Origin of the sequence: Deinococcus sp. Arct2-2 (assembly GCF_004801315.1) — a bacterium.
Taxonomy (GTDB): Bacteria; Deinococcota; Deinococci; order Deinococcales; family Deinococcaceae; genus Deinococcus.
Genome location: NZ_SSNW01000006.1, coordinates 1 through 108961, shown reverse-complemented (window position 1 = coordinate 108961; position 108961 = coordinate 1). Strand labels below are relative to the sequence as shown.

The window sequence follows — 108961 nt, the reverse complement described above, 5'->3', positions numbered from 1 at the left end:
CCGTAGATCAGAGCTGGAACGAATGGTTTGAACGGCTGAGGGAAAAGACCCGGAGAGGGTGCTGTGCTAACTGCCCGATTGGTCTTCTAAGAGCGAGATTAAGCAGGAGGGTGTCACAATCCTCTGACTACCGGGTTATTAATTTGTATAAATGTTGGGAAACTGGCGGCTTCAGCCAAGGGCGCGGGCCGGGATGACCGCAGTGAGCAGGCAAGCAAAAGTTCAGCACGCGGTCAGCCAGCAGCCAATTTGAAAGCCGTTCATGTTAGGTTTCTCTCCGATTAGGGCGAGCAGAAAAGAGAGGGAATCCGCCTTACTGCTGGCCATCCGGCACCAGCATCAGCACCGTTCCAGCTTTGACGGGTAGGGCTTCCCAGTCGTCTGCGGGTGTCAGGCGGTGGGCTTCACTGGCCCGCAAGCGTACAAAATCGCCCTCGGGTAAGTCGATCAGGACTTCTCCAGTCAGGCAGACCAGCCAGCCCGACGCACGGGGGCCAGCCTGCTTGGCGTCCAGCGCCAGCACGCGCACTTCAGCTCCCGGCAGCAACACCCAAGCACCGGGCACACCTGCCGCGAGGCGGGCCAGATTCAGCGGCGGCGGCGCTTCGGGGCGGGCGCGGGACGGCATCTAAGCTCCGGTTACTCGGCCCGCGCCGCCTGATTCAGTTTCTTGCTGGCCTGCAATGCCATGCCTTTGGCCTTCTTCACGTCCAGCCCCAGCGTGGGCGCAACGTCTTCTACCTTCTGACCGCGCTCACGGGTGGCGGTCACCAGTTGGCGCTCTTGCTCGCTCAGCACAGCCAAATGCGGTTTAAGTTCGGCCCAAGTCAGCGGAGTTTTGGCGGGGGCTTTAGCGGCAGCAGCTTTGGAAGCAGTCTTCTTGGCGGGCGCTTTCTTGGTGGCCGTTGCCTTGGCGGCAGTAGCCTTGGCCGGAGCCTTCTTACTGGCCGAAGCTGTTTTCTTCGCTCCTGTTTTGGCTGCACCAGCCGCCTTCTTGGCCGGTTTGGCGGGCTTGCCTTTCGGCTCTTTGCCCCGTTCTTCGAGGATTTCTAGGGCGCGTTCGGCGGTCAGGGTGTCTTCTTCTTCGCCCTTACGCAGCGTGGCGTTGCGCTCGCCATCGGTCAGGTACGGCCCAAAGCGGCCCGACTTGAGCAAGATGGGAGCGCGGCCCTCGAACTCGAAGGTTTGCAGCGGCGCGGCGGCCACCCCACGCGCCCGGAAACGTGGCTGCATAAACAGGGCCTCGGCTTCCATGATGCCCACGCTGAACAGTTGCTCGTGGTTGGTGAGGCTGCGGCTGTCGTTGTCGCGCTTCAGGTACGGGCCGTATTTGCCGTTGAAGGCCCAGACTTCCTCGCCCTCGGACGTGCCCACCAAGCGGGGCAGACTGAGCAGCCTCAGCGCACGCTCCAGCGTCAATTCGTTCAGGTCGTCGCCGGGAAACAGGCTGGCCGTGCGAATAGGCGGGTTGCCCTCGCCCAGCGTGACATACGGGCCGTAGCGCCCAGCGCGGGCCACCACCGGATGCCCGCTGGCCTCGTCGGTGCCGATCACGCGGTCTCCGCTGGGGCGGCTCAGAATGTCGGCGGCCAGTTCCGCCGTCAGTTCGTCGGGGGCCATGCCTTCGGGCAAATTGGCTTTTTGCTCGCCCAGTTGCATGTACGCGCCGTAGCGCCCCACGCGCACCTCTATGCCCGTGCCTTCCAGCTTGGGAATCCGGATGGTGGCAATCCCGCGTGCGTCGATCTCACCCATCTGCTGCTCGATCAGGGGCCGCAGCGCCATGCCCTCGCCGTTTTCACCGAGGAAGAAGCGGCGCAGATACGGCACGCGCTGTGCCCGCCCACCCGCGATATCGTCCAAATCCTCTTCCATGCGGGCCGTGAAGTCGTAATCCACCAGCTTGCCGAAGTGATGTTCCAGCAGCGCAGAGGTGGCAAACGCCGTCCAAGACGGAACCAGCGCCTGCCCTTTTTTGGCCGCGTAGCCCCGGTCTTGAATGGTGCCCAGAATGCTGGCATACGTACTGGGCCGCCCGATGCCCGCGCCTTCCAGCGACTGCACGAGGCTGGCTTCGGTGTAGCGGGCGGGGGGCTGGGTGTCGTGGCCTTCGGGCTTGGCGGCCTGTCCGGTCACGGTTTGCCCAGCTTTCAGCGGGGGCAGGGGCGTTTCGCGGTCTTCGAGGGCGGCGGCGGGATCATCGCTGCCTTCCACGTAGGCCCGCAAGAATCCGGGGAAATCGATGGTGCGGCCCGAGGCGCTCAGGGTTACGTCATCGCCTAAAGCCTGCCCGGTCAGGCGGACGCGCAGGCCCCGGCCCCGTGCATCGGCCATCTGGCAGGCCACCGTGCGCTTCCAGATCAGGTCGTACAAGCGCCATTCGTCGCCGCTCAGTTCGGTTCTCAGTTGGTCAGGTGTGCGGAAGGTGCTTCCGGCGGGCCGCACCGCCTCGTGCGCTTCCTGTGCATTCTTGGCCTTCTTGGAATACACGCGGGGCTGAGGACTCAGGTAGTCCGGGCCGTACATCTCCTGCACCTGTGCGCGGGCCGCCGATACCGCCTCACCCGACAGGTTGGTGGAATCAGTCCGCATATAGGTGATGTAGCCGCCCTCGTACAGGCGTTGCGCGGCCCGCATGGTACGCGTGGCGGCAAAGCCCAATTTGCGGCTGCCTTCCTGCTGCAAGGTAGACGTAATAAACGGAGCGTAAGGCTTTTGCGTAAACGGTTTTTCTTCGGCGGAAGCGATGATAAGGGTCTGGCCCCTCAATGCATCGGCCAACGCCACAGCGCGGGCTTCGTTCATTTGCAGCACGCCGGAATCGGGTTTCAGCTTGCCAGTGAGGGGGTCAAAATCTTTGCCGGTGGCGAGGCGCACTCCGCCCACATCGGTCAGGCGGGCGGGAAAAGTCGCGCCTTCCGCGGTTTGGGCTGTGACCAACAAATCCCACCACGAGGCGCTGAGAAACCGCATCCGCTCGCGCTCGCGCTCCACCAACATCCGGGTCGCCACCGACTGCACGCGGCCCGCGCTGAGTTTGGGGGCCACCTTCTTCCAGAGCACAGGCGAAACCTCGTAGCCGTACAGACGGTCTAGGGCGCGGCGGGTTTCCTGTGCCTCTACCAAATTGGTGTCTATAGAGCGCGGGTTGGCGATGGCCGCTAGAATCGCCTCTTTGGTGATTTCGTGAAACACCATGCGCTTGACCGGCACTTTGGGCTTCAGTTCCTGAAACAGGTGCCACGCGATGCTTTCGCCCTCGCGGTCATCGTCGGTGGCCAGAATGATCTCGTCGGCCTCGCTCGCCATTTTCCGCAGCTTCGCCACATGCGCCCGCTTGTCCGGCGACACCACGTACAGGGGCCGGAAGTCGTCTTCTATGTCCAGCCCCAGTCTGGCCCACGCCTTGCCCTTGTACTTTTCGGGAATATCGGCGGCACTTTTGGGCAGATCACGAATATGGCCGATGCTCGATTCCACCGAGTATCCCTTTCCGAGATACTTTTCGATGGTGCGGGCTTTGGCGGGCGATTCGACGATCACCAGAGTGTTGGTTGGGGAGCCTGTGGACTTGGTGGGTAGAGTGGGCATGTTGGTGTGGGGGTACTCCCTGAGAAAAAGATGGGAACTTGCGGGCGAGCGTAGCACAGCGGCGAGGCGTGTAAAGGGGCCGCACTCAGTTTGTCAAGCCCCACCCCACTGCCTTTTGACCGTTTGACCCGCGCCCTATGTGGATTCCGATTGACTGCCTCCAGAGTGCGGGTTCTTAATTTGGGCGATGCTGTCTTGAGTTGGCAGGCGCTTCACTTAGGTTAAGCCCTAACAAAGCGGAATCCGGATGACCTTGTGTTTTTCTTCATGCTAGGCTGAATTTCTATGCGTTCGCGTGGCTCTACCCTGACCCTCTTGCCGCTGGCTGTGGTGGGCCTGCTGGCGCTGGGGTTTTTGCTGTTGCCGGGGCCGCGTGTGCCGCATCCGCAGCAGCCTTACGGGGCGGTGGTGGTGTTGGGGGCCGCGCAGTACGCGGGCAAACCCAGCCCCGCCTTTCAGCGCAGGCTCGATCACGCCCTGCAACTGTACCGGGCGGGCGGTGTGCAAACCATCGTAGTTACAGGCGGCAGGCGTCCGGGCGACCCGCACACCGAGGGCGAAGTGGGGCGCAGCTACCTGACGCGCTTGGGCATTCCGGCAGCGCGGGTGTTGGCCGAAACCCGCAGCCGCACCACTATAGAAAACCTCCGCAATGCCCGCGTGTATTTGCCGCCCCACACACCCATTACCCTTGTCACCGATGAAGCCCACGCGCCCCGCGCTTTGGCCCTCGCCCGTGCGCTGGGGTTTGAGGCCAATGCCAGTGCCAGCCCCCTGAGCGCCAACGTGAGTGCCAGCTACCTCTTGCGCGAAAAAGTGGCGCTGGCGGCCTATGCACTGATTGGGATTCGGGGCTAAGCCGAGCCGCGACAGTTCACCCTCAGGCTTTAGCTCCGGCCTCCCGGTTGGGCCTGTGCTGCCTTTTCGCCACCGTCGTTGGCTTGCCCACCCGACTCCCCGCCCCCATCTGGGGCCAAAGGGTCTAGCGTGGCAGGCGTCCAACCTTTGCTTTGGGCGCTGTCTTGCTGGCTGCGGCTCTGAGCTGGCGCGTGGTTGCCATCCGAACAGGCCGGACACATAGGCAACAGTCCAGCCACTTCCAGCGTATGCCCGCAGTGCAGGCAGGCCACAAGCCCGCTGTGGGGCGAACCGACATCCAGCGTCAGGGGCCACTGCAAGTCCCAAGGCGGCACCACCTGTAGGCCGGGGGGCGGGGCGTCTTTGTGCGTAAACACGGTCAGGTTGCCATCTTGCTCGAAGTAAGCCCGCTGCACTTCTCCCAGTTGCCGCACGCCCTGACCCCGCAGGCGTTCGAACAAGTCTTCGCGGCTCAGGTTGGCGCGGCTCAGCGAACCGAGGCGAATCACGCCGTCCCGCACGACTTCTACGGGGATGCCTTCTATAAAAGTCTCGACGCGCTCGCTGCGAATGACCAGATACGACAGGCCGCGCTGCAAGCCCACCACCAACGCCAGCACCAACATGGCGTGGATCAAGGGCACTTCGGGGTAAAACATGGGATCGCCCGCCGCCGACCCCAGCCCGATGACGATGGCGAGTTCCAGCGGGCTGAGTTGCGCGAGGCCGCGCTTGCCCGTAATGCGGAGCAGCACCACCAGCCACAAAAACATCAGCGTGGTGCGGAAGACGATTTCGAGGAGAAACAGGGGGGGCACGTCGCCCATCAACATCCGGCCCCAATCGAAGGGCACGATTTCGGCGCTCATGGTGTGGGGCCAGTCTCGGTTTCAGGCAAGCCCAGATCAACCAAGCCCAGTCCAGCCAAAATGCGGGCACGGTTCCAGCCGATCAGGGCCGACAGTTCGGAAAGCGTCCCCTCAAATCCCGCCGCCCCCGGCTCTAGCCCGCGCAAGGTTGCCCACAGCGCATTGCGCCGCACCAAAAATTCACGGCCCACAAGCTCCCGGCCTTCTGCAGATTGACCCGACATGATGCCCAGAGTGTAGCCAGTTGGCGGCGCTGCGGCGCTATCAGACACACCCGTTCCCCCTAAACGCTGAGCAGAATCTCAAGCCGTGTGATCAAGCAGGGCCGCGCATTCCAAGTTTTAAACAAGAAGAAGTCAACTCTGGGTGAGAAGACACAGTCGGGAATGTGGGTAGAGTGGCCTAGATTGGGTCTGTACAGTTCCCCCAATGCCCCCGACGGGCGTTGCAGACCGCAGAGCTATTTGCACGAATGCCGTAAGAACTGCCGTGAGAAGATGAATTCACCAAAGTCGCCTTGCTTGCCGGGTTCTTTTGGCTGGCCGCCCACCTGATCGGTCTGGTGATTCCACTCAATTCCTGCTCTCTTGCTTGTCCACCGCTATTTTCTCCGTGCTGCTTTCCCGTGCTGCCTTCTCAGTGCCGCCCCGTGATGTGCTGATCCTGCTCCGCCCTTTTCTCCAGAGGTATTGCCCAACGTGACTCTTCCGACTTCTGCCCTCCATACCGCCCTGCGTGACCTGCTGCGTGTGCATGCGCCCGAAGCGACGCTGCTTGCCTCTGTGGGCAAACAGGTGCTCAACGTGCGTGCCGACGCCGCGCCCTTCGAGACACCCAGCGGCGAACTGATTCCGCCCGACGCTTGGTTAGACCGGGGCCAGTTGTCTTGGCTGACGCGGGACGGAGCGCTGCTGGGCCTGCTGTGGAGCGAAGAAACGGCGGTGCCTGAAGGGGCCGTAGAAGTGCTGACGCTGCTGCTGTCGGCGGCCAGTGCCGAAGGAGCCAACCGCGAGGCCGACATGCTGATTACTCAGCTTCCCGCGCCTACCGCGTGGCTGAATGCCGATCTGGTGTTCCGTCAGGTCAGCCGTACCTTTTTGGAACTGTTCGGCCTAAGTGGGCCAGACGTGGTAGGACAGCCGCTTCAGACGGTATTTCCGGGCCGCGAAGACTTGGTGCAGAGCCTGACTCTTGCCGCGTCGGGACGGGCCAGCCATTTGGCCGACGAATACGCCCTAGTCCCTGACCGCGATAGTGCTGACCGGAACAGCGGCGCGGCAGGAAGCAGCACGGGGAGCGCAGGCAGCACAGCGACAGGCGTGGCAAGCACAGGTGTGTGGCTGCGTGGCGAGGCCCGGCCCTACTTCGGCGGCGCGTCGGCAGGCGTGCTGTGGACGGTACAGGACGTGAGCGGCGAGCGCCAAGAAGCGGCCCGGCTCACGGCCTTGCTGGACGGCCTAGAAACACCTCTGGCCCTCCTGACCGACACGGGAACGGTGTTGGCGGCCAGCACAGGTTTGTCTGATTTGGCCCCGGCCACCGCGCCCGCCATTCTAGGAACGCCGCTGTGGACTTGGCCCTGTTTTGCCGACCTGCCCTCGGAACTGGTGCGCGATCTGGTGCGCGTGGCGGCCAGTGGCGGCGCAGCCAACGGCGATGTGCCCCTCGTATCGGGCGGCACGCTGCCCCTTGCCCTGCGGCGCAGTACGGCACCGGGGTTGTTGGTGGCGGCGGGCCTCAGCGGGCGCGGGGCAGGCCTGCAAGCGTCTTCTAGCGTGGTGGCGCAGGTGCTAGCGCTCAGCGACGCGGCCACTATTTTGCTCGATCATGCGGGCCGCGCCCAACTGGTCAGCGAGCAGGCCGCCCAATTGGTGGGCCTAGACGCCGCCAAGCTGCTGAACCTGAGCCTCTCGCGGGTGCTGGGAGAACTGGGAGTGCGCCTGCACACGCCCGAAGGCGATCCGGTGTCTATTCCTGACCTGCGCACCCTGAATCTGCCCCTGATCCGGGAACTGTTGGTGGTGCGCCCAGACGGAGTAGCCCGCCATATGGAAGTCCGGGCCACGCGGGTAGAAGAAGGAAACAAACCCGGCACGCTGCTGGTGCTGCGCGACCTGACCGCCCTGCGCCGCGCACAGGCCAAAATGAAGCACGACGCCCGCCACGACGCCCTGACCGGACTGCCCAACCGTCCCGGCCTGCGTGAACACTTGGCGGCGGCGGCCACTCCCAAAACGGGTGCAGTGGTGTGCCTAGACGCCGATGGATTCGGCGCACTGAACGCCGCGCTGGGCCGCACCGCCTGCGATCATCTGCTGATTCAGTTGGCCGCCCGCCTCAACGACCTCGCGGGGCTACATGGTGGCCTCGCCGCACGCTTGGCCGACGATACCTTTGCCGCCCACTTGCCCGACCTGAGTGCCGACGACGCGGTGCAGGCGATTCAGGCGGCGTTGCAAGTGCCGCTGCGTTCGGGCCGCCGCGACGTATCGCTGACCTTTGCGCTGGGCGTAGCACACCTGCCCGCCGACATTACTGCCGACGCGGCCTTAGCTGACGCCGAAATTGCCATGCAGCACGCCAAACGGCAAGGCCGCGCCCAAACCAGCGCCTTTCATCCGGGCCTTAGAGCCAGCGTGGCCGAGGCCTTTGAGCTGGAAGACGCCCTGCGCGGCGCGATTGCGGGCGAGCAGTTTACGCTGCTGTATCAGCCCGCCGTGCGCCTCCTAGACGGCCAGCCGTTTAGTGCCGAAGCCTTGCTGCGCTGGAACCATCCCACACTGGGCACGCTGGCCCCCAGCCGCTTTTTGCCGCTGGCGAGCCGCAGCGACCTGATCATGCAGGTGGGCGACTGGGTGGTGCAGGAAGCCTTGCGGGGCCGCGCAAAGGTGCGGGCCAGCGTGCCCAAGTACACCGACTGGCGCGTGAGTGTAAACCTGAGCCTAGAAGAACTGCGGCGCAGCGCGGGCCTAGAACACCTGATGCCCCTGCTGGCCCAGCAAGGCGCACCCGACATAGAAGTATCGGCGGGCAGCTTGTTGGATCATAGTCAGGATACGTTGGGCCTGCTGGAGCAACTGCGGATACACGGCGCACGCCTGATCGTAGACGACTTTGGCGACGGGGCCAGCAGCCTCACCGCCCTGACCCGCTTTCCCCTCAGCGGCCTAAAACTGCACCCTACCCTCACTGCCCGCCTGCCCAGCGACGAACGCAGCCTGACGCTGGTACAAGCCACCATTGATCTGGCCCACCGCCTGAATCTGCACGTTACGGCAGTGGGGGTAGAAACGCAGGAGCAACTGAGCGTGCTGCGCGACCTCGGCTGCGACGCCGCGCAGGGCTACGCGATCACTCCGCCCCTGTCGGCTGAGGCTTTGGGCGTGTGGCTGGCCGAACGGTAGGTTGTTGGGGAGTGGGCTGTGGGATGGAGGAAAGGCGTGCTGGCCGCACTGGCTCCACTAGCCACCGCCCTTCCTCAGACCCTGCGACCCTAGACCCTTAGACTGCCCTCTACCCTCCCCCATTCAAGCCAAATTGCGATGATTCGCGAGAATCATCTGAGTAGAGCGAGCAGCAACAAGTACGAGCTGGCGGCGATGGACGAACATCCGGTGGGGTTGCGGATGTTCGGGAATCAGAGCAAGTTTGTGTCAGACAACAACCACACAAGCAGAGAGCAACGTCAAGCCTGACGACGTTGCTCTCCAGCAAAAGTAGCTGTATGAAGGGGCGTTCAGGGGTACAGGTCAAACCCGCCGTCGTTGAGCAGTTGCTCTAGCTTTTTCTTGGCGTCCTGAATCTGAGACATCTCTTCTGCCTCGAAATACACCTTGGTAGGCCGTCCGGGTCGGCTGCGGGCCAAATCCCACGTGACGCCGGACAAATCGGCCTCTAGGTCAAACTGTTTGAGGGCAGCCTTGATGGCCTTTTCTGGCACCCCGGCATGAATGGCCATGTCGTCTTTGATCACCCTAACAACGTAGCAGAGACTTTGGCCCTTATTGCAAAGACGACATTACACCCATGCGGTCAGCACACGCCCACTTTGGCCCTTTTCTTCATTCCAGACACCAAAAAACTGATGTCTGCACCTATTGGGGGCGGGCGGGAGGTGAATCCAGCCTTGCTTTGTGCCCCGTCCCATACATTTGTCATCCCACCGTAAAGCCGAGTTCTTACACTAAGGGCATGTCCTTGACCACTGGCGACCTCGTGCCCGACTTCAGCGCCCAAACCGACCAAGAGCGGCTCTATCAGTTTGCCCAAAACAACGGCGGCTGGCGCGTTATTTTCTTTTTTCCCCGCGCCAACACCACCCATTGCCAGATGCAGGCGCGGCGCTACCAGTCGCTCAGCGGCGAGTTTGCGGCGCACGGCGTATCGCTGCTAGGCGTCAGCAGCGATACCCGAAAACAGCAGTTGATGTTCCGTGATATCTGCAAAGTCGCCTTTCCGCTGATTTCGGATACCGACCACGCCGTAAGCCGCCGATTTGGTGTGCTGGACGACTTGTTGCCGGGTGAAGAAGTTCAAATGGCCCGCCGCGAAACCTTTCTGATCGACCCACAAGGCCGAATTGCCCACCACTGGCAAGGCGTCGATCCGGCCACAGATGCGGCAGAAGTGCTGGAAGAAGTGAAGCGCACGGTGGTTTAAACCCTAGAGCTTCAACATTGGGAACATTGGGCAGGCGTGAACCAAAACAGAGAGGCAGCCATTTCGCGCCGCCTCTCTGTTTTTAGCCTGATTCGGTTACGCCGCTAGAAGTGCCGACGCTTACTTTTCTATAGAAAGCGAAAGGAGAACGCTGTCGTCAACGCCGTTGCCCGTAAAATTCAGCTTGGCAAGCTCGAAACCCAATGCGGCGTCCGGTTCTGCCGTCACCTTCAGCACCACCCGGACAACCTCGGCGTAACTGACTTCCACGCTGGCGGTTTTGTCTTTGGTGCGGCGAATATCTTTAAGCAGGCCCGCTTGCACCAGTTCCACCTTCACGCCTTTGGGCAAGTCCGAGGGCGTCATTTTGAGCCAATCGGCGCGGTTTTCGGGGGAGGCCACATCGCCGACACCCGCCCGCTGAGAAAAATCGATAATGACTGCATCAAACAGATTCTCGCTGACACCCAGCAGGCCGCGCGGGTACTTGAACTGCGCAAACACAGTCTGGCCCGGCGCGATTCGCACTGCCGAAAGAGGCGTTTCTAGGACGACCGGGCTGTAAGACTGAGCGCCCATGACGGTAGGAGCGCAGGAGGCGAGCAGGGCAGGGAGGGCCAGAGCCAACAAAAACTTTTTCACGCCCAACATGTTAAGCGGAAATGAGTATTCGGTGGGGAAGAAATGAGGACGCCTAGCCAGAGCGCCTAGACCGGTAAGCCTTCCGGGGCATCGGGCAGGAACGGCGCGGCGGCCTCGAAGCCCTCCAGTGCGCCGGGAATCAGCGCCCAGTCGTCGTCTTCCTTGCGGGTCAGGCTTTGCAGCACCATGCGGTTCAGTTCGGCTTCCACCCTCTGGCCTACCCGTCGTAGGGGCATGTCTGCCACGCCCTCTACGCCGCGCCAAGCCAAAAACGCCCGGTGGAAGTCGGGCAAAGCGTCCAGACCTACGCGAGTTTCTAAGGTGCGCCAGCGGAGTTCGGGGGCCGTCATGCCGTCTGTTGTAGCTTACCCGCGCCCCGGCTGCAATGGGGCGGCAGTACTGGGTTCGTGGTACTGGGTTAGTGATACTGGGGCGGCAGCTTGTGCGGCTCATGTCAGTTCGGGCGCTTTACAATGAACCCATGACGGACGCGCCTGACCCGCCCATTCCCGCAGACCTCACCCGGCATTTGGAATCGCTGGGCGGGCAACTGGTGTGGCGCATGGGCAAGGATGACGTGAGCGACGAGATCGTGGTGCGCCTCGGGTTCGCCTCGGCCACGCCACGCTTTGCCCACCTGCCGCGCCTGAGAAGTGCCAACGACACAGAACTGCAAGACGCCATGCAAGCGGGCCGCGTGGTGATCGAGTGGGTGGATTGAAGCTTCTGCCCATTCAATCTAGGCCACTCGCATGATTCTGGAAGCCCAATGATCTTAGAAGCACAGCAGAGCTTTAGCCTGAGCCACCCGCACGGGCAGGCGGCGGCCTTGGCCTTTGTGCGCGATCCGGCGCTGGCGTTGTCGAGGGTGCGCTTTCTGCGCGGGTTGGCGGGCAACGCCGAGGGAGTACGCGGAGAACTGATCGTGCCTGTGCCTGTGCTAGGCGAAGTGGATTTGCCGTTTTATAGCCTGCTGCAAGTCCTGCCAGACGGCGCGGCCCTGACGCCACAGCCCATCTCAGGCCAGCGGGCATGGGTGGAGGTGAGCGGCACGGCCTCGGCAGATAGCGCGGGCCTGATTCAGTTTGCCTTCCGCTTCGTGGCCCACCTTGCCACCCCCGAAGCCGAGGGCTGGGGCGGCGTAGCCTTCGAGAAAATGGTGCGGGCAGCGGCGGGGCGCACACTGGAACGTGTAGCGCGGGAATTGCCGCAAGGGATTGGGGCAGCGGTGGCGGCGGAAACGGGAGCAGGGTAGGGAGTGAGGAAGTGTTGATTCTTCTTTAGCTTGGCAACGTCTTGGAACGCAACATCTTGGAACATGGAGCTGGAAGGTGAACCCCCCCGTTGCTCCCCAACGCCCCCCCTTAGAAGGGAGGATTAAAGATTTTGCGCTCCCCTTTGAGGGGGGCTGGCTGCGAAGCAGACTGGGGGGGTTGCCCGGAATCGTCAACGCTGAATGCTGGCCTAAGCGCGGCACCCCAAACCCGTCCCGCATCCCTGACCCCCAGCGCCCCAAACCGCCCCCCTGAAATTCGTCCCTGTTCTGACCCCTGACCTTGCGTTACCCTGCAAGTCGTCTGGGCTGCCACCGTGCAGACCGGGCCGGGCGGGGCCGCAGGCGACATCCTCTCCAGGTAGTTTCCCTAGTTCTGTGAGACAGAGTTCTGTGAGACGCACCCCCGCCCCGTCAGGAGAACGTATGCGGAAGTTTTACACATCGGAGTCGGTATCGGAAGGACACCCGGACAAGTTGGCAGACTTTATTTCAGATTCGATTCTGGATGAGTTTTTGCGGATGGAGCCGGAAAGTCGCGTGGCTGTGGAAACGCTGGTGACCACAGGCATGGCCGTCGTTGCGGGCGAAGTGCGGGCCACCACTGCCCACGTCGACATTCAAAAAACGGTGCGTGAGGCCGTGAAGCAGGTGGGCTACACCCGCGCCAACTACGGCTTCGATGCCGAGTACAGCGCTGTGCTGGTGGCGATTCATGAGCAGTCGCCCGAAATTGCGGAGGGTGTAGATACTTCCGAGGAATGGCGGGCCATGACGCCAGCCGAGCGCGACTTGCCCCAAAACGCCTTTTCTAAGGTGGGGGCCGGGGATCAGGGCCTGATGTTCGGGTACGCCACCGACGAAACGCCGGAGCTGATGCCGCTGCCGATTTCCTTGGCTCACAAGCTGACGCGCCGTTTGGCCGAGTTGCGAAAGGCGGCGATTGCGGCCCAAACGCGGCAGGCCGAGTTGAAAGAGGGTGAAAGCCTGACGGATGCCGAGACCGCCGCGCTGCACTTTGCCTACCTGCGCCCCGACGCCAAAGCACAGGTAACGGTGGTGCGCGACGGCGAGCCGCACGACGCCACCGAAACGCTGGTGGACACGGTGGTCATCAGCACGCAGCACGATGAACACGTGACGCAGGAGCAGATTCGTACCGACATGATCGAACAGGTCATTCGTGCCGTGATTCCCGCCGAGTTGCTGAACGCCGACACCAAGTTTTTCATCAATCCCAGCGGGCGTTTTGTGATCGGTGGGCCACACGGCGACACCGGACTCACAGGCCGCAAAATCATCGTGGATACCTACGGCGGAGCAGTTCCTCACGGCGGCGGCGCATTTAGCGGCAAAGACCCCACCAAAGTAGACCGGAGTGCGGCCTACTACGCCCGCTACATCGCCAAAAACATCGTGGCAGCAGGGCTCGCACGGCGGGCACTGGTAGAGGTGGCCTACGCGATTGGCCGCGCCCACCCGGTCAGCCTGCGTGTGGATACCTACGGCACAGGCACAGTCAGCGATGAGGCTTTGGCCGCACTGGTGGCCGCCCACTTCGACGCCCGCCCGCAGGCCATCATTGACGAACTGGATTTGCGCCGCCCCATTTACGCCCAAACCGCCGCCTACGGTCACTTTGGCCGCGATGGATTTCCGTGGGAGGCCACCGACAAAGCCGGGAAGCTGAAAGCTGCGGCTGCGGCTGAAGTCGTGCTGGGCTAATCACCGACAAAAAGGGGGCCAGACGCTGGGGAATGCCCGGTGTGCTGGCCCTTTTTTGGCTTGCGAAGATTGCTGCGCTTCTCCCCTACCCCCGCTCCCCCATTCCCCCGTCTACCCGCAACTGGGTCTCTACCTTTTCGGCCTCGCGTTCGGCGTACACGTCGGCGTGAATGCGGCGCAGGGCGTTGGCGCTGGCACGCGGCACCATTTCGCTGATGTCTGCCCCGTAGCTGGCAATTTCGCGCACCATGCTGCTGCTCACAAAGCTCCAGCGGGTGGCGGCCATGATGAACACGGTTTCTACCTCACCAATCTGACGGTTCAGGTGCGCGATCTGCAGTTCGTATTCGTAGTCGGACACCGCCCGCAGCCCGCGAATGATGATGCTTTTTTGCTGCTGGCGCATGTAATCCACCAGTAGGCCGCCAAAACTGTCCACACTGACGTTGCCAAAGTGGGCGGTGGCCTCACGCAAAATCTCCAGCCTTTCCTCCAGCGTAAACAGGTGACGGCCCGTTTTGCGGGCATTGTGCATCACGGTCACGGTCACGTGGTCAAAAATCTTGGCGGCCCGCGTCAGCACGTCCATATGGCCGCTGGTGATGGGGTCGAATGATCCGGGGAAAACGGCGTTCATGTGGGTTGGATGCTAGCGGGTTCTGAAGCTTCAGTGTTCTCTTCTTCCGCGTCTGCTGCTTGTTCGTTTGCTGTTTGTTCGTCTGCCGCTTCTTCCAGTTCCCGCCGCTCGTAGATGGTCAGCGAATTGCTGCCGTACTCGCGCAGTTCCCGCTCGAAGTCGGCGTGTTCGGGCAGGTTCAGGGCCACGCGCTCCCAGCGGTCTGGGTGCTGGCAGATCAGCAGGCCGCCGGGAGCCACGATCTGGCCTTTCAGCAGCGAGGCGGCGAGGCGTGAGATGTCTTGGGCATAGGGCGGATCGCTGAACACCACATCGAAGCTCCCCAGCGCGGGCAGGAGGCTTTCGGCGTCACCTTTCAGGATTCGCACCTTCAGTTGTGCGGCGCGGGCGTTCTCGTCCAGTGTACGCACGCCACGCGGGTTCATTTCGATCAGGGTGACGGAATAGCCCCGGCTGGCCGCCTCTAGCCCAATCGCGCCGCTGCCGCCGTGCATGTCCAGAAAGCGGCGTCCGGGGAGCGGGCCAGCCGGCAAACGCGACGCGAGCATATCGAACAGGCTTTTGCGAATGCGGACATTGGAGGGCCGCGCTCCTTCTGGCACCTGTAACTCACGGCCTTTGGCGCTGCCGCCCAAGATACGCAGGCTCATAAGAGTGACCCGGTAGACAGGGCGGGGGCTGAAAACTTGCAGTTCATCCGTGCAGGGTAACGCAGCGCGGGCAACGACACAGGACAGACCAAAAATCAGGCGGCCCCCACTTGGAAGGCCGCCCGAAATTGGAGAAAGAAAAGCTTAGAGGCGAACGCCCGTGCAGGCCACGCCCGCGTCGGCTGGTGTACCGGCGGCGTCGGCTGCGGTGTGGACGTTGAAGTAGGTGGCTGCCGTGACGACGCTGGTAGCCACTTCGCCGTTGAGGGCCAAGTAACCGCTGCTGTCGCTCTTGCCTACGATTTTGCTGGCCATGATCGGTGCGCCGCCGCTCTTGCAAGGATCGGCGCTGGCCGTGCCCTGCACGTGGTAGTGGGCCACGTAGAAAGTATCGGCCTTCAGGCCAGTCACGCGGGCAGAGGTCATGACCATATCGCCGCGCCGCACGTTGACGCCGCCCACAACGGTCAGGTCACCAGCAGCGGGCTGCTTGCCCAGCGTGTAGTTGGTCCCGACATTGCGGTCGATCAGGCTGCAAGAAGACAGGGCGACGGCGGCAACGGCAGAAAGCATCAGGATTCGTTTCATGGGTAAAACCTCCAGACTGAACCACAACGCGGGGCGTTATTCGGGTCGTCTTTAGAATGTGACCTCATGCTGCACCTATGCAGCCCGAGTCAAGAGTAGCCGCGCCCGCAAATTCAAGGGCAAACCAAGTTGTCCTAAAGATTGGGCCAACACGCGTACAAAAAGCGCCGCCTCCAGAGACGAGGGCGGCGCAATAGAAAGTGCTTGTCTAAACTGATTTACTTCAGGGCAGATCGGCCTCGAAGGCTTCGACGTCATCCAAGTACTCGGTCATCCACGCTTTGAGGGCCGTTTTGGTGTAGCCGCCCGCCACGATCATGGTGGCGTCGAGGTAATAACTGCCTTCGTACACGTAAGACTGGGTGTAGTAGTTGCTGTTCCACTCGTTGGCGACTTCGACATCAAGGCTGTCTTCGTCATCGCTGTAATCCCAATAAAAGCTGGCGGTGACGCGGGTGCACACGTTGCTCTTGCAGTTGCTGAACCACATATCGATGTCGTAATCGCCCGCCGTGACGCTGAGGCTGGGGTCTTCATCGGGGTTGGCGGGGTTCACGGTGACCTTGTAACCCGCTTCGCGCAGAGTCGCGGCCACACTGTTGGGCGTGGCGGCCTGAATTTGACCAGTGCTGCCGCCAACGGTGGGTGCAGCCGCTCCCCCGGCAGAGGCGACGCCAAGTGCAGAGGTGAGGAGAAGGGCGGCAGAAAGAAGCACCTTATTCACTGGTTTTGTCTTCATAACTTCACATTACGTCATTTTTGCTGCCGAGTTGCCGCGAACATTGGGGGAGTTGGGGGCGTGCCCTTCGGCTTTCCTTGCCCCTCAGCTCATGCCGCTCACGATTCACACGATTTAGTCTGTGCATTGTGAGCAATGACCTCGCCGCTTTCCGAGCCGCCCGCTGCTATAGGCCGAGATATCGCTGCTCCGACACGCACCCGCAAGCGCACGTTTGGCGTGTACATCGGGCGGTTCGAGCCGCCGCACTTGGCGCACTTGTCGGTGATGCAAGAAGCGCTGGACAGTGTGCAGAAGCTGATCGTGGTGATTGGCAGCGCCGATGCCGCCCGCAACACCAAAAACCCTTTTACGGCCTCGGAACGGGAAGCAGTGCTGACGGCCATGCTGGAAGGCGTGGGCATCAAGCGTTCGCGCCTACTGTTCGTGCATGTGCGCGACTATTTTTATAATGAGGGACTGTGGCTGGGAGCCGTGCAGCGCGGCGTGCAGGCCCATACGCACGGCAGCAGCGATGTGGCCCTGATCGGCCATGTCAAGGATGAAAGCAGTTACTACCTGCGTTCCTTTCCGGCTTGGGAATTTATTCCGACGCATGTGGTCAGCCCGCTGAGTGCCACCGATGTTCGCAAGGCTTACTTTGAAGACCGCCTAGACGATGTGCGGGGCATGGTTCCGCCCGCCGTGCACGCCTTCTTGGATGCCTTCCGCGCCCTGCCCGAATACGCCGAGTTGCGCGAGGAATACCAGTATTTGCAGACCTACCGCGCCGCATGGAAGGACGCGCCGTTCGCGCCCGTCTTCGTGACCACCGACGCCGTGATCACGCGCAGCGGGCATGTGCTGGTGGTGCGGCGGGCGGGGTTGCCGGGCCGGGGCCGCCTCGCCATGCCGGGAGGCTTTCTGGAACCCGGAGAAACCCTGCTGCACTGCGCTGTACGCGAGGCCCACGAAGAAACCGGCCTCAGCGAGAGCGTGAATCTGGCCGGAGCCTTACGCGCTCAGGCCGTGTTCGATTACCCCGACCGGAGCCAGCGCGGGCGCACCATTACGCACGCCTACCACTTCGATTTGGGCATAGGCCAGTTGCCCCTGCTGCGGGCGGCCAGCGACGCCGCCGAAGCCTTTTGGCTGCCGATGAGCGAGGCGTTGGCCCACCCGGAACTGTTTTTCGAAGACCACCACGCGATCATCGAACACTTTTTGATGCGGGGATAACACAAGAATTCTAGCTAAGAACGGCGCTGCTTGAGAGGCGAAATGACCAATCCTATGATCTGGCGGCTCAGTCTGGACTGCATCAGCATCAGCGAGATTCGGCGCTGGCCTGAGCGGTCTGGGCCGGAGTACCCGCACCGAGTGTCTCTGAACACCAGAGGTCACGCTGATGCCGTTCATGTCCTCAACGAGTTTGTAAATGGCAGTTGGCTGCAAGATGCTGACCTTCAGTTTTTGCCCGAACTGCTGAATCTGGCCCCAGACGGAGGCGGTGTGAATCTCCGCGAGGAGGGCACGGCTGTACGGCAAGGCGGGCGAGTACACATTTATCCCTCGTCTACGTTTACGCCCGGCGCAAACGTCAGTTACGCTGAATTTTGCGAAGTGGTGCGGCTGAATTTGATCTATCTGGAGCTGCGGCGCTTTTGGATAGAGAGGCCGCAAGCCAAAGTTCTGCCGGTGGCGGGCCTGCCCTACTACGACACCAAGCGGGGCTTCCGTGTTCGACAGATAAAGTGAGTGTTTGCACCATGCTTACTCACTGTTCTAATAATTATGATTGTACATTATGAGACAAGAGGGCAGCCTCTCCCCCTCGTAAGGAGCTTGACCATGACGATGTCTCTGCACCTCCTCGCTGACGATAATTTGATCCTCGACACCGACAGCTACAAAAGCAGCCATTTTCTTCAGTACCCGGCGGGCACGACAAGGCTGTTTTCTTACCTCGAATCTCGCGGTGGGCGGTATCCGGTCACGCGTTTTTTTGGGTTGCAATACCTGCTCGACCGCTACCTGACGCGCCCCGTGACTGCCCCGATGGTGCAAGAAGCCCGCGACCTGATCGAAGCGCACGGCGAACCTTTTCCCTATGACGGCTGGATGCGCGTGGTGAACGTACACGGCGGGCGGTTGCCGCTAGAAATCCGCGCCGTACCCGAAGGAACGCTGGTGCCGATTCACAACGTGCTGATGAGTGTGACCAACACCGACCCCGAATTGCCTTGGCTGGTGGGTTGGTTCGAAACAATGTTGATGCGGGTTTGGTAAATGGTTGCCCTGCACGGCAGCAATGCCGTGTCTGTAGCTCTTTAATTGCTGGAAGCCTAAACCTTGTGGGCCTTGACCCTAACGGCATGGTAATCAGCAGCGAAGCCCTCTGAAGCTAGAAGTCTCTCTGATGGGAAAAGCGGAACCAGTAGGGGAGTGACATGAACAGGCACGTTGCACAGATGTTGGGAAGGCGTTTTGGCAAGCTGGTGGTGATCTCGCACCACTCACGTGAACAGGGTTACCTGTGCCAGTGCGATTGCGGCGGCCAAACGATTGCCAAGACGCACGCCCTCAAAACCGGAAAGCACACCTCATGCAGATGCGGTCTTAAGGCTCCTAGATTTAGTGCGCGTCAACCTGAAAGCCAAGCGGTGAAGAATTACCTTTACCGTAACCACCGAAAAGCAGCAGCACGCCGGGGCTATGAGTTTGGCCTTGATATGGAGACGTTTTGCCTGCTGATCGGAAGCAACTGTCACTACTGCGGCGCAGCGCCTCACATGACTATTCGCTCGATCAAGGCGCACCAAGAGTTCAGGTACAACGGTGTAGACCGGGTAGATAATCGTGAAGGCTATAGCCTAAGCAACTGCGTGTCCTCCTACGATATCTGCAACACCTCGAAAGCTGAACTGACCGTAGAACACTGGACAGCTTGGATAGAACAGGTGCATCACCATCAGCAGCTTCAGAAGGAACGTTCAACGACTATCCCTTCGGGGAGTACGCCCAAGCGGGCGGAAATGGGAGCCACCCCACGCGGGTGAAGATATAGTCTGACCTCGTCGGAAACGGCGAGCAGCTTGGATAAAGCGGGCAGAGAAGTCGCGCACTCTGCTGAACAACGTGACCCCACCACCGTCGCCACCCAGAGCTACCACATCCGCGAAATTATCCGCGCCGTGCTGGAACAGACCAGTGACCGCGCCGCCGAGGAACTGCCCTTCAAGCTGCACGATTTTGGCAGCCGGGGCGTCAGCAGCCGCGAAAGCGCCGGGCTGGGCGGCCTTGCGCACCTGATCAACTTTCAGGGCAGCGATACGCTAGAAGCCTTGCGCGTGGCCCGCAACCACTACGGCGCAGACATGGCAGGCTTCAGCATTCCCGCCGCCGAGCACAGCACCATTACCAGTTGGGGCAAAGAGCATGAGGTAGACGCCTACCGCAACATGATTCGGCAGTTCGGCAAACCCGGCGGCCTGTACGCAGTGGTCAGCGACTCGTATGACCTGAAATACGCCATCAATGTGCACTGGGGCGAAACGCTACGCCAAGAGGTCATCGACTGCGGCGCAACCCTCGTGGTACGCCCCGACAGCGGCGAACCGCCTGCGATGGTGCGCCTCGCCGTGAACGCACTGGCCGCCAAATTCGGCACCAGCACGAACTCCAAGGGCTTTAAGGTGCTGAACCATGTGCGGGTGCTTCAGGGCGACGGCATAGACGAAACCACCATTCGCCAGATTCTGCAAAACCTAGTCGTAGACGGCTACAGCGCCGAGAACGTGGCCTTTGGCATGGGCGGCGCACTCCTGCAAAAGGTAGACCGCGACACCCAACGCTTCGCCTACAAAGCCAGCGCGGGCCTGATTGACGGCGAATACCGGGGCATCTACAAAGACCCCGTGACCGATCCCGGCAAACGCAGCAAAGACGGCGTGCTGGACTTGGTGCAGGAAAACGGGCGTATGGTCACGAAGGCCTATAAAACCTTCGATACCGACTTCCCCGGTAGCCTGATGCGGACGGTATATAGGGATGGGGAGATGTTGGTACGGGACACGCTGGATGAGGTTCGGGGGCGGGCGTAGAGGTATGCGAACAAAAATAGCCGAAGCCCTACGCAGCTTGGATATTCCAGAAAGTGAGTTTTTTCCGCTCAGACAGCACCAATATGCTCCAATTCTTGACCATATTCTTGAAACGTTTACCCGCTTTGGCTCTCACGGCGAAAATCAGATGTGGCTTTGGGAAGGGTTGAAGGGGCGAGCAGAAGTCTTACAAGTTGAACACAACAATGGGCCTGATTACCTTGCCCAGATTTTGTCAGCAGAAGAGAGGGTGTGGTTCATTGCTGAGGATTGGGAAGGCAATAAAAAGAGTGGAAATTTTTGGATTTTTGAAGGGCGCGTTGCCGCCATCATATCCGTCCCAAATGAAATACATGCTTTTGAATACTACTTGGTAGCAAAAGACTTCAGTTGGCTCATCTGCGAAAATCACCACAATCAGATGCTTGGAATTGGCAAGCCTATTGAAGAGAGAATTCATAAGCTGTGCGAGGAGATGGCCTAATGACCCTCTTTACCCTCCCCATTCCCTCCCTTTACCTAGACCTCGCGGGCGGCCTGTGCGTCCTCATCAGTCTGTCTTACCTCTGGAGCAAGTCCAGCACGTACTGGCATTGGTCTAATGCATCGCTGCTGCCCTATTTCCTGCTGTTCGTAGGCGGTGGGCAATGGCTGCTGGCGGGCTTGCAGGTCACGTACCTGATTTTCGGCATTCACGGCCTGTACCTGTGGCACCTAGAGGCGCGGCGCAACCAGGGCGAAGTCCGGTTCAACGAGCCGCTCTGGTACGGCGTGACGTGGGTGGCTAGCCTGCTGATTTTTGCCTACACCATCGCCGTCACCGATTTTTCGGCGGCGTGGAACTGGGTGCAGTTCGCGGCGGTGTCGCTGGCCCTGATCGCCAATTTTGCCACCACGCGGCGCTGGGCTTGGTCTTGGCCCGTATGGATCGCCGTGAATGCGGTGCAGGCCGTGTATTTTTGGCACACCGAATACTGGGTGCTGTTTGGGCTGCAATTCGTGCTGGCGGCCATGAGCGTGTACGGCTGGCAAGCATGGCGCAAGGATGATACCCGGACGGTAGCCCTTGCCTAAGCCGGGGCAGAGACGCTACTCGCACGGCCTGATCATCGGCAAATTTGCCCCCTTTCATCTGGGCCACCGCCTCCTTATTCAGCGGGCGCTGGAGCAGTGCGAGCGGGTCAGCGTGTGGGTGTATTCCCGGCCCGACTTTGCCCAGATGCCTTCGCCCCTGCGCCGCAACTGGATTCGGGAAGCCTTTCCGGCGCGGCTGTTTCCGGGGTTACACCTGCTGCCCGACGCCCCGTCTCCCCCACTCAATACCAAACCCGACGCCACCCACCGCGCCTATGTGCGGGCCGTGCTGGACGGCTGGCAGGTCAGGCCGGACGCGGTGTTCACCTCTGAAGCCTACGGCGACGCGCTGGCTGCCGAACTGGGCGCGGTGCATGTGTGCGTAGACGCAGCGCGGGCGACGGTTCCTATTTCGGGTACGCAGCTTCGGGCCGATGTACATGGGCAGCGGGCCTACTTGGAAGCCCACGTGTACGCCCATTTTGTACAGCGTGTGGCCGTGCTGGGCGCAGAAAGCACCGGCAAAAGCACTCTCACGCGGGCACTGGGCGAAAGCCTAGGCACAAGTTGGGTGCGCGAGTACGGGCGCGACGTGTACGAACGGGAAAACGGGGTGCTGACGCCGGAGCATTTCTTGGAAATCGCACTCGGCCACCGCGCTCTGGAGGACGAGGCCGCCCGCGCTCCCGGTGTTCACCGCTGGGTGTTTTGCGATACGCACGCCGCCACCACACTAATGTGGTCATATTTGCTGACGGGCACGGCCTTGCCCGAACTGCACGCCCTAGCCGACGCTTGCCGCACCCGCTACGCCCACACGTTGCTGTGCGCCCCCGCTCTGCCCCACGAGCAAGACGGCTGGCGGGCCAACACCGAGGTGCGTACCGTGCAGCAGGGCTTCATTCGGCAAGATCTGGGCACGCGGCGCGTAGCGTTCAGTGAGGTGACAGGCAACGTAGAGTCGCGGGTGAAACAGGTTTGCGCTGTGTTGGCACGGTAGATGAAGGCCAGAGCTTGCAAGCCGCCGGGTCATGATTCAAGGTAGCCACAGGAGGCCCAATTGTGACGAATGATCCGAACAACCTCGGCCCGAAACCCGACGCTCCCGCTCCTTCATCCAGCCCTTCGTCTAGCTCATCATCTGGCAACGCGCCGCACTGGGCCGACACGTTCGATACTAAAACTGCTGACACCAAAGCTGCCGATGCCAACGCTGCGCCCACTGGCCCAACCCCCGTAGACCTCGGCAAGCACGCGGAAGCTGCGCCCAGTCATACACCCAGTCACATCCCCACCCATACACCCAGCCACACGCCCTACCGCAGCGACGATCCGTTTGGACAGGTCACGGGGGGCAAAAGTACGCCCGCGCCGACCGCTTATGCGCCTGCGCCCATGCACCCGCCTCAGCCTGCGCCGATGCCGATGGGCCAGCAACCCGCCCCGCAGCCCACGTCCTCGCAACTCTGGAGCGAGGCTCAGGCTTCGGTGCAGTCGTCGGTACAGGGCGGCCTGAACCAAATCGCTTCAGCAGATACCAGCACCAAAAAACTGATCGCGGGGCTGCTGGCGATCTTCTTGGGCAGCCTCGGCATCCACAAGTTCTATTTGGGCATGACCAAACCGGGCATCGTCATGCTGGCCGTCACGCTCGGCGGCTACCTGATGTTTACGCTGCTGTGGTGGCTCGGCATCGGCTTTTTGTTCCTGTTCCTGCCCTTCGCCGCTGGCCTTCTGGGCCTGATCGAAGGCATCTTGTACCTCACCAAATCAGACGCTGAATTCGACGCCAAGTATGTGCGCGGCAAGCAAGAATGGCTATAAAGGGCTGAGTTAGATAGATCGTAAAAGGACGCTTGGGCAACTGCTCCAGCGTCCTTTTTTGGGTTGGAATTGATTGGGGAGTTGGCCGCTCGGACGCCCCCTCTGCTTCGCAGCTCTGCGAGCCACCCCGCTGCGGTGCAGCGCCCCTCTCTGCGGCGCAGCTCTGCGAGTCCCGCAAGGGGCGAGGGCTAACGGCAAAAACTGAATCTAGGGCTGTTCGCTCCTCACCCTTGAGGGGGGAGGTTGGGAGGGGGTGAATGAGCAACGCGATTGCCCTTGCCCTTTCTTAGACCCTTAGACGCCCGCCCACACAGCACCAAGAGTCCCATAACCCCAACCCCTCACCGCAACTGCTCCAAAATCGTCGGGTCTTGAATCTCGCGGTCACGGGCAAACAGCAGCACCTTCGAGACCACTTCGGCGGTGCGCGGGTCAGGATCGGCAAATGGCAGGAAGATTCGGCCCTGCTGCTGGTTATGCACGGGCACCACGCACAGCGCCCCACCCGGCAGCAGATGCACGTTGCCCGATCCCAGATGCACGCTGTACTGGGCAAACGCGCCGTCAATCAGGGCGTGTTGATCTTTCAGGCGCACGTTCTCCAGCTTCAGCAGGCGCACGGTTTCGCCCACCAGCGCCGCCCGCATTTCGGTGGTGCTCTGGCTGGCTTCGGGGTCTACGCCGCCCACATGCGCCACGCTGACCACCAGATCGAGGTCGCGCATGGTTTCGCTGAACAGGCGCGGAGGAATAGTCGCCAGCGGCATGACTTCGCCCGTGTCGCGCGACGTGAAATAGGCTCCGTCCAGCGGCGTGCCCTCCACCTCACTGGGCGTGGAGTACGCCAAAGACGTATCCAGCCACACGTTGATGCCCTCAGCGTGGAAGGTTTTGCGGATGCCTTCTTCATGCACCGCCACCCAACCGCGAGCCTTCAGGAGCGCCAGCGCTTTGGCGGGCTGCACATGGTGTCCGGTGTAGCGGGCCGAGCGTTTGGCACCGCTTTCGGCAGGCGTCAGGGGGTAATACTCGCGGAACACCTGCTTGAAGGGCTGCTGAACCTCGTGTTCGATCACCTGCGCTTGCCACTCTCGCCACTGCCCGGAAACAAACAGGTCGTGTGGGTGGGCAATTCTGAGGGCGAGGTCGGCGGTGGGAACGGGGCCAGCCAAAGTGTGTAGCTCCTGACCCTGCCACCACCCCAACGCCGCTTCGTTTTGCACCCACACCAGCGCCCGCAAGAGGGGCGCAATGACTGGATGCAGCGCCAGTTGCGTCAATTCCTGCGGCGTAAACAGGTCGCCGCGCACCATCGCTTCCTCTAGCGCGGCCCGCATTCGGCCCCGTGTGGCCCCCAGTTCGGTCAGGGTGTCGCGGATCGCCACAATTTCGGGGTGCTTTTTGAGGGCGGCGGGCAGGTTCTTCAGCGGTTTTTCGCCGCGCCGCACCCACAGGCTGGCTTCTCCCTGCGCAGTCAGGGTCAGGCCCACCTGCACGCCTTCTACATCGGCCTGCCGTGTCCAGTCAGGGGCCAGCCGCGCTTCCATCGCCCAGCGCAGGCGTTGCGGGTCGGCGTATCCGGCAGTGCGGGCCAGATTCTGCATCCCGATGTCTGCCGCGAGGCGTTCGCTGACTTGCCGCTGCGCCCCGAATTGCCGCGCCGAGTGCCGGAAGTCCGACAGCACGCGGTAACGCCCTTCCAGTTGCGCCGCGCCCTTCTGCTTGCCCCGGCTGAGCGGCAGCAGCCCGAGCGCCCGCACGCTGTCCTGCTGGCGTTTGGCGGCAATGGCCCCGATCAGTTCTTCTTCAGGCAACTCGCCCAGCAGCGCACGCGCAAAGCGTTCGGCGCGTTTGTGGCCGCCGCTGCTGGACGCGTATTTGGCGGCGTCCAGCAAGCGGGCAAAGTGCGCCGCGCCCAGTTCGGCATACATCTGCCGGAACCAGCCCACGTCCACCGCACCGTCCAGCAACTCCTGCGGCGTCAGCGGGGTGCGCTCGCTGATCTCGGCTTCCCACGCCTCCCGCACGTCCTGCGCCACAGACCAACTGGTGTCGCGGGTGTGGGCGTGCAGCCAGTACACGCCGCTTTCCAGCCCCTTCCAGCCCAACGTGGCCGCTACCAATTTGGCCCACTGGGGCGCGAACATGGCGAGGTCAAGCAGTCGGCCTTCTGGGATGCCGTGCATTTTCACGGCTTCCGCAAAGGTTTCGGGCGTATCGGTCACCGCAGGAAAAGACACCCGGATCAGGTGACTCAGCACATTGGGGCGGCTCTCGTTGCTGCCCGTGTAGCCGCGCCGCAGGGGTTCTTTGCCCAGCGCCGCCAGCGCCCTCAATGCATATGCCGCCCCGTCTACCCAAGCCAGTGCCAATGCAGGCGTGCTGGCCGCCGTTTCGAGGTCACCGCGTTCCAGTTCTACGGCCAGCACCCGCTCCCGCACCGTATTCACGGCGGCCACCCAATCGGGATGGGTGGGCAGGCGGTCATCCGGTTTGCGGCCCGAGTAACGGCGCAGTTCTGAGAAGTTGTCGTAGCTGGAGTAGCCGTCGCGTTCGCCGGGAGCGCCGATCAGCGCGTCCAGCAAGTCGGTACGGTTGGCCCAGCCCTGTGCGTAGGCTTCCAGCAACAGCGCCGTGTCGGGCCGTCGCCGCGCCAGCTTGGGGAAGGCTTGGTTCTGATACAGACTCAGCCACCACAGCCGCTCGCGCTGAGGCAATGTCCAGCGGTCAGCAGGCAGAAAATTGGGCGAATGCAGGCCGTCGCGGGGATCGTCGCCCCTGCCCCAGCTGTAGCGGCTAGGTTGCACTTCGCAGTCTTGGGGCAGGGCGGCCAACTGCGTCTCCCACACGTCCAGCGCCAAGTCCACGTCGGCGGGGGTGGCCTGCCGCGCCAGCAGCGGCAACACGCGGAAAATCAGCGAGGCATACTGCAGGGGCGCGGGCAACATCACGGGCGGCCCGAACATGTTTTCCAGAATCTGATCGGTCAGCGCCAGCTTTTCAGTTTCGCCGTCTTCAAACTCGTTTTCCTCTTCGTCCCCGTCTTCGTCGTCCACATCATCCGTGTCAACGTCTTCGGCCTCGTCCAGCAATGCGTCCAGATCAATGTCGTCTTCCTCATCCGGCGCGGCGGCCCCGGCGGGGGTCTTATGGCGGCGCGTGGCCCACATGAGGGCCGTGAAATCATCGTCTTGCGCGTTCTCGCGAGTCTGCCAGAAGGTGAGCCACAGGTCAGGCAGCGGAAACTGTTCGCCGTGCCAGTAGCCCAAATTGCCCAGCAGCCGCACTTCCTCGCCGTCCCAGCCCTCACCCGTCACCGGGGTTTCGCGGTGGGTGTGGACAAGTTCATCAAGGGCGGTGAGCAAGACCGCGCCGCGTGCCAACACAGCCGTATAGGGGCGGGGGTGAGCGGCGACTGGGCGTGGCGGGGTCAGTTCAGCCGGGTCAAACAGGCCGAGGCCATCTGTCAGCGTCAGCGCCGCATCGGGCGTGATCAGGGCGGCGTGCAGCGATTCTTCGGCCTGCCCACGCGGCACGAAGTCGGCGGGCAGATCGGCGGCCTGCCCGTGCAGCAGCAGGAGTTGGAGGCCCGCCTGCCGCTGCTCTCCGGTACGCGAGGCCAACAGGCGCAGCGCACTGGCTTTGGCGTGCGCAGGGTCGCGGCCCAGCAGTTTCAGCACGCCCCGGCGCAGGTCGGCCCCTTTGCGCTTCAGCAGGGCGTCCAGTTCCAGCGTTTCGCCCTCCTCCAGCGTCAGTCCGTGCGTCAGCAAGCGGTCGATCAGGTTCACAGCCTGCTGAGACAGCGTCGAAGACCGGTCTTGCAGCAGCGTAAAAATGGCAGCGCGGCTCTGGTCATCCAGCGTGACAGGCGTCGTCGCCACAATTTTCCCGTCGACTTCCCGCCCATCCAGCGCCCGCTCCTGTATGGCCCCCAGCACCGCCGCCCGCCCAGACCCGCTCATGGCAGGCAGATGGGCCAGCAGCACCCCGATAGGCCGCGTGCCCAGATGACGCGGCAAGCCGTCCAGCACGTCGACTCGGCTGGGCAGATGGCCCAACCATGGAAACAGCAGTGGCGTATGCGGAGCGTCCCCGCTAGCAGCTTTGGGGGCGGCAGACAGGCGCAGCGCATAGGCTTCGATTCGCTCAAATTTGCTGTCTACGGGGTCAGTGTTGTAGCCATGTTGGTTCAGGTACAGCGCCCCGATTCGCAGTTCCGGGTCGTCCAGCAAAAACAGCAGATCGGCGGACTGGTACAGATCGCTGTCCAGCAGGAAACGGGCGGCGGCCATGCGGCGTTCCGGGTCGGCGTCGGGCGTGGGCTGAAGCAGGCCGAGGGCCAGGGCGGCAGCTTCCGGCGCATCCCGCATGGCGAGCGTGTAGAACGCCAGAAACGCTTCTTGCCCGGTTCCAGTTTGTACGGCGGCCCGCGCCTGTACCGGGTCGTTCAAAAAGCCGTCTGCCCGTGTCAGCAGCGGGCGCAGACGTTTCAGGTCGGTCACGTCGTAATTTAGGCCGAACCACACGTCGGCGGCCCGCACGGTGGCGGCAAAGCGGAGCAGGTCTTCCTTCAAGATCAGGCGTAACATGCGGGCGAAAGCGTCTGGGTGGGCCTCGTCGATGCTTTCTAAAATGACCTGCCTCAGCCCTTCCTGACGTTGGGCGGCCAACAGCAAGCCTTCGGCCAGCGCCCAAGCATCGGGCCGCGCCGACACCAACCAAGCCCGCGTGACATGCCGCCCCATGCGGGCCACCGGATGCTGGGTGGCGGCGGTCTGTGCCAGCACATCAAAGACAGCCTCGTTGCCGTCGTCTATGGCCTGCGCCAACAGCCAGCCCAAATCGTCGGAACGCCAGCCCAACAGCCCCGCGTGAACGGCGAACCATTCCACATCCTGCGGGTACTCGCGGGTCAGTTCCCACAAGGCCCACACCCACGCGGCGGCCCTCTCTGCTTGCTGCGGCTGTCCGGGCGCACGAAACGCCCGCCGCGAGTAGCCCTGCGGATAGGTATGGCGCGTGAGGAAGGTGTCTACGGCGCGTTCTACGGTATCTGAAATCTGGGGGAACAATACCCCTAGCAAGGCCGTGCGCTCCGGGCTGAGGGCGGCCAGAGTCTGTTGCAGGTAGGTCAGGCGCTCGGCCATGTGGTTGGGGTTGTAGCCCGTGCCCGTATCGGCCCGCAGGAAGGCCAGTTTCTCGGCTTGCGGGGCAGGCAGGGCAGAGGCGCGGCGGTCATAGGCGGGCTTCCACGCCTTGCGAAAGGTGCCGAGGTAGACATCCAACGTTTGGCCGTTCAGGGCAGGGCTGGTCATGCTTAACCCCCCGCCAGAGGGGTGAGGCGCAGTAGCATCAGCATGCTGTCGGGACGCAGAGTCAGGGGGTCATCCAGCGTCATGATCTGCACATCGTCCACGAACACGAAATACATGCCGTCGTTGTAGGCCAGTAGCGCCACCTTCACGGCTTCATCTGGCTCGGCCAGCCGCGCACTTTCTTGCGGCCCCACGCTAACCTTGCCCGCTGCCGCGCCCGCCTCTAACTCGCGCTCGGTCAGCACCCGCAGCAGGCCCGCGCCCGCTTGCCGCCCGTTGTAGCCGTCTACTTCGGCCCTGACCAGTTGCTCTAGCAGCCCCCTGAGGGTCGCCACCTCGCCCACAAGTTCCAGCGGACGGCGTTCTAGGGGGGTGCGGCGGCCAACAATCTTGGTTTCGACAATCATGGGAACCTCGGTAGGCGAATTGGATTATGATGCTCAATTACGTTTATAGCAGAATATAGACGGCAGGGCAAACCTAATTCAGCGTTTGCCCAAACTTCATTTATGCTTTTCTGCAACTGGCGGCCACCGAACTCCTCCGCCCTTTCTGCCTCTGCCTTACCTCAACGCCTGCGCGATATCCGCCTGCAAATCGGCCAATGCCTCTACGCCCACGCTCATGCGGATGGTCAGGGGCGTGACCCCGGCGGCGTGGCGGGCAGGCTCGGCAATGCGGCCATGCGTGGTCGTCCACGGGTGTACCACCAGCGTCCGGGTATCGCCCAGATTGGGGGCAATTCGCAGCACTTTCAGGCGGGGCAAGAAGGCCGAGGGGTCAGGCACTTCAAAGGTCAGAACTGCGCCGAAGCCGTGCCGCAAGACCCGCACGGCGTTGGCGTGCGAGGGGTGTTCGGGCAGGCCCACGTAACTGACGCGGCCCACAGCAGGATGGGCCTCCAGCCAGTGCGCCAGAGCCAAAGCTGTGGCCGATTCGCGCTCCAGCCGCAGCGCCAGCGTCTCCAAGCCCTGCGCGATTTGGTGGGCGTTCTGGGGGGCCAGATTCATGCCCAACTGGTGCGCCCCGAACCAGCGTTGCCGCCAAGCGAGGGCCGCGTCGCCGCGCACGTTCAGCACGCTATTGGCCCCGCCCTCGGTGTAGATGGGATTGCGCGTGAGGTCGTGCTGTGTACCTACGGTGACGCTGCCGCCCAGCACCCCGCCGTGCCCGCCCGCCCACTTGGTCAACGACTGAGACACGATATCTGCGCCGTGTTCCAACGGACGGCACAAGAAGCCCACGCCCGCGCAGGTGTTGTCTATGCCCAGCAGCGCCCCATGTGCGTGCGCGATGTCGGCAAAGGCGGCTATGTCGGGCACGTCTCCGGCAGGATTGCTGAGCGTTTCGGCCCACACCAGCCGGGTGTTGGGCTGCATGGCGGCCCGCACCGCGTCAGGCGTATTGGCCGTCAGGGTGGCCGAAATGCCCATTAGGGGCAAGATGTTGTTCAGCATGCCCGACGTGCCGCCAAACAGACTGGCCGTAGACACCATATGATCCCCGGCGCGGCATACACCCATGATCGTGGTGAGGGTAGCCGCCTGCCCGCTGGACAGTGCGATGGTGGCTGCGCCGCCTTCCAGCGCGGTCAGGCGTTCTTCCAGCGCCCGCACGGTTGGGTTTTGCAGGCGGGCGTAGCTGAGGCCCGTGTTCAGTTGAAATTCTTCCTGCGCCTGCTCCAGCGTCTCGAACTGAAAGGCGGCGGCGTGATGCACCGGAATGCCGATGGTGACGCCCAATCCGCGCCCGATTCCGGTCTGGACGGCGGTGGTTTCGTAGCTCCAGTCGGCGGCGGCGGGAGTTGCGGTTTCATCAATCCAATCGGCATTGGGGGAACGGGCGGGCGCGTCGGTCATAGGTTCATGGTAGGCCAAAGGGCCGCGCAGAATAGGGCGCAAGTAGGACAACTCCTGCCCCCGCCCCGCTACACTCGCCCGCATGGGGTACTTGTCAGAGTTGCGGGCCGTCTGGGGCCACGCGCCGTTATTTGCAGTGGGCATCGGCGTGATGATTTTGGATGAACGGGGCCGCATTTTGTTGCAGCAGCGCGGAGATGACGGGTTGTGGGGCACACCGGGGGGCGCGGTGGAACCCGGTGAGGATTTCTTGACCGCCGCCCGCCGCGAACTGCTGGAAGAAACCGGGCTGGTGTGCCCCAACTTGCACTTGCTGGACTTGCCCGAAGGCTTGGTGGACGGGCCGGAGTTGTATCACTGTTACCCCAACGGCCATCAGGTGTACATGGTCGGCATGCGGGCGCAGGGCACGTTGCCCGCCGCCGCGCTGGACAACGCCGCGCCCGACGACAGCGGCGAAACCTTGGCATTGGCATGGTTCGACTTAGACAACTTGCCGCCCACCAGCGCCAACGCCAACATCGTGAAAATGAACCTGCTGCGGGCGCGGGTGGGTTTACCGCCGCTGCCGCTGTTGCCTACGCCTGCGCCCCCGCCCGTGACTGGCAATTTTGCGCGGGCCTTGCGTGCAGCAGCAGGAAAACGGCCCCTCCTGCTGCCCGGTGCCAGCGTTCAGGTCTTGGATGAATCGGGGCGCTTGCTGCTGCTTCGGCACGCCAGAACGGGCCTTTGGGCACTGCCGGGTGGCGGCATGGAACCCGGCGAACGCTTTGAAGCCTGCGCCGCCCGCGAGTTGCGGGAAGAAACGGGCCTGACAGCAGAGCGGTTGATTCCGGTACAGATGCAGGCGGGGGCTGAATTCCGGGTGCAGGATGCAGCGGGCAACATCACCGATGGGGTGGGCGTGGTCTTCCGGGCAGAGGGCATCAGCGGAAGCCTGAGCTTGTCTGATCTGCACTTGCCTGCCGGGGAAATTGCCGAGGCGAGGTGGGTGGGGCCGGATGAGTTGCCGGGGGGAGGGGAATGGGCGGGGGCGTATGTGCGGGAAGGGGTGCGGGGAGCGTTTGGGAAGGCATTGAGCACCTGAATCTCTTGCCCCAATACAAAAATGGGCTGAAGCGTAATGCTTTAGCCCATTTCACCTCTTGCTTAGGTTGGGAACATTGAGCTAGAAGGTGAACCCCCCCGTTGCTGGCGCAACGCCCCCCCTTAGAGGGGAGGACAACAGCTTTTGCGCTCCCCTTAAGGGGGGCTGGCTGCGAAGCAGACTGGGGGTTCGCCCAGAATCCTCCACGCCCAATGATTGCCGAACTTGGCGATCAGTGAGCGTTGCTCAACCGCACAAGAATCAACTCACCCCTACTTGTCCCGAATTCCCCACCCCTGCCCCCGAATCGCCCCGATCAGGCGCTCCATCACCGGGTCGACTTCGGCGTCGGTGAGGGTCTTTTCGCCCCGGAACACGAGGCGCACGGCCACGCTGCGTTCTCCTTCGGGAATGGGCGTGCCCACGTACAAGTCGAAGGGTTCTACGGTTTCTAGCAACGCTCCGGCTTCGGCCTTCAGCAGTGCGGCCAGTTCGCCGTAAGAGACGCCGTTGGGGGCAATGATCGCCAAGTCACGCCACGCGGCGGGGGCGCGGCTGGGATCGCGGAAGGCCCACGCCCTCCCCGGCAGCGGCAGGGCGGCTTCCAGCAGGAACGTCTCCCCTTTTAATCCAAATTCGGCGGCCACAGCGGGATGCAGCGCCCCGATCCAGCCCACGCCCTGCCCATTCCAGACCAACTCGCCCGCAATGCCGGGATGCAGCGCACTGGGCACCGCGTCGCCGCGCAACTGGCGCACCTCTACGCCCGCGCCGAGGCTGGCGGCGAGACTTTCCAGCAGGCCCTTGAATACGCCAAACGATCCGGCAACAGGGGCCTGATGGGTTTTGGGCGCGAGGTCGCCGCGCATCAGCAGGCCCACACGCTCGGCTTCTCCGCTGGCGGGGAAAATACGCCCAATCTCGAAAATCAGCACCCGCTCGCCCTTGGCATGTGCGCCCGCCGCCTTGAGCAGCGACGGATACAGCGCGGTTCGCATGGCCGTTCGGTCTGCCGTCAGCGGATTTTGCAGGCGCACAGTGGGCGCTTCGGCGCGGGCTTTGGCAGCCTCTTCATCGCTGGTAAAGGTGTAGGTTACGACTTCTTGTGCGCCCAATCCGGCCAGCGAGCGGCGCAGGCCAGCACGGGCCAAGCCTTCTTGCTCCGCTCCCAGATTGCTTTCATGAATCCGCAGGGTGGGCAAGGTTTCGGGCAGATGAATGAACCCGTGCAGGCGGGCCACTTCCTCGGCCAAGTCTTGCCAAATCGCCATGTCAATTCGCCATGAGGGAGGCGTGACCGTCAGTTGGTCGTCGGCGGCCACCACTTCGCAGCCCAGTCGGGTCAGGATTTCGCTCATTTCGGTGGTAGAAATGTCCATGCCCAACAGGGCACGAATCTGGCTGCCCGTGGCCCCGATGATGCCGGGAACGTCGGGCGTGCCCACCAACGTCAGGCCGGGACGGGCCGCGCCGCCGCCCGCTGCCGCCAGAAGTCCGGCCACCCGGTTAGCAGCGCGTGGGGCCAGCAACGGATCAACGCCACGCTCGTAGCGGTACACGGCATCGGTTTTCAGGCCGAGGCGGGTGCTGGTGCGCCGCAACAACACGGGGTCGAAGTGCGCCGATTCGATCACCACATCGCTCGTGTCGGCCCGCACGCGCCCATGCTCGCCGCCCATGATGCCCGCGATGCCCAGCACGCCCTGACCGGCTTTCACCTCGCCAGCGGTAGCAAAAGCGTCGGCCACCGTGGAAATCGGTACGGGACGGCCATCCAGAATCAAGAGGTCTTCCGGCCCCGTCTGATGCTCGCCGCCCATCAGGTCGCGCACGGTTTCGCCCTGCCGCAAGCCGAAGGACACGATGATCTGGTCGTCGGTCACGTCGCGGCGGTCATACAGGGCGGTGGGCTGGCCCAGTTCCAGCATCACGTAATTGCTGGCATCTACGATCAAGTCAATCGGGCGCAGTCCGGCCAGCGTTAGGCGGCGCTGCATCCACAGCGGGCTAGGGCCGTTCTGAATGCCCGACACGGTGCGGGCGGCAAAATGATCGCACCCGAAGCGCAATTTGCGGGAAGGATCGCGCTCGATGACGAGGCCACGCGGCGGCAGCGACACGCGGATTTCTCCGCTTCCTGTGTTTCCAGAGCTTGCGGGCTGCGGGCCTGCATCGGGCATCACCAGTTCCAGCTTCAGGAAGGCGGCGAGGTCACGGGCCAAGCCAACCGCACTCAGTACGTCGGCGCGGTTGGGGGTCACTTCTACGTCCAACACGCTGTCGGCGGCCCAGACGGTGTGCATGGGCGTGCCGGGAGCCGCCGTACCTGCCGGAAACAGCATCAACCCCGCCGCCGACTCACCGAGACTCAGTTCTTTGGCACTGGCCGCCATGCCCCACGATTCCACGCCCTGCAACATACGCACGCCGTATTCCATGCCGCCCAGCGTGGTTCCGGGGGTCACGAGGGCCACCATCGTTCCGGCCCGCAGGCCCACCGCGTTCGGCGCACCGCTGGCAATGGTCTTGGCTCCATGTGGGCCGACATCCAGCGCCAGACGGGTCAGTTGCGTTCCTTCTATGGGCGCGGCCTCGGTCACGGCGGCCAGCACGACGCCTTCAATGGGCGCGGGGACATCTTCAATGCCCTCGAGGGGTAATCCCAATTGGGCCAGAATCGGCTCTAGGTCGGTGGCGGGAGGCAAGGCGGGCAGGAGTTCTTTAAGCCAAGTGTAGGGAAGTTTCATGGGTGTCCTTTTTTCGTTGTCTGGGAGGGAGGAAGGGCAATCGCTCTGCTCACTCACCCCCTCCCAACCTCCCCCCTCAAGGGGGAGGGGCTAAAAGATGTTGGCGGGTTTGGATGACTTCGTAAATTCGTTCTAAAACGCCGTTCAAATTGTTTCTTACTTCTGAATTCCAGAATCGCAGTGTTTCAAAACCATTTTCGGCCATATCCAGATCACGTACTCTGTCTTCCTGACTATCTAAGTGTTGGCTGCCATCCAACTCGATAACCAAACAGCACTCATAACAAACGAAATCCGCGACATACCGCCCCATCGGTTCCTGACGGCGAAAGCTGACACCCATTTGCTTACGCTGTAAATGCTTCCACAGCAAAATTTCTTCTGGTGTCATTCGTTGCCGCAAGATTCGAGAAACCTCTACAGAGGGACTTCTGCGCTCAAATTTGCCAGTCATCGCTTACGCTCCAGCCTTCGCATTTATGCTCCTCCCCCTTGAGGGGGGAGGCTGGGAGGGGGTGAACGGGCAGGGCATCAGATAATGTCCAAAGGCAACTAAAACCCATTCGCCTCTATCCCATGCCTTAAAAAGTAATCCTCTGCGGCTTCCACATTGCTAAACAAGTAAATTTTAGAGGAAGCTCTAGGATTTTCTGGGGTGATGGCTTCCGTCACTGGTATCCAAGGTATCAATCCATCTTGCAGTAGTCCTCTAAGAGCACTCAGCTCAGTCTTGTCGCCATATACATCAAACACAGCAGTGTAGCCTTGGGAAATTTCCTTATGGTCAGAATATTTTCTGATTTTTGAGAGGGTCAGGCTTGTTGGCAGATGAACAAGAATTTTTTCGTTGTACACATTGTCATCTATTTGATGGTCATATCCAAAGCTAGTCGTCTCCGAAAGGACAAGATAGCCAAGCGAATCACCAACATGTGCTGTACCTTCAAAAACCCAAGCAATAAAGGCTGTATTCCGATCATCTGAGCGATTTTCTATGGCACAGAGGACGAGGCTCATCTCCCCTATCCCAAGTCCCCCCGAAACTGTCCAATAACTTTCGGGTCATTCGCGTAGAAGTAACGGATGTCGGGGATGCCGTATTTCAGCATGGCAATGCGCTCCGGCCCCAGTCCGAAGGCGAAGCCGGTTTTGCCCTCGTAGACGCGCTCCCGGCCCTCGTCTTCGCGCAGATCGTCTACGGCCTTAAACACGTTGGGGTGAATCATGCCGCAGCCGCCCAGCTCCAGCCATTTGCTCTCGCCACGCGGGTTGTCCCACCACACGGCAAAGTCAGCCCCCGGTTCCACGAATGGGTAATAGCTGGGCTGAAAGCGCACTTTGGCGGTGGGGCCATACAGCCCACGCGCCATTTCGGCAATCGTGCCTTTCAGATCGGTCATGCTGATGCTGTCGCCTACTACCAAGCCCTCCAATTGATGGAACATCGCTTCATGGGTGGCGTCGGTGGCTTCGTAGCGGTAGACCTTGCCGCGCACCACGACTTTCAGGGCGGGTTCGTGGGCCACCATGTAACGAATTTGCATGGGGCTGGTATGCGTCCGCAGCAGGCGGCCATCCTCCAACCAAAACGTATCCTGCAAGTCGCGGGCGGGGTGATACCAAGGCACGTTCAGGGCCTCGAAGTTGTGGTGCTCGTCTTCTACTTCCGGCCCTTCTATAACCGTGTAGCCCATGCGCTCGTAGATGGCGGTCAGGTCGTCGTACACGCGGTTGATAGGGTGCAGGCCGCCCGCCGGAAGGGGCAGACCCGGCAGCGTCACGTCTATGGCCTCGCCCGCAAGTTTGGCGTCCAGCGCGGCCTGTTTCAGCACGGCTTCACGCTCCGTCAGGGCGGTTTCCAGCGCGGCTCGCACCGCATTTATTTCTGCGCCGCGTGCTTTGCGTTCTTCAGGCGGCAGCTTACCCAGCGTGCCCAGTTCTTTGGTCACCAGCCCGCTTTTGCCCACGTAGCGGGTCTTTACGGCTTGCAAGGCGTCTGTGTCGGGGGCGGCGGCGATGGCGTTTAGAGCTTCAATTTGTAGCGTTTGATCGGTCATACGGACTCCTAGGAAAACAAAAAAAAGCCCGCCGCGTAGGTGTGCGGCGGGGCAGTGGCGCGTGACCGATAAATTTCAGGTCAGCGTCTTCCCGCTCCGTGTAAACGGCGAAAGTGTACCTGATGATGGGGTACCGGGGCGGGCAGTCATGGGTTCAGGGTAGCGGGTGCTTGGGGCGGGGTCAAGTTGTCTGGTTTCCAGAAAAGTTGCTCAGCGTGCGCCCTTTATCCGTGACGAACGTGTGCGACGATATCTTATGAAACACCTTCACCGAGCCGTCATTCCTGACCAGATTGCCAGCGACAACAGCAGCGACGCCACCAACACCGTGACACACGCGCCGGGCGGCGGCCTGTTCGGGTTCGGCCCTCATGGGTGAAGCCCACGCCGAACTGTATTTGCTGGCGGCAGGCGTGTTGCTGCTGGCAAGCCTGCTGCTGAGCCGGATTGGTGGGCGACTGGGCATTCCGGGCCTGCTGCTGTTTTTGGGTGTCGGCATGTTGGCCGGATCAGACGGGCTGGGCATCCAGTTTCACGATTACCGCACCGCCCAGATTTTTGGCGTGGTAGCGCTGGCCTTCATCCTGTTTCAGGGCGGGCTGGATACCAACTGGGCGCTGACCAAACCGGTGGTGCGGCGCGGGCTGAGCCTCGCTACGTTGGGCGTGTTGGTTACGGCGGGCCTGATGGCCGTGTTCAGTCATTATCTGTTCGGCTTTCCGTGGCTGGTGGCGTGGCTGCTGGGGGCGGTGGTCAGTTCTACCGATGCCAGCGCCGTATTTAGCGTGCTAAAGGAACGGGCACTGGGCCTCAAGGGCGACGTAGCCCCGCTGCTGGAGTTCGAGTCGGGCGGCAACGATCCGATGGCTGTGTTCCTGACCATCGGCCTGCTGGAACTGATCGCGGCACCTGAACTGGGCGTGCTGGGCATCGTGCCGCTGTTTCTCAAGCAGATGATTATTGGCGGCCTATTGGGCTACGGCTTGGGCCGCGCCGCCCTGTGGATCATCAACCGCGTGCAGTTGCAGTTTGAAGGGCTGTATTCAGTACTAACGATTGCGCTGGCCCTCACCATTTTTAGTGCTACAGCTTTGGCGGGCGGCAGCGGCTTCTTGGCGATTTACATTGCAGGCGTCATTCTGGGCAACGCCGAATTCATTCATAAGCGCAGCCTGATTAACTTTCACGATGGGCTGGCGTGGCTGATGCAGGTGGGCATGTTTTTGGCGCTGGGCCTGCTGGTGAATCCGCGTGAACTGTGGCCTACGGCGGGGCTGGCGCTGGCCTGCTCGCTATTTTTGGTGTTCGTGGCGCGGCCCGTCAGTGTGTACCTCAGTTTGGCGCGGGCCAAGATGCCCCTGAACGAAAAAAGCATGGTGGCGTGGGTGGGCCTGCGCGGGGCCGTGCCGATCGTGTTGGCGACTTTTCCCCTGCTGGCGGGCGTGCCGCAAGCCCAAACCCTCTTCAACGTGGTGTTTTTTATCGTGCTGACCAGCGTGCTGCTGCAAGGCACCACCCTGACGCTGGTGGCCCGTGCGTTGGGCGTGCGCGAAGCCCTGCCTACCCGCACCGATTACCCGATTACGTATACGCCCACCGGACACAACAAAAACGAGATGGTAGAAGTGGACGTGCTGGGGGGCAGCGCCGCTGACGGCATGCGGATTGTAGACCTGCACCTGCCGCCCGCCGCCCTCGTGATCCTGATTCACCGGGCCGGAGAGTTCCTGATTCCCAAGGGAGCCACCGAATTGGAGGCCGGAGACAGCGTGCTGGTGCTGGCAGGCGGCGAAGACTTGAAAGAAGTCCAGCGGCGGCTGGGGCACAAGCCTATTTAAGAGAGGTCTCAGCGCCTTCATGAAGTTTGTTTTCTTTAATTCACATCCAGTCTTGTAAGAAGGGCGGGAGGGGCTGATTTCTAGACTCTGGGGGTATGCGGCCTCTGTCCTCTCCCCCCTCTCAACACATTCATTGGGGATTAGGCACAGTTGCGGCAATTTACTTGCTCCATCTGAGCCGGGTGCTGGGCTGGTGGCATCTGCCAGAAGTCGCTTCTGTTTCAAGTGGACTCTTATACGTTCCAGTGGTGTTGGGGGCAGCGGCCATCATGTGGGAGGTGGCCCGGCACACCGCACAACCGCGAGTCTGGCGACTGCTCTCGCTGGGTACATTGCTCTGGGGAGTCGGGCAGATTGTTTTTGCTGTTCTGCAACTGTTTTCTGGGGTGTTTTCGGCTGCCGATCCATTCTTCTTGGCGCTGCCCGCCTGCTTTTTGCTGGCTTTTTTGGCGCTAGAGCGTCAGGAACCTTCCTTGGTGGGGCGAGAAGTGTGGCTGGACGTAGCCGCGCTGGTGGTCAGTGTGGGCGCGTTCCTGTGGTACTTTTTGCTGGCCGCGCAACTGCTGAATTCTCCCAACGATCTGCTGTCCAATGCCGTTACGGTGGCCTACCCGCTGTCTGATCTGTTGCTGCTGACCTTGCTGCTGGCGCGGGCATGGCGCGGCGCGGCGCGGGACTGGGGGCAGGGCCGGTGGGTACAGGGTCAGTGGCCGCAGCATGAGCGCCCAATTGGTTGGAGCCGACTTGATTGGGACTGGACGCTGGCGCTGGGAATGGCCTGCTTCATCGCCGCCGATCTGGGCTACAGCTTTCTGACCCTCAAGGACGCCTACACCGGGCAGCAGTGGCCCGACACGCTTTGGCCGCTGGCAACTTTGCTGTTTGCGGTTGCGGCGGTGCAGGCCAGCCGGGGGCAGACGAATAGAACGCAGACCAGTAGACAACCAAGCCTGACTCCCGCCGCTGCCGCGTTGCCTGAGGCCCCTCTGCGCATGGGCCTGAGAACCCTGATCGCCCCGTATGCCGCGCTGGGCAGCAGTTTCGCGCTGCTGCTGACCCTACAAGAATTACGCTCGGCTCAGGCTCAGGGCGTGCTGGTGGCGACGTTTGTGGTGGCCCTGCTGGTGGCCGCCCGCCAAACGCTGGCGCTGCGGGAACTGGAAAGCCAGCGAACCAAATTGGAAGAAAGCCGCACGCAACTGCACCATCAGGCGCACCACGACCCCCTGACCGGGCTGGGCAACCGCGCCCAGTTCGACTCGCTGCTGCCGCACCTGCTGGCTGCAGGCAACCCGGTGGGCGTGCTCTTTATAGACCTCGACGATTTCAAGTTCGTGAACGACGCCCTCGGCCACCGCATGGGCGACCAATTGCTCAAGGAAGTCGCTGGGCGGTTGCAACTCGCGGCGGGACTGGACGCCGCCCAAGCCGTCACTCACTGCATCCGCTTTGGCGGCGATGAATTTTTGGTACTGACGACGCCCGCCAGTACCGAACACCTGCACGCGCTGGGCGCACGGTTGCTGAACACCCTGCGCGATCCCGTGATTTTGGCGGGCCAAACGCTGCATGTCACGGCCTGCTTGGGCGGCGTGCTGTCGGGGCCGGATGCAACTAACGCCGAAACTTTGCTGCGCCGCGCCGACCTTGCCATGTACGCGGCCAAACGCAGCGGCAAAAACGCGGTGCGGCTGTACACGCCCGGACGCCATGACCACCTCGCGGCGCGGCGGGTGCTGCTGGAAACCCGGCTGCGGGGCGCACTGGAACGCGCAGAATTCCGGCTGTTCTATCAGCCGCAGCAGGAGCGGGGCGGGCAAATCCGGCGCTTCGAGGCTTTGCTGCGCTGGGACGACGCCGAACTGGGCAGCGTGGCTCCGGGCGAATTCATTCCGGTGGCCGAGAGTGCGGGCCTGATGATCGATATAGGCAACTGGGTGATCGAAGAAGCTTGCCGCCAATTGGCCGAGTGGCGGCACACCCAACCGGAGCGCCGAGTGGCGATCAATATCGACCCGCCGCACCTGATGCGCCCGGACTTTTTGCCCCGCCTTCAGGCCATCCTGACGCGCTACGGCCTGCCCGGTACGGCGCTGGAACTGGAAGTGACCGAGCGCCTGCTGATTGCCGATGACGATCAGGCCAGAGAAACCCTGCGGGCCTTGCTGGAACTGGGGATAGACGTTGCCGTAGACGACTTTGGTGTGGGTCAGTCCTCGCTGGCGGCCCTGCTGAAATTGCCGATTACCACCCTTAAAATAGACCGAGCTTTTATTTCGGAACTGGGGCCAGCAGTGTTGGGGAAGGAGACGGAAGAAGGGCTGCACGGTCAGCAGGCCGCCTACAAAGTGGTGCAGGCGGTGGTGGCCCTCGGCGCGGCACTGGGCCTGCGCGTGGTGGCCGAAGGCGTAGAAACCCCGGCACAGGCGCAGGCCGTGTGGGTGCTGGGCTGCGACGCCATTCAGGGCTATCTGGTGGGCCGCGCCGTGCCGCCCGAACAGATTCCAGTCCCGCTTGGCGTGCAACCCAGTGCGGCAGAACCCCTCCCCCTGATGCCGGGGAATCGTTGGGGGAAATTGGGGTAGGGCGGGGGTGTTTGGGCGGTGGGTTCAGGGGGCTTGGTCTAAGGGTCAAGGGTCTGAGGGTCTAAGGCAGGGCAATTGCTGGCGCTCACTCACCCCCTCCCAGCCCCCCCCCCTCAAGGGTGAGGAGCGAAAACCCCGACACCGCCACCCCAGATCGTTCCCGCCCCTATCCGTGTGAGGCCGTCATCCACGCAGTGGGCGGGCCAATTCCAGTTCAAAGACGACTGGCGATTCAGCTTCAGATGAACGATTTAGCTGAGTGTGGACGCGACAAGATCAATCCTGCCGAGTGCAACGACAAACTCCCCTGCACCCTCTCCTGCGGAGTTTTGCAAGTTTGGGGGCGGGGGCTGGGGGGTGGGGGAAAACGTGGCAACAAACCAAAACCCCCAACGCCCCACTCTTCCCGCCCAAAGAACCGCACGCCACGTCCAAGCTGCGGAGACAACTCCCCAACGTCCCGCCTCTGCGGTGTTACCGTACTCCTATGACGACTGCCGAACCGACTGCCCCCGCCGTGAGTAGCGCGGCTCCGAGCGCAAGCGCTCACCCTACCGTCGACCACGATTCGGCCATTTTTGACCTGATCGCGCAGGAAGGCGAGCGCCAGCGCATCGGCATCGAACTGATCGCCTCCGAGAACTTTGCCAGCGCCGCAGTGCGGGCCGCGCAGGGCAGTGTTTTGACCAACAAATACGCGGAAGGCTACCCCGGCAAACGCTGGTACGGCGGCTGCGAAGTGGTGGATCAGGTAGAGCGGTTGGCGATAGAGCGCGTGAAGGAACTGTTTGGCGCGGCGTGGGCCAACGTGCAGCCGCACTCGGGCAGCAGCGCCAACCTCGCCATCTACAACGCCCTCATCGAACCCGGCGACACCGTGCTGGGCATGGATTTGTCGCACGGCGGCCACCTGACGCACGGCAACCCAGTCAACTTCAGCGGGCTGCGGTACAAGATCGTGGGCTACAAGGTCAATCCCGAAACCGAACTGATCGACATGGAAGAAGTGCGCCGCCTCGCCCACGAGCACCAGCCCAAAATGATCATCGCGGGGGCAAGTGCCTACAGCCGCGTTATTGATTTCGCGGCCTTCCGCGTGATTGCCGATGAAGTGGGCGCGATCCTGTTTGCCGATGTGGCGCACATTGCCGGACTGATCGCGGCGGGCGTGCATCCCAACGCGCTGCCCCATGCTCACGTGGTTGCCAGCACCACCCACAAAACCCTGCGTGGGCCACGCGGCGGCGTGATTCTCAGCAACGATCCTGAACTGGGCGCAAAGATTGACCGCGCCGTGTTTCCCGGTTATCAGGGCGGGCCGCTGGAGCATGTGATTGCCGCCAAAGCCGTGGCCTTCCGCGAAGCCTTGCAGCCCGAGTTCAAAGCGTATGCCGCGCAGATCATCAAGAACGCGCAGGCGCTCGCCAAAGCCTTTCAAAACCTCGGCTACCGCGTGGTGTCGGGCGGCACCGATAACCATCTGCTGGTGCTCGATATTCGCCCTAACGGACTGAACGGCACCAAGGCCACCAAGTTGCTAGACGCCAACCACATCACCATCAGCAAATCTACGCTGCCTTATGACAGCGAGAAGATTTTGCACGGCGGCGGCATTCGCCTCGGCACGCCCGCCGTGACCACTCGCGGCATGAACGAAGCCGACATGCACACCATCGCCGGACTGATTGACCGCGCCCTGAAGGGTGAAGACGTGAAGGCCGAAGTCCACGCCTTTGCGGGCGGCTTCCCACTGCCCTGAGAAAGAAGAGCTAGAGCAGAGGCGGGCAGCAATCGTGCGCCCGCCTCTGATTTTTGGCTGAAGATTGGGGCGGTTAGGCATGAGGGATACGGAGCGAAGGCTCACATCCAATTCACTCCCTACAACCTCAACTCGGCCCCTTTCTGACCGCACAGGATGTTAATACAGAGTTTCCTATTAATTTGCAAAGCTGTCAGAGATAATAGTTCCCAAGTGAATCCCGCTACTGATGAGTTGTGTGAGAATTCCGTCATATAGCGCGGGCTAAATTTACGTTATGACTGGCGCTCTCCCGCTCCCCGATAACTCCCCTGGCGACCCGCTTACTCCGCTGCTGATTCCGGCTGAACCCCTGCCGCAGCAACCGCTCAGCTTGGGTGATCTGACGCTGCATCTGACGCAGTTGGGCCTGACTGCCCCAGACCTCGGCAGCGCCATGAGTCCGGTACTGAATGTGCTGGTAGAGCGCACCACAGCGGTGGGGGCCGGATATTTTCAGTTGCGCGACGCCACCCTGACCTACCACGCCCGCGCCGCGAGTGGCGTGATGCCGCAGGGGCCAGCCATGGACGCGCTGCTGGCGCACGGATTGCCTCACCACCTGCCACTGGTGCAGGCGCTGGAAACGGCCACTGGGCCATTGTTTTTTGACGATACCCGCTTGCAATCCGAGTCGGCGGGCTTTCCAGATTTGGGCGTGTTCGCCCTGACCGCCGCGCCTATTCGCAACCGCGCGGGCGTGTTGGTGGGGGCGCTGCTGTCTCATGTGTTCGAGCCGCACTTGTGGACGCCCTACGAGCGCCAGACCTTGGGCACGATTATGGGATTGGTGGCGTTGCTGGCCGCCCGCCTAGACGCCGAGGAACGCGAGCAGGCCGCCCACGAAAGTGCCTTGCGTGCGCTGGGGCTGATGCTGGAAGCGCGGGACGCCGAAACGCAGGGCCATACAGACCGCGTGACCGCACTAGCTGGGCGCTTGGGCCAACGCCTCGGCCTGAGTGCGCCGGAACTGCGCGACCTGCGCTGGGGAGCCTACCTGCACGACATCGGCAAAATGGCGATTCCAGACGTGATTTTGCACCACCCCGGCGCACTGGACGCCGAATCCCGCGCCCGAATGCAGCTCCATGTGAAGCAGGGCGCGGAACTGGCCGGGCAACTCAGCTTTTTGCCCCGCAGCGCCCACGACGTGATTTTGGCGCACCACGAATGCTGGGACGGCAGCGGCTATCCGCTTGGACTAAGCGGCGAGAATATCCCCTTGTCGGCCCGGATTTTTGCCGCCTGTGACGTGTACGACGCCCTCACGAGCGCCCGCCCCTACAAACACGCATGGAGCCACGCCGAAGCCGCCGCCCATATGTTCAAGGCACGCGGCGGCCACTTTGACGCAGTGGTGGTAGACGCGCTACTGGCCGTGCTGGACGAAGATCAGGCGGGGTTGGGGGCGGTGGGGTAGGCGGGCGGGCGGCTGGCATGAAGGGCGGCAGGTCTAAGGGTCTAGGGTCTAAGGCAGGGCAACCCTCTGTGCTCATTTCCCCTCACCCCGCTGCATACGCAGCGCCCCTCTCCCGCAAGGGGCGAGGGCGAACAGCAAGGGCAGACATCTGAGGCCTTAGCTCCTCACCCTTGAGGGGGGAGGCTGGGAGGGGGTGAATGAGCAACGCGATTGCCTTTCTTAGACCCTAGACCCTTAGACCTACCGCCCCGACCCAATCGTCGACCTACCCCCCAATCTCGCCCCGCCCCCAGCGGCATACTTTGCACCGATGCTGCCCGCCCCCCCTACCTCTGCTGCCGAAACGTTGGCTGACCTCGCTTCTGCGCTAGGAGTCGACGCGGTGGGCTGGACAGCAGCGCAGGTTCCGGCCTCGGCGGTGGCCGAGTACGCCGGGTGGCTGGGTGCGGGCAGGCACGCCGGAATGACCTATTTGGAGCGGCAATTGCCCGCCCGCGCCGACCCCTCTAGCCGCTTAGAGGGCGTGGGCAGCGTGCTGGTGCTGGGTGTCTCTCATGCCTTCGCGCCGCCAACTGTGCCAGGCGACGGCGTGCGGCTGGGGCGCGTGGCCCGCTACGCTTGGACGCCCGATTACCACCATCAGTTGCAGCCCTTACTCACCCGGCTGGAGCAGGAAGCGGCGAAGTTGGGCGTGCGGGCGCGGGGCTATGTGGATCACGGTCCCGTCATGGAGCGGCTGTTTGCAGCGGGCGCGTTTTTGGGCTGGCGCGGCAAATCGGGCATGACGGTCAGCACGCGGCTGGGGGCATTCGTGACGCTGGCGGTGCTGCTCACCGACTTGCCTTGTGAAACCGAAGCGGCGGCGCACCCTGACCGCTGTGGGCGCTGCACCCGCTGCATTTCGGCCTGCCCCACGGCGGCCATTGGCCCTGACCGCACCATAGACGCGCGGCGTTGCGTGTCGTACCTGACGATAGAACACCGGGGGCCAGTGCCGCACGAATGGCGGACAGGCGTTGGGGATTGGCTACTGGGCTGCGACGTATGTAGTGAAGTGTGCCCTTGGAGCGCCAAAGCTGGCCCACTGGCGCGGCTGCTGGAACCAGAGGCGCGGTTGGCCTACCCCGATTTGACTCGGTTTTTTGGCGTCAGCGAGCGGCAGTTTGAGCGCGAATGGGCCGGAACTGCCCTGCTGCGCCCCCGCCGCAAAGGCATGGCCCGCAATGCCTTGACCGTGCTGGGCAACCTGCCCACCGAGCATGAGGGCCGCGAACAGGGCCGCCCGCTGCTGCTGGCCGGAAGCCAAGACCCGGTGTGGGAAGTACGCGAAGCCGCAGCATGGGCACTGGGAAGGTGGGGAGACGCCGACCTTCTCTCTCCCCTGCTGGCCGACCCCCATGAAACGGTTCGGGACACGGCGGCACAGGCTTGGGCAGGGGTGATCTAGCGGGCAGGGAGGTTGCGATGGTAGGTGAACCCCCAGTCCGCTGTGCAGACGGCCCCTCTTGAGGGGAGCGCAAAAGCTGTCTAGTCCTCCCCTCTAAGGGGGGGCGTTGCAAAGCAACGGGGGGGTTCGCCCGGAATCGTAGATTATAAGTTCCTTGCTCAGTCCTGCCGAGATCAATTACACGCCATTCAGCCAAAGTTGAGCCACACTTGAGCGAGACTTTATGGCTCCTCCATTCTGGGGGATGCCCCACGCTTTGGCCCGCGCGGGCGTGTTGGGCTAGGGCATGACCCAAGCCGACTCTGCCCAAACCCAAGCCAGCACCCTGACCGAGCAGTTTATGCAGGCGCTTCAGACGATTGAACAAACGGGCGACGTAGAGCCGTTGGTGGCCCTCTTTGCCGACGGCTCCAGCCTAAAGAATCTGACGACCCAGACGTGGACGGGGCAAGACGGCGCACGCGAGTTCTGGACGGCTTATCTGTCCAACTTCGAGCGGATTCGCAGCGAGTTCAATCATCATCTAGAAGCCAGCGGCACGGGCCTGATGGAATGGGAAGCCACCGGACAACTGAAGGGCGGCGCGGATTTGGCCTACCGGGGCGTCAGCATCATCGAGATTGACGAGGGTGAAGTCAGCGCCTTCCGCACTTACTACGATTCGGCGGCGTTCGTGAATACAGGCGTGGCCGAAGTCCGTACCGAATAACCGCTCCCCGCACCCCCATTTCATACCCCTATCTAAAGTCCGCATAAAGTGGACAACCGCCCCGGAGAAGGCCAGCCGCGCCCTACGATAGAAGCGTGCGCTCTCGCCTTCTCCTTTCCCTTGCCTGCCTGTCCGGTTTGGCCTCTATTGCGCGGGCTGTCCCGGCCTTGACCACCTCCCGCACCCCCGTTCTGACTCCGGTGGTGGCGGCCCGTTTCCCGCATGACCGGGCGGCCTTTACACAGGGACTTCAGTATCTGGGCGGCGGGGTGCTGCTGGAAAGCACCGGGCAGGTGGGAGAATCGGGTGTGCGCCGAGTAGACCTGAAAACGGGCCGCGTACAAGCCAGCGTAGCGACGCCGCTGGCGCAGGCGTTTGGCGAAGGCTCTACCGTGCTGGGCAGCGTGGCTTACCACATCACTTGGCAAAGCGGCGTGGCCTTCGCCTTCGACGCCCAAACTCTGCGCGAGACGGGCCGCTACCGCTACACGGGTGAGGGCTGGGGCCTGGCTAACGACGGCAAGTACCTGATCATGAGCAGCGGGAGTCCAGTGCTGGTGTGGCGCGATCCCAAAACCTTTGCCATCAAACGCAGCGTGACTGTGACCGATCAGGGCCAACCCGTGCGCAACCTGAACGAGTTGGAATACGTGCAGGGCAGTGTCTATGCCAACGTGTGGCTCACAGACCGAATCGCCAAAATAGACCCGGCTACGGGCAAGGTCACCGCATGGATAGACGTGTCGAACCTGACCCGCGAGGCCAGCACCGCAGCCGCCCGCACCGGAAAACCCCTGACCTTCGACGACGTGCCCAACGGCATCGCCTTCATTCCAGAGCGGGGCACGCTGCTGCTGACGGGCAAACGCTGGCCCACGATGTTTGAAGTCAAGGTGCCGGGATTGAAGATTGAAACAGGCGTGACTGGGCGGGGAGCGGTAGGACGATAAGTCCAGCGCTTTCTCAGTCGCAAGCGGAAAGAGCGCGGTAGACGAACCATCTGCACTCTGACCCGATTGAACGCTTGGAAGGCTGGCCTGCTGCGGCTTTAAGCGTGCGCTTGGGCCTGCCTCATCCCCAACTTGTTCTCCACGACTGCCCAAATTTGCACTGCCAATTTATCCGGAGACTGTGTGCCGTCCAGTACGCGAAACCGCTGGGGTTCCTGCTGGGCCAGTGCCAAAAACCCTGCCCGTACCCGTTGGTGAAACCCTAGGTCGGCGCGTTCCAAGCGGTCAGGTTCGCCACGTGTAGCAGCGCGGGCCAGCCCGACAGCGGGGTCGAGATCGAGCAGAAACGTCAGGTCGGGTTGCAGGCCGCCCGTTGCCGCTTGCATAATTTGGGTCAGCAACCCCGCATCCAACCCTCGCCCCGCGCCCTGATAGGCCAGACTGGAATCGGCGTAACGGTCACACACCACCACTTCCCCCCGCTCCAGCGCAGGCCGGATCACTTGGCCCACCAGTTGGGCACGACTGGCCGAATACAACAGGAATTCGGGGAGGGGATCGACTTGCAGGTCAGGCTCCAGCAACACCACCTGCCGAATCCGCGTACCCAGCGGTGTGCCGCCCGGTTCGCGGGTCACGATGTGGGCCACGCCAGCCGCCTGTAATTGCTCTACCAGCTGCGCAATCTGGGTGGTTTTGCCCGCCCCTTCCGGCCCCTCGAAGGTGATGAACAGGCCGCGAGACTCAGGACTCACAGACCTGTAGGGAGGTGCAGGAATTGCCAGGGCAGGCCGAATTCATCCTCCAGGCGGGCCGCCAGCGCACGCACGCCGAAGACTTCGGTTTCGTAATGTCCGGCGTAGACCACGTTCACGCCGTATTCGAAAGAATCATGAAAGTGCTTGTGTTCGGGTTCTCCGGTCAGCAGGGTATCGAGGCCCATCGCGGCGGCCTCGGCCACTGCGCCCGCGCCGCTGCCACTGACGATGCCGAGGCGGTGGACGTGCGGAATGCCGCCGCCGTGTACCAGACAGATTTCCCCGGTCAGCTTCTGCACCCGATCTGCAAAGTCCTGAAGGCTCTGCACGAAGGGCAGCTCTCCAGCCAAACCGATCTTGTGGCCCTGCCAGTCGCCAAAAGGCTCCGTGTTTTGCAGGGTCAGGGCGCGGGCCATCATCGCGTTGTTGCCGACTTCGGGGTGGGCGTCCAGCGGAATGTGGGCGGCGTAGAGGTTCAGGTCGGCCATCAGCGCGGTGCGAACCCGCAGGCGGTGTGGCCCGGTAATGGGCAGCGGCTCGCCCCAAAACAGCCCGTGATGCACCAGCAGGATGTCTGCGCCACTGTCGGCGGCTTCCTGCAAAGAGCGGGCGCTGGTGTCTACGCTGGCGGCCACGCGCCGGATCATGTCGGTGCCCTCGATTTGCAGGCCGTTCATGCTGGGGTCAGGGAGTGCGCCCACGTTCAGGTACTCGTTCAGCCAGCGCACCAGCACGTCACGCGGCACTTCGCCCCGCACAGGCTGGGCAGGTGTGGAGGTAGAGGAAAGATCGGTCATGCCTGCATTCTAGGCCGGGGTGGGCGGGACAAAGGGTGGGGGATGTGGGGTTGAGCTTATAGGCGAACCCCCCCGTTGCTTTGCAACGCCCCCCCTTAGAGGTGGGGACTAAAAGCTTTTGCTCTCCCCTTGAGGGGGGCTGGCTGCGCAGCAGACTGGGGGGTTCGCCCACAAGCTCAGCACCCAACGCCGCGTGCCTTAAACTGCCCCCATGTTGCTGTACGGACGGAATCCGGTGCTGGAAGCCATCGCAGATGGGCGCGTTGCCGAAGTAGTGGTGGCGCGGGGCGTAGAAGAATCGTTTATCAAGGAACTGAAGGCTTTAGACGTGCTGGTGCGGTTTACCTCGCGTATAGAGATGGATCAGATGGTGGGCACGACGCAGCATCAGGGCGTGGTGGCCGAAGTGGAAGACCTGAAATGGGCCAGCGTGGACGACATTTTCGAGCGGGCCGAATCGAGGGGCGAACCGCTGTTGATCGTGCTGCTGGACGGCATTACTGATCCGCGTAACTTTGGGGCCATCATTCGTTCGGCAGAGGTGTTGGGCGCACACGGCGTGGTGGTAGAAGAGCGGCGGAGTGCGCCCCTGTCGCCTGTGGTGGCGAAAACTGCGGCGGGTGCGGTGGCGTACCTGCCTGTAGCGCAGACCAAAAACCTGCCGCGCTTTATAGACGCCCTTAAGGAAGACAACGTGTGGGTGTACGGCGCAGCGGGCGAGGCCGCGCAAGACATTGGCCGCACCGATTTCTCGGGCAAATTGGCGCTTGTTATCGGTGCCGAGGGCGAGGGCTTACGCCGTCTGGTACGCGAAAAGTGCGACGTGTTGGTCAAGATTCCCACCAGTGGGCGCGTGCAAAGTCTGAATGCGTCGGTGGCGGCGGGCATTTTGCTGTATGAGGCGACGCGGAATCGAGGCGGCAAGGAGTGAGCGCCCCCGCCAATTGGCAAGTCCAGAGCATCTCCAGCCCCGCCCTGACGCTGGAAATCCTGCCAGAGGTGGGGGCCAGCATCCTGAATTTGCGTGCCGCGTCGGGCCGCCCGGTGATGCGCCGGGTAGCACTGGAAGCTGTGCAGACCAGCAGCCAGAGCGCATGCTTTGCGCTGCTCCCCTACAGCAACCGGATTCGGGATGCCCGCTTTGAATTCGGCGGCGAAACGGTGCAACTGCGGCCCAATACCAAAGACGGCTTGTCTCAGCACGGCGACGTCAGAAATCGCCCGTGGACGGTGACGCGGGCCAGCGATTCCCACCTGATCTGCGACTTCGACAGCCGGGACGTAGCTGATCTGAACTGGCCTTGGGCTTTTACCGGGCGCATGGAATACCGCTTGCACGGGCCGCATCTGGATATCAGTGTGACCCTGACCAACGTGGATTCACGCCCGGTTGCTGCGTCGGAAATGCCCGCTGGCATGGGGTTGCATCCCTATTTTGCCCGCACTCAGGACGGCCTAGAGCCGCTGCTGACCTTTGACGCCGCGCTGACCTACGACACCGACGAGCGCAATTTGCCCACCAGCGGCGCGAGGCCCGTGCAGCCTGCCGAGGATTTCCGCACGCCCACCGCCGTTGGCACGCGAACCCTAGACCGCGTGTATACCTCGTGGGATGGCATTGCTCGCCTAGATTGGTCGCCTGAAAGTAGCCCCCACAGCGCCCTGATTCTCACCGCCGACAACGTGTTCTCCCATTTGGTGGTGTTCACCGCCCCAGATGGCAGCCTTGCCCTAGAACCCGTGTCGCACGCCACCGACGCCTTTAATTTAGCAGCGCAGGGCATCGGTGGCACGGACATGAAAACGCTCCTGCCGGGGCAAAGTCTGGCGGGAGCGGTGCGGATAACGGTGGAAGGTGAGTGGTGATTAGGTAAGCCGTGAATGGTCAATAGCGAGTGGGGGAAGAATCTAAAAACTGCGCTTACTCAGTTTTTCTCCCCTCGCCCCTTGTGGGAGAGGGCCTTGCGGAGCAAGGGGTGAGGGGGCCACCGGGTAAGCGAACCCACTCTACACAGCCATTTCCCACCACACTCTACCTACCCTCTGGCGATCAGAATCCCCTGACGATCCCGCACTTCTAGGCCCGCTTGAAGCCGTTGCAACGCGAGCAGCAAATCATCGGTCTCGCGCAACACTTCGGGGCCGTGATCGGTGGGCAGCACGATTCGGTATTGGGCGGGGGCACTCGGGGGCGTCCAGCGTTCCCCGCTGTCTTCCTTGACAAAGGCGCGTGACATCTGTTTATTGTGCGCCAGACGGATGAAACGGGCATTTGCAGAACGTAACGAAAGCTTGAGCGTCGTCCCCAATGCTTTTCCCACTGACGACTGACCACTCACTACTTACGTTTTTACTGATCCAAATCCGGCACACTGCGCCTCGCTGCCAGCTTAATTTGCGCTTCTCGGCGTTGCTCGCCGCGCTGATACCCCAGCGTAATGGTGTCGCCAATTTCGGCGCGGCGAATCTGGTTGATGACCTCACCCGCGTCACGGGTACGCACGCCGTTGACGGTCAGAATCACGTCTCCGAGGCCTGCCAGATTTTCATTCTCATCGAAAGTGGCTCCCTGCAACCCTGCGCGGGCGGCGGGACTGCCATTGGCGACGCGGGCCACCACTGCGCCGGGCGGATTGGTGATTCCACTATGACGGTCATCGAACACGAGGCCCACCACAGGCGTATCGCGCTTGACTCCGGTTCTGAGGGCCGTAATCAAGTCGTTGCCCTCGGTCACGGGCACGGCGTAACTGGTGCGCGTCTGGCCGCTGGTATCTACGCGGATATAGCTGATGACGCCGATAGCCTGCCCATTGCCGTCGATGATTGGGCCGCCGCTGTCGCCGGGGGCGAGGGGAGCGGTCATTTCCAGTGTGCCCTGCGGAAAATCGGCGCGGCCTGCATCGGCATTAAGGCGCAGCAGGCGGCCCCGGCGCGGTTGCAAAAAGTCTCCGCCGCTGTTGCCAATCGCCAGCACCGTTTCGCCCACACGCGGCGGACGGGTGGCGAGGTTGTAGGCCGGAAATGGCCCTTTGCCCTGCACCTGCAACAAGGCCACATCGGCATCGGCATCGAAGGCCGTGACCCGCGCCGAGTAAGAGCGGCCCGACAAAGTACTGATCTGGAAGAGTTGGCCTTCTGCAACCACGTGGTAGGCGGTCAGGACTTGCCCCGTGTCGCTGATAAAAAAGCCGGTGCCGAGGCCCGCCGTGTTGCGGGCACTGTTCACGCTTTCTACGCGCACGGTGGCGGGGCGCAGCTTCTCGAATAGGGCGCGGGTGGTTTCGGGCAACTGGTTGGGCAGCGCACTGGTCTGGGCAGGCGGCACAGACAGCACAGGCTCGCTGGTCTGCTCTGGCAACAAATAGGCACCGAGCGCAAGAATCAGGAGGACAGGTAACCACGGCGAGAATCGCACAGGCTGATTCTAGGGCGGCACAGTAAAAAATAAAGTGGGAGAAGGCACCGGGCAATTCAGCCCTTCATTACCTTGCTTGACAAGATAGCTGAGGGCGACTACCTTAGTAAGCAAGTATCTGAGGAAATCCGTCAGTGGCGAGTGGTCAGTAGTGAGTGGGAAGGGCGTGCCGAACGCAGCTTGAGCGTCATTTTCAACAAAACTGTTTAGAGGGGAGAACCGCTGATGAATCCGCTGAAATCCGGCACGCTTGACTTGGCTTTACTGGCCGCCCTGAGCGAGCAACCGCGCTACGGGCTGGACATTCTGAAGTACGTGAACGAGCGCAGCGGCGGCCTGTTCGACCTACGCGAGGGCAGCCTGTACCCGGCGCTGCACCGTCTGGTCAAGGCGGGCTGGGTGGAAAGCGACTGGCAACCCAGCGACAAGGGCGGCGCACCCCGCAAGGTCTACCGCCTGACCGATGAGGGCGCGGCGGCCCTGAGCAGCAAGCGGGCCGAATGGCAAACGCTGCGCGGCGCACTGGACGCCCTTTTGTTGCGTAGGCTCCGGCAACCGGCATGACCCGCCGCCTGGGCCGAAGCCGCCGCCTGCTGAGCATAGACGCCTACATTCACCGCGCCACCTTGGGCTTGCCCAAAGCCGAGCGCCTGGACGCCGCCGCCGAACTGCGGGCGCATTTGCTGGAGCGCACCGCCGAACACGAAGCGCAGGGCTTTAGCCGCGAGGAAGCCGAGTTTTTGGCTGTAAAAGGCATGGGCGACCCACAGCCCGTGAACCGCAGTTTGCTGGGGCACGCGCTGACGCACAAAGCGGGTTGGCTGGCACTGGCCGTGTTATTGGCAGGCGGCGGCGGGTGGTGGGCGTATAGGGAGTGGATGCCGCCCAAAGAAGGCATCGCTTTTGAGGCCGCCACGCCCGCCGACATTGCCCGCCTGTTTGCCACTCCAGACGCCCCACGCGGCCAGTATCAGGCGGCCACCGTGACTTATCCGCATGGAACGCAAGCGGTGGTGTATGCCAATGTTGCTAGCAGGGACGACAAAGTTGGTAGCGAAGCGTTGTTTATAAGTGTAAACGACATCAAGGACTTGCAAGAGCAGAACTTCCGGGGCCGTATTCCAGGCAGTTACCGTTATCAGGAACGGTGGTTGATGGCGGTGCAACGCATGACCTGTAAGAGCGAACCTCGCGCCCGCTTGTACGTGACGGCTCAGACAGTCTCATCTCAATTCTGGGATAGCGGGGCTAATTCTATGAATGGCTCAGCATCTATCGTTGAAGATTGTAACAATCCCAGCGTCCTCCTCCGGCAACGAGGCGGGGAGTTTCCGGGTGTGGTTCCACCCGAAGGCGAGGGAGTTCTCCTGACTTCGGCTTCAGGCCAGTACACCTTGGCTCTCAATCAATGGACGGTACTCCGCCGCCTTGTGATTGATCCACTCGCTGACCCCAACACTGTTGGAATGCCTATGGACGGGTACAACAACGGATACAGCAAACAGGCTAGAGGAAGTTTCGTAGCCGTTCTCCCTCTCAGCCGCATTCCAACCCAAACGGACGGCGGCTACAGCTACGGCGCTGGTGTGGTTCAACTCAAAGGTGACACGCACCCTCTCCCACCGCTCCCGCCCATCGTTCCCGAACCACCCCGCGCCCAAACGCTACCCTGACCCCTATGCTCTACTGGCTTCTAAAATCTGAACCCGACGTGTTCGGCTACCCCGATTTGGTGCGGGTGGGCAAAGAGCCTTGGAACGGCGTCCGGAATTATTTGGCCCGCAACTATTTGCGCCAAATGGGGGCAGGCGACCTATGTCTGTTCTACCACTCCAACGCCAAGCCAAACGGCGTGGCAGGCGTGGCGCGGGTGGTGCGGGCGGCTTACACCGACGACCTGCAATTCGACCCAGAAAGTGCGTACTGCGACCCCAAAAGCTTGCCCGACAATCCGCGCTGGAGCATGGTAGACGTGTCGCCCGTCGCGGCTTTCCCAAGCCTGCTGACGCTGGACGCCCTGCGAGGGCTACCGGAATGGGCCGACTCGCCCCTGACCCAAAAGGGCACGCGCCTCAGCGTGATTCCGGTGACGGCGGCGCAGTTTAAGGCGGCATTGGAAGCGGTGGGATTAGAGTTGGAGGAACTGAACGCGCCCTCCACATGAATGCCAAATAGTGTCATTTACCCATGCCCACCCGCATGCCTTGTCACGGTCTTGTCAGAGGCGGCGGCGCACACTGCAGGCATGGAACTGCTGCTGGCCGCCTTGGTTATCACCACTTCACTGCTGATCGCCTCGCAACAAGAGCGTCCCAAGCAGGTGCCTGTGCCGGTGCGTGTTTCCAACCGTCCCAAACGCTGAAGTACCCCCTTTAGACCTTCCACGGCGGGCCAAGCCTCCGCCCGCACCCTAATTGCCCCGCCTGCCCTCTCCTCCTCCGGGGCAGGCGGGTTTTTGTGCTGTGTGAGGAACCCGGAACCTTATCCGGCGTGCGGGCGCTACAGTAACGCCGAGATGACAGACGCCCGTACCCTTTACCCCCTCGGCGACCAATTGGGCAGCGTAACCCTGATTCAGCACGCGGGCGACGACAAAATGATTGCCAACGCCGCACGCGTTTCGTTCGGCGGCGACAGCGACGCGCCCCTGAATGCCCGCGACGAAAAGCTGATTCGCTACCTGCTGCGGCATCAGCACGGCTCGCCTTTTGAACACAACATGATTACTTTTAAAGTGATTTGCCCGATTTTTGTAGATCGGCAATGGGTTCGTCACCGGGCCGGAGTCTCCAAAAACGAAACGTCGGGCCGTTATGTGGAGCAGCAGGAGCGTAATTTTCAGCCCCCTAGCTTCCGGCGGCAGGCTCCCAGCAACCGCCAAGCCAGCGTAGAAGACGACGGCACGCTTGATCAGACAGAGGCGGCGCGGGTGTGGGAGGAAGCGTGGAAGGCAGCTTACGGCGCGTACCAGACGCTTCTGGGCCTCGGCGTGACGCGGGAGCAGGCACGGGGCGTGTTGCCGCAAAGCTTGTATACGGAGTCGTATTACACCTTCAATGTGCGGAGTTTGCTGCACTTTATCGGCCTGCGCGACCACGAGGGCGCACAGTATGAAATGCGGCTCTATGCACGCGCCTTAGCAGAGTTGGCCGAGCCGCTGTTTCCCGTGACCTTCCGCGAATGGCGGGCGTTGGTGGCCGAGCAAGCGCATTGAGTCAGGTAGTGGGCGGTAAGCAGTAGAAAAGGTGTGCTGGCCGCTTGATCTCTGGTTTGCCCGAGTAATCAACTCTCAGCGCCGCAATAAATGAACTGCGTCTAGGTAGGTCTGCGGTCAATAGCCCCCCGCCTATACTGCACAGCGTGTCTGTTCTTTGGTTGAATCAGCGGCCTACCGTCTGGTCGCGTCTGACCTCGTTTGCGCTGCGTGCGGCGGGCTGGGAATCCCTGATCGCGCCTCCACCGGGGCCAAAATTTGTGGCTGCTGCCGCTCCTCACACCAGCAACCTTGATTTTTTTCCTGCCCTGCTGTGGCGTTGGGGAACCCGGATTCCGGTGCATTGGGTGGGCAAAAAAGAACTATTCCAGTTTCCGCTGGGGCTGTTTATGCGGGCGGTGGGCGGCCTCCCGGTCAACCGTCAGCGGGCGGGCGGCAATTTTGTGGATGCCGTGGTGGCCCTGATTCACAGCCAAAAAGAAATCGTATTGGTGGTGGCCCCCGAAGGCACACGCAAACGCGGCCAGTACTGGAAAACCGGGTTTTATTACATGGCGCTGGAAGCGGGTGTGCCGCTGGGTGTCATTGCGCTGGACTGGCAGCACAAACGCGTCGGTATCATCGGTTACGTGACACCCACAGGCGATATAGACGCCGATTTTGCTGCAATCCGCGAGATGCTCAAGGATGTGCGGGGCCGCGTGCCTGCCTTCGAGACGCCGATTGTTCCCCGGCCTAAAGACGCGGGTAAGGCTTAGCCAGACGGACAGTACAAGGGGCCAACCTAAGCTCAGGCTGACCCCTGCTAGCCGCTGAACTCAGCCCAACTTGACGAACATTGGCGGCTTGATGCCGATCATGCGGGCCATCATCCACACCTGACCTTTGTGGTGTGCTTCGTGCGTGATCAGCATGTCTACGAGGACGGCAATCGGCATTTCGCGGCCCCCGAATGCGGTCACGCGGCGGCCCAAATCTTCGTTGCTGAGGGCACCAATAGCGCTCAGGGCGGCGTCGGTGGTGTGCTGAAGGCGGGCACGGGCGGCGGGCAGATCGGCGCTGGGAGCAGGCAACGCGCCGGGAGCCTCACCCTGCAACATCGCCAACATGCGCTCGCTACTGCCCGACAAGTGGTCGGCCAACGCCACAAAGCTCATGCCGCCTTCCCACGCCGCAAACTGGGCCTGATCGTCGGGCAGTTCAGCGTACAAGTCCATCAGGGCGGCGCGGTGGCCGTGCAGGGCGCGGGCCAACAGAGCGGCGCGGGACGGAGCGGCGGTGGGTGCAGAAGTAGGCGCAGTCATGGGCACACAATAGAGCCGCGCCGCCCACGACAACAGGGGCGGCGCGGCAAAAACGGAACCTAGAGCGGGCGATTCCTAAGCGCGTCACGGATTTCGGCCAATAGTTTTTCTTCATTGGTGGGTTCGGCCACAGCAGGCGTTTCTTCACGCTTGGCCCGTTCCAACATCCGGGTAAACGGCGTAATGACAAAGAAATACACCACCGCCGCCGTAATGATGAAGGTCAACAAGGCCGTCAGGAAGGTGCCGTACTTGAAGATGCTGCCGTTGATACTGAAGGTCAGCGCATCAAAGTTAGGCACGCCGCCGAAGATGCCGAGAATGGGCATGACCACACCTTGCGTAAAGGCGGTGACGACACCAGCAAAGGCTGCGCCGATAATCACACCGACGGCGAGGTCAACCAAGTTGCCGCGCATCAAGAATTTCTGGAATCCACTGAACATGAGAATAATCTTACACTTATTGGGAGGAAACTTGAAGGGTAGTCAGTAAATTGCTGTACGACAAGCAAGTGGGCGACAAGAAGACTGAACTTCCTGCCGCCCACTCCGTTTGCTTTCGGTTCAGCACTCAGAGACTTTAAGCCTGTCCGCGCATCCCTTGTTCGGCGACCTGAATCTGTACAGAATCAGCCTTGCCACTGTCCTTGACGGCGTGGGCGCTCATGCCCCACTGATGGCCGCTGCTGGTAGCCGCACTGAGGATCACGCGGGCCAACTCACCTAGCGTGGCCCCGCCCGCCTGCACGTCCATCTTAAATTCCTTGCGGAGTTCCGTCAGGCTGGTGTCGTCCAACATCAGTTCGGTGCCGTAGCGCAGCGTGGTGGGCGGCACCAACAGCAAGTCGGCCTCTCCGGGCTTGACGGCGTGCCGGAAACAGCGCCCGGTCAGCAGGCCCGCCACCGTCGTTACCTTGCCGAAGGTCTTGTTTTCCACGGCCCGCACTTCCAGCGTCAATCCTTCAATGGCCCGCAGCGGTTCTACGGCCAAATCCAGCGACTCGGCAAATAGTGCGCCAGTGGCGAGAATCACGCGCTTGGGGGCGGGCAGAGCAGTGGGCAATTCGGCGTCCAGCCCGCCCGTCAGGAAGTCGCGGATCATGCCCACGCCGTTTTCCAGCATCGGGAAGCCTTCGTATTCTTCCTCGCTGGGCAGCGGTTCTCCGGCCAACAGGTACAACTCGTCAGACGGAAAGATGAAGCGTGTGCCGCGCTCGTTCAGAAACTTCTTGCGCCAGATATTCAGGCGTTTCAGGCTGTCCTGCGCGTCTTCACGGGTAAACGTCCGCACATCGGGCAGGTTGGTACGGTGCGACGTCAGGCCAATCGGAACCACCGCCGCGCTCAGGACGTTGGGGCGGCTCGACAGGTACTCCACCGTATCGTCCAAATGCTCGCGGTCATTGCGCCCCGGCACCAGCACGATCTGGGTGTACAGGTCGATGCTTTCCAACCGCTCGATCATGCCGCGAATCTGCACGGCCTGCGGGTCTTTCACCTTCAGTTTCCACCAACGCATCAGGTCTTGGCGGAGTTCCTGATTGGCCGTATGCACCGACACGTACAGCGGCGACAGGTTCTCATCCAGAATCCGGTTGATGTCGCCTTCGGTGAGGTTGGTCAGCGTGACAAAGGAACCGTAGAGGAACGACAGGCGGTAATCGTCGTCCATGATGTAAAGGCTCTTGCGGAAGCCTCTGGGCATCTGATGCACGTAGCAAAAATCGCACTTGTTGGCGCACTTCTTGATGCCGTCGAACAGCACTTCCTCGAAGTCTAGGCCGGGGTCTTCCCACTCCACATCGAAGAAGAACGTTTCGCCTAGCCCCGGCTCCTGCGGCATAAACAGGCGGTGATGATCCTGCGCCGTGCCGGGAACGCCGGTCATGACTTGGGGGGCAGCCACCGGGCGGGCCATTTCCAGCGTCGCCTTGCCCTGCGACAGGGCGTGGCGGTAGGCCAGCACATCGGTCACGGCGGCCCCGTTGACGCGCAACAAAAAGTCGCCGGGGCGCACACCGGCACGCTCGGCAGGACTGCCCGCCTCGACGGTTTTGACGGGTGCGGGGTAGAGTTCTTCCGGTGTCAGTGGCGCTGGGTTGTGCAGGTCATTCGAATTGGCGACGGTCATCTGTTCTCCCTTCGGACTAGATCAATCCCTTCCGGCAGTGCCGTACCGGGCCGCCGCGAAACAGGGCAGCTTAACAGAACGAGGGGTGCTTGGGTGTGATGTGTGTCCCGGTTGGGGCGAGTCAGAAAGATAGCCTCACTGTTGCTCTCGCAGGGTGAAATTGTGGGTGAACCCCCCGTTGCTAGCGCAACGCCCCCCCTTAGAGGGGAGGACAAATGCTGTTGCGCTCCCCTTAAGGGGGGCTGGCTGCGAAGCAGACTGGGGGGTTCACCTTCCACCTCAATCCCTACCCCACCCCCATCAGCCGCCCCAGCCCACTGGAGGCCAGATCGCGCAGGCTGAAATCCATCTGAGAGGTCAACTCCGTGTCTGCCGTATTGATTTCGATGACCACGCCGCCACCTTTCTGGGTATGGCGGGCCAGCCCTGCCGCCGGATGCACAAGGCCACTCGTTCCCAAAATCAGCGCCACTTCTGCTTCATAAAACGCGACTTGGGCAGCTTCCAAGTCGGCTGGAGCCAGATATTCACCAAACCAGACGATGTGGGGACGCATGCGGTTTCCGGCAGGCGAGAGGGGCGGCGTGACCAGATCGGCGGGGGCGGGCAACGCGAACACTTCGCCCGTGACCTCATCGCGGGCGCTGGCAAGGCTGCCGTGTAGTTCCACCATCTGCCCGCCGCCTGTGCCGCTGCCTGCGCGGGCGTGTAGGCCATCTACATTCTGGGTGGCGAGGAAAAAACCTGCACCCTTTTCACGTTCGAGCTGTGCCAGCAGGGTATGTGCGGCGTTGGGCCGGGCGTTGGTCACATCGGCGTAGCGGCCCGCGTACCACTGCCACACCAATTCCGGGTCGCGGAAGTAGGCTTCTGGACTAGCCAAGTCTTCGGGCCGGAACCGCGCCCAATGTCCGGTTTGGGCGTCGCGGAAGGTGGGAATACCGCTCTCGGCACTCACGCCCGCTCCGGTCAGGACGGCCACCCGGCGAGCAGAAGCGAGGGCGGCGCGGGCCTGATCTAGAGTGAGCATAGGGCGGATTATTTCACGGCTGGCGGCTCAGCCCTGCGGAAACTCCACGAACTGGGGCGGCACATGTTCGCTGAGCCACACGCCGTTGGCGCTGACATAGAACAGGTGTCCGGCGGCGTGCATCTGGCTCGCCCGAATGGTCAGAACGACAGGAGAGCCGCGTCGAGCGCCAACTTTAGTCGCAGTGGCCGTGTCGGGCGAGAGGTGGACGTGGTGGCGGTTCATGGGCTTCAGTCCAGCGGCGCGAATGGAAGGCAGCGCGGCAGGAAACGTGCCGTGATACAGCACGGCGGGCGGCTCTGTGGGCAACAGATCGAGGTCTACGGGGACACTGTGGCCCTGATTGGCCCGAATCCGCTCACCCTCCAGACTGAACCGCTGTTTGTCGCTGGCGGCCACCACCCGCGCCACCTGTTCACGGCTCACGCCCAGATGCGCCAGCACAGGCGAAAGCGGCACCCAGCCCCCCGGCTGGAGCGTCAGGCCCGCCTCATGCGGCGCGTGCCGCAGCAAATACGACAGTTGGTGCGAGAGTTGTTTATCTGAAAGGTGTTTGTCGGAGAGGGGTTTGTTGGTCATGGGTTCAGTGTGCAGAAGTTGGGCGCAAGATGCATCTGCCGCGTGGCGGGACATGGGTAGGCCGGGTGGCGCAGTCAACCATCATTCTGAACGGCATAAAAAACCGCCCCCCGGAAGGAGCGGTGTTGGTGTTTTGATTTGGTAGGTAGAGCAATCGCTGTCGCTCACTCCCCCCACCCCGCTGCTTTCGCAGCGCCCCTCCCCCGCAAGGGGAGAGGGAGGAAAACACAGTCCAAAGCCGTGCTACACAGTCTTCTGGCCCTTAGACTCTTAGACTTTACTGCGCAACAGTCAACTTGACGGTGCTCAGAGCTTTGGCGCTGGCATCACCCAAAGGACGAACCTCGTAGGTGACGGTACCTTTGCCGGGGCGACTCTGGTAAGCCCAACCACAGCTTCCGTCGAGCTTGATGTCTTTGGTGCCGATCAGGCGTTCGCCACGTTTGATGGTCACGCTGTAGCCGGTGCCGCCGCCCACGCCGCCAAAGCGGAAGGGTTCTTTGACGGTTTGGCCGTCGGTGATGCTGAGGGTGTAATCCTTGGTGCAGACTGCGGCAGCGCCACCAGCAGAGGCGGTAGCAGCGGCGACAGTGGCGCTCACGGTGGTCAATTCGGTGCCGTCGCTGGCCTTCACGGCGTAGGTGTGTGCGCCTTCGGCGGGGCTGGGCACGTCTTTCGTCCATGTACCATCTGCGCCGACAGTCGCGCTGCCGAGGCTGACGCCGTCTTCAAAGACTTCTACGCTTGCTCCGGGCGTGCCCTTGCCGCTGAGGGCAAAGCCGCCTGCGGGCAACTTGGCGTCGGCAGCGGGGGTGGTGATGGAAAAGTCGGCGGCAGCAGGAACCGTGCCAGCAGATGCAGCAGCATCAGGAGCGGCGGTCTCCGTGTCAGCTTCGGTGCCAGTTCCGGTTTCAGTTGCTGCCCCAGCTTCCCCAACAGTGGCGCTCAGGGTGGCAAGTTCGGTGCCGTCGCTGCCCTTGACGGCGTAGGCCCGCGCTCCGGCAGCCGCGCCCGTCACAGGCAATGTCCAGTTTCCATCCGCGTCTACCGTCACTTTGCCTAGGCTGGTGTCGCCGTCGAACAGTTCGATTTCTTGTCCAGCCGTGCCTTTGCCGCTCAGGGCAAAGTCTCCGGCGGGAAGGGTTGCGCCCGCAGCGGGTTCGGTAATGGAGAAATCGCCTGTAGCAGCGGGAGTGCTGCCCGCAGGATCAGTGGCCGCACCGTCTGCGATGTTGACCTTGAATTCACTCTTGGCCGCGCTGTCTGCACCCGTGAGGCTGTAGGTATGCTCGCCCACGGTAGGTGCGGGAATGTTGGCCGTCCAATTGCCGTCCGTACCAACCGTCGTGGTGGCAACTTCTTGGCCCTGATCGGCAATGCTGATCTTGTCGCCCGCTCTGCCCGTGCCGCTCATGGTGAAGGCGGCGGCAGGCAAAGTGGAATCCGAGGTGGGGTTGGTGACCACGATGCCGCCCGCTGCGGCGCTGGTGGTGGTGCCTGTGGTGGCCGCAGGCTTACGGTTCACCAGCCAGCAACCGCCCAACAGGAGGAGGAGCGCCAGAGGAATGAGCCACCAAGGAAAGCCGCCGCGTTTGCGCTCGGTTTCCTTCACCACCACTGGGGGTGCCGGGGGCGTGACTGGGCGAGGAGGCACGGCAGCCGCATTCACCGATACACGGGGCGCAGCGGCAGCCACTGTGGTTGCCACTGCACCTGCACCCAGCAACCCACCCAAGCTGGAGAGGCCGGAAGGCAGCAAGCCCGCCAAGCTGCCGCCCATGCCACCCAGCAGGCCGGAGAATGCGCCCGCGCCGACGCCGCCTGTGCGGGCACGGTTGCCCAGCAAGCCCAGCACGAGTGGCGTCAGGATCGCCAAGAGCCGCCCAGCGTTCGCGCCGCTACCGCCCAGCGCCGTACCGAGTTTTCCGGTCACGGCTTCCACGTTACCGAAGAGTCCGCCCAGCAGCCCGCGCCCCTGCCCTTCCATGCGGGCAGTTTCGGCGGCGTCGTTCAGCAGGTTGGTGTTCAGGGTGCCGTCGGCTGCGGCGAGGTGACCCAGCGGGCGGGCCATGTTCAGCACGTCGTTTGCGCCCGATTCGGTGCGGCCCTTATTGACGAGGGCATTCAGCACGAGGGGCAACGCGGCGAGGGTGGCGCGGCTGGCCGTACTGCCGCCAAAGCCCGCCGATTTGCCCACTTGCTCGGCCACCGCAGGCGTAAATTGGCCCTTGATAAAGTCCAGCAGATTGCCGGAAGTGAGGGCGGCTCCGGCCAATCCCGCGGCCCCAGCAGCGGCCATTCCACCGATTGCGCCGAGGTTGGGCTTAGGCAGGTCAGGCGTGGCGATGTCGGTGGTGCCCAAGTTGATTTTGCCCAATTCCGGCACTTTCACTTCGGGCTTGCTCAGTTCCGGGAGACTCAGGTCAGGCTTGCTCAGTTCGGGCAATTTCACTTCGGACAGACCCACTTCCGGCAACTTCACTTCCGGCTTGTGCAGTCCGGCAGCCAACGCCCCGGCTCCGGCCAATCCAGTCGCCAATCCTGCGCCAATCAGCCCAGTTCCGGTAGCGCCCAGACCTGCGAGGCCCGCCAAGCCGCCCTTCATTCCCGGCAGCATGGTGGCTACGTTGCCCGCATTCAGGCCGCGCTGGCCCAAAAAGCTGAGCAACAGCGGCAGCGCCATTTGCATCAGGCGTTGTGCGCCGCTGTACAAGCCGCCGATGGCCCCAGCGTCGGTTTGGCCCACGCTGAGTTTGGCGGCTACCGTCTGCACGATCTTGTCGGCAGTTCCGCCCAACAGCACAGGCGAGAGCATTTCTCCGGCCCGCTCTAGGTTGCTGGCTCCATCGGCGTCGTTCAGGGCGTCCTGCACGCTGGCAAACCGGGGCAGATTCTGCACAGCTTCTACGACTTGCTCGCGGCCTTCAGAGGAAGCGGCGTGATCTACGAGTGCGTCGAGTTGTAGCGGCAAACCCTCGTGCAGCGCGGTGCGGGCCTGCTCTGGCGAAAGCTTGACGGCGCGGGCCAACTGCTCGGCAGCACCGTCGCCAAAATAGCTTTGAATCTGATCGAGTAAAGTCATAGAGTTCTCCTGTAATACGGGTCAAGTCGTGAGGGACAGTAGAGGTGAGGCCAGAAGGATGACCGAAACGAAGCGGATGTCGAACGGCCTAGATTGTAAAATATTTCACTGTACCGAGTATAATTGACCACCCAATCCCTAAAGGTTCGTCAGGAAAATAGGGTGGGCAGCGATCAGAGAAAACGGGCCAAGCTCGTTCACCGTACTGCCCACCCCTGCGCGGCTTGCACATGCAGCCATAAGCGATTGCTTAGGTTTGCCGGGGTCGGCCTGCTAGAGACACAGGGGGGCTTGACACGGCAGGATAGAAGGCATGAGTGCCCCCAACGATCACCCCCATCAGCTCAACGATCAGACCAGCAACCAGCCCCGCCGAATCCTGATCACCGGAGCTGCCGGAGAGATTGGCCGCGCATTGAGGACAGGTCTACGCGACTTTTTGGCTGATGCCCAGACCGTTTTGCGCCTCACCGACGCCCGCGATCTCGGCCCCGTGCAAGCTGGAGAAGAAGTGCAGCAAGCCGACTTGACCGACCTTGCCGCCATGCAAGCGGTGATGCAGGGTGTAAACGCCGTAATTCATTTGGGCGGAATTGCCGACGAAGACCGCTACGAGCGCATCCGGGACGTGAACATCGACGGCACTTATCATGTGCTAGAAGCGGCGCGGCAGGCGGGCGTGCGGCGTGTAGCCTTTGCCAGCAGCATTCACACGGTGGGAATGTATCCGCGCACGCCCATTGGCCCAAGCGTGCCCGTGCGCCCCGACACCCATTACGGCATCAGCAAGGTGTACGGCGAAGCACTGGGCCGCATGTACGCCGAAAAATTCGGGCTGCAATTCGTGTCGGTGCGGATTTGCTCGTTTCAGAAGGAACCACAAGACGCCCGCCACCTCTCGACTTGGCTGTCTCACCGCGACGCCGCCCAACTGTTTGCCCGCGCCGTCACCGCACCTTCCAGCGCCCTGCCAGACGGCTTCCGAATCGTGGCAGGCATCAGCGCCAACACGCGCCGCTGGATGACCGACGAAGGCTGGAGGGAACTGGGCTACGCGCCGCAAGACGACGCCGAAGCTTTTGCGGACGCGGTAGGCCACATTCACGGCGACCCGGCAGACATCACCGAGCAGCGGCAGGGCGGGATTTTTGCCGCGCCGGACTACGTGGGCTTGGCAAGTCAGGAGCAGAAATGAAGCCCCAGCACACGGAACGGATTTCCAGCGGCAGCCCTTGGGAAGACGTGGTGGGCTATTCGCGGGCGGTGCGGGTGGGCCAAATCGTGCATGTGGCCGGAACCACCGCCACCCTGCACGGCGAGGTTCAGTGCGTGGGCGACGCGGCGGGCCAGACCCGCGTGATCCTGAATATCATTCGCGCGGCGCTGGAACGCCTCGGCGGGCGTATGGAAGACGTGGTACGCACCCGGATGTACGTGACCGATATAGGGCAGTGGGAAGCAGTGGGCCGCGCACACGGCGAGGTGTTTGCCGACATTCGCCCCGCCGCCAGCATGGTGCAGGTGGCCGCCCTGATCGACCCGGAACATCTGGTAGAGATTGAAGCCGAAGCGATTTTGCCGCTGCCGAGCGTGGATTCTGTCCTATGAATGGTATCGAAACCCGCCTGCTGGGAGCCGATCCGCCCACCGTGACGCGCCTCGGCTTAGGGTTGGCGGCACTGGGGCGGCCCGGTTACATCAACGTAGGACACGGGGCCGACTTGGGTGCCGAAAAGTCGGTAGAGGCGATGCGGGCCAACGCTCACGCCATGCTGGACGAGGCTTGGGCGGCAGGCATCCGCTACTTTGACGCCGCCCGCAGCTACGGACGCGCCGAAGAATTCTTGGGCAGTTGGCTTGAAACCACCGCCCACGCCGCCACCGTAGGTAGCAAATGGGGCTACACCTACACCGCCAACTGGCGCACCGATGCCGACCAGCACGAGGTCAAAGACCACACGCGGCCTACGCTTGAGCGCCAGTGGCCCGAAACGTTGGCCGCCCTGCGCCGCACGCCCGACATTTATCTGATTCATTCGGCCACGCTGGAAACGGGCGTGCTGGACGACACTAGGGTATTGGCACGCCTATCAGAGTTGGCCGAATCCGGCGTGCGCGTGGGCCTGAGCCTCAGCGGGCCAACTCAGGCGGCGACGTTGCAGCGGGCGCTGGCTGTGCGCGTGGACGGCGTGAATCCCCTGAGTGTAGTGCAGGCCACTTGGAATCTGCTGGAGCCTTCGGCGGGCGCGGCGTTGGCACAGGCTCACGCGGCGGGCTGGGGCGTGGTGGTCAAGGAAGCCGTCGCCAATGGCCGCCTGACGGCCCGCGCCACCCTGCCCCAAGTGGTGACCGACCTGTGCGCCCGCCTGCACACCACACCCGATGCTTTGGCTTTAGCTGCCGCCCTCGCGCAACCTTGGGCCGATACCGTCCTCAGCGGCGCAACCACCCAGCAGCACCTTCGCAGCAACCTCAGCGCCCTAAATTTGGAACTGGGGCTAGGGGAGCTGAACGCCTTGCAGGACGCAGCGCAAGCTCCGGCGGCGTACTGGCAGGAGCGGGCGGGCATGGTGTGGAATTAGGGAACATCTTTCGGGAAAGTGCGGCCAGACAACCGCAGAGCGGTAGGTGGCCCTTGCCAACTGGTTTGCTTCAAGCGCATAGGGCGTGACCCAACAGAGTGGCCGAGGGAATACAAACCCAAAGAACCAGTGCGTGTAAAAACTATCCCGCCAGCGCGCAAATCTACAGTCAGACTCCCGTCGTACCACTTTGTCAAATGGAATCCAAGACCACGCGAATGAAGGAACGTCCGAAACCGCGCATAGCTCCATGTTGACACGGTTCTCGCCCATGTCGCATCGAATACCCCAGCCAATCGCAGACGGCGCTGCTTCAAATGCTGCCACTTGTACCGCAAACTGAGATAATCGAGTACACCGTCATTAAAGGTGAGTTCCAACCACTCTCCATACAACAGGATCTCAAAGGGTGGAGGTACTGCCTGTGGGTTGCTTGTGCCGTCCGGCTCGCCCACCAAATCAATGACGTTTTGCCGCGTCATACCGGGCCTGATCAATCCAAGCTCACCCCGTTCAAGGAAACTGAGCAATGCAAGCACCTCATGTTCCGTGATCTTGCGTCGCCCTGTTGCTCGCCCTCTGGAAGCCTTCACACCAAATTTTACGCCGAACGGTCTCGGGCCACATCAGCCCACAATTCCACCTCTCCCCTACTCCTTTTCCCCCTCCGCCAACGCCTGCAATGCCGCCCGCAATCCCGGCAATTCATGGCGGGCGGTGTGCCACAGCAACTCGGTATCTATTCCAAAATAGTCGTGTGACACGAGATTACGGATATCGCGCAGCAGCACCCACGGCACTTCCGGGTGCGTGTCCTGAATCCGCTGCGGAATGAATTTGGTGGTCTCCCCTAAGCGGGCGAGGTTGTGCAGCACGGCGTCTTGGGCCTGTTCGTCGGCCAGAAAGGTGGTCAGCGTGTGCGGGAACGTAAAACGCTCGACGCGGTCTAGAGCCTCCAGCAGATCGAACACCCGCCAACGCCACCGCTTCACGCCCACGCGGGGCGGAGTGGGCAGCCCAGCATTCATCACATCCACGCAATCAGCCAAAATCTCACGCCTCAGCGCAGGCTTTAGGCCGCCCTCGGTCAGCACGTCCACGCGGCGTTCCAGCAAATCTTCGAACAGGTCTTTGACGCGCATGAGTTGGAGTAGGCCTGCTGGCGGCGCAGGACTGGGCGCGAAATCCACCAGCAGATCCACATCCGAATCGTTCCGCGCCTGCCCCCGCGCCACGCTGCCGAACACCCGCACCCGCACGACGCCGAGCGCCTGCCACTGGGCCGCGTTGGCTTGCAGAATGTGGGCCACATCGTACAGGCGCAAGTCGGGGAACAAGGGGGCGGGTTGGGTCACGACTGGAGTGTAGAGGGTGGATCGTGGGAAAAGCGCGGCGGGAGAGAGCATTAACGTTCTCAGGTTTGGGTTCGGCAACCCAACTGAATATTAAATTCACATCGCCACGACGCCTGCTCCCACTCACGACTCACCCTAGAGTGCGTCTGAAAACTCTGTCATTAAGGCTAGGGAACTGCAGCGGAGTACGCTGAAGAATGGACAGAGCAGCGTACAACACGGATTTGACCGATGCAGAATGGGCGGTTCTTGCTCCATTGTTCCCACCTCCGGCGACCACAGGACGACCACGCAAGTGGTCGTTCCGTGAGATTCTCAACAGCATTTTTTACGCGGTGCGTGGTGGTCAGGCTTGGCGGCTCATGCCCCATGACTTGTTGCCTTGGGAAACCGCGTATTTCTACCACCGCGTGTGGCGACTCCAAGGCTTCTGGGAACACTTGCATACGACACTGCGGGAACAAGTGCGCGTCCAAGCTGGGCGTGACCCCACGCCCAGCGCCGCCATCATTGACAGTCAATCCACGAGAACGACCGAGGCAGGAGGCCCACGAGGCTACGATGGCGGCAAAAAGATCAACGGGCGCAAGCGGCACATTCTGGTCGATACCCTGGGCTTGGTCATGGGTGTTGTCGTGCACCCAGCCGACATTCAAGACCGCTCCGGGGCGGTCTTGCTGTTCAATTCAGTCAGGAACCTGTTCCCACGCATGAAGCACGTTTGGGCGGATGCAGGGTATACCGGGAAGCTGGGCAAAGCCTTGAAAGACGCTCTGGGCTGGGATCTAGAGATCGTCAAACACCCTTGGTCTGGGAACCTCACGACTTGGGGCCCGGTTGATCGACCGCCGCCACCGATCCACGTCCCCGCTGGGTTTGTGGTCTTGAAACGCCGATGGGTCGTCGAGCGGACGTTCGCCTGGTTCGGGAAGTCGAGACGGATGAGCCGTGATTTCGAAGCACTGGCGGAAACCACCGAAAATCTGGTCTACGAAGTGATGATTCGGCTCATGGTTCGCCGCCTCGCGACAAAGTGAAGGGAAGTCCGTACCAGACTGACTTCCCTAGCCTTCACCCGTCTTGCTGACAGAGTTTTCAGACGCACTTTAACCACTCACGGCGCGTCAGCGCCCTACACTTTCCCCAATGATTCTCGCCATAGGAAACGACCTGATCGAAGTAGAGCGCATCCGGGGCGTGCTGGCGCGGGAAGGGGCGCGGACCGAGCGGCTGTTTCATCCTCTAGAGTTGGCGTACTGCGCGGGGCTGGCCGACCCGGTGCCCAGTTTCGCGGCGCGGTTTGCGGCCAAGGAAGCCTTTCAAAAGGTGTGGCCCCGTCCGCATGGGTGGCGCGACGTGTGGGTAGAGCGCGAGCGCACGCCGGACGGCCCGTTTCCGTTTGCGCCACCTATTTTAGGCTTCGCGCCGCACATCGCTGCCGAGATGCAGGAGCGCGGCTGGGTGGCCCACCTGAGCCTGACGCACACGCGGGAACACGCGGCGGCAGTGGTCATTCTGGAACAGCGGTAAGCAAACCTTTATCACGCCGCCACACACCCCCTAATCGTCACCCCGCTGACATGACCGCCGCCCGCGAGCGCTTACGCTAGGCCATGAATCCCATTCGCCCGCACGCTGCCGGAGCATTGCTGCTGGTCTTGACGGCTACCGCGCCTGCCGAGGCCCAAAAAACGCCCGCCGCTGCCGCCCCCACCGCCGCAGAAAAGACAGCCCTGACACGCGGGCGCACTCTGATGAAAGAGTTCTACGCGGTGAAGCTGGATAATTTGTGGAACGCCTTTAATGCCGATGTGCGCGGGCAATGGGGCACGCTGGCGGGCTTCCGGCAGTTTCGGGAAACGGGCGTGCGCGACTTCGGCGCAGAACAGGAAGTGGTACGGGAACGGACGTTCACGCGGGCAGGCGTGACCTATTACATTCGCAGCGCTGCGTTTCAGAAGGCTCCCAAGTTGGTCTGGGCCTTGACGGTAGGCTTTGACAAAGCCGGGAAAATCAGCGCCTTTGGCATCGCGCTGGAGCAAGACCGGACAGAAGACCAAGTGGCGCGGGGGAGTATTGGCCGGAATCAGTGACGTGTGATGGGTGGGAAGGCGTCTAATACGGGCTCCGAATAAAAAGCTTTAGAATAGGGGGATCAAACAGACCCTCTTGACGGCCCCCCTGGCACACGATGCCGAAGTCTTCTGGCAGCTCTACACCGCGAGCTCCTGTGCCGTGGAACGGCGCAGGGCGCACTTCTTCGCGCTGCTCGCCGAAGGGCGGCGACCGAGCGAGGTCTTGCACGTGACCCGGTACAGTCAGTTCACCGCCTATGAACTCATGGCGCGGTATCGCGAGTTGGGTCTGGCGGGGCTGCGCGATGGGCGCCAGGGCAATCGGGGCGCACCACGCGTGCTGACCGCGGAGGAGCAACAAGCGCTGGCGACTCAATTGCAGGCGGATGTTGAGCAGGGCATCGTGTGGTCGGGCAAAGACGTGCAGACCTGGGTGCTCGAGCAGTTTGGTAAGACGGTGGACTTGGGCCGTACCTCTGAATTCATGCGGGCGGCGGGGTTCTCCCCACAAAAACCCCGACCCCGTCACGTGAAAGGTGATGAGGCGGCCAAAGCCGACTTCAAAACAAAGGGCTAACGGAGACGCTCCGCCGTGCGGAGCGTCTCCATCCTCGGGTGTCCCTGTGGTGCTTGGACGAACACCGGTTGGGTCTCAAACCGATTCGCCGACGGGTCTGGGCGCCCACAGGTCAACCGTTTACCTGTCCGGTCAAGCCCGCTTACGAATGGCTTTATCTGTACGCGTTCGTCAATCCAGAAACCGGCGAGAGCCGGTTCTGGCTGGTGCCCGTCCTGAACAAACAAGCGTACAGTGCCGTCATGACGGCGTTTGCCCACAGTGTCGGCGCGGGCGCCGACCATCACGTGCTCGTGGTCCAGGACGGCGCCGGTTTCCATGTCCCTGCCGAGCAGGGACAGCCCCCAGGCATCCAGACCGTCACGCTGCCCCCCTACGCCCCAGAGTTGCAGCCCGCCGAGCGGCTCTGGGCGCTCACCGACGCCACCGTGGCTCATCGGGCATTCGACACGCTGGACGATTTCTCTGACGTGCTGGCCGACCGCTGCGCCTGGCTCGAAACACAGCCGGACCTCCTCACCCAGCACACCCTCTTCCACTGGTGGCCTCTCTCAACCAACTAATCGGAGTCCGTATAAGGGTATAAAGGGTATAAGGAAGGGCAAGGGCCGAAGCGGAAGCCCGTTCCAACCAGCAACCGTCCCCGGCCCAGCACCTTAGACCCTCGACCTTTAGACCCTTAGACGCCTCTCCGTCCATCCCCACCGGACACCCCAGCACCGTACTTTTCCCCGTGCCTACCACCACACACGACTTGTTTCACCACCCAAACTGGTGAATCTGCACGCAAATACAGCCCCTTCACACCTTGGGCAGTGGCGCTGTGGGCGTACAATTCTGGATGTGAACGCTTTAGCGGGACAACTTGAAGCTGCTGGGCAAGCGAATATGGGCGCGTTTGACGTGCTTGATTTGGGCGTGATGCTGTACCGGGAAGCGTGGGACTTGCAAAAGGCGCACCATGCGCGGGTGGCGGCGGGCGGGCGGCCTGCGCTGCTGCTGCTGGAGCATCCGCCTGTGCTGACGCTGGGCCGCAAAGCGCGTGAGGGCAGCAATATCGTGGTCACGCGGGAGTATCTGGCCGCGCAGGGCATAGAGGTGCTGGAGGTAGAGCGCGGCGGCGACGTGACCTATCACGGCCCCGGCCAACTGGTGGCCTACGCGATTTTTCCGGTGGGGCGGCGGGTTGCAGACTTTTTGCGCCTGCTGGAAGGCGCCACCCTGCACGCCCTGACCGCGCTCGGTCTGCCCGACGCCCGCCCCAATCCCGGTTACGCGGGCGTGTACGTGAATCCGCGTGAAGTGAACGGCCTGAGCTACGAGCAAAAAATCTGTTCTTTTGGCGTGGCGGTGCAGAAGAATGTGGCGTTGCACGGGCTGGGCCTGAACGTGACCACCAACTTGCAACACTTCGACCTGATCGTGCCGTGTGGCCTGAGTGGCACCCACATGACCAGCGTGCAGCGCGAATACCAATTACGCGGCATCGAACGCACGGCCAGTATTGCCGAGGCCAAAGCCGCCCTGATCTCTGCCTTCCACACCACTTTTGCCGCTTACGACTGGACTTTACCGGACATTCCAACTGCTTCTCCAACTCTCAACCAACCCCTACAGGGAGCCAACGCATGACGCACGAACCAAGCAACCCAGCCGCCCCCGAACCCAAATTCATCAAAAACGGCATCTACCGCAAAGACAGCGTGCCTGTGCGCGACAAGAAACCCGACTGGCTGAAGGTGACCATTCCCACCGGGCAGGTGTTCGGGGAAGTGCGGAAAATCGTGAAGGAACACCGCCTGCACACGGTCTGCGAGGAAGCGATGTGCCCCAACATCGGCGAATGCTGGAGCCGGGGCACGGCCACCTTCATGCTGATGGGCCATATTTGCACCCGCGCTTGCCGCTTTTGCGCGGTAGACACGGGCAATCCGATGGGCAAACTGGACTTGGACGAACCCGCTGGCGTGGCCGACTCTGTGCGCCTGATGGGATTGAAATACGTGGTGCTGACCAGCGTTGACCGCGACGATTTGCCCGACGGCGGCGCGTATCACTTTGCCAAAACCGTGCAGGCCATCAAGCGCGTGAATCCCGAAACCCGTGTGGAAGCCCTGACGCCCGACTTTGGCGGCAACACCCACTGCGTTGATCTGGTGCTGGAGAGCGGCGTGGATACCTACGCCCAGAACATCGAAACGGTGCGCCGCCTGACCCACCCGGTGCGCGATATTCGGGCCAGCTATGACCAGACGCTGGCGGTGCTGGCCCATGCCAAAGCGGCCCGCCCCGATGTGATCACCAAAACCAGCATCATGCTGGGACTGGGCGAAACCAGAGAGGAAATCAGCGAGGCGATGCGCGACTGCCGCGCCGCCGGGGTAGACGTGCTGACGTTCGGGCAATATCTGCGCCCCACCATGCACCATTTGCCTGTGGTGCGCTACGTGTCGCCCGCCGAATTCGACGACATCCGCGAGGAAGGCATGAAGTTGGGCTTCCTAGAAATCGTGTCGGGGCCGCTGGTTCGCAGCAGCTACAAAGCCGAGCAGATCGTGATGGACAAGCCCGGCAACTTGCCCGAGCATCTGGCCCATTTGGAAGGCGGCGAGCAACTGAGCTTGATTTGAGGGCAGGAAATACAAAGCCAGAACACAATGCCGGAGTGGGTAGAAGCTCCGGCGTTGTGCTGCCGGGTGGAGGTGTGCGGTGCAGACAAGCTGCCGAGCTGGTGACCCTACGCTTCCGCCACCATCCAGCCGAATGTATACTCGAAGCCCTACAGTACAAACAACAAAAAACCCCGCCTAGGACGGGGAATTTCTCTCTTGGTGCGGATGCCCAGACTTGAACTGGGGACCTCACGCTTATCAGGCGTGCGCTCTAACCAACTGAGCTACACCCGCGCACCGACTGCATTCGATCAACACAGTTAACCAACATTAAAGCAGCATTCTCACGCTGCGCCCCCGTTCTGGCGGGCGGGGATCAATGTATCAGGGGCGGGGCGGAGTGTCAACGGGCAAGGCGGCCCCAGACTCAGGGCGGCGTGATCAGGCCGTGCATTTCCAGCGCGTAGCGGTCTGTCATTCCGGCCACGAAGTCGCACACAGCGCGGGGCAAGCCCTCGGCCTCGGCACGGGCACGGACGGTGGGGGGCAGCATAGACGGGCGGGCCAGAAAAGCCCGGAACATCGTTTCCAGCACCCGCGTGGCCTGCTCCACTTGCAGTTCGACTCTCCAGTGTCGGTACAGGTTCCCGCGCAGAAAAGTGGCCGTGCCGCGCAGCAGCTCACGCATAGCAGGGCTGTAGATGATCAGGCCTGCGGGATGTTGGCGGGCGGCCTGCGCCGTCGCAACCCCGCTGGCGGCAATCGCCGCGTCGCTGGACTCGGTCAGGTCAGAAATCAGCCAGCCCAGTAGCTCGCGGTGCAGGGTGCGGCGGTCTCGCTCGGTCAGGTCGGGGGCGGCGGTAGGCACGCGGGCCAAGAGTTCGTTCCAGAGCGGCAATTCGGCCAGTTGAGCGGGCGTGATCAGGCCACTTCGCAGGCCGTCATCCAAGTCGTGGGCGGTATAGGCCAGCGCGTCGGCGGCGTCTACCAACTGGGCTTCCAGACTGGGCCTCTCCAATCCGGCGCGGTCATGCTTGTTCAGGCCGTCCAGCGTTTCATGGGTCAGGTTCAGGCCGGGGAAGTCGGCGTAGCGGTCTTCCAGCAGGGTCACGATTCGGCGGGCCTGCGCGTTGTGGTCAAAGCCGCCGTCATTCGGGCCGCCGTGTTCGGTCATCAGGGCGTTCAGTACTCGTTCGCCCGCATGTCCGAAGGGTGGGTGGCCCAAATCGTGCGCCAAGGCCAACGTTTCGGCCAGCGTTTCGTTGAGGCCCAAGGTCAGCGCCACCGAGCGGGCCACTTGCCCCACTTCCAGCGTGTGCGTCAGGCGGGTGCGGTAATGGTCGCCCTGTGCGTTTTGGGCGTTCAGAAACACCTGCGTTTTGGCCTCCAGCCGCCGAAAAGCAGTGGTGTGCAGCACGCGGTCACGGTCTTTTTGAAACGCCGTGCGGGTCGTGCTTTCGGCTTCCGGGTAGGCCCGCCCCTGCGAATCGGCGCTGAAGGTCGCGTAGGGCGCGAGGGTGGCCGCCTCTCGCGCCTCCAACTGCTGGCGGGTCAACATGCGGCGATTCTGGCAGATGGCGCGGCAGCGGGGGCCAAAACGCCAAGAAACCGTAACGCTGCCTGCTTCCCCGGTCTGCCGCTCTGCCAGAATGCAGCCATGAGCGATTCGCAGGCAGGCGGCACACAGGTCATCTATGACGGGCGGATTTTGCGTCTGGAACTGCAAGAAGGCAAATGGGAAGTGATCCGGCATGCCGCTGCGGTGTCTATTTTGGCCCTGAACGACGCGGGCGAAATGCTGCTGGTGCGTCAGCTTAGGCGGGCCGTGAATGCGCACACGGTAGAAGCCCCGGCAGGGCTGATCGACGAGGGCGAAACGCCGGAGCAGGCCGCCCGCCGCGAACTTCAGGAAGAAGCGGGCCTAGACGCCGAGATGACGCTGCTGACACAGTTCTACTCCAGCCCCGGCTTTTGCGACGAACTGCTGTACGTGTTTGCCGCCCGCAACCTGCGCGACTCCCGCCTACCGATGGACGACGACGAGGAGATAGAAGTGCTGTGGATGCGCCCACAAGCTGTACTGGACGGCCTGCGTGACGGCACGCTGGTGGGCAGCGCGGCCACGATCACGGCGGCCCTGTTTGGCGTGCAACTGCTGGCGGCAGGTGCGGCGCAGTGAAGACCTTCATTTCCCCCGGTCAGCGCCCCGACACCGAAACGGTAGTCGCCATCGGCAGCTTCGACGGTATTCACTTGGGCCACCAAGCCCTGATTGCCCAACTGAAGGCCAAAGCACGGGAACACCGCGTACCCAGCGTGGTGTATACCTTCGACCCACCGACCCGCGTGCTGACTCAGGGCGTGGAATTCCTGTCGACTCTGCCCGAAAAGTTGGAATTGTTGGCCCGCTACGGCGTGGACGAAACGGTGGCTGTGCCGTTTACCGCCGAATTTGCCGCCCGCCCTAAAGACGCATTTTTGGGTGATCTGCGGCTACTGCGGCCCCGCACAGTCGTCGTGGGCGAAGACTTCCATTTTGGGCGTGGGCGGGCAGGCAGCGCGGCAGACTTGGCCGAAGTTGCGCCGGAAGTAGTGATCGTGCCAATTCATGGGCTGGGCGGCGAGGACATTAAAAGTACGCGCATTCGGGAATACCTGAAAACAGGCGACGTAGACGGCGCACGTCGCTTGCTGGGCCGCCATTACGACGCACAGGGCGTGGTGGTTCACGGCGATCAGTTGGGCCGCACCATCGGCTGGCCGACTGCCAACATCAGCGTTCCAGACGGCAAAGCGCTGCCGATGGGCGTCTTCGCGGTAGTGGCGATTGGCGATCACGGGCGCTGGCACGGCATGGCAAACGTGGGCTTCCGGCCTACAGTCAACGGCACCACCCGCCGCTTCGAAGTGCATCTGTTCGACTACGAGGGTGACTTGTACGGCCAAGAGTTGCACATCAAGTTCTTCGCCCACCTGCGTGGAGAACAAAAATTCAGCGGTCTGGACGCCCTGAAAGCCCAGTTGCAGCAAGACGCAGCCAATGCACGGGCGGCGTTGGTGGGCGTGAAGTAGCAAAAGCAGGGGCCAAAGCATAGAACTTTGGCCCCTGCTCTTATAGTTGTCGTTCAGACTTACCGGAATCTGCTGGAAGGTTAAAGCAGGATACCGATCACGATGGCTCCAACAATCCAATAGGCCAAGCCCGACAAAACTAGCGTCACGGCGGCTTGGGTTTGGTCACGCAAATTCATGCTGGACTGCACCGCCAAAAAGCCGAAAAAGACCATTGCAACAGAAATGATGAGGCCCGCGATCCAACCCAGAATAGGAATGATGCCAATCAGGGTTCCGACGATACTGAGCGGCACGAAGAACAGCGCGAAGGTATAGGCGACTTCGGAGGGCGTGCCTGTGCCTTTAAACAAATGCTTGCCGATCAGGTAGACGGCGGCCACAAAGATAGCGAACTGAACAGGAATGGCAATCAGGCGGCTAAAGAACTGAGAGAACAGGTTGAGATCGTGCAGCGGGGCGAAGATTCCGGCGATAATGCCTGAAACCAATGCCGCCAAAACGACGTAAATGGCCGCTTGCGTCATGCCGCCGCGACGCTCGTACAGTTCGAAGGTGTTGGGGCTAGGGCGCGTCAGCACCGCCATACTCTGAGGAATCATTTGGGCAACGGTGTCTGTGGGGGCCGAGGGTGCGGGTTGACTCATGCCACACAGTACGCTGCCAGTGTCAAAGAAGTTTCAGAGCAAGCTTGACACTTGGTCAATCTTTGCAGTGGATGAAGCCTGTTGAGAAATCGGACGGAAGAAAAACTTTGGGCGATGGGCCGTGAAGCATGAAACTCGGTTCGACAACATGAGGGGGGCAGTCATGTCTCAGGCCACAACCCAGAGCTTAGGGTTGGTTCTGGCACATGCCCGTATACAGCGCCGTCAGGGCTTCTTGCAAGGCGAGGCCAAATTGTACGCACAACGGCTGCAACTCTGGGTCTTGCAAGGCGGCCTGTACGGCGGGCGCAGGGTCAGACATCGGATACAGGCCCGCCACCAACGCCTGTGTGTAGGTCAGGAGTTGCAAGCTGGCACCGGGGGGCAGACCGGGTAGCGCACCCTCCAAGAGTGGCGCAAGCGGCTGCAACTGCCCCAGCAACCATCCCTTATGGGCACTGGCGCGGTCTTGGCTGATATTGCGCTCCAGCAGGCCCGCCAAGTGTGGAATCAGGCGCGTGAGGGCGGCGTGTTCGGCCAGCAGGGTACAGACCAGCGCCGCGAGACTGGCTGGGGTGTGCGTGCCGCCTAACCGCAGATGCCGCGTCAGAGCGTGCAGCCACGCGCCCAACACTTCCTCGTACAGCGCGAGAAACAGCGTTTCTTTGGTGGGAAAATAGCCGTACAGCGCAGGCTTGGTGAGGCCCACGCGCCCCGCGACGGCTTGCAGCGTCACGTCTTCATAGCGGTGCGTCTGCCACAGCGTCAGCGTTTGATGCAGGATATCGGCCCGCCGCGCTTCTTTAGCGCTGTCGGATCGGGCGCGAGCAAGAGTAACCACGGGTTAATTAGAAACGAGATATCAGAAGAAGTCAAGGCAAATCTTCATACGGGAGTGACTTGACAGACTTACCCGGAGTTAGTAAAGTCTGACTTACCGGGGGTCACTCAGACTGCCCACAGGAGATGACATGACCCAGACCCCACAGACACAGGCCCATGCAGACCAGTTCCAACGCAACCAACCCGCCACCGCACTGATCACGGGCGCAAGCGGCGGCATAGGCGAGGCCATTGCGCGGCAACTGGCAGCACGCGGCGCACACCTGATTCTGGTGGCCCGCAGCGAGGGCAAAATGCAGGCGCTGGCGCAGGAATTGAGCGCCAAGCACGGCATTCAGGCCGCCGTGATCGCGCTTGATCTGACCCGCCCCGACGCTGGCGAAGTGCTGGAACGCGAAGTGGCGGCCCGCAACCTGACTGTAGACATTCTGGTCAACAACGCTGGATTCGGCGGCTTCAGCGAATTTTGGACGCAGGACTCAGGCGAGATCAGCCGGATGGTGGCCGTAAACATTGCCGCCTTGACCGACCTCACACGCCGTTTTCTGCCCGACATGGTGGCGCGGGGGCGCGGGCGCGTGCTGAATGTGGCCTCCACCGCCGCCTTCCTACCGGGGCCGCTGATGGCGGTCTACTACGCTTCTAAAGCTTACGTGCTGAGTTTCAGCGAGGGCGTGAACGAGGAGTTGCGCGGCACAGGCGTCAGCGTGACCGCCCTGTGCCCCGGCCCAGTGGAAACGGGCTTTCAGGACACGGCCAAGTTGGGTGAAAGCAAACTCCTGAGCGGCGTCGCTCGGCTCAGCATTCTGAGTGCCGAAGAAGTTGCCAAACAAGGGGTGAATGCCATGCTGCGCGGTCAGGCGGTGCTGATCGCGGGCGGCTTCAACCGCAGCCAAACGCTGTTGCCGCGCCTATTGCCCCGCGCTGCAGTGGCCCGCCTGATGGCGCGGGTGCAGGCGCGGAAGGAAGGGTAAGGGTGCTTTGTCTAAGGGTCTAGGGTCTAAGGACAGGTCAAAGGCAATCGCTGGCGCTCACTCACCCCCTCTGCTTCGCAGCTCTGCGATTCCCAACCTCCCCCCTCAAGGGAGAGGGAGCAAACCCCAACTTCTTGCCCTTAGCCCTCGCCCCCTGTGGGAGAGGGGCGCTGTGAAACAGCGGGGTGAGGGGGCGTCCGAGCGGCAAACCCGCCCCACCCCCTTAGACCCTAGACCCTTAGACTGCCCCCCTCCAACCCAGCCCCTCCCTGCCCCAATGAACACTTGCCCCAGCAGGCGCGTGCGACAATGGAAATGATGACGGATTCAGCTTCCAGCCCAGATCACCTCCGCAACACCTCCGATAACAGCCCCAAACAGGGCAAGGCCCCGCAGACCCATTCCGGGTTCGTGGCGATTGTCGGCAAACCCAACGTGGGCAAAAGCACGCTGATGAACTCCTTTTTGGGCACCAAAGTCGCCCCCACCAGCCCCCGCCCGCAAACAACGCGGCGCGGCGTGCGCGGCATTCATTCTTCGGGCAACCGCCAACTGGTGTTCGTAGATACGCCGGGACTGCACAAGCCCAAAGACGCACTCGGCAAGTACATGAACCATGAGGTTCACAGCGCGCTGGCCGATGTGGACGCCGTAATTTGGGTAGTCGACCTGCGCCACCCGCCCACCGATGAAGACCAGTTGGTGGCCCGGCAGGTGCGGGAACTCCCCAAACCGCTGTTTCTGGTAGGCAACAAAACCGACGTGGCCAAGTACCCCGAAGAGGCCATGAAGTTATACCGGGCGCTGCTGGAAGGCCGCACCCACGACACCAGCGAAACGGTGCTCAGCGCCCAAAACAACCCGCAAGCAGTGGCGACCCTGCGCGAGCAACTGCTGGATATCTTGCCCGAAAACCCCTTCTTCTATCCTCTCGGCGCGGCCAGCGACCAAACCCGCGAAATGTGGGCCGCCGAAATCATCCGCGAAGAAGCCATGAAAAAGTTGCGCGACGAGTTGCCCTACGCGGTTGCCACCCGCGTCAACAGTTGGACGGAGCGCGAAGACGGTCTGCAACGCATCGAAGGCGAAATCGTAGTGGAAAAGAACGCCCACAAGGGCATGGTGATCGGCGCAGGCGGCAAGCAACTGCGCGAAATCGGTCAGGCGGCCCGCAAGCAATTGGAAGTGTTCCTAAGCCGCAAAGTCTTTTTGGGCCTAGAAGTCATCGTGATTCCCGGCTGGCGCGAGGATGTAGAAGCCCTGCGCGAACTCGGCTACGAGTAAGGTCATTCTGTTCGGATGAGCCGCGCCCGGTTTGTCGCCAAGGCCATTCCCGGCGAAGGCTGGCGCGTCTGAAACCGCAAAACAGAGCGTTGGTGGGGAGAACTCTGCAAGGACTATCCCGCCACGCTCTTGGCTGAACTGAATGGCGCGAAACGTTCACCCGAACTGGTCACTCTGATCAACAGGAACCGTAAGCCCCGAAAGTAAACTTAAATTAAATACCACTCCCCCCGCCCACAGCCGTTGCTGGAGCGGGGGGAGTTTTTAATCTGCAGGACGGCGATTTCTGCCCATCAACACGTCAGGTCAAGACACAGCGTGAGCTTACTTCTTGACCACCGTACACCACGCCAAAATTACGTCGGCCTCGCCCTGAAACCACGTTCCAGCGACCCACATCTTCGGCGTGGTCAGGACAAACTGCTCGTATGCGCCGCCGTCCGAGGTCTCGCCCACGTCAAGAGTCTTGTACTTGAAGTCTTTGGGAATCGCTTTGTTCAGGGCGGCGGCGATAGTAGCGGGCTTACCTTCCCAAAACAGCAGCTCGTGGTACTGGCATTTACCGTTCAGGCTGGCGGCGGTCTCGTCTAGCACCTCAACCATTTCTTCCGAAAAGTCGTCATCGGTCAGTTCGAGTGCGCCTTTGGGCAGTTGAAAGCCGGTGAGGTTGGATTTGGTGACAAAATCAGTGGCAAGAGCAGAGGGCATCAGCAGAATAGAGCAGGCGATTAAAAAGCCTAATTTATTTCTCATGTCTGTTAGTGTGCTGCCCTCAATTCCGTTCCACAATGGAGGGGGGTGCAAGGGGCGTTAGTATGAAAAATTAAGCTTTTAGCGCCTCAAATCACCATCTGAACGGAGCTAACCCGCTTTTGCATCCCCGCATACGGCGCACCTGCCCCCGCCTGTGCTGCACTGCGGCCCATGACCACACTGATTATCGGGGCAACGGGCGGGATTGGCGCGGCGATGGCGCGGGCAATGGCAGGCACAGATTCACTGATCTTGGCCGGGCGCGACGAGGCCAAACTCTCTGCTGTTGTTGCCGAAACGGGGGCCAAATCGCAGCGGGTAGACGTGGGCTTTGAAAGTCATGTGCGCTCGCTGCTGGACGGCGTGGAGAGCCTAGACACCGTGATCTATGCGGCGGGCGCGGCCATGCCTCAACCCCTTGCAGACTTGGACGCCGCGCAGGTTCGGGCCGTGTGGAACGCCAACTATTTTGGGGCCATCTGGACACTGAAATATGCGTTGCCCAAGCTGGCGGAAGGCGGGCGCATGTACCTGATCGGCGCACGGCCAGAACTGGTGACGGCCAAAGGGTTTTCTCAGTACGCTGCCAGCAAAGCCGCGTTGGCGCAGGCCGTGACCATTGCCCGCCTAGAATTGCCGCGTGGCACGCAAAAGGCGCTGACGCTGGTGCTGCCACCCGCCGTAGATACGCCGCTGTGGACGCAAGTGGGCCGCGTGCCGCGTGGAGCCATTAGCGCCGAGGCCGTAGCGCAGGCCATTGCCGCCGACAGAGCGGGGGCGGCGCAGGGGGAACTGCGGGTAGAGGGGTAAATCTGGGTTGTGGAGTGTGGGACGTAGGAAAGGCGTGGTGGCCGAGAAAACTGCGCTTTAAGCAAGGCTAGAAGTTTAAACTTCTATCCTAAGCCAGAGCCTCAGCCCGCTTCCACTCGGTAAAGGCGGCGTCTATAAACAGCTTGGTGTAGTGCATCCGCAGTTGGCGAGCGGCGTAGAGGGCTTCCACCTCCGCACGGGAGAAGTACCGCGCTTCCTGCACCTCGGCTGCAAATTCGGGCTGGGGCGCGGGGGCAAGCGTTGGCCCGATCACTTCTGCCAGCCACGCAAATCGCAGGATCAATACGCCGTCAGGCATCTTGCCCAGCAACGTGTCCAACAATTTAATTGGCCGCACACGCAGCCCTGTTTCCTCCCACGCCTCGCGCATGGCGGCGTCTTGGGGGTTTTCGCCCTTCTCTACCCCGCCCGCCGGAATGTGCCACAGGTCGCGGCTACCGGGTTTGCCCTCCTGCACCAACAGCACCGCGCCCGCTGCATTGATAACCACCACGCCCGCCGAACGTAGCGTGACCGGAATGTGCAGGGTTTCGTCGTACTGCATGCTAGCGCGGTAAGGCGAAGCTTACTGGCTCCCCATTTGTTCTACGGAGAGTCGGGAACGGGAGCCAGTCCATCCTATTTTCCGATCAACTTTAGGTGAGCCATGTGGTGTCGGCCATGCCACGCGTACATGGCGGCCAGCGTATCCAGCGTGTAGGTGCGGCCTTGCGCGGGGTGCGTCCATTGGCGTGCCCAGTCTGCCTCGGTCACGCCGTCCAGTACGGCCACGATCCGGGCATGCAGCGAATCCAAGAGCTTCAGGCTCACTTCTACGGGCAGGCGCGAGTCGGGCAATTCGGCCCAGAGGTGTTCCGCGTAGGGCTTAATGATCGGGTTGAGTTCGGTCAGGGCCAATTTCACGCGCACAAACGCATTGAGATGACTGTCGCCCAGATGATGCACCACTTGCCGCGCCGTCCAGCCGCCTTCTCGGTAGGGCGTATCAAGCCTCGATTCCCCCAACTCGGCCACCGCCGCACGCAATTCGGCGGGCAGGGCGCGAATGGCGGCCACAGCGTCGGCCCGCTCTGCTGGCGTGAGGGAGAGTGGGGTGGGCATGAGGCCGGTGGGGTAACGGCGGTCGGGTGCAGCGTCGGTTTGGGTCATGGTTCACGCATCCAAGGGGCATCTTCGGGAGGGCGGGTGAGGTCTAACAACACGTTCAGGCTTTGCTTGGCCCGCGCAGGCTCATAAGGCCGGGTCGCGTCCGGGCAATTGTCACACTGCGGGCTGGTGAATTCCAGCATTCTCAGCAGATTGGGTTTGGCAGTGTCAAACCACAGGGTGCGCCTGCTGCTGGTAGACAATCTGCCCGGCGTGCTTTTGTCGGCATAAGTCGGCCCTAGGTTCACGAGGGTTTTGAAACTACCATCCACAAACCGCATGATCTCTGCGTTGTTCCAAAAGTACCCCTGAGTCGGCCCCTGCCAAATCTTCGCTAGCACGGCATTCAGGCGACTTCCCCCCAGAGCGGGCAGCACCGCCACATCATCTGCAAATCCAGCCTTAAAGTAGACGGGCGTCTGACCCTTCAGAATTAGGGCGTCTCCGGCCAATCGCTGACGGTACAGATTGGAGGCGGTGTCGGTGTAGCAGTTGGACACCAGATAAAAGGTTTGGTTTTGGTCTGCCGTAAACCGCCCAGACCCACGAAACAGGACTTGGAAATCAGGGCAGACGGTCAGGCCCCGCGCCAAATACAGATCGATCAGGGCACGGCGTTCGGGCGGGCTGACTGAGGGCGGAGGGGGTTCAAGGCTGGCGTCGTGGATCAAGCGGGGAGCCGCTGCCGCTGCGCTGGCAAGGGCCAACACGCCGACAACACCTACACCCACAAGCTGCGTCAGAAAACGGGCCATAAGGTACTGTACGCCATTCCCCTAACTTGCGGAACGGACTATGCCGCCCAAAAACCGGGGCAACAAGAGACGCGAATATGAGGCTATGTCGCAGAATTGGACTCAGCCGTCTCGACTTTCCGTGTCCAGCGCTCCGCGTCCCGCGTTTCCACTTTGGTCATCATGCGCTCGAAACCGCGCTCTAGGCTCAGGCCGCGTTCGTTCGCCATACAGATCATGACGAACAGCAGGTCGGCCAATTCTAGTTCTAGGTCGCCCACGTCTTCCCCCGGCTTGGGCGTTTTGCCGTTCTGGTGGGCAATGACACGCGCAATCTCGCCTGTTTCTTCGGTCAGGCGGGCCAGCATCAGCAGCGGCGGAAAATAGCCCTCCTTAAACTGGGAAATATAAGCGTCTACGCGGGCGCGGGCAGCCTCGAAGGTGAGGGCGGGAGCAGCATCGGTCATAGGGGCAGAGTACGAAAAAACCAGCCGCATGGGGCGACTGGCTTTGAGACGGTGAGTGGTCAGTGGGAAGGTCAAAAGATTGGGCGATATTGAATGCTGCGCTTTTCCCACTCACCACTTCCCGCTTTTTAGCGCACGTACAAGTAGGTTTCTTGCACGTCCCGGTCGGCGGGCGCGTAGTTGTTCAGGTACTCTTCGCTGGCACGGTTCCAACGGTTGCCGTCGTATACGCCGCCCAGCACGAGGTCGGTGGTGGGGCGCACGCGGGTAAACAGCACGCGCACACGCTGGAGGCCGCGAGGAGCCGCCACATTGTAGGTCGCGTTGTCACTCGCGCGGGGAAAGGTAGTCGTTCCGGCCTGCACGTAGGCGTCGCGCACGAGTGCATTGGCCGCGCCGTTGGGGTTCAGGGCCAGCAGGGTCACGTATCCGGCGGTGCGGGTGGTCACGCTGAGGCGCAGGGCTTCACCGATCACGTAATTTCCGCCCTCGCCCCGGTCTGGGCGCACGTTGGTAATCAGGTTGCTGCTGCTTCCACTCAGGCCCAAGTTGGGGCGGACGTTGACGGTACAAGCACTCAGGGTCAAGCTGAGTGCGCCAAGCACAAGGAGGCTACGCATAGAGGCAGTCTACCCGCCGAGCCTGACAGAAATCTGAGTCTGACCAAGATGTCAGCTCTGAAAACCCAGACAAATGGGTCAGGTTGATGGGGGGGGTCATGTTATTCAGAGGGGGCAAGCGCTGTAGGCGGCGGCCAGCAATGGTCAGCTTTCATAGGATATGGGCGCGGGAGGGGGCGTAGCATAGGCTATGGCTCCCGCCCGATTTGCCCGCGCCCAGTTTGCCCGCGCCCAATTTAGACTGGCGCGGTTGTTTCCGCCGCTGCATTCGCGGCGAGCAATCTTGACCCTGCTCCTGCTGTCCGCCCCGCTTGCGGCCTCTGCCCAAACCGCAGACCAAGCCTTGCCTCCTGTCAGCCCTGCTCCAGCCCAGAACACGGGCGGCTACTCTACCAACCGCTTTTTTGAAGACCTGAAGGCAGGCCGGGTCGCGCAGGTCACGCTGGACGGCGCGGGTAATGCCAGCGTCACATTTATCAGCGCGTCGCGGCCCCGTTCGGTGGTGGTGCCGCCCGACGCCGGAACCCTGAACCGCATTCGGGCAGCGGGCGTGCCCCTGCGCGTTACGGCGGGTGGGTCGGCCTTTGGCTGGATCGGGCAAGTGCTGCCCCTGATCCTGACTGGGCTGATTTTGCTGGTGCTGTGGCGCTCTTTGCGGGGCGCTCAGGGCGGAGGCAATGCTGCGAGTCAATTTGGGAAATCGAAGGCGGCGGTGATCGCGGAGGGCCAGATCAAACAGACCTTTGCCGATGTGGCCGGATGCGACGAAGCCAAGCAAGACCTGCAAGAAGTCGTCGAATTCCTGCGCCACCCCGAGCGCTACCACCAACTCGGCGCACGGATTCCCCACGGCGTCCTCTTGGTTGGCCCCCCCGGCAGCGGTAAGACACTTTTAGCTAAAGCTGTCGCAGGAGAAGCCAAAGTGCCCTATTACTCCATCTCCGGTTCCGACTTCGTGGAAATGTTCGTCGGTGTCGGGGCAGCCCGTGTCCGTGACCTGTTCGAACAAGCCAGAAAGAGTGCGCCCTGCATCGTGTTCATCGATGAAATCGACGCAGTGGGCCGTAAACGGGGTGTGAGCTTGCAAGGTGGGAATGACGAACGCGAACAAACCTTGAATCAACTCCTCGTCGAAATGGACGGGTTCGGCAGTGGACAAGAAGTGATCATTCTGGCGGCGACGAACAGACCCGATGTCTTGGATGCCGCTCTGCTCAGACCCGGACGCTTTGACCGTCAAGTTGTCGTGGATGCGCCGGATGTGCGGGGGCGGGAAATGGTGTTGCGGATTCATGCCCGCAAAAAGCCACTGGATGCCAGCGTGGATTTAGCTCTGGTCGCCAGAAGAACCGCAGGCATGGTGGGAGCCGATCTTGAAAACCTGCTCAACGAAGCAGCACTCCTCGCCGCACGGGAAGGACGGACGCGGATTACGGGGCGGGATGTGGATGAAGCGCGTGACCGGGTGCTGATGGGGCCGGAACGCCGCAGCCTCGTGGTCAGAGAGGCAGACCGTAAAGTGACCGCCTACCACGAAGTCGGGCATGCGTTGGCCGCTCAACTGCTCCCACATGCCAACCGGGTCGCCAAACTCACCGTCGTCCCGCGTGGTCGTGCGGCGGGCTACATGATGCCCGACGCCGATGACCGCCTGCACGTCACTCGCCCCGCACTGGAAGACATGATTGCGGTAGCTTTGGCAGGCCGCGCCGCCGAAGAAGTGATTTACGGTGAAGTGACGACTGGGGCACAAAACGACTTTCAGCAGGCCACCAATATTGCCCGCAAAATGGTCACGGAATGGGGCATGTCGGCCCGGATCGGCAAAGTGGCCCTCGCCTCCGATGACGGCAACTTTTTGGGCGGCGGCTCTCAGGCCATGCCCATCAGCGAAGCCACCGCCTTTGCCGTAGACGAAGAAGTCCGCGCTCTGATCGACACGGCTTACGCCCGCGTGCTGGACTTGGTGCAGGAGCATCTGGCAGGCATTCACGACATCGTGACGGTGCTTATTCGGCGCGAAACCCTCAGCGGCGAGGAATTCAGCACGCTCTTGGCGGGAGGCACGCTGGATGATCTGCCCACGCCTCCACCATTGGCGGGCGGCGGCTCTCCCCTACCTGCTTAAACTTGGGTTACAACTACACCAAAGAAGGCTGCCGCAAGATTTTAATTCTCGCGGCAGCCTTCTTTGGTGAGCGTCTGGGCCTCTCTTTAATTCCCGCTCAAGTCTGATCCTCTTCCGGATCACGCGTGATGCTGGGCTTGCTGGGCGCGTGGGTGCGGTCTTGGCTGGTACGCGGATCGGGGGCCAGATCGTCGCGGGTGATCTTGATTTCTATGGGCGAGCCGCCAAAGTTCAGCGAACGCTGCGGGAAAGGAATCTCTATTCCGGCCTGATCCATCGCAATTTTAATGCGGCGGTTGTACTCGCGCCCAATCGCGTATTGACTCTTGGGCTGCACCTTGTACAGCGCCCGCAACGTAACGCTATCAGGGGCGAGTTCGGTCACGCCCTGCATTTCCGGCGCTTCCAGAAAAAACGGATTCCATTCGGGATCGGCATAGATCTCGTTGCTCACGGCTTCCAACACGCGCAGGGCGTCGTTCACGTTGGCGGCGTAGGTCACGTTTACAGTGGCGACCACGCGGCTCCAGTCTTTGCTGCTCACACTGACGGTCAGAATTTGGCCGTTGGGAATGATATGCACCGTGCCGTCCAGCGCCCGGAGTGCAGTGACCCGCAGATTCAGGCGCTCTACACCGCCGCTGAGTTGTCCAGTATTGACCGTAATCACGTCGCCCACGCCGTATTGGTCTTCCAACAGAATAAAAAAGCCCGTGAACACGTCTTTGAAAAGGCTCTGTGCGCCGAAGCCCACCGCCAAGCCCAGCACCGACACGCCCGCAAGGAGGCTGGTGGCATTCACGCCCAGCGTTTGCAGGCCCGCGATCAGGCCGATGACCACCACCACAGCTTTCAGCGAGCTTTCTACGACGCCCTTGAGGGTCTGCACGCGCACGCTGCGGCGGTTGAATTCCTGTTCGGCTACGATGCGCCCGGCCACGCTGCCGATCAGATTCCAAGCGATCAGGGCCAGCGCCACGATGACCACAGTTTGCCCCGCACTGTGCCGGAAGCTGCCCACGATGTCGCCGCCCAAATCGAACAGGAACGGCACAGAGGGCAGGTACGCCACCTGCGTTGCTACCGCCAACCAACCGACGACGCAGCACACCAGCCACAACCACTTGAGAGCCATGACCAAACGGCGATTCACGTGCGCCTCTAGGCCGCGCAGCAGCATTCGCCCAAAGCGGTAGAGGGCGTAGGCCGTGACTGCCGTGAGCGCCAAACCTACCCACACTTGCGGCTTAGACAATTGAACGACTAACGTATCCAGCATCCGCCTAATCTTTCATAAGTCAGTGAGGGATGCAGGTTAGAGCAGCATTTTAAGAATGACGGCGGCCACCACACCTTTCCCACTGACTACTACCCACTCACCACTGACGGTTTTTCACTTCTGTGCAAAAGCCGCTTCCAGCTTGGGAATGAGCTGGGCTTCGTGGGCACGCGCCGCCCGTAGCAGGGCATTTTTGACTGCTCTGGCGTCGGCGCTGCCGTGCCCGATAAAGGCCAGTCCGCGCACGCCCACCAGAATGCTGGCCCCGTAGGTGCTGGGATCCATCCGTTCTGCGAGGCCGCGCAGTGCGCTGCGTACCAGCAGGCCGCCCAACTTGCTCTTCAGGGTGCTGCCCAACGCTTCGCGCACCCAGCCGAACAGCACTTTGGCTTCTCCCTCGGCCAGTTTCAGCACCACGTTTCCGGTAAATCCATCGGTAACCACGATATCGGTGGTACCCAAAAAGATGTCGCGGCCCTCGATGTTGCCGTGAAAGTTCAGGGTCTTGCCGTGCATGTCGCGCAGCAGGGCGTGGGTTTCCAGCACCAGCGCACTGCCCTTATGGTCTTCTTCGCCAATGCTGAGCAGGCCCACCGTGGGGTTCTCTTTGTCTTCTACCACACGCAGGTACACGCTCGCCAGCCGCGCCCACTGCGCTAAATACTGCGCCTTCACGTCGGCGTTGGCCCCAGCATCCAGCAGCGTCGTAAAGCCCGATTTGGCAGGCAGATGGGTCAGAATGGCGGGCCGATCTACGCCCTTGATGCGGCCCAAGGTCAGCAGGGCGCTTGCCATCGTGGCCCCGCTGTGGCCCATGCTGACGGCGGCAGCGGCCTTGCCTTCCTTCACAAGGCGGGTACACACGTTGATGCTGGCTTCGGTGCGGCTCCGCACATCGCTGGCGTGTTCATCCATCCCGATCACGTCAGCGGCGTCTACCACTTCCAGCGGCAGAGCGGCGCTTCCGGCATATTTGCCCAACTCGGCGTGCAACTTCACTCGGTCTCCTACTAGCAGCACCGACACGCCAGCGCGGGCCGCCAACACCGCACCTTCTACATTCGGCAACGCACCAAAATCGCCGCCCACCGCGTCCAGCGCAATGGGGAGGGCAGGTTCGGCGCTCTGAGCGTCTGCTTTAGCGGTCATCCGCGTCGGTCAGCGCCGCTGACGTATAAAAGGGCCGGGTTTCGGTGCCGCGAAGCTCGCGCGCTTCCGTGCCTCTGCCGCCTTCGCTGGGCAGGCGGTAGCCGGGGCGCTCCACTTGCTCCCGAATGTCCTTGAAATCCACGTAGCCATCGGCGGCGTTACGGAGTTCGTAGCTGGTCATTTCGGGAATGCTGGCGACAATGACGCGCTTGCCCCGCGCCCGCAGCACTTCCACCGGGCGCTCAAAATCTCCGTCGCCAGTCAGCAGCACCGCCGTATCAAAACGCTCAGAAGTGGTGAGCAGATCGGTCACGATTTCTATATCGAGGCTGGCCCGCCTGTGCGTATCACCGTGTTCATCGGTGTTTTCACGCAGGGGCCTGGTACGAACCGTGTACCCCATGTAGGTCAGCGCGTCTATGAAGCGCTTTTGCTTGTCGTCCATCGGGAGCGGCACGGCAGTGTAATAAAAAGCGTTGTACAACACGCCGTAGCCTGCAAAATGCTCCAGAATCTTGCGGTGATCGAAGTTCCAGCCGAGGCGCTTGGCTGCTGCATATACGTTTGCGCCGTCAATAAATAATGCAATTCGTTCCATTTGAATACCTTCCATTGGTGATGCCTCCATCGAATAGGTGCTGCTGAATCGGCCTTCAAACTTATAGTATCGAGTAAAGAACAGAATTGAGATTCGGCGCGTTCTTCTTAAGATAACGCAATAGGCAAAGGGAAAGCAGGTCCTTGGGTCAGTGGGCCGTGTACTGTACCTGTGGCCGGGCCTGTTCCAGAGTGTCGGCCTGAAGTGCTGACCACACATCAGCCCGCAGCGCTGCCAACCTAATCCCCGCGAACTCGGCGGGCAAGGCATCTAGGTACTTTTCGGACTTGGTAAAATTGCGGTGCGCCAAGCTGCCGTGATGCCAGCGCTTATGCAGGGCCGCCGCCAGCAAGATCAGGGCCGACAGACAGGCGCGCTCATCGCCCGCAGCCCGCAGCCACGCGCCCTCCCACGCCTCGTGCGCTTCCCACCAGTGGCCGGAATTGAAAAGACGGATGCCGTCCTGCCACGCTGCTGAATCTGACACCAATGCATCTGCTCCTACCATGTCCCAACAGTAAGCCCGGTGACGCTGAATGACGTCCCTATGACGGGCCTATGAACGCTGCGTTAGCCCCTCCCCATATGCTGCCTATCTGCCCAGTGTGCGCAGGCGTATACTTTATTTTATGAAGCCTGTAGAACTCTCAGACAGCAATTTTACCGCCGAAATCAGCGAAGGTTTGACGCTGGTGGATTTCTGGGCACCGTGGTGTGGCCCCTGCCGCATCATTGCCCCAGTGATCGAAGAATTGGCCGGACAGTACGAGGGCCGCGTCAAGATCGGCAAGCTGAACGTCGACGACAACCCCATGGTGCAGGGCCAATACCGCGTGATGAGCATTCCCACGCTGATACTGTTCAAAGACGGCCAGCCCGTAGAAGGCGTGGTAGGCGCACAGCCCAAGCGGGCCTTTGAAGCCCTGCTCGACAAGTACGCCGTGACTGCCCAAGTGCCTGCCGCCGCAGAAACCGTTTCCGCCAACTAAAGCCAGTCAACAGCAAGCCGCCTCCGATGTGGGGGCGGTTTTTGTTGTGCTGAGTGTGAGGGGCTTGGTCTAAGGGTCAAGGGTCTAAGGGACTGAGAAGAGCAATCGCTGACGCTCACTTCCCCCCTCTGCTGGCGCAGCTCTGCGAGTCCCAACCTCCCCCGCAAAGGTGGAGGAGCAATGTTTCACGCCTACCCTTAGACCCGCCCACTCAGAAGCGCACCACGTCCGGCGGCGTCCACGCGTGCAGCGCCTCACCCAGCAAAATCTCGCCCTCTCCCCATTCGCCGTGACCGCTGTTTTCATTGATGTGGCCTGCCTCGCCCGCCGACACCAAGTCGGCCTCCCACGCTTCGGCAAAAGCGGTAGCGCGGTTTAGGGTCACATACGGGTCATTCTCGCTGGCAATGATCAGAGTGGGAAAAGGAAGTGGCTGCATGGGAATTGGGGCCATCTGGCACACCACCGGGTCAGCCTCTAACATGCCGGGTTGCTCGGCGTCGGTGGGGGCCACTAGCAGCGCCCCACGCACCCGCTCATGCCCGCCATAAATCTGCGCCCAATGCACAATCGTCAGCACGCCGCAGGAATGGCCCGCCAGTACCAGTTCACCGGGAGTGGCGTCTATGGCTTCCTGTAATTTGGCCGACCAACCTGCGGGCGTCGGGTCTTCCCAGTCGTCTTGTACCACACGGGCCGCGCCGAATTTGATTTCCCACAGCGTTTGCCAGTGCTGCGGCCCGCTGTCGCCAAGGCCGGGAACGATGATCAGGGTGGGGGTCATGGGGAAAGGGTAGCAGGCAAGCGAGCGGTTGTGGGCCGTGTCTATCAATTTTGAACCCGTAGACTGCCCGCCATGCACAATGTCAACTTTAGCGATGCCGAATTCAACGACTTACGGCTGGCCCGGCTGTACGAAACGCTGTGTCCGTGGGGAAGGTCGGATCAATTTTTTCTGGACTTGGTGAACGAAATTCCAAATTCACGCGTCCTCGATCTTGGCTGTGGTACAGGTCAAATCACTTTGGCGCTGGCTAAAGCGGGCCATACGGTGACAGGCATAGACCCGGCCGCTGCCTCATTGACCCTAGCGAGGGCCAAACCCGGAGCCGAACGGGTCATCTGGATTGAGGGAACGTCAGCCGATGCGCCTGCCAATGCCTTCGATCTGGCCCTCATGACCAACCATGTCGCCCAGTTCATTGCAGACGATGGGGCTTGGCTGGAGTTACTGGAAGATGTTCACCGCGCACTGGCTCCCGGAGGCCGACTGGTCTTCGACTCGCGCGATCCGGTGGCACGGGAGTGGGAGAAGTGGACTCGGTTGGGTACGTACCAGCAGACGCCCTTGCCAGAGGGGAAGGAATTGGAAACTTGGACGGAACTAGAAGAGAGTTCAGGCGACTTGGTCACGTTTGTCCATCATTACGCCTTCTCAGACACTAAGGAAGTGCTGCTGTCTCGCTCCACGCTCCGCTTCCGGCCAGAGGAAACGCTGCGTGCCAGCTTGAAGGCTGTCGGCTTCGAGATTGAGGGGATATACGGCGGCTGGCACTACGAACCGGTAGGGCAAGGCGACGGCGAATTCATCCTGGTGGCCCGTGCCAAGAAATGAAAAAACCCCGCACAAGGCGGGGAGCAAAGATAGCTTTAGGTTTTAGACGAGCTCGATCAGGGCCATCGTCACACCGTCGCCCCGGCGGGTGCCGATGCGGAGGATGCGCGTGTAGCCGCCGGGACGCTCGGCGTACTTGGGAGCCACTTCGTCCATGACCTTGCGAACCACGATGTTGTCGTGGATATCGCGGGCCACCAGACGGCGGGCGTGCAGGTCGCCACCTTTGGCGGTAGTAATCAGCTTCTCTACGAAAGGACGAAGCTCTTTGGCTTTCGTGAGGGTCGTCTGGATACGGCCCTCGCGCAGCAGTGCCGTGGCTTGGGCGCGGGCCAAAGCGGTACGAGAACTGCTGTTGCGGTTGAGCTTGCGGCCACTTTTACCGTGACGCATGGGGATTCTCCTTGAAAATAGGCGTGACCGCCTAGAGATGAGTGTGCGGAGAGGTCAGTCGCGCAGAGCGAGGCCGAACTGGGCAAGCTGCTGTTTGATCTCGTCGAGGCTGCGCTCACCGATACCGGGAACCTTTTTCAGGTCGCGGTCGGAGAGGGCGCACAGGGCGTCCACGCTGTCGATGCCTTCTTCTTTCAAAGAGTGCAGGACGCGGGTGGTGAGGCCGAGGCCCTCGAGGGTCACGCGGGGCGTGTCGAGATCGGCGGGGTAAGGCTGAGGGTTGATGCTCAGTTCTGGCTGACGGGGCAGGTCGTACACGCTGGGCGCACTAGGCGCGGCAGGCGTGTAGACGGGCGTCTGCACTTCGGGCGCAAGGGCCGGAAGCGTTTCGACGTTGCCAAACACCGTCAGTTCATCACGGAGAATCTCGACGGCCTTGTCGAGGGCTTCTTGGGGCGTGGTGCTGCCGTCCGTCCAGACCCGAATAATCAAACGGTCAAGGTCGGTCTGCTGTCCCACGCGGGTATTTTCTACGTGGTAAGCCACACGGCGCACCGGAGAGAACATCGCGTCAACGGGAATAGAGTTGATGCGGTCTTTGGTGGCATGCTTGTCGGCAGGCACGTAGCCTTCGCCTTCCTCCACGCGCACTTCCATCACCAATTTGCCGTCTTCGGCAAGGGTAGCGATGTGCAGGTCAGGATTGACGATTTCGGCGTCGCTCGGAACCTCGAAGGCGCTGGCCCGCACGATCCCTTCACCCTGCGCACGCAGCGTCAGGGTTTTGGGGCCGGGGGTATAAAAACGAACAACCATTTCCTTGAGGTTCAGAATCAACTGAATGACGTCTTCTTTGACGCCGGGAATGGTGCTGAATTCGTGGAGGACGTCTTCGATGTACACGCTGGTGACAGCGGTACCGGGGATCGAAGACATCAGGATGCGGCGGACAGGATTCCCGATGGTGACGCCGTAACCGCGCGTGAGCGGCTCTAGGACAAATTCGCCGTAATCGCCGTCCACGCGGGCTTTGAGTTGAGGGCGCTTCTGATCCACTGGGGCCTCCGTGTTAACGCGAGTAGTACTCGATGATGAGGTTCTCGTTGATTGGCAGCGCGAGGTCTTCTCGTGCGGGCAACCGGGAGAACGTGCCAGTGAACGTTTCAGGATTCAGTTCGACCCAGGGGCTGACGCGGCGGCGCTTTTGCGCTTCCATGTTTTCCTGAATGAAGCCGATCTGGCGGCTCTTCTCACCGATGGTGATTTCATCACCGATTTTGACGCGGTAAGAGGCGATGTCGACCTTCTTGCCGTTCACGAAAATGTGACCGTGACCCACAAATTGACGGGCCTGACGGCGGGTGCTGGCGAAGCCCATGCGGAAGACGACGTTGTCGAGGCGGCGCTCCAGCAATTGCAGGAACACCGTACCGGTCACGCCGGGCACGTTGGCCGCTTCCTCAAAGAGGTTGCGGAACTGCTTCTCGCCCATGCCGTACAGACGCGCTAGCTTCTGCTTTTCGCGCAGGCGGATGGAATAGTCGCTGGGGCGACCCTTGCGGCGCTGACCGTGCTGGCCGGGGCCGTAAGGACGCTTGTCCAGATACTTCTGAACTTTTTCAGTCTCCGCGAGGTTGATGCCTTCGCGGCGGCTCTGCTTGGTAATGGAACCACGGAAACGACCCATGTTACGAACTCCTTAGCGGTCTAGCCTCTTAAAACTGACCGGGTCTGCGGCCCTCTGGTGCCCGTTTCCTTGCCGGTGGTGCGGCTTTCCCGGTAAAAAACCGAGGTGGAAACGGGGCAGGTGGGCGCGCGCGTGTGCTTTAAGCGCGGTGCTTTTTCTTGGGGCGGCAGCCGTTGTGAGGCACGGGGGTGTCGTCCATGATGGACTTCACTTCAATGCCGCTGGCCTGAATAGCGCGGATGGCCTGTTCACGGCCAGAGCCGCTGCCACGCACGATCACGTCGACGATGTTCATGCCGAAGGTCTGTTGGGCCTTCTTCACGGCGTCGGCGGCGGCAAGCTGAGCAGCGTAGGGCGTGCCCTTCTTGCTGCCCTTGTAACCAATCGTGCCGCCACTCGACCAAGCAACGCTGTTGCCCTCAAGGTCGGTGATGGTAACGATGGTGTTGTTGTAGCTCGCGTGAACATAAGCGCGGCCTGCGCTGATGTTGCGGCGAGCGCGGCGGGGGGTCTTGCCTTTGGTTGATTTTGCCATGGCTTATTACTTCCTCGCCGCTTTCTTCTTACCGGCGACGGTCTTGCGCGGCCCTTTACGGGTACGAGCATTCGTCTTGGTACGCTGGCCGCGCACGGGCAACCCACGGCGGTGACGCAGACCACGGTAAGCGCCGATGTCCATCAAGCGCTTGATGTTCTGGCCGACTTCACTGCGGAGATCGCCTTCGACCTTGTAGGTCTTCTCGACGGCTTCACGCAGGGTGGACTGCTCGGCTTCGGTCAGGTTCTTGACGCGGGTATCGGGGCTGATGCCGGTACGCGCCAACACTTCCTTAGCACGGGTCAGGCCGATGCCGTAGATGTAGGTCAGACCGATTTCGATCCGCTTTTCGCGGGGAAGGTCGACGCCTGCAATACGGGCCATTAGCCTTGCCTCTGCTTGTGCTTGACGTTGCTGCAAATGACCAACACGCGCCCATGGCGGCGGATCACTTTGCAGTTGTCGCACATTTTCTTGACACTGCTGCGAACTTTCATGCTTCCTCCTCGCGCCGCCGAACCGCCACCCATCTTGGTAGCTGCTTAGCTGCGCTCGACCCCCCGGCCCTGCACGCTGGCAAAACGGGAGAATCTATTTGGGCAACAAACCCCTGAACCTACGTGTGCGCCGTTCTCGGCTTGGGCCTCCAGTGACGGCCCTGACCCAAACCACAACTGCGCCTCCCCAAATCCCGCCCTCAGCCGAAGCTTCTGGGACATTATTTGCGGTAGACGATGCGCCCACGGCTGGTGTCGTAGGGGCTGATTTCCAGAACCACACGGTCTCCGGGCAAAATACGGATGTAGTGAATTCGCATTTTGCCGCTGATGTACGCCAGCAGGTCATGTCCAGTGTCCAGCTTCACGCGGAACGTGGTGTTCGGCAAAGCCTCCTCCACGACGCCTTCAGCCCGAACGGTATCGGACTCTTCCTTCTTACGCTTTTCCCGCTGTTCCGGCATTTTTCGTCTTGCCACGCAACCTCCAGGCTTGATGCAAGCCAAACGTAAAGGTATCACAGGTGGGCGCAAGGGGCAAGAGTGAAGAAAGATTAAAGAGGAGAGGCGTGCAGTTGTCCAAGCCCAATGGACAGCAGCACACCTTTGGTTAAAAGAAGGTCTTTTAGCCCGCTTGCCACACTTCTTGCATAACGCGCCACAGCAGTTCAGGCACCGTTTGGAAACTGTAGGGGGCATGAATCCGCTCTAGGCGTTGGTGATAGTCGCGTCCCCAAGGGCCGATATTGACGATGGGAAACTCTAGGGCGTCGGCGGGAACGGGATCGACGTGGGCGGGGTGCGGCGTCTGTGCCCGCAAGCAGTCCTGTTCGGGCAAGTTGGCCGCCTGCCCCAGAAAGCTCATATCCGAGATTCCGGCAAAGTGGCCGCGCACGCGGAGGCTCAGGCCCGTTTGTAGCGCCAAATCCTGTGCATGGCGTGCGATGGCCGCCTTGAGTACCGCGTCGGCGGCATGATCACCCAAGTGCGTGTGTGGGTAATGCAGCGCCCCAAAGCCGAGGATGATGGCGGGGCCGTCCAGTCCGGCCAAACCCATCAGGGCCACCGTAATTTCACGGCTGGCCCGCAGGGGGTCAGGGCCAGAGAGGGTGGATTCGATCCGCACCTGCACAGCTTCGGCTCCCACACGGGCGTCAGCGAGGGCACGCAATTCGCCGTAAGTCAGCACTTTGGGATGCTGCACCATCAGGCGCGGGGCGTTGAGGCTGCCTGCTCCCGCTGCCCGCCGTGCAAATTCGGCCTGCGCCGAAGCCGCCACTTCTTCGGCAAGGCTGCGGAACAGGGCCAAGACTTCGCTGGGTTGGCGCTGCACAGTCAGCACATTGAAGGCGCACCAGACCCAAGTGGGCGTGGTCACGTCGTATTGGGTGCGGCTGTCGCGCAACTCTAAGCAGGCGGGAGCGGCGGCTTCGCCCAACTCCGAGCGGTCTGCCAACTCTGGATTGGCTTCTATGCGGCGCAGCAATTCAGCGGTCATCAGGCTGGCACTCACGCCGTCGAAGGGGTAGGCAGCGTGCGTGGGGCAGCCCACCACCAGCGCCGACAGCAACACTTTGCCTACGGTGCCGAGATACGCTGCCCGCCCCTCCGAGCCGTCTCCCACATCGGCGGTGGCGTCCAAATTCAGACCTGCCACCAGTTTCAGATTGCGGCGGGCGGCAATGTCGGGCAGGTCATGGGCCACTGCCCGCGCTCCGCTAGAGCGGCCTTCTTCGTCAGGAGTCGCCACGAACAGCAAGTTACCGGGCCGCTGCTCGGGCGGCAGTTGGCTGTACTGTTCCAGCACCGCCAGCCCCGCCGCCAAACCGCCTTTCATGTCCAGCAGGCCGCGTCCGGGCAGGAATTCACCGGACTGCAAATCCGCGAGGGCCAGCTGCTCCTGCGCCTCTAAGCCCCGGCTGACTGACTGCGTTTCTAGGGTGTGGTACATGGTTTCCAGCAACGCCTCGGTTTCCCCGGCTAGGGGTTGCCACGCGCCGTAGTCATCGGTGCTGACCGTATCGTAATGGCCTGCCAACAACACGGTTTGCGTGCCCTGACCTTCAACGAGCGCATACACGTTCCAAGCGTTGTGGCCGGAACGGGCGCGGCCCAGCCAGACATTCTCCGGGTGGGCGGCAAAGATGGGCCAACGCCTCAGTTCAGCTTCCAGCAGGCCCGCAAAGGCCGTTTCTCCGGGTTGTCCGGTTACGCTGGGCCAACTGGTCAGCAGTAGCGCCAACTCGCGGGCACGCGCAAACCAATCGCCCTGCACGGTAGCCGTCAGCAGAGGAGCAGTCATGCTGCCACCCCGCGCCTACGCCACGTTTGCGAATCCGTCAATGGCTGACCAGCAAACACAAGCAACCCTAAGAGGAACATAAAGCTTAGTTTAAGTCCTGTGCATCACTTCTTCCAGCGCTTGCCTATTCGACTGCCATGTCATTAAAAGTATGCGGCATTCAACAGTCAGCGGGCGAGGAAGATCCTTCTCCCCCGCCCGCCTCATACGCGATTTAATGGTTTCAAGCTCAGTGCAGCGTAGCCAGAATCCGGCTGTAGACCTCGTCCATCGTGCCTACGCCGTCCACCGTTTTCAGGTGGCCCCGCGCCGCGTAATAGTCGATCAGGGGGCGGGTCTGCTCGCGGTACACGTTCTGACGCTCGCGGGCCACCGCTTCGGTATCGTCATCGCGGCCACTGGTTTTGCCCCGCTCTACGATTCGGGAAATCAGCAGATCGTCGGGGACTTCCAGCAGGGGCACAGCACTGATAGGTGCGCCGAGTTCTTCCAACAGTATGTCGAGTTCCTGCGCCTGTGCGGTGGTGCGTGGAAAGCCGTCGAAAATGACCCGCACGCTGTCCATGCTGGCGAGGCGATCCCGAATTAAGGCCATCAGCAGATCATCGGGCACTAGTTTTCCGGCCTTCATCAGTGGCCCAGCCTGCTGCCCCAAGTCAGTGCCGCGCTCTACGTGGTCACGCAAAATGTCCCCAGTACTAATTTTGACCAAGTGTTGCTCGTGGCCGAGGCGCTCGGCCTGCGTGCCCTTGCCTGCACCGGGCGGGCCGAGAAAAATCACGACTTTATTTTTGGATGTGGTCAACGTAGTCCCCCTTCTTTGGGTGTACAGCATAAGGTGAACGGGGCACCTATGGAGCGGGCCTGCCCAGAAGTGTTCCCCTATAGGTAACGAACGGAGGCGGAGGGCAAAGCAAAACCGCCCACCCAGACAGGGGCGAGCGGTCGTTCAAAACCTTGGGTCAGTTATTGAGTCTGCCGCGAATCCGGCCCTTGGTAATAAACCCATCGTATCGGCGAACCGTCAGTTGGGCTTCCAGTTGCTTGAGGGTTTCGAGGGCCACACCCACAATAATCAGCAGGCCGGTGCCCGAAAATTGGAAGGTGGTGATGCCGGTGGCCCGCTGCACGATCTGGGGCAAAATGGTCAGGACGACCAAGAAGAACGCGCCCCACAAGCTCAGGCGGCCACTGATGCCGCCCAAGTATTCGGCGGTGGGCGTGCCGGGACGCACCCCCGGAATGAATCCGCCCGCCTCACGTAGCTGCTCGCTGATGCGTTTGGGGTCAAACTGCACGCTGTTGTAGAGGTAGGTAAATCCGAAGATCAGCAAGGCCTCTAGGGCCAGATAGAACGGCTGCCCGAACACCAGATTGGACTGAATCCAAGCATTGACGCCGGGCGCACGGGTGGCGGTGGCCGTGGCGATCAGGTTGGGAATGATCAGCATGGCACTGGCGAAAATGACAGGAATCACGCCTGCCTGATTGACCTTGATAGGCAACCAAGTGGCCTGTCCGCCCATGTTCCGCACGGCTCCGGTGGGTGCGCCGCCCCGCGCACGGGCATAGGTCACGGGAACGCGCCGCTCGCCCTGATACACGTACACGATGCCCGCGATGGTGACCAGAATGACAGCGATAAACACTAAAATTCTGATCACGCTGGTCTGCTCGGTGTTCAGCAGTTGTCCGGTAGCAGCAATTTCACGTGGATAGTTGGCAATGATGCCCGACGTGATGATCAAGCTGATGCCGTTGCCGACGCCGACTTCGGTGATGCGCTCACCGATCCACATGGTGAACGCGATGCCTGCCACCTGCGTCAGTACCATGACGATGGTGGTGAAGATGCCGGGATCCCAGCCCACCGCCACATACGCCGGGTTGCTGGTAATGAACAGCGAAAAGAACAAGGCCTGCGCTGTGCCGAGACCGACAGCGGCGTAGCGCGTGAACTGGTTGATCTTCTTGCGCCCTTCCTCGCCCTCTTTACTCAGTTTTTCGAGGGCCGGAACAGTGGTGGTCAGCAGTTGGATGACGATGCTGGCCGTGATATACGGCAGCACGCCCAGAGCGAAAATCGAGAACTGCGAAAGATTGCCGCCCGAAATCAGGCTGATTAACCCGAAAAGGCCACCTGAGGTGGCCGATTCGAGTGCTGCGGTATTGACGCCGGGAGTGGGAATAGTGCTTCCCAAGCGGTAGACCGCCAGCAGCAGCAGGGTGAAGACAATCTTCCGCCGAAGGTCCGGAATCCGGAACGCGTCGCGGAAGGCGCGGAGCATTTAGCCCGCCTTCTCGTCGTTTTGACTATCGCTGACTTGACTGTCGCTGCCCTTGGCTTCGGGCAAGATGACCTTGCCGCCTGCCGCTTCCACAGCCTTGATGGCAGCGGCGCTGGCTGCGTCTACATGCACGGTGACAGCGCGGGTCAGTTCGCCACTGGCCAAGAGCTTCACGGGCCAGTTCTTGCGGCGCACCAAACCGGTCAGTTCCAGCGCCTCGCGGTCAAGCACGTCCATGCCTGTTTCCTCGAGGTGCGAGAGCTTCACGATTTCGTAGGTGGTGCCCACGTTGTTGAATCCGCGCTTGGGCAGACGGCTGATCAGGGTGCTGCGGCCACCTTCGAAGAAGGAACCTTTGCCCGCCCCGCTGCGCGACTTCTGACCCTTGTGACCGCGTCCGGCGGTCTTGTCGGTGCCGCCGGGGCCGCGTCCAACACGTTTGCGGTTCTTGCGGCTGCCCTCTGAGGGCTTCAGTTCATGGAGCTTCACCCTTCTACCTCCAGCATGTGCTGCACGGTCTTGACCATGCCGCGAATAGCGGGCGAGTCGTTGAGGACACGGGTGTCGCCGATTTTACGGAGACCCAACGCCTTCACGGTGGCAACCTGACTGGCGCGGCGGCCAATCACGCTGCTCTTCAGAGTGATCTTGATGGATGCCATTATTGAGCACCTCCGGCGGGTTGCGCGGCTGCGGCAGGATCGCCGCGCAAGGCACGGACTTGCTTGGCAGTACGCAGGTTCTTGAAGCCGTCGAACACGGCATACGCCACGTTGATTCGGTTCCGGCTTCCGAGTTCCTTCGAGAGCATGTTGGTGATTCCGGCGAGTTCGGCAATCGAACGGGGCACGGTGCCCGCGATGACGCCCGTACCGGGGCCTGCGGGTTTCAGCAGCACGCGGCTGGTGGAGTTCACACCGACGATATCGTGCGGAATGGTTCCGTTTTCGACAGGCACGGTGATCATGTTCTTGCGGGCAATCGCTTTGGCTTTCTCGATGGCCACAGGCACTTCTTTGGCTTTGCCGATGCCCATACCCACGCGGCCATTGCGGTCACCGAGGATCACGAGTGCGGCGAAGCGGAAGCGGCGTCCACCCTGATAGGTTTTGGACGTGCGGTTCACGAACAGCATCTTCTCTTCGAATTCGCTGGTTTCGCGTTCGCGGTCATTGCGACGATTAAAAGTCAAGGCCACCCTCCCGCGCCGCGTCTGCGAGCGCTTTCACGCGTCCGTGGTAACGGTACTGACCACGGTCGAACACAACCTGCTTGACACCTTTCGCGGTAGCGGCTTCGGCCAAGGCCTTGCCCACTGCGGCGGCGGTGTCGGTTTTGGTGCCGGTCTTGAGGACGCTGCTGCTGGCCGAAGCCAACGTGGTGCCACTCGCATCGTCGATGATTTGGGCGTAAATGTGCTTGCTGGAGCGGAACACGCTGAGGCGTGGGCGCTCGCCAGCAGCGACGCGTACCTTGCGGCGGGCGCGAAGCTTGCGGCGGATGGTGGTCTGGGCTGCCATTATTTCTTCCCTTTCCCGCCCGTCGCACCGGCTTTACCGGCCTTCAGGGCAATTTGCTCGCCAACGAAACGCACACCCTTGCCGTGATAGGCGTCGGGCTTGCGAACTTTGCGGACATTGGCGGCCACTTGGCCGACCAGTTGCTTGTCGATACCGCTCACGTCGATCTTGGTGGGTTCAGGCACCGCAAATGTGACGCCAGCAGGAGGATCGATGATGACGGGGTGGCTGTAGCCGATGGCCAGTTCCAGCACTTTGCCGTTCAGCTTGGCACGGTAGCCCACGCCACGCAGCTCGAGGTTGATGGTAAAGCCGTCGCTCACGCCTTTGACAGCGTTGGCGACCAAGGTACGGGTCAGACCGTGGAGGGCGCGGTGCCGCTGGGCGTCGCTGGGACGCTCGACGAGCAAGGTGCCGTCTTCGTGCTTGATGGTGAGGTCTTGATTGAAGGGAACGGTCAGTTCGCCTCTTGGCCCTTTGACCTTGAACACGCCATTGGCGGTGCTCGCGGTCACGCCGGTAGGTACGGCGATGGGTTGTTTACCGATACGGGACATCTTGTCTCCTTAAATGCAGAGCCGGGGCTTGCGGTGTGGCTCCGTGGTCAGGGGGTGAGGTAAAAGCCGAACAGCGATGGAACAGGTGAATTGGCAGACGCCGGAGCGTTTACCAGAGCACACAGATAACTTCGCCGCCGATGCCCTGTTTGCGGGCTTCGCGGTCAGGCAGCAGACCTTTGCTGGTGGACACGATGGCCACACCAAGGCCGCGCTGGATGCGGGGCAGGCTGTCGGCGCTCACGTAAGCGCGGCGTCCAGGACGGCTGATGCGCTCGATGTGCTTGATGACCTGTTCACGCTTGTGGCCGTATTTCAGGGTCACGCGCAGGACATCAAATTTCTGGCCTTCGGGACGGGTGCGCTCGACGGAAGCAACGTAGCCTTCTTTCACGAGCAACTTGGCAAGCTCTTCTTTGAACTTAGAGGCCGGGATGTCCACGGTCTCTTTGAACGTGCGCGTCGCGTTGCGAATGCGCGTGAGCATGTCGGCGATAGGATCACTCAGCATGTTTTTCCTCCGGGGGCGTATGCGGGCACAGAGGCCCCGGCGGGTGGCCCGTCACCTGTCTGATGGCGGGCCGAGTCTTCCCTTGAAAATTAGGTTCGGCCTCCAAGCGGGTGCCTTTACCATTTCTTCTGTTGGGTCATATCCCAGTCCCAGACGATCACCGCCCAAATGCCCTGTCAGGTCTCTCAACTCTCGGGGCGGGCGGTTCGTATCCGGGTGGGGGCTACAAGGTTCGCATTCTGGCGGGGCCTAAGCCTGTGCCAAAGGGTGCGAAGTCTTACCAGCTGCTCTTTTTCACGCCGGGCAATTCGCCCTTGTGTGCCAATTCGCGGATGCAAATACGGCACAGGCCGAAAAACCGGTAGTAGCTGCGGGCGCGGCCACAGCGGGAGCAGCGGTTGTAGTTTTGCACGGCAAATTTCATGCCGCGCTCTGCCTTCACAACTTTAGAGGTGTTCGCCATATGCTTCCTTATTTACCGGAGACTTATTTCCGGAACGGGAGACCCATCGCCTGAAGTAAGGCGCGGGCTTCTTCGTCGGTCTTCGCGGTGGTTACGATGGTAATGTCCATACCGCGCACCTTGTCCACCATATCATAGGTGATCTCCGGAAAGATCAGCTGTTCTTTGATGCCGAGGTTGTAGTTGCCACGTCCGTCGAACGCGTTGGGGTTGATTCCACGGAAATCACGGATGCGGGGCAGGCCGATGTTGATCAGCTTCTCAAGGAACACGTACATACGCTCGCCGCGCAGCGTGACCTTGACTCCGACGGGCATGCCCTGACGAAGTTTGAAGTTGGAGATGCTCTTCTTGGCCTTGGTAATCACGGGTTTCTGAAGGGCGATCAGTGCCAATTCCTTGGCAGCTTTGTCGATGGCCTTGCTGTCTTCCTTAGAAGCGCCGAGACCCTCGTTGATCACGATTTTTTCGATACGGGGGGCAGCCATGATGGACGAATATCCAAATTGCTGCACCAGCGCGGGCCGGACTTGCTCGGTGTACTTGACTTTCAGGGTCTGCATGATGCCTCACGGGGTTCGGGCGATACTGTTACTCACTTACGCAACAGCCGCCCAGGTCACGCATTAGGCGCGTGACCCTGAGATTCAGTCGATGACTTTGCCGCTACCCACAGCGACGCGGACTTTCTTGCCGTCCACGATCTGCTTACGGATGCGGGTGGCCTTGCCGGTTTCGGGGTCAACGAGGGCCACTTTGCTGGCGTGAACTGCACCTTCGCGCTTCTCGATGCCGCCCTGAGGGCTGCTGGCGCTGGGTTTCACGTGCTTGGTGACCATGTTGATGCCTTCCACGACGACTCTAGCGTCACGGGGCAGGGCCAACAGAACCTTACCGGTCTGGCCCTTGTCCTTGCCGCGCAAAACGATGACAGTGTCACCCTTTTTGACGTGCAGCTTGTCGTTGTGGTGAGAGCCTGCGCTAGGAAGAGGCATTACAAGACCTCCGGAGCCAAGGAGACGATTTTCATGAAGCGGCGGTCACGCAGCTCGCGGGCCACTGGCCCGAAGACGCGGGTGCCACGAGGCTCGCCTTGGTTGTTGATGATGACGGCGGCATTCTTGTCGAAACGAATGGTGCTGCCGTCGGCACGCTTGATGGCGTGGCTAGTCCGCACGACGACGGCTTTCACCACGTCACCGGCCTTCACAGCACCACGGGGCGCGGCGTCTTTGACGGAGGCCACGATGATGTCTCCGACTCCGGCGTAGCGTTTGTTACCGCCGCCGCCCGTCGTCAGACCTTTGCCGCCGATACCGCTGTTCAGCACACGGATGCACATGATTTCGCGTGCGCCGCTGTTGTCTGCCACGTCAAGGCGGGATTGAGGCATGATCATGCTTGGCCGCCTTCGGTTTCAACCGCAGTGGTTTCGATGCCACGGGGACGCTCGATCAGTTTGGTGACCTTCCAAGTTTTGGTCTTGGAGATAGGACGCACGGCGATAATCTCGACGCGGTCACCGGTCTTGTATTCGTTGGCTTCGTCGTGGGCAGCGTATTTATGGCTGCGGGTCACGATCTTGCCGTACAGGGGGTGAGCAAACCGGCGCTCGACCTTGACGCTCACGGTCTTGTCGGCCTTGTCGCTCACCACGACGCCCGTAAAGGTCTTTTTCATTTCTGCTCTCCAGCGGCGCTCAGCTGACCACGGATGGTATTCAGCTGGGCGACTTCGCGGCGGAGTTGCGTAACGCGGTGGGGCTGGGCCAAAGTGCCCATGGCCGCCTGAAAGCGCAGCTCCATCAATTCTTTCTTGCGAGCGTCGATTTCTTTCTTGAAATCGGCGGCCTGCAAACTACGCATGTCACTGGGCTTCATCGTAAACCTCGCGCTTGACCATCTTGGTCTGGATGGGCAGCTTGTGTCCGGCCAAACGGAAGGCTTCCTTGGCCTGCTCTTCAGTCACGCCCGACACTTCGAACATGACGCGGCCCGGCTTCACGACGCTGACCCAGAACTCCACGGCACCCTTACCTTTACCCATTCGGGTTTCGGCGGGCTTCTTGGTTACGGGCTTGTCGGGGAAAATACGAATGTAAATCTTGCCCCCACGGCGGAAGTGACGGCTCATCACGATGCGGCAGGCTTCGATCTGGTTAGACCGAACCCAAGCGGCTTCAAGAGCGATCAGGCCGAAGTCGCCGAAGGCAACGTAGTCGCCGCCCTTGGCGTCACCGGTCATCCGGCCGCGGTGCTGCTTGCGGTATTTGGTGCGCTTAGGAAGAAGCATCACTCACCTCCGCGCCGCGCGGTCGGACGGCGGCGGTTCGTGCGGGGACGGTCTCCGCCTTCAGGACGGCGATCATCACGGCGGGGGGGACGGGCCAGCGTCTCGGTGCGGCCACCGATGACTTCACCGTTGAACACGAGGACTTTGATGCCCAAGATGCCGTAGGTGGTGCGGGCCAGCGCGGTGCCGTAGTCGATGTCGGCACGCAGGGTGTGCAGGGGCACGCGGCCTTCCAGCACTTTTTCGGTGCGGGCTTGCTCGGCTCCACCCAAACGACCGGACAGGATGATCTTGACGCCACGTGCGCCCGATTCCATCACGCGCTGTGCGGCCTGCTTCATGGCGCGGCGGAAGGCAAAGCGGCGCTCGATCTGCTCGGCGATTCGCAGGGCCACGAGGGGCGCACTGATGTTGGGGTTGGGGATTTCCGCGACGTTGACGGCCACGGTTCCGGCAGACACCATCTTCTCGATGTCGCCGCGCAGACCCTTGATGGAGTCCCCGCCCTTGCCGATCACGATGCCGGGTTTGGCAGCGCTGATGATCACGTTGACCTGCTGACCGGCACGCTCGATTTCGATGCGGGCGATTCCGGCAGCGGCCAGCTTCTTGTTGACGAGGTTACGAATCTTCTCGTCTTCTTTCAGCAATTTGGCGTACTGCTTTTTGCCCGCGTACCAGCGGCTGTTCCATCCACGGGTAATACCGAGGCGAAAGCCGTTCGGGTTAATCTTGTTACCCATTACTTGTTCCCCTTCCCGGTGCTCTGTTTCCCAGCAGTGCGAACCGTGGCAACCCGCTCGCCCACGATGATGGTGATGTGGCTGGTGCGCTTTTTCAGGATGTTGGCGCTGCCACGGGCACGGGGAATCAGGCGCTTGAGGGTCGGGCCGACGTCGACGTAAGCCGCCGTGATGACCAAACGCTCTTCGAGCATGTCGTCGTTGTGCAGGGCGTTGGCCTTGGCGCTGTTCAGCACCTTGGCGACTGGCTCACTGGCAGCGCGGGGAATAAAGCGCAGCAAGTCTTCGGCGTCGCGGACACTCTTCCCGCGAATCACGTCGACCACCAAACGCACCTTACGGGGGCTCATACGCACGTAACGGGCGATGGCCTTGCCGGGGGTACGCAGCTTGACGTTCTGCTTGCGCTCTTTCTTGTTGCGGAAGGTCTGTTCAGGTGCGTTAGGAGCGGTCATTTCTTCTTGCTCCCCTTGGTGTTCTTGTCTGCGCCGTGACCCCGGTAAGAGCGGGTGGGCGAGAATTCACCGAGTTTGTGGCCGATCATCTGCTCGTTCACGAACACGGGCACATGCTGCTTGCCGTTGTGCACGGCAATGGTGTGACCGATCATTTCGGGAACGATGGTGCTGCGGCGGCTCCACGTCTTGATGACGCGTTTTTCCTTGCGGTCGTTCTGGGCGTCCACCTTTTTCAGGAGGTGATCATCCACGAACGGCCCTTTCTTCAGGCTACGGGGCATGTTCTACCCTCCTTACTTCCCGCCGCGGCGGGTGATGATAAAGCGGTCGCTGACCTTGCGCTTCCGGCGGGTCTTGAGACCCTTAGCAAGCTGACCCCAAGGGCTGACGGGCTGGCGGCCTGCACCAGTACGGCCTTCACCACCGCCGTGTGGGTGATCCACCGGGTTCATGGCGCTCCCTCGTTGGTGGGGCTTACGGCCAAGCCAACGGCTGCGTCCGGCTTTACCGAGGTTGATGTTCTTGTGCTCGGCGTTGCCGACTGCGCCGATGGTGGCGTAGCACTCGGTATGCACGCGGCGGAGTTCTCCGCTGGGCAGACGCAAGATGACGTACTCGCTTTCCTTACCCTGCAACTGAATGCTGGTTCCGGCGCTGCGGGCCATCTGAGCGCCCTTACCGGGAACGAGTTCTACGGCGTGTACAACAGCACCCACAGGCACGAAACGCAGGGGCAGCGCGTTGCCGACCTTGGGTTCTGCTTCGGGGCCGGTACCGACCGTCATACCCACGACCAAGCCTTCGGGCGCGAGGATGTAGCGCTTTTCGCCATCGGCGTAGGCCAACAGGGCAATGCGGGCGCTGCGGTTGGGATCGTACTCGATGGAAGCGACTTTGGCGTTGACGCCCGACTTGTCACGGCGCTTGAAGTCGATGATGCGGTAGAGGCGCTTGTGGCCGCCGCCGATGAAGCGGCTGGTGATGCGTCCACGGTTGTTGCGTCCGCCGGTTTTGGGGAGGGCTTCGGTGAGTGCCTTTTCGGGGCGCTTCTTGGTCAGTCCGCTGAAGTCTGCCGTCGTCATCTGGCGACGCGACGGGGTATAGGGACGGTATTTCTTGACGGCCATATTCAACGTCTCCTTAGATCTGGCTCTCGAGCGCGTCGATCTTCTGGCCGTCCGCGAGGCGCACGATGGCCTTCTTGCGGTCTGCACGGTGCCCGATAAACTTGCCCACACGCTTGCGCTTGCCGGTCACGTTCATGGTGCTGATGCCCACGACTTTCACGCCAAACACGCTTTGGACTGCGGCCTTGATCTCGGTCTTGGTCGACGCAGGGTTCACCCAGAAGGTGTACACGCCGCGCTCCATGCCCGCGTAGGCTTTTTCGCTGACCACAGGCTGCTTCAGAATGTCGTAGTGGTTCACTGGGCTACCTCTTCTTCTATCTCTTCGTGGGCAGGTTCCAGCGCGACGGCGTCGATGATCAGACGATCATGGCGCAGGATGTCGTAAGCGTTGAGGCCAGCAACAGGCATCACGGTGGCCCAAGGCACGTTGCGCGCGCCCTGACGGGCCTGCATGTCGTCGGTTACGAGCAACACGCGCTCGGTTCCGTCCAGACCGTTTTGGGCGGCCCAAGACACGAAGCTCTTGGTTTTGCCGTCGAGATTGAAGCCGTCGACAGCCATCAATTTGCCCGTTTCCTGACGGTCAGCGAGGGCCATGGCGAGGCCCAACTGACGCACCTTGCGGGGCAGGGTGTACTCGTAGCTACGGGGCTTGGGGCCGAAGGCCGTACCGCCGCCTACGAAGGTCGGAACGCCACGGTCGCCGTGACGGGCGTTACCGGTGCCTTTCTGGCCGTACATTTTCTTACCGGTTGCGCTGACTTGGGCACGGGTTTTGGTGCTGGCCGTGCCGCGGCGGCGGCTGGCAAGCTGCCACGTCACCACATCATGCAAAATATTGACATTGACTGCGGGCAGGTCGAGGTCGATGGTGCGTCCCCCGTTCTGACCGATCACGTTGATCTGCGCCACGTTACTTGCCTCCCTTGGCGGCTTGGCGCAGCACCACGAGTCCACCGTTCGCACCGGGCACAGCGCCCTTCACGAGGATGATGTTCTCACTGGCACGCACTTCGACCACTTCGAGGTTTTGCACGGTGATGCGCTCCATCCCCATGTGGCCCGCCATTTTCTTGCCCTTGTACACACGGCCCGGCGTCTTGCGCTGGCCGATGGAGCCGGGGCGACGGTGCCACTTCTTGGAACCGTGGCTGGCCGGGCCACCCTTAAAGTTCCAGCGCTTCATGACGCCCTGAAAGCCTTTGCCCTTGCTCGTTCCCGTCGCGTCGATCTTCTCGCCTTCAGCGAAAATGTCCACGTTGATGGTGTCGCCGTCGGGGTTGAAGTCGCGGAATTCCCGCAAGAAACGCACGGGGCTGACCCCGGCCTTCTTGAAGTGACCTGCGGCGGGGCGGTTGACGCGCTTTTCGCTCTTGGGCGCAAAGCCGATCTGCACGGCCTCGTAGCCGTCACGCTGCGCGGTCTTGCGCTGCACGACGGGGCAGGGGCCAGCCAGCACGACGGTCACGGGAACGGCGCGGTCGCCCTTCCAGATCTGGGTCATGCCGATCTTGGTACCGAGAATGCCCTTGGTCATGCGCGGCCACCGACGGTCTTGATCTCGATGTCGACGCCAGTGGGCAGGTCGAGGGTCATCAGGCTGTCAATCGTCTTTTTGGTGGGGTTCATGATGTCCACCAGACGGTTGTGCGTGCGGATTTCAAAGTGCTCGCGGCTGTCCTTGTTTACGAAGGGCGAGCGCAGCACGCAAAAGCGGCGGATACGGGTAGGCAGGGGCACAGGCCCGCTGACATCCGCCCCGGTGCGCCGAACCGTGTCCACGATTTTGCTCGCGGACTGATCCAGCGCCTTGTGGTCGAAACCACGCAGTTTGATACGAATCTTCGGGGCGACCATGATTTACTCCAGAACCTTGGCGACGACGCCGGCACCGACGGTGCGGCCCCCTTCGCGG

At 61.7% G+C, this 108961-nt stretch carries 122 protein-coding genes, 1 tRNA gene and 1 pseudogene; 49 read left to right on the top strand and 75 right to left on the bottom strand.

The window, feature by feature from the left end; genetic code table 11:
* Positions 1-313: 313 nt before the first annotated feature.
* Both E7T06_RS04770 and topA read right to left on the bottom strand, forming a co-directional pair.
* Positions 314-628 (bottom strand): hypothetical protein, encoded by a 315-nt coding sequence (locus tag E7T06_RS04770; protein WP_136364684.1) that lies wholly within the window; start codon positions 626-628, stop codon positions 314-316.
* Positions 629-639: 11 nt separating this feature from the next.
* Positions 640-3591, bottom strand: a complete 2952-nt coding sequence (topA, locus tag E7T06_RS04765; protein WP_136364683.1) for a type I DNA topoisomerase — start codon at positions 3589-3591, stop codon at positions 640-642.
* Between the two features lie 285 nt (positions 3592-3876).
* Between topA and E7T06_RS04760 the strand changes: the two genes are divergently transcribed.
* Complete coding sequence (locus tag E7T06_RS04760; protein WP_136364682.1) at positions 3877-4449, top strand: YdcF family protein; 573 nt, start codon at positions 3877-3879, stop codon at positions 4447-4449.
* Positions 4450-4478: 29 nt separating this feature from the next.
* On the opposite strand, the gene E7T06_RS04755 is transcribed toward E7T06_RS04760, so the two are convergent.
* The gene (locus tag E7T06_RS04755) at positions 4479-5318 is read right to left on the bottom strand and encodes a DUF421 domain-containing protein (protein ID WP_136364681.1); all 840 of its coding nucleotides are present in this window, start codon (positions 5316-5318) and stop codon (positions 4479-4481) included.
* Complete coding sequence (locus E7T06_RS04750; RefSeq protein WP_136364680.1) at positions 5315-5542, bottom strand: hypothetical protein; 228 nt, start codon at positions 5540-5542, stop codon at positions 5315-5317. The genes E7T06_RS04755 and E7T06_RS04750 overlap by 4 nt, the downstream gene beginning before the upstream one ends.
* Positions 5543-6016: 474 nt before the next feature.
* On the opposite strand from E7T06_RS04750, the gene E7T06_RS04745 reads away from it, so the two are divergent.
* Positions 6017-8722: an EAL domain-containing protein gene (locus E7T06_RS04745; RefSeq protein ID WP_240740854.1), complete on the top strand. Its 2706-nt coding sequence runs from the start codon at positions 6017-6019 to the stop codon at positions 8720-8722.
* A 332-nt stretch (positions 8723-9054) separates the two neighbouring features.
* Here E7T06_RS04745 and E7T06_RS04735 read toward each other — a convergent pair whose 3' ends face one another.
* Positions 9055-9291: a hypothetical protein gene (locus E7T06_RS04735; protein ID WP_136364679.1), complete on the bottom strand. Its 237-nt coding sequence runs from the start codon at positions 9289-9291 to the stop codon at positions 9055-9057.
* Positions 9292-9509: 218 nt separating this feature from the next.
* On the opposite strand from E7T06_RS04735, the gene E7T06_RS04730 reads away from it, so the two are divergent.
* Positions 9510-9977 (top strand): peroxiredoxin, encoded by a 468-nt coding sequence (locus tag E7T06_RS04730; protein WP_136364678.1) that lies wholly within the window; start codon positions 9510-9512, stop codon positions 9975-9977.
* 120 nt (positions 9978-10097) lie between these two features.
* Here E7T06_RS04730 and E7T06_RS04725 read toward each other — a convergent pair whose 3' ends face one another.
* Both E7T06_RS04725 and E7T06_RS04720 read right to left on the bottom strand, forming a co-directional pair.
* Positions 10098-10628 carry a hypothetical protein gene (locus tag E7T06_RS04725; protein ID WP_240740851.1) on the bottom strand — a complete coding sequence of 177 codons (531 nt, stop codon included), beginning with the start codon at positions 10626-10628 and terminating at the stop codon, positions 10098-10100.
* Positions 10629-10684: 56 nt separating this feature from the next.
* Positions 10685-10969, bottom strand: a complete 285-nt coding sequence (locus E7T06_RS04720; RefSeq protein ID WP_136364676.1) for a hypothetical protein — start codon at positions 10967-10969, stop codon at positions 10685-10687.
* Between the two features lie 131 nt (positions 10970-11100).
* Between E7T06_RS04720 and E7T06_RS04715 the strand changes: the two genes are divergently transcribed.
* From E7T06_RS04715 to metK, 3 genes are all read left to right on the top strand, one after another.
* Positions 11101-11340: a DUF3248 domain-containing protein gene (locus tag E7T06_RS04715; protein ID WP_064015273.1), complete on the top strand. Its 240-nt coding sequence runs from the start codon at positions 11101-11103 to the stop codon at positions 11338-11340.
* Positions 11341-11388: 48 nt separating this feature from the next.
* The gene (locus tag E7T06_RS04710; protein WP_136364675.1) at positions 11389-11874 is read left to right on the top strand and encodes a DUF3809 domain-containing protein; all 486 of its coding nucleotides are present in this window, start codon (positions 11389-11391) and stop codon (positions 11872-11874) included.
* Positions 11875-12318: 444 nt separating this feature from the next.
* Entirely contained in the window at positions 12319-13617 is a 1299-nt protein-coding gene (gene metK, locus E7T06_RS04705) for a methionine adenosyltransferase (protein ID WP_136364674.1), read from the top strand.
* 85 nt (positions 13618-13702) lie between these two features.
* Here the strand turns inward: metK and coaD are convergent, their stop codons facing one another.
* From coaD to E7T06_RS04685, 4 genes are all read right to left on the bottom strand, one after another.
* Positions 13703-14254, bottom strand: a complete 552-nt coding sequence (gene coaD / locus E7T06_RS04700; RefSeq protein ID WP_136364673.1) for a pantetheine-phosphate adenylyltransferase — start codon at positions 14252-14254, stop codon at positions 13703-13705.
* Entirely contained in the window at positions 14251-14904 is a 654-nt protein-coding gene (locus E7T06_RS04695; protein ID WP_136364672.1) for an RsmD family RNA methyltransferase, read from the bottom strand. The genes coaD and E7T06_RS04695 overlap by 4 nt, the downstream gene beginning before the upstream one ends.
* Positions 14905-15048: 144 nt before the next feature.
* Complete coding sequence (locus E7T06_RS04690; protein ID WP_136364671.1) at positions 15049-15492, bottom strand: superoxide dismutase; 444 nt, start codon at positions 15490-15492, stop codon at positions 15049-15051.
* A gap of 223 nt (positions 15493-15715) precedes the next feature.
* Positions 15716-16231, bottom strand: a complete 516-nt coding sequence (locus E7T06_RS04685) for a YbjN domain-containing protein (protein WP_136364670.1) — start codon at positions 16229-16231, stop codon at positions 15716-15718.
* Positions 16232-16366: 135 nt separating this feature from the next.
* On the opposite strand from E7T06_RS04685, the gene E7T06_RS04680 reads away from it, so the two are divergent.
* From E7T06_RS04680 to E7T06_RS21635, 9 genes and pseudogenes are all read left to right on the top strand, one after another.
* The gene (locus E7T06_RS04680) at positions 16367-17449 is read left to right on the top strand and encodes a bifunctional nicotinamide-nucleotide adenylyltransferase/Nudix hydroxylase (RefSeq protein WP_136364669.1); all 1083 of its coding nucleotides are present in this window, start codon (positions 16367-16369) and stop codon (positions 17447-17449) included.
* Between the two features lie 42 nt (positions 17450-17491).
* Positions 17492-17968 (top strand): hypothetical protein, encoded by a 477-nt coding sequence (locus E7T06_RS04675; RefSeq protein ID WP_136364668.1) that lies wholly within the window; start codon positions 17492-17494, stop codon positions 17966-17968.
* 99 nt (positions 17969-18067) lie between these two features.
* Positions 18068-18496 (top strand): annotated as a pseudogene (locus E7T06_RS04670) (nicotinamide phosphoribosyltransferase domain-containing protein); the annotation flags it as partial.
* A 164-nt stretch (positions 18497-18660) separates the two neighbouring features.
* Positions 18661-19269, top strand: a complete 609-nt coding sequence (locus E7T06_RS04665) for a hypothetical protein (protein ID WP_136364667.1) — start codon at positions 18661-18663, stop codon at positions 19267-19269.
* Positions 19270-19305: 36 nt separating this feature from the next.
* A complete protein-coding gene (locus E7T06_RS04660; protein ID WP_240740850.1) occupies positions 19306-20313 on the top strand; it encodes a nicotinate phosphoribosyltransferase in 1008 nt (335 codons plus the stop codon).
* A 4-nt stretch (positions 20314-20317) separates the two neighbouring features.
* Positions 20318-20797: a DUF6756 family protein gene (locus E7T06_RS04655; RefSeq protein ID WP_136364666.1), complete on the top strand. Its 480-nt coding sequence runs from the start codon at positions 20318-20320 to the stop codon at positions 20795-20797.
* The gene (locus E7T06_RS04650) at positions 20797-21387 is read left to right on the top strand and encodes a nicotinamide mononucleotide transporter family protein (protein WP_136364665.1); all 591 of its coding nucleotides are present in this window, start codon (positions 20797-20799) and stop codon (positions 21385-21387) included. Before E7T06_RS04655 ends, E7T06_RS04650 begins: the two co-directional genes overlap by 1 nt.
* Positions 21380-22387 (top strand): AAA family ATPase, encoded by a 1008-nt coding sequence (locus tag E7T06_RS04645; protein WP_136364664.1) that lies wholly within the window; start codon positions 21380-21382, stop codon positions 22385-22387. The genes E7T06_RS04650 and E7T06_RS04645 overlap by 8 nt, the downstream gene beginning before the upstream one ends.
* A 62-nt stretch (positions 22388-22449) precedes the next feature.
* On the top strand, positions 22450-23211 hold the full coding sequence (locus tag E7T06_RS21635; RefSeq protein WP_240740848.1) for a TM2 domain-containing protein: 762 nt from the start codon (positions 22450-22452) through the stop codon (positions 23209-23211).
* Between the two features lie 341 nt (positions 23212-23552).
* Here the strand turns inward: E7T06_RS21635 and E7T06_RS04635 are convergent, their stop codons facing one another.
* The 3 genes from E7T06_RS04635 to E7T06_RS04625 form a co-directional block, all read right to left on the bottom strand.
* The gene (locus E7T06_RS04635) at positions 23553-28526 is read right to left on the bottom strand and encodes a DUF4132 domain-containing protein (protein ID WP_136364663.1); all 4974 of its coding nucleotides are present in this window, start codon (positions 28524-28526) and stop codon (positions 23553-23555) included.
* A gap of 2 nt (positions 28527-28528) precedes the next feature.
* Complete coding sequence (locus E7T06_RS04630) at positions 28529-28933, bottom strand: hypothetical protein (RefSeq protein WP_240740847.1); 405 nt, start codon at positions 28931-28933, stop codon at positions 28529-28531.
* A gap of 156 nt (positions 28934-29089) precedes the next feature.
* Positions 29090-30385: an aminotransferase class I/II-fold pyridoxal phosphate-dependent enzyme gene (locus E7T06_RS04625; RefSeq protein WP_136364662.1), complete on the bottom strand. Its 1296-nt coding sequence runs from the start codon at positions 30383-30385 to the stop codon at positions 29090-29092.
* Positions 30386-30467: 82 nt separating this feature from the next.
* Here E7T06_RS04625 and E7T06_RS04620 point away from each other — a divergent pair, with 82 nt between their 5' ends.
* Positions 30468-31472 (top strand): NUDIX domain-containing protein, encoded by a 1005-nt coding sequence (locus E7T06_RS04620; RefSeq protein ID WP_136364661.1) that lies wholly within the window; start codon positions 30468-30470, stop codon positions 31470-31472.
* A gap of 272 nt (positions 31473-31744) precedes the next feature.
* Here E7T06_RS04620 and E7T06_RS04615 read toward each other — a convergent pair whose 3' ends face one another.
* From E7T06_RS04615 to pheS, 4 genes are all read right to left on the bottom strand, one after another.
* The gene (locus E7T06_RS04615) at positions 31745-34219 is read right to left on the bottom strand and encodes a phenylalanine--tRNA ligase subunit beta (RefSeq protein WP_136364660.1); all 2475 of its coding nucleotides are present in this window, start codon (positions 34217-34219) and stop codon (positions 31745-31747) included.
* Between the two features lie 76 nt (positions 34220-34295).
* The gene (locus E7T06_RS04610) at positions 34296-34673 is read right to left on the bottom strand and encodes a DUF559 domain-containing protein (protein ID WP_136364659.1); all 378 of its coding nucleotides are present in this window, start codon (positions 34671-34673) and stop codon (positions 34296-34298) included.
* 98 nt (positions 34674-34771) lie between these two features.
* Complete coding sequence (locus E7T06_RS04605; RefSeq protein WP_136364658.1) at positions 34772-35236, bottom strand: hypothetical protein; 465 nt, start codon at positions 35234-35236, stop codon at positions 34772-34774.
* A gap of 5 nt (positions 35237-35241) precedes the next feature.
* Positions 35242-36276 carry a phenylalanine--tRNA ligase subunit alpha gene (pheS, locus tag E7T06_RS04600; RefSeq protein ID WP_136364657.1) on the bottom strand — a complete coding sequence of 345 codons (1035 nt, stop codon included), beginning with the start codon at positions 36274-36276 and terminating at the stop codon, positions 35242-35244.
* Between the two features lie 256 nt (positions 36277-36532).
* Between pheS and E7T06_RS22050 the strand changes: the two genes are divergently transcribed.
* The 8 genes from E7T06_RS22050 to E7T06_RS04565 all read left to right on the top strand — a co-directional run bounded on the left by E7T06_RS22050 (position 36533) and on the right by E7T06_RS04565 (position 47023).
* The gene (locus E7T06_RS22050) at positions 36533-36655 is read left to right on the top strand and encodes a hypothetical protein (RefSeq protein ID WP_276605548.1); all 123 of its coding nucleotides are present in this window, start codon (positions 36533-36535) and stop codon (positions 36653-36655) included.
* Entirely contained in the window at positions 36648-38114 is a 1467-nt protein-coding gene (locus E7T06_RS04595) for a potassium/proton antiporter (RefSeq protein ID WP_136364656.1), read from the top strand. The genes E7T06_RS22050 and E7T06_RS04595 overlap by 8 nt, the downstream gene beginning before the upstream one ends.
* A gap of 95 nt (positions 38115-38209) precedes the next feature.
* Entirely contained in the window at positions 38210-40699 is a 2490-nt protein-coding gene (locus E7T06_RS04590; RefSeq protein ID WP_136364655.1) for a bifunctional diguanylate cyclase/phosphodiesterase, read from the top strand.
* A 487-nt stretch (positions 40700-41186) separates the two neighbouring features.
* Positions 41187-42458: a serine hydroxymethyltransferase gene (gene glyA / locus E7T06_RS04585; RefSeq protein WP_240740846.1), complete on the top strand. Its 1272-nt coding sequence runs from the start codon at positions 41187-41189 to the stop codon at positions 42456-42458.
* Between the two features lie 277 nt (positions 42459-42735).
* Positions 42736-43917: an HD domain-containing phosphohydrolase gene (locus tag E7T06_RS04580; RefSeq protein ID WP_136364654.1), complete on the top strand. Its 1182-nt coding sequence runs from the start codon at positions 42736-42738 to the stop codon at positions 43915-43917.
* A gap of 310 nt (positions 43918-44227) precedes the next feature.
* Complete coding sequence (gene queG / locus E7T06_RS04575; protein WP_136364653.1) at positions 44228-45364, top strand: tRNA epoxyqueuosine(34) reductase QueG; 1137 nt, start codon at positions 44228-44230, stop codon at positions 45362-45364.
* A gap of 286 nt (positions 45365-45650) precedes the next feature.
* Entirely contained in the window at positions 45651-46073 is a 423-nt protein-coding gene (locus E7T06_RS04570) for a nuclear transport factor 2 family protein (RefSeq protein ID WP_136364652.1), read from the top strand.
* 128 nt (positions 46074-46201) lie between these two features.
* Complete coding sequence (locus E7T06_RS04565) at positions 46202-47023, top strand: glutaminyl-peptide cyclotransferase (protein ID WP_168733368.1); 822 nt, start codon at positions 46202-46204, stop codon at positions 47021-47023.
* Between the two features lie 98 nt (positions 47024-47121).
* Here the strand turns inward: E7T06_RS04565 and tmk are convergent, their stop codons facing one another.
* Both tmk and E7T06_RS04555 read right to left on the bottom strand, forming a co-directional pair.
* A complete protein-coding gene (gene tmk / locus E7T06_RS04560) occupies positions 47122-47778 on the bottom strand; it encodes a dTMP kinase (protein WP_136364650.1) in 657 nt (218 codons plus the stop codon).
* On the bottom strand, positions 47775-48578 hold the full coding sequence (locus E7T06_RS04555; protein WP_136364649.1) for a Nif3-like dinuclear metal center hexameric protein: 804 nt from the start codon (positions 48576-48578) through the stop codon (positions 47775-47777). The genes tmk and E7T06_RS04555 overlap by 4 nt, the downstream gene beginning before the upstream one ends.
* Before the next feature lie 211 nt (positions 48579-48789).
* On the opposite strand from E7T06_RS04555, the gene rlmB reads away from it, so the two are divergent.
* Entirely contained in the window at positions 48790-49509 is a 720-nt protein-coding gene (rlmB, locus tag E7T06_RS04550) for a 23S rRNA (guanosine(2251)-2'-O)-methyltransferase RlmB (protein WP_136364648.1), read from the top strand.
* A complete protein-coding gene (locus E7T06_RS04545) occupies positions 49506-50444 on the top strand; it encodes an aldose 1-epimerase (protein WP_136364647.1) in 939 nt (312 codons plus the stop codon). Before rlmB ends, E7T06_RS04545 begins: the two co-directional genes overlap by 4 nt.
* Positions 50445-50614: 170 nt before the next feature.
* On the opposite strand, the gene E7T06_RS04540 is transcribed toward E7T06_RS04545, so the two are convergent.
* Positions 50615-50815, bottom strand: coding sequence for a hypothetical protein (locus E7T06_RS04540; RefSeq protein ID WP_136364646.1), 201 nt, complete (start codon positions 50813-50815; stop codon positions 50615-50617).
* Positions 50816-50928: 113 nt separating this feature from the next.
* Positions 50929-51996 carry a S1C family serine protease gene (locus E7T06_RS04535; protein WP_136364645.1) on the bottom strand — a complete coding sequence of 356 codons (1068 nt, stop codon included), beginning with the start codon at positions 51994-51996 and terminating at the stop codon, positions 50929-50931.
* A gap of 225 nt (positions 51997-52221) precedes the next feature.
* On the opposite strand from E7T06_RS04535, the gene E7T06_RS04530 reads away from it, so the two are divergent.
* From E7T06_RS04530 to E7T06_RS04510, 5 genes are all read left to right on the top strand, one after another.
* Positions 52222-52560 (top strand): PadR family transcriptional regulator, encoded by a 339-nt coding sequence (locus tag E7T06_RS04530; RefSeq protein ID WP_136364644.1) that lies wholly within the window; start codon positions 52222-52224, stop codon positions 52558-52560.
* Positions 52557-53669 (top strand): permease prefix domain 1-containing protein, encoded by a 1113-nt coding sequence (locus E7T06_RS21120; RefSeq protein ID WP_168733367.1) that lies wholly within the window; start codon positions 52557-52559, stop codon positions 53667-53669. The genes E7T06_RS04530 and E7T06_RS21120 overlap by 4 nt, the downstream gene beginning before the upstream one ends.
* Before the next feature lie 5 nt (positions 53670-53674).
* Positions 53675-54160 carry an EVE domain-containing protein gene (locus E7T06_RS04520; RefSeq protein ID WP_136364643.1) on the top strand — a complete coding sequence of 162 codons (486 nt, stop codon included), beginning with the start codon at positions 53675-53677 and terminating at the stop codon, positions 54158-54160.
* 351 nt (positions 54161-54511) lie between these two features.
* Positions 54512-55210, top strand: a complete 699-nt coding sequence (gene thyX / locus E7T06_RS04515) for an FAD-dependent thymidylate synthase (RefSeq protein ID WP_136364642.1) — start codon at positions 54512-54514, stop codon at positions 55208-55210.
* Between the two features lie 146 nt (positions 55211-55356).
* A complete protein-coding gene (locus tag E7T06_RS04510) occupies positions 55357-55968 on the top strand; it encodes a 1-acyl-sn-glycerol-3-phosphate acyltransferase (RefSeq protein ID WP_240740844.1) in 612 nt (203 codons plus the stop codon).
* Positions 55969-56028: 60 nt separating this feature from the next.
* Here E7T06_RS04510 and E7T06_RS04505 read toward each other — a convergent pair whose 3' ends face one another.
* The 6 genes from E7T06_RS04505 to E7T06_RS04480 form a co-directional block, all read right to left on the bottom strand.
* Positions 56029-56514 carry a DinB family protein gene (locus tag E7T06_RS04505; RefSeq protein ID WP_136364641.1) on the bottom strand — a complete coding sequence of 162 codons (486 nt, stop codon included), beginning with the start codon at positions 56512-56514 and terminating at the stop codon, positions 56029-56031.
* Between the two features lie 59 nt (positions 56515-56573).
* Positions 56574-56960 (bottom strand): large conductance mechanosensitive channel protein MscL, encoded by a 387-nt coding sequence (gene mscL, locus E7T06_RS04500; protein WP_136364640.1) that lies wholly within the window; start codon positions 56958-56960, stop codon positions 56574-56576.
* Between the two features lie 136 nt (positions 56961-57096).
* The gene (locus E7T06_RS04495) at positions 57097-58647 is read right to left on the bottom strand and encodes a DUF512 domain-containing protein (RefSeq protein WP_136364639.1); all 1551 of its coding nucleotides are present in this window, start codon (positions 58645-58647) and stop codon (positions 57097-57099) included.
* Between the two features lie 286 nt (positions 58648-58933).
* Positions 58934-59677 (bottom strand): Sir2 family NAD-dependent protein deacetylase, encoded by a 744-nt coding sequence (locus tag E7T06_RS04490; RefSeq protein ID WP_136364638.1) that lies wholly within the window; start codon positions 59675-59677, stop codon positions 58934-58936.
* A 27-nt stretch (positions 59678-59704) separates the two neighbouring features.
* Positions 59705-60256 carry an RNA 2'-phosphotransferase gene (locus E7T06_RS04485; protein WP_136364637.1) on the bottom strand — a complete coding sequence of 184 codons (552 nt, stop codon included), beginning with the start codon at positions 60254-60256 and terminating at the stop codon, positions 59705-59707.
* Between the two features lie 277 nt (positions 60257-60533).
* Positions 60534-63338 carry a DUF937 domain-containing protein gene (locus tag E7T06_RS04480; RefSeq protein WP_136364636.1) on the bottom strand — a complete coding sequence of 935 codons (2805 nt, stop codon included), beginning with the start codon at positions 63336-63338 and terminating at the stop codon, positions 60534-60536.
* 313 nt (positions 63339-63651) lie between these two features.
* Between E7T06_RS04480 and E7T06_RS04475 the strand changes: the two genes are divergently transcribed.
* From E7T06_RS04475 to E7T06_RS04465, 3 genes are read left to right on the top strand one after another with little or no spacing between them, the layout of a single operon-like run.
* Positions 63652-64533, top strand: a complete 882-nt coding sequence (locus tag E7T06_RS04475; protein WP_136364635.1) for an NAD(P)-dependent oxidoreductase — start codon at positions 63652-63654, stop codon at positions 64531-64533.
* Positions 64530-64946: a RidA family protein gene (locus tag E7T06_RS04470; RefSeq protein ID WP_136364634.1), complete on the top strand. Its 417-nt coding sequence runs from the start codon at positions 64530-64532 to the stop codon at positions 64944-64946. The genes E7T06_RS04475 and E7T06_RS04470 overlap by 4 nt, the downstream gene beginning before the upstream one ends.
* Positions 64943-65920 carry an aldo/keto reductase gene (locus E7T06_RS04465; protein WP_136364633.1) on the top strand — a complete coding sequence of 326 codons (978 nt, stop codon included), beginning with the start codon at positions 64943-64945 and terminating at the stop codon, positions 65918-65920. Before E7T06_RS04470 ends, E7T06_RS04465 begins: the two co-directional genes overlap by 4 nt.
* Before the next feature lie 650 nt (positions 65921-66570).
* Here the strand turns inward: E7T06_RS04465 and E7T06_RS04460 are convergent.
* The gene (locus E7T06_RS04460) at positions 66571-67275 is read right to left on the bottom strand and encodes a HepT-like ribonuclease domain-containing protein (RefSeq protein ID WP_136364632.1); all 705 of its coding nucleotides are present in this window, start codon (positions 67273-67275) and stop codon (positions 66571-66573) included.
* A 197-nt stretch (positions 67276-67472) separates the two neighbouring features.
* On the opposite strand from E7T06_RS04460, the gene E7T06_RS04455 reads away from it, so the two are divergent.
* The 7 genes from E7T06_RS04455 (at position 67473) to lipA (ending at position 72557) form a co-directional block, all read left to right on the top strand.
* Positions 67473-68312, top strand: coding sequence for an IS5 family transposase (locus tag E7T06_RS04455; RefSeq protein WP_136364631.1), 840 nt, complete (start codon positions 67473-67475; stop codon positions 68310-68312).
* A 109-nt stretch (positions 68313-68421) separates the two neighbouring features.
* Positions 68422-68805, top strand: a complete 384-nt coding sequence (locus E7T06_RS04450; protein WP_136364630.1) for a 4'-phosphopantetheinyl transferase superfamily protein — start codon at positions 68422-68424, stop codon at positions 68803-68805.
* Positions 68806-68888: 83 nt separating this feature from the next.
* The gene (locus E7T06_RS04445; RefSeq protein WP_136364629.1) at positions 68889-69368 is read left to right on the top strand and encodes a hypothetical protein; all 480 of its coding nucleotides are present in this window, start codon (positions 68889-68891) and stop codon (positions 69366-69368) included.
* A gap of 76 nt (positions 69369-69444) precedes the next feature.
* Positions 69445-69927: a winged helix-turn-helix domain-containing protein gene (locus tag E7T06_RS04440; RefSeq protein WP_136364628.1), complete on the top strand. Its 483-nt coding sequence runs from the start codon at positions 69445-69447 to the stop codon at positions 69925-69927.
* A gap of 53 nt (positions 69928-69980) precedes the next feature.
* Positions 69981-70490 carry a transposase gene (locus tag E7T06_RS04435; RefSeq protein ID WP_240740843.1) on the top strand — a complete coding sequence of 170 codons (510 nt, stop codon included), beginning with the start codon at positions 69981-69983 and terminating at the stop codon, positions 70488-70490.
* A gap of 325 nt (positions 70491-70815) precedes the next feature.
* Positions 70816-71559, top strand: coding sequence for a lipoyl(octanoyl) transferase LipB (lipB, locus tag E7T06_RS04430; protein WP_136364703.1), 744 nt, complete (start codon positions 70816-70818; stop codon positions 71557-71559).
* Positions 71556-72557, top strand: coding sequence for a lipoyl synthase (gene lipA / locus E7T06_RS04425; protein ID WP_136364626.1), 1002 nt, complete (start codon positions 71556-71558; stop codon positions 72555-72557). The genes lipB and lipA overlap by 4 nt, the downstream gene beginning before the upstream one ends.
* Before the next feature lie 199 nt (positions 72558-72756).
* Here lipA and E7T06_RS04420 read toward each other — a convergent pair.
* Positions 72757-72833 (bottom strand) — tRNA-Ile (locus tag E7T06_RS04420).
* Positions 72834-72966: 133 nt separating this feature from the next.
* Positions 72967-74097, bottom strand: a complete 1131-nt coding sequence (locus E7T06_RS04415) for a deoxyguanosinetriphosphate triphosphohydrolase (protein WP_136364625.1) — start codon at positions 74095-74097, stop codon at positions 72967-72969.
* 99 nt (positions 74098-74196) lie between these two features.
* Between E7T06_RS04415 and E7T06_RS04410 the strand changes: the two genes are divergently transcribed.
* Both E7T06_RS04410 and ribF read left to right on the top strand, forming a co-directional pair.
* Positions 74197-74718 (top strand): NUDIX hydrolase, encoded by a 522-nt coding sequence (locus tag E7T06_RS04410; RefSeq protein ID WP_136364624.1) that lies wholly within the window; start codon positions 74197-74199, stop codon positions 74716-74718.
* On the top strand, positions 74715-75611 hold the full coding sequence (gene ribF / locus E7T06_RS04405; RefSeq protein ID WP_136364623.1) for a riboflavin biosynthesis protein RibF: 897 nt from the start codon (positions 74715-74717) through the stop codon (positions 75609-75611). Before E7T06_RS04410 ends, ribF begins: the two co-directional genes overlap by 4 nt.
* An 80-nt stretch (positions 75612-75691) precedes the next feature.
* On the opposite strand, the gene E7T06_RS04400 is transcribed toward ribF, so the two are convergent.
* Positions 75692-76258, bottom strand: a complete 567-nt coding sequence (locus E7T06_RS04400) for a YIP1 family protein (RefSeq protein ID WP_136364622.1) — start codon at positions 76256-76258, stop codon at positions 75692-75694.
* Positions 76259-76445: 187 nt separating this feature from the next.
* Positions 76446-77099 (bottom strand): TetR/AcrR family transcriptional regulator, encoded by a 654-nt coding sequence (locus E7T06_RS04395; RefSeq protein ID WP_136364621.1) that lies wholly within the window; start codon positions 77097-77099, stop codon positions 76446-76448.
* Between the two features lie 130 nt (positions 77100-77229).
* Here E7T06_RS04395 and E7T06_RS04390 point away from each other — a divergent pair, with 130 nt between their 5' ends.
* Both E7T06_RS04390 and era read left to right on the top strand, forming a co-directional pair.
* Complete coding sequence (locus E7T06_RS04390; protein WP_136364620.1) at positions 77230-78075, top strand: SDR family oxidoreductase; 846 nt, start codon at positions 77230-77232, stop codon at positions 78073-78075.
* Between the two features lie 315 nt (positions 78076-78390).
* Positions 78391-79359, top strand: coding sequence for a GTPase Era (gene era, locus E7T06_RS04385; RefSeq protein WP_240740842.1), 969 nt, complete (start codon positions 78391-78393; stop codon positions 79357-79359).
* 324 nt (positions 79360-79683) lie between these two features.
* On the opposite strand, the gene E7T06_RS04375 is transcribed toward era, so the two are convergent.
* Positions 79684-80112 (bottom strand): hypothetical protein, encoded by a 429-nt coding sequence (locus E7T06_RS04375; protein WP_136364619.1) that lies wholly within the window; start codon positions 80110-80112, stop codon positions 79684-79686.
* 171 nt (positions 80113-80283) lie between these two features.
* Here E7T06_RS04375 and E7T06_RS04370 point away from each other — a divergent pair, with 171 nt between their 5' ends.
* Positions 80284-80922: an SDR family NAD(P)-dependent oxidoreductase gene (locus E7T06_RS04370; protein ID WP_136364618.1), complete on the top strand. Its 639-nt coding sequence runs from the start codon at positions 80284-80286 to the stop codon at positions 80920-80922.
* Between the two features lie 88 nt (positions 80923-81010).
* On the opposite strand, the gene E7T06_RS04365 is transcribed toward E7T06_RS04370, so the two are convergent.
* From E7T06_RS04365 to E7T06_RS04345, 5 genes are all read right to left on the bottom strand, one after another.
* Positions 81011-81487: a Nudix hydrolase gene (locus tag E7T06_RS04365; protein ID WP_136364617.1), complete on the bottom strand. Its 477-nt coding sequence runs from the start codon at positions 81485-81487 to the stop codon at positions 81011-81013.
* A 74-nt stretch (positions 81488-81561) separates the two neighbouring features.
* Positions 81562-82092, bottom strand: coding sequence for a YfiT family bacillithiol transferase (locus E7T06_RS04360; protein WP_136364616.1), 531 nt, complete (start codon positions 82090-82092; stop codon positions 81562-81564).
* A complete protein-coding gene (locus E7T06_RS04355; RefSeq protein ID WP_136364615.1) occupies positions 82089-82844 on the bottom strand; it encodes a hypothetical protein in 756 nt (251 codons plus the stop codon). Before E7T06_RS04355 ends, E7T06_RS04360 begins: the two co-directional genes overlap by 4 nt.
* A gap of 83 nt (positions 82845-82927) precedes the next feature.
* Complete coding sequence (locus tag E7T06_RS04350) at positions 82928-83290, bottom strand: nucleotide pyrophosphohydrolase (protein WP_240740841.1); 363 nt, start codon at positions 83288-83290, stop codon at positions 82928-82930.
* 128 nt (positions 83291-83418) lie between these two features.
* Positions 83419-83910, bottom strand: a complete 492-nt coding sequence (locus E7T06_RS04345; RefSeq protein ID WP_136364613.1) for a DUF4384 domain-containing protein — start codon at positions 83908-83910, stop codon at positions 83419-83421.
* A 190-nt stretch (positions 83911-84100) separates the two neighbouring features.
* Here E7T06_RS04345 and ftsH point away from each other — a divergent pair, with 190 nt between their 5' ends.
* Positions 84101-86038, top strand: coding sequence for an ATP-dependent zinc metalloprotease FtsH (ftsH, locus tag E7T06_RS04340; RefSeq protein ID WP_240740840.1), 1938 nt, complete (start codon positions 84101-84103; stop codon positions 86036-86038).
* Between the two features lie 97 nt (positions 86039-86135).
* On the opposite strand, the gene E7T06_RS04335 is transcribed toward ftsH, so the two are convergent.
* The 4 genes from E7T06_RS04335 to E7T06_RS04320 form a co-directional block, all read right to left on the bottom strand.
* Complete coding sequence (locus E7T06_RS04335) at positions 86136-87317, bottom strand: mechanosensitive ion channel family protein (protein WP_136364612.1); 1182 nt, start codon at positions 87315-87317, stop codon at positions 86136-86138.
* Positions 87318-87431: 114 nt separating this feature from the next.
* A complete protein-coding gene (plsX, locus tag E7T06_RS04330) occupies positions 87432-88466 on the bottom strand; it encodes a phosphate acyltransferase PlsX (protein ID WP_136364611.1) in 1035 nt (344 codons plus the stop codon).
* Complete coding sequence (locus tag E7T06_RS04325; RefSeq protein WP_136364700.1) at positions 88456-89064, bottom strand: NYN domain-containing protein; 609 nt, start codon at positions 89062-89064, stop codon at positions 88456-88458. The genes plsX and E7T06_RS04325 overlap by 11 nt, the downstream gene beginning before the upstream one ends.
* Before the next feature lie 148 nt (positions 89065-89212).
* A complete protein-coding gene (locus E7T06_RS04320; RefSeq protein ID WP_136364610.1) occupies positions 89213-89572 on the bottom strand; it encodes a DUF309 domain-containing protein in 360 nt (119 codons plus the stop codon).
* 109 nt (positions 89573-89681) lie between these two features.
* On the opposite strand from E7T06_RS04320, the gene trxA reads away from it, so the two are divergent.
* Entirely contained in the window at positions 89682-90053 is a 372-nt protein-coding gene (gene trxA / locus E7T06_RS04315; protein WP_276605550.1) for a thioredoxin, read from the top strand.
* Positions 90054-90264: 211 nt separating this feature from the next.
* Here the strand turns inward: trxA and E7T06_RS04310 are convergent, their stop codons facing one another.
* On the bottom strand, positions 90265-90837 hold the full coding sequence (locus tag E7T06_RS04310; RefSeq protein ID WP_136364609.1) for an alpha/beta hydrolase: 573 nt from the start codon (positions 90835-90837) through the stop codon (positions 90265-90267).
* Positions 90838-90909: 72 nt separating this feature from the next.
* Between E7T06_RS04310 and E7T06_RS04305 the strand changes: the two genes are divergently transcribed.
* Entirely contained in the window at positions 90910-91668 is a 759-nt protein-coding gene (locus E7T06_RS04305) for a class I SAM-dependent methyltransferase (RefSeq protein ID WP_136364608.1), read from the top strand.
* A gap of 42 nt (positions 91669-91710) precedes the next feature.
* On the opposite strand, the gene rplQ is transcribed toward E7T06_RS04305, so the two are convergent.
* The 31 genes from rplQ to rpsJ all read right to left on the bottom strand — a co-directional run bounded on the left by rplQ (position 91711) and on the right by rpsJ (position 108903).
* Positions 91711-92061 carry a 50S ribosomal protein L17 gene (rplQ, locus tag E7T06_RS04300; RefSeq protein ID WP_136364607.1) on the bottom strand — a complete coding sequence of 117 codons (351 nt, stop codon included), beginning with the start codon at positions 92059-92061 and terminating at the stop codon, positions 91711-91713.
* 54 nt (positions 92062-92115) lie between these two features.
* Complete coding sequence (locus E7T06_RS04295; protein ID WP_136364606.1) at positions 92116-93117, bottom strand: DNA-directed RNA polymerase subunit alpha; 1002 nt, start codon at positions 93115-93117, stop codon at positions 92116-92118.
* A gap of 13 nt (positions 93118-93130) precedes the next feature.
* On the bottom strand, positions 93131-93748 hold the full coding sequence (gene rpsD / locus E7T06_RS04290; RefSeq protein WP_136364605.1) for a 30S ribosomal protein S4: 618 nt from the start codon (positions 93746-93748) through the stop codon (positions 93131-93133).
* A gap of 139 nt (positions 93749-93887) precedes the next feature.
* Positions 93888-94283, bottom strand: a complete 396-nt coding sequence (gene rpsK, locus E7T06_RS04285; protein WP_019012073.1) for a 30S ribosomal protein S11 — start codon at positions 94281-94283, stop codon at positions 93888-93890.
* Between the two features lie 6 nt (positions 94284-94289).
* On the bottom strand, positions 94290-94670 hold the full coding sequence (gene rpsM / locus E7T06_RS04280; RefSeq protein WP_019012074.1) for a 30S ribosomal protein S13: 381 nt from the start codon (positions 94668-94670) through the stop codon (positions 94290-94292).
* Entirely contained in the window at positions 94670-94783 is a 114-nt protein-coding gene (gene rpmJ / locus E7T06_RS04275; protein WP_012693977.1) for a 50S ribosomal protein L36, read from the bottom strand. Before rpmJ ends, rpsM begins: the two co-directional genes overlap by 1 nt.
* Positions 94784-95004: 221 nt before the next feature.
* Positions 95005-95247, bottom strand: a complete 243-nt coding sequence (infA, locus tag E7T06_RS04270) for a translation initiation factor IF-1 (protein WP_019012076.1) — start codon at positions 95245-95247, stop codon at positions 95005-95007.
* Between the two features lie 160 nt (positions 95248-95407).
* Positions 95408-97084, bottom strand: a complete 1677-nt coding sequence (locus tag E7T06_RS04265) for a M20/M25/M40 family metallo-hydrolase (RefSeq protein ID WP_136364604.1) — start codon at positions 97082-97084, stop codon at positions 95408-95410.
* A gap of 229 nt (positions 97085-97313) precedes the next feature.
* On the bottom strand, positions 97314-97889 hold the full coding sequence (locus E7T06_RS04260) for an adenylate kinase (protein WP_136364603.1): 576 nt from the start codon (positions 97887-97889) through the stop codon (positions 97314-97316).
* A 157-nt stretch (positions 97890-98046) separates the two neighbouring features.
* A complete protein-coding gene (gene secY, locus E7T06_RS04255; RefSeq protein WP_136364602.1) occupies positions 98047-99372 on the bottom strand; it encodes a preprotein translocase subunit SecY in 1326 nt (441 codons plus the stop codon).
* Positions 99373-99861 carry a 50S ribosomal protein L15 gene (gene rplO / locus E7T06_RS04250; protein ID WP_064015340.1) on the bottom strand — a complete coding sequence of 163 codons (489 nt, stop codon included), beginning with the start codon at positions 99859-99861 and terminating at the stop codon, positions 99373-99375. It lies immediately after the preceding gene.
* Positions 99858-100025, bottom strand: coding sequence for a 50S ribosomal protein L30 (rpmD, locus tag E7T06_RS04245; RefSeq protein WP_026299134.1), 168 nt, complete (start codon positions 100023-100025; stop codon positions 99858-99860). Before rpmD ends, rplO begins: the two co-directional genes overlap by 4 nt.
* Before the next feature lie 8 nt (positions 100026-100033).
* Complete coding sequence (rpsE, locus tag E7T06_RS04240) at positions 100034-100564, bottom strand: 30S ribosomal protein S5 (RefSeq protein WP_168733365.1); 531 nt, start codon at positions 100562-100564, stop codon at positions 100034-100036.
* Complete coding sequence (gene rplR, locus E7T06_RS04235; protein WP_136364600.1) at positions 100554-100892, bottom strand: 50S ribosomal protein L18; 339 nt, start codon at positions 100890-100892, stop codon at positions 100554-100556. The genes rpsE and rplR overlap by 11 nt, the downstream gene beginning before the upstream one ends.
* Positions 100892-101449 carry a 50S ribosomal protein L6 gene (gene rplF / locus E7T06_RS04230; RefSeq protein WP_136364599.1) on the bottom strand — a complete coding sequence of 186 codons (558 nt, stop codon included), beginning with the start codon at positions 101447-101449 and terminating at the stop codon, positions 100892-100894. Before rplF ends, rplR begins: the two co-directional genes overlap by 1 nt.
* A gap of 109 nt (positions 101450-101558) precedes the next feature.
* Positions 101559-101960, bottom strand: a complete 402-nt coding sequence (gene rpsH / locus E7T06_RS04225; RefSeq protein ID WP_019012085.1) for a 30S ribosomal protein S8 — start codon at positions 101958-101960, stop codon at positions 101559-101561.
* A 277-nt stretch (positions 101961-102237) separates the two neighbouring features.
* A complete protein-coding gene (locus E7T06_RS04220) occupies positions 102238-102423 on the bottom strand; it encodes a type Z 30S ribosomal protein S14 (protein WP_019012086.1) in 186 nt (61 codons plus the stop codon).
* A gap of 23 nt (positions 102424-102446) precedes the next feature.
* On the bottom strand, positions 102447-102986 hold the full coding sequence (rplE, locus tag E7T06_RS04215; RefSeq protein ID WP_136364598.1) for a 50S ribosomal protein L5: 540 nt from the start codon (positions 102984-102986) through the stop codon (positions 102447-102449).
* An 84-nt stretch (positions 102987-103070) separates the two neighbouring features.
* Complete coding sequence (rplX, locus tag E7T06_RS04210; protein ID WP_136364597.1) at positions 103071-103418, bottom strand: 50S ribosomal protein L24; 348 nt, start codon at positions 103416-103418, stop codon at positions 103071-103073.
* A complete protein-coding gene (gene rplN, locus E7T06_RS04205; RefSeq protein WP_064015344.1) occupies positions 103418-103822 on the bottom strand; it encodes a 50S ribosomal protein L14 in 405 nt (134 codons plus the stop codon). Before rplN ends, rplX begins: the two co-directional genes overlap by 1 nt.
* Complete coding sequence (gene rpsQ, locus E7T06_RS04200; protein ID WP_064015345.1) at positions 103819-104103, bottom strand: 30S ribosomal protein S17; 285 nt, start codon at positions 104101-104103, stop codon at positions 103819-103821. The genes rplN and rpsQ overlap by 4 nt, the downstream gene beginning before the upstream one ends.
* Complete coding sequence (gene rpmC / locus E7T06_RS04195) at positions 104100-104303, bottom strand: 50S ribosomal protein L29 (protein WP_064015346.1); 204 nt, start codon at positions 104301-104303, stop codon at positions 104100-104102. Before rpmC ends, rpsQ begins: the two co-directional genes overlap by 4 nt.
* Complete coding sequence (gene rplP / locus E7T06_RS04190; protein ID WP_064015347.1) at positions 104290-104715, bottom strand: 50S ribosomal protein L16; 426 nt, start codon at positions 104713-104715, stop codon at positions 104290-104292. The genes rpmC and rplP overlap by 14 nt, the downstream gene beginning before the upstream one ends.
* On the bottom strand, positions 104715-105458 hold the full coding sequence (gene rpsC / locus E7T06_RS04185) for a 30S ribosomal protein S3 (protein WP_136364596.1): 744 nt from the start codon (positions 105456-105458) through the stop codon (positions 104715-104717). The genes rplP and rpsC overlap by 1 nt, the downstream gene beginning before the upstream one ends.
* Positions 105458-105913 carry a 50S ribosomal protein L22 gene (rplV, locus tag E7T06_RS04180; protein WP_136364595.1) on the bottom strand — a complete coding sequence of 152 codons (456 nt, stop codon included), beginning with the start codon at positions 105911-105913 and terminating at the stop codon, positions 105458-105460. The genes rpsC and rplV overlap by 1 nt, the downstream gene beginning before the upstream one ends.
* The gene (rpsS, locus tag E7T06_RS04175; RefSeq protein WP_019012094.1) at positions 105910-106197 is read right to left on the bottom strand and encodes a 30S ribosomal protein S19; all 288 of its coding nucleotides are present in this window, start codon (positions 106195-106197) and stop codon (positions 105910-105912) included. Before rpsS ends, rplV begins: the two co-directional genes overlap by 4 nt.
* A 12-nt stretch (positions 106198-106209) precedes the next feature.
* Positions 106210-107043 carry a 50S ribosomal protein L2 gene (rplB, locus tag E7T06_RS04170; protein WP_064015349.1) on the bottom strand — a complete coding sequence of 278 codons (834 nt, stop codon included), beginning with the start codon at positions 107041-107043 and terminating at the stop codon, positions 106210-106212.
* Between the two features lie 13 nt (positions 107044-107056).
* A complete protein-coding gene (locus E7T06_RS04165; protein WP_136364594.1) occupies positions 107057-107344 on the bottom strand; it encodes a 50S ribosomal protein L23 in 288 nt (95 codons plus the stop codon).
* A complete protein-coding gene (rplD, locus tag E7T06_RS04160; RefSeq protein WP_136364593.1) occupies positions 107341-107958 on the bottom strand; it encodes a 50S ribosomal protein L4 in 618 nt (205 codons plus the stop codon). Before rplD ends, E7T06_RS04165 begins: the two co-directional genes overlap by 4 nt.
* Before the next feature lies 1 nt (position 107959).
* Positions 107960-108583, bottom strand: a complete 624-nt coding sequence (gene rplC, locus E7T06_RS04155; protein ID WP_019012098.1) for a 50S ribosomal protein L3 — start codon at positions 108581-108583, stop codon at positions 107960-107962.
* Entirely contained in the window at positions 108580-108903 is a 324-nt protein-coding gene (gene rpsJ, locus E7T06_RS04150; RefSeq protein WP_014685998.1) for a 30S ribosomal protein S10, read from the bottom strand. The genes rplC and rpsJ overlap by 4 nt, the downstream gene beginning before the upstream one ends.
* Positions 108904-108961: the final 58 nt, after the last annotated feature.

Excerpts from the sequence above, each read along its gene's own strand:
- ftsH (WP_240740840.1), top strand. The coding sequence starts at position 84,101 with ATGGCTCCCGCCCGATTTGCCCGCGCCCAGTTTGCCCGCGCCCAATTT.
- E7T06_RS04370 (WP_136364618.1), top strand. The coding sequence starts at position 80,284 with ATGACCACACTGATTATCGGGGCAACGGGCGGGATTGGCGCGGCGATG.
- E7T06_RS04570 (WP_136364652.1), top strand. The coding sequence starts at position 45,651 with ATGACCCAAGCCGACTCTGCCCAAACCCAAGCCAGCACCCTGACCGAG.
- E7T06_RS04590 (WP_136364655.1), top strand. The coding sequence starts at position 38,210 with ATGCGGCCTCTGTCCTCTCCCCCCTCTCAACACATTCATTGGGGATTA.
- E7T06_RS04310 (WP_136364609.1), bottom strand. The coding sequence starts at position 90,837 with ATGACCCCCACCCTGATCATCGTTCCCGGCCTTGGCGACAGCGGGCCG.
- rpsS (WP_019012094.1), bottom strand. The coding sequence starts at position 106,197 with ATGCCCCGTAGCCTGAAGAAAGGGCCGTTCGTGGATGATCACCTCCTG.
- metK (WP_136364674.1), top strand. The coding sequence starts at position 12,319 with ATGCGGAAGTTTTACACATCGGAGTCGGTATCGGAAGGACACCCGGAC.
- E7T06_RS04685 (WP_136364670.1), bottom strand. The coding sequence starts at position 16,231 with ATGAAGACAAAACCAGTGAATAAGGTGCTTCTTTCTGCCGCCCTTCTC.
- E7T06_RS04505 (WP_136364641.1), bottom strand. The coding sequence starts at position 56,514 with ATGACTGCGCCTACTTCTGCACCCACCGCCGCTCCGTCCCGCGCCGCT.
- rpsD (WP_136364605.1), bottom strand. The coding sequence starts at position 93,748 with ATGGGTCGTTTCCGTGGTTCCATTACCAAGCAGAGCCGCCGCGAAGGC.
- rpsC (WP_136364596.1), bottom strand. The coding sequence starts at position 105,458 with ATGGGTAACAAGATTAACCCGAACGGCTTTCGCCTCGGTATTACCCGT.
- rlmB (WP_136364648.1), top strand. The coding sequence starts at position 48,790 with ATGTTGCTGTACGGACGGAATCCGGTGCTGGAAGCCATCGCAGATGGG.
- rpmJ (WP_012693977.1), bottom strand. The coding sequence starts at position 94,783 with ATGAAAGTTCGCAGCAGTGTCAAGAAAATGTGCGACAACTGCAAAGTG.
- E7T06_RS04630 (WP_240740847.1), bottom strand. The coding sequence starts at position 28,933 with ATGATTGTCGAAACCAAGATTGTTGGCCGCCGCACCCCCCTAGAACGC.
- pheS (WP_136364657.1), bottom strand. The coding sequence starts at position 36,276 with ATGACCGATCAAACGCTACAAATTGAAGCTCTAAACGCCATCGCCGCC.
- E7T06_RS04520 (WP_136364643.1), top strand. The coding sequence starts at position 53,675 with ATGCTCTACTGGCTTCTAAAATCTGAACCCGACGTGTTCGGCTACCCC.
- E7T06_RS04760 (WP_136364682.1), top strand. The coding sequence starts at position 3,877 with ATGCGTTCGCGTGGCTCTACCCTGACCCTCTTGCCGCTGGCTGTGGTG.
- rpsJ (WP_014685998.1), bottom strand. The coding sequence starts at position 108,903 with ATGGTCGCCCCGAAGATTCGTATCAAACTGCGTGGTTTCGACCACAAG.
- era (WP_240740842.1), top strand. The coding sequence starts at position 78,391 with ATGATGACGGATTCAGCTTCCAGCCCAGATCACCTCCGCAACACCTCC.
- E7T06_RS04675 (WP_136364668.1), top strand. The coding sequence starts at position 17,492 with ATGACCAATCCTATGATCTGGCGGCTCAGTCTGGACTGCATCAGCATC.
- lipB (WP_136364703.1), top strand. The coding sequence starts at position 70,816 with ATGGGCGCGTTTGACGTGCTTGATTTGGGCGTGATGCTGTACCGGGAA.
- E7T06_RS04695 (WP_136364672.1), bottom strand. The coding sequence starts at position 14,904 with ATGAGCCTGCGTATCTTGGGCGGCAGCGCCAAAGGCCGTGAGTTACAG.
- E7T06_RS04305 (WP_136364608.1), top strand. The coding sequence starts at position 90,910 with ATGCACAATGTCAACTTTAGCGATGCCGAATTCAACGACTTACGGCTG.
- E7T06_RS04715 (WP_064015273.1), top strand. The coding sequence starts at position 11,101 with ATGACGGACGCGCCTGACCCGCCCATTCCCGCAGACCTCACCCGGCAT.
- rplC (WP_019012098.1), bottom strand. The coding sequence starts at position 108,583 with ATGACCAAGGGCATTCTCGGTACCAAGATCGGCATGACCCAGATCTGG.
- E7T06_RS04350 (WP_240740841.1), bottom strand. The coding sequence starts at position 83,290 with ATGACCGATGCTGCTCCCGCCCTCACCTTCGAGGCTGCCCGCGCCCGC.
- E7T06_RS04360 (WP_136364616.1), bottom strand. The coding sequence starts at position 82,092 with ATGACCCAAACCGACGCTGCACCCGACCGCCGTTACCCCACCGGCCTC.
- E7T06_RS21120 (WP_168733367.1), top strand. The coding sequence starts at position 52,557 with ATGACCCGCCGCCTGGGCCGAAGCCGCCGCCTGCTGAGCATAGACGCC.
- rpsM (WP_019012074.1), bottom strand. The coding sequence starts at position 94,670 with ATGGCCCGTATTGCAGGCGTCGACCTTCCCCGCGAAAAGCGGATCGAA.
- E7T06_RS04335 (WP_136364612.1), bottom strand. The coding sequence starts at position 87,317 with ATGCTGGATACGTTAGTCGTTCAATTGTCTAAGCCGCAAGTGTGGGTA.
- topA (WP_136364683.1), bottom strand. The coding sequence starts at position 3,591 with ATGCCCACTCTACCCACCAAGTCCACAGGCTCCCCAACCAACACTCTG.
- E7T06_RS04410 (WP_136364624.1), top strand. The coding sequence starts at position 74,197 with ATGAGCGATTCGCAGGCAGGCGGCACACAGGTCATCTATGACGGGCGG.
- E7T06_RS04415 (WP_136364625.1), bottom strand. The coding sequence starts at position 74,097 with ATGTTGACCCGCCAGCAGTTGGAGGCGCGAGAGGCGGCCACCCTCGCG.
- E7T06_RS04450 (WP_136364630.1), top strand. The coding sequence starts at position 68,422 with ATGATTCTCGCCATAGGAAACGACCTGATCGAAGTAGAGCGCATCCGG.
- E7T06_RS04610 (WP_136364659.1), bottom strand. The coding sequence starts at position 34,673 with ATGACTGGCAAATTTGAGCGCAGAAGTCCCTCTGTAGAGGTTTCTCGA.
- E7T06_RS04710 (WP_136364675.1), top strand. The coding sequence starts at position 11,389 with ATGATCTTAGAAGCACAGCAGAGCTTTAGCCTGAGCCACCCGCACGGG.
- E7T06_RS04555 (WP_136364649.1), bottom strand. The coding sequence starts at position 48,578 with ATGACCGATCTTTCCTCTACCTCCACACCTGCCCAGCCTGTGCGGGGC.
- E7T06_RS04375 (WP_136364619.1), bottom strand. The coding sequence starts at position 80,112 with ATGAGAAATAAATTAGGCTTTTTAATCGCCTGCTCTATTCTGCTGATG.
- E7T06_RS04615 (WP_136364660.1), bottom strand. The coding sequence starts at position 34,219 with ATGAAACTTCCCTACACTTGGCTTAAAGAACTCCTGCCCGCCTTGCCT.
- rplX (WP_136364597.1), bottom strand. The coding sequence starts at position 103,418 with ATGCCTCTTCCTAGCGCAGGCTCTCACCACAACGACAAGCTGCACGTC.
- E7T06_RS04365 (WP_136364617.1), bottom strand. The coding sequence starts at position 81,487 with ATGCAGTACGACGAAACCCTGCACATTCCGGTCACGCTACGTTCGGCG.
- secY (WP_136364602.1), bottom strand. The coding sequence starts at position 99,372 with ATGCTCCGCGCCTTCCGCGACGCGTTCCGGATTCCGGACCTTCGGCGG.
- E7T06_RS04625 (WP_136364662.1), bottom strand. The coding sequence starts at position 30,385 with ATGACCGACGCGCCCGCCCGTTCCCCCAATGCCGATTGGATTGATGAA.
- E7T06_RS04665 (WP_136364667.1), top strand. The coding sequence starts at position 18,661 with ATGAACAGGCACGTTGCACAGATGTTGGGAAGGCGTTTTGGCAAGCTG.
- E7T06_RS04530 (WP_136364644.1), top strand. The coding sequence starts at position 52,222 with ATGAATCCGCTGAAATCCGGCACGCTTGACTTGGCTTTACTGGCCGCC.
- infA (WP_019012076.1), bottom strand. The coding sequence starts at position 95,247 with ATGCCGGAACAGCGGGAAAAGCGTAAGAAGGAAGAGTCCGATACCGTT.
- E7T06_RS04485 (WP_136364637.1), bottom strand. The coding sequence starts at position 60,256 with ATGACCAACAAACCCCTCTCCGACAAACACCTTTCAGATAAACAACTC.
- E7T06_RS04725 (WP_240740851.1), bottom strand. The coding sequence starts at position 10,628 with ATGTTGGGCGTGAAAAAGTTTTTGTTGGCTCTGGCCCTCCCTGCCCTG.
- lipA (WP_136364626.1), top strand. The coding sequence starts at position 71,556 with ATGACGCACGAACCAAGCAACCCAGCCGCCCCCGAACCCAAATTCATC.
- E7T06_RS04445 (WP_136364629.1), top strand. The coding sequence starts at position 68,889 with ATGAATCCCATTCGCCCGCACGCTGCCGGAGCATTGCTGCTGGTCTTG.
- E7T06_RS04720 (WP_136364676.1), bottom strand. The coding sequence starts at position 10,969 with ATGACGGCCCCCGAACTCCGCTGGCGCACCTTAGAAACTCGCGTAGGT.
- plsX (WP_136364611.1), bottom strand. The coding sequence starts at position 88,466 with ATGACCGCTAAAGCAGACGCTCAGAGCGCCGAACCTGCCCTCCCCATT.
- E7T06_RS04540 (WP_136364646.1), bottom strand. The coding sequence starts at position 50,815 with ATGTCACGCGCCTTTGTCAAGGAAGACAGCGGGGAACGCTGGACGCCC.
- queG (WP_136364653.1), top strand. The coding sequence starts at position 44,228 with ATGCTGCCCGCCCCCCCTACCTCTGCTGCCGAAACGTTGGCTGACCTC.
- E7T06_RS04635 (WP_136364663.1), bottom strand. The coding sequence starts at position 28,526 with ATGACCAGCCCTGCCCTGAACGGCCAAACGTTGGATGTCTACCTCGGC.
- E7T06_RS04345 (WP_136364613.1), bottom strand. The coding sequence starts at position 83,910 with ATGCGTAGCCTCCTTGTGCTTGGCGCACTCAGCTTGACCCTGAGTGCT.
- rplB (WP_064015349.1), bottom strand. The coding sequence starts at position 107,043 with ATGGCCGTCAAGAAATACCGTCCCTATACCCCGTCGCGTCGCCAGATG.
- E7T06_RS04770 (WP_136364684.1), bottom strand. The coding sequence starts at position 628 with ATGCCGTCCCGCGCCCGCCCCGAAGCGCCGCCGCCGCTGAATCTGGCC.
- E7T06_RS04265 (WP_136364604.1), bottom strand. The coding sequence starts at position 97,084 with ATGACTGCTCCTCTGCTGACGGCTACCGTGCAGGGCGATTGGTTTGCG.
- E7T06_RS04320 (WP_136364610.1), bottom strand. The coding sequence starts at position 89,572 with ATGGTAGGAGCAGATGCATTGGTGTCAGATTCAGCAGCGTGGCAGGAC.
- E7T06_RS04390 (WP_136364620.1), top strand. The coding sequence starts at position 77,230 with ATGACCCAGACCCCACAGACACAGGCCCATGCAGACCAGTTCCAACGC.
- coaD (WP_136364673.1), bottom strand. The coding sequence starts at position 14,254 with ATGAACGCCGTTTTCCCCGGATCATTCGACCCCATCACCAGCGGCCAT.
- E7T06_RS04465 (WP_136364633.1), top strand. The coding sequence starts at position 64,943 with ATGAATGGTATCGAAACCCGCCTGCTGGGAGCCGATCCGCCCACCGTG.
- E7T06_RS04490 (WP_136364638.1), bottom strand. The coding sequence starts at position 59,677 with ATGCTCACTCTAGATCAGGCCCGCGCCGCCCTCGCTTCTGCTCGCCGG.
- thyX (WP_136364642.1), top strand. The coding sequence starts at position 54,512 with ATGACAGACGCCCGTACCCTTTACCCCCTCGGCGACCAATTGGGCAGC.
- rpsH (WP_019012085.1), bottom strand. The coding sequence starts at position 101,960 with ATGCTGAGTGATCCTATCGCCGACATGCTCACGCGCATTCGCAACGCG.
- glyA (WP_240740846.1), top strand. The coding sequence starts at position 41,187 with ATGACGACTGCCGAACCGACTGCCCCCGCCGTGAGTAGCGCGGCTCCG.
- rplQ (WP_136364607.1), bottom strand. The coding sequence starts at position 92,061 with ATGCGTCACGGTAAAAGTGGCCGCAAGCTCAACCGCAACAGCAGTTCT.
- E7T06_RS04755 (WP_136364681.1), bottom strand. The coding sequence starts at position 5,318 with ATGAGCGCCGAAATCGTGCCCTTCGATTGGGGCCGGATGTTGATGGGC.
- E7T06_RS04595 (WP_136364656.1), top strand. The coding sequence starts at position 36,648 with ATGGGTGAAGCCCACGCCGAACTGTATTTGCTGGCGGCAGGCGTGTTG.
- E7T06_RS04750 (WP_136364680.1), bottom strand. The coding sequence starts at position 5,542 with ATGTCGGGTCAATCTGCAGAAGGCCGGGAGCTTGTGGGCCGTGAATTT.
- E7T06_RS04455 (WP_136364631.1), top strand. The coding sequence starts at position 67,473 with ATGGACAGAGCAGCGTACAACACGGATTTGACCGATGCAGAATGGGCG.
- rplN (WP_064015344.1), bottom strand. The coding sequence starts at position 103,822 with ATGATCATGCCTCAATCCCGCCTTGACGTGGCAGACAACAGCGGCGCA.
- E7T06_RS04470 (WP_136364634.1), top strand. The coding sequence starts at position 64,530 with ATGAAGCCCCAGCACACGGAACGGATTTCCAGCGGCAGCCCTTGGGAA.
- rplF (WP_136364599.1), bottom strand. The coding sequence starts at position 101,449 with ATGTCCCGTATCGGTAAACAACCCATCGCCGTACCTACCGGCGTGACC.
- E7T06_RS04655 (WP_136364666.1), top strand. The coding sequence starts at position 20,318 with ATGCGAACAAAAATAGCCGAAGCCCTACGCAGCTTGGATATTCCAGAA.
- E7T06_RS04580 (WP_136364654.1), top strand. The coding sequence starts at position 42,736 with ATGACTGGCGCTCTCCCGCTCCCCGATAACTCCCCTGGCGACCCGCTT.
- E7T06_RS04680 (WP_136364669.1), top strand. The coding sequence starts at position 16,367 with ATGACCTCGCCGCTTTCCGAGCCGCCCGCTGCTATAGGCCGAGATATC.
- E7T06_RS04690 (WP_136364671.1), bottom strand. The coding sequence starts at position 15,492 with ATGAAACGAATCCTGATGCTTTCTGCCGTTGCCGCCGTCGCCCTGTCT.
- E7T06_RS04650 (WP_136364665.1), top strand. The coding sequence starts at position 20,797 with ATGACCCTCTTTACCCTCCCCATTCCCTCCCTTTACCTAGACCTCGCG.
- rpsK (WP_019012073.1), bottom strand. The coding sequence starts at position 94,283 with ATGGCAAAATCAACCAAAGGCAAGACCCCCCGCCGCGCTCGCCGCAAC.
- E7T06_RS22050 (WP_276605548.1), top strand. The coding sequence starts at position 36,533 with ATGAAACACCTTCACCGAGCCGTCATTCCTGACCAGATTGCCAGCGAC.
- rplP (WP_064015347.1), bottom strand. The coding sequence starts at position 104,715 with ATGCTTCTTCCTAAGCGCACCAAATACCGCAAGCAGCACCGCGGCCGG.
- E7T06_RS04325 (WP_136364700.1), bottom strand. The coding sequence starts at position 89,064 with ATGGAACGAATTGCATTATTTATTGACGGCGCAAACGTATATGCAGCA.
- E7T06_RS04605 (WP_136364658.1), bottom strand. The coding sequence starts at position 35,236 with ATGAGCCTCGTCCTCTGTGCCATAGAAAATCGCTCAGATGATCGGAAT.
- E7T06_RS04220 (WP_019012086.1), bottom strand. The coding sequence starts at position 102,423 with ATGGCGAACACCTCTAAAGTTGTGAAGGCAGAGCGCGGCATGAAATTT.
- E7T06_RS04400 (WP_136364622.1), bottom strand. The coding sequence starts at position 76,258 with ATGAGTCAACCCGCACCCTCGGCCCCCACAGACACCGTTGCCCAAATG.
- rplE (WP_136364598.1), bottom strand. The coding sequence starts at position 102,986 with ATGCAGACCCTGAAAGTCAAGTACACCGAGCAAGTCCGGCCCGCGCTG.
- E7T06_RS04355 (WP_136364615.1), bottom strand. The coding sequence starts at position 82,844 with ATGGCCCGTTTTCTGACGCAGCTTGTGGGTGTAGGTGTTGTCGGCGTG.
- E7T06_RS04495 (WP_136364639.1), bottom strand. The coding sequence starts at position 58,647 with ATGACCGTCGCCAATTCGAATGACCTGCACAACCCAGCGCCACTGACA.
- rpsQ (WP_064015345.1), bottom strand. The coding sequence starts at position 104,103 with ATGAAAAAGACCTTTACGGGCGTCGTGGTGAGCGACAAGGCCGACAAG.
- E7T06_RS04480 (WP_136364636.1), bottom strand. The coding sequence starts at position 63,338 with ATGACTTTACTCGATCAGATTCAAAGCTATTTTGGCGACGGTGCTGCC.
- rplV (WP_136364595.1), bottom strand. The coding sequence starts at position 105,913 with ATGACCGCTCCTAACGCACCTGAACAGACCTTCCGCAACAAGAAAGAG.
- E7T06_RS04730 (WP_136364678.1), top strand. The coding sequence starts at position 9,510 with ATGTCCTTGACCACTGGCGACCTCGTGCCCGACTTCAGCGCCCAAACC.
- rpmC (WP_064015346.1), bottom strand. The coding sequence starts at position 104,303 with ATGAAGCCCAGTGACATGCGTAGTTTGCAGGCCGCCGATTTCAAGAAA.
- E7T06_RS04620 (WP_136364661.1), top strand. The coding sequence starts at position 30,468 with ATGGGGTACTTGTCAGAGTTGCGGGCCGTCTGGGGCCACGCGCCGTTA.
- mscL (WP_136364640.1), bottom strand. The coding sequence starts at position 56,960 with ATGTTCAGTGGATTCCAGAAATTCTTGATGCGCGGCAACTTGGTTGAC.
- rplR (WP_136364600.1), bottom strand. The coding sequence starts at position 100,892 with ATGGCAGCCCAGACCACCATCCGCCGCAAGCTTCGCGCCCGCCGCAAG.
- E7T06_RS04475 (WP_136364635.1), top strand. The coding sequence starts at position 63,652 with ATGAGTGCCCCCAACGATCACCCCCATCAGCTCAACGATCAGACCAGC.